General features: G+C 66.3%; 98 protein-coding genes and 1 pseudogene (2 of these 99 only partly in view). 47 read left to right on the top strand and 52 right to left on the bottom strand.

Annotated features, from left to right (window positions below):
• From LGN17_RS20685 to LGN17_RS20650, 8 genes are all read right to left on the bottom strand, one after another.
• Positions 1-3,338, bottom strand: partial view of a non-ribosomal peptide synthetase/type I polyketide synthase gene (locus tag LGN17_RS20685; RefSeq protein WP_226198422.1) — the 5' portion only. 10,102 nt of this gene lie to the left of the window's left edge; the window shows 3,338 of its 13,440 coding nt (coding positions 1-3,338); it begins with the start codon at positions 3,336-3,338; the stop codon falls past the left edge of the window.
• Positions 3,335-6,658 carry a type I polyketide synthase gene (locus LGN17_RS20680; protein WP_226198421.1) on the bottom strand — a complete coding sequence of 1,108 codons (3,324 nt, stop codon included), beginning with the start codon at positions 6,656-6,658 and terminating at the stop codon, positions 3,335-3,337. The genes LGN17_RS20685 and LGN17_RS20680 overlap by 4 nt, the downstream gene beginning before the upstream one ends.
• Positions 6,655-11,070 (bottom strand): beta-ketoacyl synthase N-terminal-like domain-containing protein, encoded by a 4,416-nt coding sequence (locus LGN17_RS20675; protein ID WP_226198420.1) that lies wholly within the window; start codon positions 11,068-11,070, stop codon positions 6,655-6,657. Before LGN17_RS20675 ends, LGN17_RS20680 begins: the two co-directional genes overlap by 4 nt.
• A 200-nt stretch (positions 11,071-11,270) precedes the next feature.
• Entirely contained in the window at positions 11,271-12,257 is a 987-nt protein-coding gene (locus LGN17_RS20670) for a TauD/TfdA family dioxygenase (protein WP_226198419.1), read from the bottom strand.
• Positions 12,258-12,333: 76 nt separating this feature from the next.
• Positions 12,334-13,644 carry a diaminobutyrate--2-oxoglutarate transaminase family protein gene (locus tag LGN17_RS20665; protein WP_226198418.1) on the bottom strand — a complete coding sequence of 437 codons (1,311 nt, stop codon included), beginning with the start codon at positions 13,642-13,644 and terminating at the stop codon, positions 12,334-12,336.
• Between the two features lie 206 nt (positions 13,645-13,850).
• Positions 13,851-14,801 (bottom strand): UDP-glucuronic acid decarboxylase family protein, encoded by a 951-nt coding sequence (locus LGN17_RS20660; protein WP_226198417.1) that lies wholly within the window; start codon positions 14,799-14,801, stop codon positions 13,851-13,853.
• 153 nt (positions 14,802-14,954) lie between these two features.
• Positions 14,955-15,674, bottom strand: coding sequence for a thioesterase II family protein (locus tag LGN17_RS20655; RefSeq protein WP_226198416.1), 720 nt, complete (start codon positions 15,672-15,674; stop codon positions 14,955-14,957).
• 1,250 nt (positions 15,675-16,924) lie between these two features.
• Positions 16,925-17,554 (bottom strand): TetR/AcrR family transcriptional regulator, encoded by a 630-nt coding sequence (locus tag LGN17_RS20650; protein ID WP_226198415.1) that lies wholly within the window; start codon positions 17,552-17,554, stop codon positions 16,925-16,927.
• A gap of 131 nt (positions 17,555-17,685) precedes the next feature.
• Here LGN17_RS20650 and LGN17_RS20645 point away from each other — a divergent pair, with 131 nt between their 5' ends.
• The 8 genes and pseudogenes from LGN17_RS20645 (at position 17,686) to LGN17_RS20610 (ending at position 25,787) form a co-directional block, all read left to right on the top strand.
• Entirely contained in the window at positions 17,686-18,768 is a 1,083-nt protein-coding gene (locus LGN17_RS20645; protein WP_226198414.1) for an alkene reductase, read from the top strand.
• 56 nt (positions 18,769-18,824) lie between these two features.
• Positions 18,825-19,613 carry an SDR family NAD(P)-dependent oxidoreductase gene (locus LGN17_RS20640; RefSeq protein ID WP_226198413.1) on the top strand — a complete coding sequence of 263 codons (789 nt, stop codon included), beginning with the start codon at positions 18,825-18,827 and terminating at the stop codon, positions 19,611-19,613.
• A gap of 457 nt (positions 19,614-20,070) precedes the next feature.
• Entirely contained in the window at positions 20,071-20,934 is an 864-nt protein-coding gene (locus LGN17_RS20635) for an alpha/beta fold hydrolase (protein ID WP_226198412.1), read from the top strand.
• A 66-nt stretch (positions 20,935-21,000) separates the two neighbouring features.
• Complete coding sequence (locus LGN17_RS20630) at positions 21,001-22,002, top strand: NADP-dependent oxidoreductase (RefSeq protein ID WP_226198411.1); 1,002 nt, start codon at positions 21,001-21,003, stop codon at positions 22,000-22,002.
• A gap of 514 nt (positions 22,003-22,516) precedes the next feature.
• Positions 22,517-22,762, top strand: a complete 246-nt coding sequence (locus LGN17_RS20625) for an AbrB/MazE/SpoVT family DNA-binding domain-containing protein (RefSeq protein ID WP_226198410.1) — start codon at positions 22,517-22,519, stop codon at positions 22,760-22,762.
• Positions 22,759-22,869: pseudogene (locus LGN17_RS20620) on the top strand (VapC toxin family PIN domain ribonuclease); the annotation flags it as partial. The gene LGN17_RS20625 and the pseudogene LGN17_RS20620, both read left to right, overlap by 4 nt.
• A gap of 341 nt (positions 22,870-23,210) precedes the next feature.
• Entirely contained in the window at positions 23,211-24,776 is a 1,566-nt protein-coding gene (locus tag LGN17_RS20615) for a methyl-accepting chemotaxis protein (protein ID WP_226198409.1), read from the top strand.
• Positions 24,777-25,256: 480 nt separating this feature from the next.
• Positions 25,257-25,787, top strand: a complete 531-nt coding sequence (locus tag LGN17_RS20610) for an OsmC family protein (protein ID WP_226198408.1) — start codon at positions 25,257-25,259, stop codon at positions 25,785-25,787.
• Positions 25,788-25,953: 166 nt separating this feature from the next.
• Here the strand turns inward: LGN17_RS20610 and LGN17_RS20605 are convergent, their stop codons facing one another.
• From LGN17_RS20605 to LGN17_RS20595, 3 genes are read right to left on the bottom strand one after another with little or no spacing between them, the layout of a single operon-like run.
• Positions 25,954-26,775 carry an ABC transporter ATP-binding protein gene (locus LGN17_RS20605; RefSeq protein ID WP_226198407.1) on the bottom strand — a complete coding sequence of 274 codons (822 nt, stop codon included), beginning with the start codon at positions 26,773-26,775 and terminating at the stop codon, positions 25,954-25,956.
• On the bottom strand, positions 26,772-27,626 hold the full coding sequence (locus LGN17_RS20600; RefSeq protein WP_226198406.1) for an ABC transporter permease: 855 nt from the start codon (positions 27,624-27,626) through the stop codon (positions 26,772-26,774). Before LGN17_RS20600 ends, LGN17_RS20605 begins: the two co-directional genes overlap by 4 nt.
• A gap of 11 nt (positions 27,627-27,637) precedes the next feature.
• Positions 27,638-28,630 (bottom strand): aliphatic sulfonate ABC transporter substrate-binding protein, encoded by a 993-nt coding sequence (locus LGN17_RS20595; protein ID WP_226198405.1) that lies wholly within the window; start codon positions 28,628-28,630, stop codon positions 27,638-27,640.
• A gap of 348 nt (positions 28,631-28,978) precedes the next feature.
• Here LGN17_RS20595 and LGN17_RS20590 point away from each other — a divergent pair, with 348 nt between their 5' ends.
• Positions 28,979-30,406: an MFS transporter gene (locus LGN17_RS20590; protein ID WP_226198404.1), complete on the top strand. Its 1,428-nt coding sequence runs from the start codon at positions 28,979-28,981 to the stop codon at positions 30,404-30,406.
• 261 nt (positions 30,407-30,667) lie between these two features.
• Here the strand turns inward: LGN17_RS20590 and LGN17_RS20585 are convergent, their stop codons facing one another.
• Both LGN17_RS20585 and LGN17_RS20580 read right to left on the bottom strand, forming a co-directional pair.
• Positions 30,668-32,062: an LLM class flavin-dependent oxidoreductase gene (locus LGN17_RS20585; protein WP_226198403.1), complete on the bottom strand. Its 1,395-nt coding sequence runs from the start codon at positions 32,060-32,062 to the stop codon at positions 30,668-30,670.
• Entirely contained in the window at positions 32,059-33,336 is a 1,278-nt protein-coding gene (locus LGN17_RS20580) for an acyl-CoA dehydrogenase family protein (protein WP_226198402.1), read from the bottom strand. Before LGN17_RS20580 ends, LGN17_RS20585 begins: the two co-directional genes overlap by 4 nt.
• A 292-nt stretch (positions 33,337-33,628) precedes the next feature.
• Between LGN17_RS20580 and LGN17_RS20575 the strand changes: the two genes are divergently transcribed.
• Positions 33,629-34,867 carry an SfnB family sulfur acquisition oxidoreductase gene (locus LGN17_RS20575; protein ID WP_226198401.1) on the top strand — a complete coding sequence of 413 codons (1,239 nt, stop codon included), beginning with the start codon at positions 33,629-33,631 and terminating at the stop codon, positions 34,865-34,867.
• Complete coding sequence (locus LGN17_RS20570) at positions 34,858-35,019, top strand: hypothetical protein (RefSeq protein ID WP_226198400.1); 162 nt, start codon at positions 34,858-34,860, stop codon at positions 35,017-35,019. The genes LGN17_RS20575 and LGN17_RS20570 overlap by 10 nt, the downstream gene beginning before the upstream one ends.
• Positions 35,020-35,068: 49 nt before the next feature.
• On the opposite strand, the gene LGN17_RS20565 is transcribed toward LGN17_RS20570, so the two are convergent.
• Together LGN17_RS20565 and LGN17_RS20560 are read right to left on the bottom strand one after the other, a co-directional pair.
• Positions 35,069-35,476, bottom strand: a complete 408-nt coding sequence (locus LGN17_RS20565; RefSeq protein WP_226198399.1) for a DUF3224 domain-containing protein — start codon at positions 35,474-35,476, stop codon at positions 35,069-35,071.
• 151 nt (positions 35,477-35,627) lie between these two features.
• Positions 35,628-36,458, bottom strand: coding sequence for an alpha/beta fold hydrolase (locus LGN17_RS20560; RefSeq protein WP_226198398.1), 831 nt, complete (start codon positions 36,456-36,458; stop codon positions 35,628-35,630).
• 168 nt (positions 36,459-36,626) lie between these two features.
• On the opposite strand from LGN17_RS20560, the gene LGN17_RS20555 reads away from it, so the two are divergent.
• From LGN17_RS20555 to LGN17_RS20540, 4 genes are all read left to right on the top strand, one after another.
• Positions 36,627-37,076 carry a MerR family transcriptional regulator gene (locus tag LGN17_RS20555; protein ID WP_226198397.1) on the top strand — a complete coding sequence of 150 codons (450 nt, stop codon included), beginning with the start codon at positions 36,627-36,629 and terminating at the stop codon, positions 37,074-37,076.
• 176 nt (positions 37,077-37,252) lie between these two features.
• Positions 37,253-38,170: an acetoacetate decarboxylase gene (locus LGN17_RS20550; RefSeq protein ID WP_226198396.1), complete on the top strand. Its 918-nt coding sequence runs from the start codon at positions 37,253-37,255 to the stop codon at positions 38,168-38,170.
• On the top strand, positions 38,148-39,458 hold the full coding sequence (locus LGN17_RS20545) for a saccharopine dehydrogenase family protein (protein WP_226198395.1): 1,311 nt from the start codon (positions 38,148-38,150) through the stop codon (positions 39,456-39,458). The genes LGN17_RS20550 and LGN17_RS20545 overlap by 23 nt, the downstream gene beginning before the upstream one ends.
• On the top strand, positions 39,455-39,964 hold the full coding sequence (locus tag LGN17_RS20540; protein ID WP_226198394.1) for a MerR family transcriptional regulator: 510 nt from the start codon (positions 39,455-39,457) through the stop codon (positions 39,962-39,964). The genes LGN17_RS20545 and LGN17_RS20540 overlap by 4 nt, the downstream gene beginning before the upstream one ends.
• A gap of 136 nt (positions 39,965-40,100) precedes the next feature.
• Here the strand turns inward: LGN17_RS20540 and LGN17_RS20535 are convergent, their stop codons facing one another.
• Positions 40,101-40,784, bottom strand: a complete 684-nt coding sequence (locus tag LGN17_RS20535) for a type 1 glutamine amidotransferase domain-containing protein (RefSeq protein ID WP_226198393.1) — start codon at positions 40,782-40,784, stop codon at positions 40,101-40,103.
• A gap of 136 nt (positions 40,785-40,920) precedes the next feature.
• Positions 40,921-41,574 carry a TetR/AcrR family transcriptional regulator gene (locus tag LGN17_RS20530; RefSeq protein ID WP_226198392.1) on the bottom strand — a complete coding sequence of 218 codons (654 nt, stop codon included), beginning with the start codon at positions 41,572-41,574 and terminating at the stop codon, positions 40,921-40,923.
• A gap of 99 nt (positions 41,575-41,673) precedes the next feature.
• Between LGN17_RS20530 and LGN17_RS20525 the strand changes: the two genes are divergently transcribed.
• Both LGN17_RS20525 and LGN17_RS20520 read left to right on the top strand, forming a co-directional pair.
• The gene (locus tag LGN17_RS20525; protein ID WP_226198489.1) at positions 41,674-42,033 is read left to right on the top strand and encodes a hypothetical protein; all 360 of its coding nucleotides are present in this window, start codon (positions 41,674-41,676) and stop codon (positions 42,031-42,033) included.
• Complete coding sequence (locus LGN17_RS20520) at positions 42,033-43,148, top strand: aldehyde dehydrogenase family protein (RefSeq protein WP_264166004.1); 1,116 nt, start codon at positions 42,033-42,035, stop codon at positions 43,146-43,148. The genes LGN17_RS20525 and LGN17_RS20520 overlap by 1 nt, the downstream gene beginning before the upstream one ends.
• A 116-nt stretch (positions 43,149-43,264) precedes the next feature.
• Here LGN17_RS20520 and LGN17_RS20515 read toward each other — a convergent pair whose 3' ends face one another.
• Together LGN17_RS20515 and LGN17_RS20510 are read right to left on the bottom strand one after the other, a co-directional pair.
• Positions 43,265-43,396 carry a hypothetical protein gene (locus LGN17_RS20515; RefSeq protein WP_413227038.1) on the bottom strand — a complete coding sequence of 44 codons (132 nt, stop codon included), beginning with the start codon at positions 43,394-43,396 and terminating at the stop codon, positions 43,265-43,267.
• Between the two features lie 88 nt (positions 43,397-43,484).
• Positions 43,485-44,102 (bottom strand): LysE family translocator, encoded by a 618-nt coding sequence (locus LGN17_RS20510; protein WP_226198391.1) that lies wholly within the window; start codon positions 44,100-44,102, stop codon positions 43,485-43,487.
• 67 nt (positions 44,103-44,169) lie between these two features.
• Here LGN17_RS20510 and LGN17_RS20505 point away from each other — a divergent pair, with 67 nt between their 5' ends.
• A complete protein-coding gene (locus tag LGN17_RS20505; RefSeq protein WP_226198390.1) occupies positions 44,170-45,096 on the top strand; it encodes a LysR family transcriptional regulator in 927 nt (308 codons plus the stop codon).
• Between the two features lie 104 nt (positions 45,097-45,200).
• Here the strand turns inward: LGN17_RS20505 and LGN17_RS20500 are convergent, their stop codons facing one another.
• Both LGN17_RS20500 and LGN17_RS20495 read right to left on the bottom strand, forming a co-directional pair.
• Complete coding sequence (locus LGN17_RS20500) at positions 45,201-46,220, bottom strand: AraC family transcriptional regulator (protein WP_226198389.1); 1,020 nt, start codon at positions 46,218-46,220, stop codon at positions 45,201-45,203.
• A 13-nt stretch (positions 46,221-46,233) separates the two neighbouring features.
• On the bottom strand, positions 46,234-46,689 hold the full coding sequence (locus LGN17_RS20495; RefSeq protein WP_226198388.1) for a GNAT family N-acetyltransferase: 456 nt from the start codon (positions 46,687-46,689) through the stop codon (positions 46,234-46,236).
• A gap of 527 nt (positions 46,690-47,216) precedes the next feature.
• Here LGN17_RS20495 and LGN17_RS20490 point away from each other — a divergent pair.
• The 4 genes from LGN17_RS20490 (at position 47,217) to LGN17_RS20475 (ending at position 50,711) form a co-directional block, all read left to right on the top strand.
• Positions 47,217-48,062 carry an ABC transporter permease gene (locus LGN17_RS20490; protein WP_413227039.1) on the top strand — a complete coding sequence of 282 codons (846 nt, stop codon included), beginning with the start codon at positions 47,217-47,219 and terminating at the stop codon, positions 48,060-48,062.
• Positions 48,049-48,900 carry an ABC transporter permease gene (locus tag LGN17_RS20485; RefSeq protein ID WP_226198386.1) on the top strand — a complete coding sequence of 284 codons (852 nt, stop codon included), beginning with the start codon at positions 48,049-48,051 and terminating at the stop codon, positions 48,898-48,900. The genes LGN17_RS20490 and LGN17_RS20485 overlap by 14 nt, the downstream gene beginning before the upstream one ends.
• Positions 48,897-49,928, top strand: coding sequence for an extracellular solute-binding protein (locus tag LGN17_RS20480; protein WP_226198385.1), 1,032 nt, complete (start codon positions 48,897-48,899; stop codon positions 49,926-49,928). Before LGN17_RS20485 ends, LGN17_RS20480 begins: the two co-directional genes overlap by 4 nt.
• A 477-nt stretch (positions 49,929-50,405) precedes the next feature.
• Complete coding sequence (locus LGN17_RS20475) at positions 50,406-50,711, top strand: H-NS family nucleoid-associated regulatory protein (RefSeq protein ID WP_226198384.1); 306 nt, start codon at positions 50,406-50,408, stop codon at positions 50,709-50,711.
• A 219-nt stretch (positions 50,712-50,930) separates the two neighbouring features.
• Here the strand turns inward: LGN17_RS20475 and LGN17_RS20470 are convergent, their stop codons facing one another.
• Entirely contained in the window at positions 50,931-51,332 is a 402-nt protein-coding gene (locus LGN17_RS20470; RefSeq protein ID WP_226198383.1) for a hypothetical protein, read from the bottom strand.
• A gap of 421 nt (positions 51,333-51,753) precedes the next feature.
• Between LGN17_RS20470 and LGN17_RS20465 the strand changes: the two genes are divergently transcribed.
• Positions 51,754-52,920, top strand: coding sequence for a porin (locus LGN17_RS20465; protein WP_319000845.1), 1,167 nt, complete (start codon positions 51,754-51,756; stop codon positions 52,918-52,920).
• 312 nt (positions 52,921-53,232) lie between these two features.
• Entirely contained in the window at positions 53,233-53,964 is a 732-nt protein-coding gene (locus LGN17_RS20460; RefSeq protein WP_226198381.1) for a transporter substrate-binding domain-containing protein, read from the top strand.
• Between the two features lie 545 nt (positions 53,965-54,509).
• On the opposite strand, the gene LGN17_RS20455 is transcribed toward LGN17_RS20460, so the two are convergent.
• Positions 54,510-55,049, bottom strand: coding sequence for a cytochrome b (locus LGN17_RS20455; RefSeq protein ID WP_175969175.1), 540 nt, complete (start codon positions 55,047-55,049; stop codon positions 54,510-54,512).
• Between the two features lie 171 nt (positions 55,050-55,220).
• Between LGN17_RS20455 and LGN17_RS20450 the strand changes: the two genes are divergently transcribed.
• On the top strand, positions 55,221-55,574 hold the full coding sequence (locus LGN17_RS20450) for an EAL domain-containing protein (protein ID WP_264166003.1): 354 nt from the start codon (positions 55,221-55,223) through the stop codon (positions 55,572-55,574).
• Between the two features lie 209 nt (positions 55,575-55,783).
• Here the strand turns inward: LGN17_RS20450 and LGN17_RS20445 are convergent, their stop codons facing one another.
• Positions 55,784-57,013, bottom strand: coding sequence for a peptidoglycan DD-metalloendopeptidase family protein (locus LGN17_RS20445; RefSeq protein ID WP_226198485.1), 1,230 nt, complete (start codon positions 57,011-57,013; stop codon positions 55,784-55,786).
• Between the two features lie 153 nt (positions 57,014-57,166).
• Here LGN17_RS20445 and LGN17_RS20440 point away from each other — a divergent pair, with 153 nt between their 5' ends.
• Positions 57,167-57,790: a hypothetical protein gene (locus LGN17_RS20440; protein WP_226198380.1), complete on the top strand. Its 624-nt coding sequence runs from the start codon at positions 57,167-57,169 to the stop codon at positions 57,788-57,790.
• Between the two features lie 286 nt (positions 57,791-58,076).
• Positions 58,077-58,409, top strand: a complete 333-nt coding sequence (locus LGN17_RS20435) for a cupin domain-containing protein (RefSeq protein ID WP_226198379.1) — start codon at positions 58,077-58,079, stop codon at positions 58,407-58,409.
• Positions 58,410-58,571: 162 nt separating this feature from the next.
• Here LGN17_RS20435 and LGN17_RS20430 read toward each other — a convergent pair whose 3' ends face one another.
• Positions 58,572-58,871, bottom strand: coding sequence for an H-NS family nucleoid-associated regulatory protein (locus LGN17_RS20430; RefSeq protein WP_011350136.1), 300 nt, complete (start codon positions 58,869-58,871; stop codon positions 58,572-58,574).
• A gap of 282 nt (positions 58,872-59,153) precedes the next feature.
• On the opposite strand from LGN17_RS20430, the gene LGN17_RS20425 reads away from it, so the two are divergent.
• Together LGN17_RS20425 and LGN17_RS20420 are read left to right on the top strand one after the other, a co-directional pair.
• Positions 59,154-59,642 (top strand): RidA family protein, encoded by a 489-nt coding sequence (locus LGN17_RS20425; RefSeq protein ID WP_226198484.1) that lies wholly within the window; start codon positions 59,154-59,156, stop codon positions 59,640-59,642.
• A gap of 789 nt (positions 59,643-60,431) precedes the next feature.
• On the top strand, positions 60,432-60,683 hold the full coding sequence (locus LGN17_RS20420) for a cytochrome P450 (RefSeq protein WP_226198378.1): 252 nt from the start codon (positions 60,432-60,434) through the stop codon (positions 60,681-60,683).
• A 21-nt stretch (positions 60,684-60,704) separates the two neighbouring features.
• Here the strand turns inward: LGN17_RS20420 and LGN17_RS20415 are convergent, their stop codons facing one another.
• Positions 60,705-61,859, bottom strand: coding sequence for a histidinol-phosphate transaminase (locus tag LGN17_RS20415; RefSeq protein ID WP_226198377.1), 1,155 nt, complete (start codon positions 61,857-61,859; stop codon positions 60,705-60,707).
• A gap of 410 nt (positions 61,860-62,269) precedes the next feature.
• Here LGN17_RS20415 and LGN17_RS20410 point away from each other — a divergent pair, with 410 nt between their 5' ends.
• From LGN17_RS20410 to LGN17_RS20395, 4 genes are all read left to right on the top strand, one after another.
• The gene (locus LGN17_RS20410) at positions 62,270-63,355 is read left to right on the top strand and encodes a helix-turn-helix transcriptional regulator (RefSeq protein WP_226198376.1); all 1,086 of its coding nucleotides are present in this window, start codon (positions 62,270-62,272) and stop codon (positions 63,353-63,355) included.
• Positions 63,356-63,938: 583 nt separating this feature from the next.
• Positions 63,939-64,925: a TRAP transporter substrate-binding protein gene (locus tag LGN17_RS20405; RefSeq protein WP_226198375.1), complete on the top strand. Its 987-nt coding sequence runs from the start codon at positions 63,939-63,941 to the stop codon at positions 64,923-64,925.
• Positions 64,922-65,494 carry a TRAP transporter small permease gene (locus tag LGN17_RS20400; protein ID WP_226198374.1) on the top strand — a complete coding sequence of 191 codons (573 nt, stop codon included), beginning with the start codon at positions 64,922-64,924 and terminating at the stop codon, positions 65,492-65,494. The genes LGN17_RS20405 and LGN17_RS20400 overlap by 4 nt, the downstream gene beginning before the upstream one ends.
• Before the next feature lie 4 nt (positions 65,495-65,498).
• Positions 65,499-66,851, top strand: a complete 1,353-nt coding sequence (locus tag LGN17_RS20395) for a TRAP transporter large permease (protein WP_039347791.1) — start codon at positions 65,499-65,501, stop codon at positions 66,849-66,851.
• A 146-nt stretch (positions 66,852-66,997) separates the two neighbouring features.
• On the opposite strand, the gene LGN17_RS20390 is transcribed toward LGN17_RS20395, so the two are convergent.
• Genes LGN17_RS20390 through LGN17_RS20280 form a run of 23 tightly spaced genes read right to left on the bottom strand, consistent with a single transcriptional unit; the run spans position 66,998 to position 90,774 of the window.
• The gene (locus tag LGN17_RS20390; protein WP_226198373.1) at positions 66,998-67,255 is read right to left on the bottom strand and encodes a hypothetical protein; all 258 of its coding nucleotides are present in this window, start codon (positions 67,253-67,255) and stop codon (positions 66,998-67,000) included.
• A gap of 32 nt (positions 67,256-67,287) precedes the next feature.
• Positions 67,288-68,706 (bottom strand): FAD-binding oxidoreductase, encoded by a 1,419-nt coding sequence (locus LGN17_RS20385; RefSeq protein ID WP_226198372.1) that lies wholly within the window; start codon positions 68,704-68,706, stop codon positions 67,288-67,290.
• Between the two features lie 2 nt (positions 68,707-68,708).
• Positions 68,709-69,251, bottom strand: coding sequence for a permease (locus tag LGN17_RS20380; protein WP_226198371.1), 543 nt, complete (start codon positions 69,249-69,251; stop codon positions 68,709-68,711).
• A 53-nt stretch (positions 69,252-69,304) separates the two neighbouring features.
• Complete coding sequence (locus tag LGN17_RS20375) at positions 69,305-70,384, bottom strand: ABC transporter permease (protein WP_226198370.1); 1,080 nt, start codon at positions 70,382-70,384, stop codon at positions 69,305-69,307.
• Positions 70,377-71,390 carry an ATP-binding cassette domain-containing protein gene (locus tag LGN17_RS20370; protein ID WP_226198369.1) on the bottom strand — a complete coding sequence of 338 codons (1,014 nt, stop codon included), beginning with the start codon at positions 71,388-71,390 and terminating at the stop codon, positions 70,377-70,379. The genes LGN17_RS20375 and LGN17_RS20370 overlap by 8 nt, the downstream gene beginning before the upstream one ends.
• Positions 71,391-71,403: 13 nt before the next feature.
• Positions 71,404-72,477 carry a TauD/TfdA family dioxygenase gene (locus tag LGN17_RS20365; RefSeq protein ID WP_226198368.1) on the bottom strand — a complete coding sequence of 358 codons (1,074 nt, stop codon included), beginning with the start codon at positions 72,475-72,477 and terminating at the stop codon, positions 71,404-71,406.
• Positions 72,478-72,480: 3 nt separating this feature from the next.
• Positions 72,481-73,143, bottom strand: coding sequence for a class I SAM-dependent methyltransferase (locus LGN17_RS20360; protein ID WP_226198367.1), 663 nt, complete (start codon positions 73,141-73,143; stop codon positions 72,481-72,483).
• A 35-nt stretch (positions 73,144-73,178) separates the two neighbouring features.
• Positions 73,179-74,435 carry a citrate/2-methylcitrate synthase gene (locus LGN17_RS20355; RefSeq protein WP_226198366.1) on the bottom strand — a complete coding sequence of 419 codons (1,257 nt, stop codon included), beginning with the start codon at positions 74,433-74,435 and terminating at the stop codon, positions 73,179-73,181.
• Position 74,436: 1 nt separating this feature from the next.
• Positions 74,437-76,287: an acyl-CoA dehydrogenase gene (locus LGN17_RS20350; RefSeq protein WP_226198365.1), complete on the bottom strand. Its 1,851-nt coding sequence runs from the start codon at positions 76,285-76,287 to the stop codon at positions 74,437-74,439.
• Positions 76,287-77,378: a hypothetical protein gene (locus LGN17_RS20345; protein WP_226198364.1), complete on the bottom strand. Its 1,092-nt coding sequence runs from the start codon at positions 77,376-77,378 to the stop codon at positions 76,287-76,289. The genes LGN17_RS20350 and LGN17_RS20345 overlap by 1 nt, the downstream gene beginning before the upstream one ends.
• Complete coding sequence (locus LGN17_RS20340; RefSeq protein ID WP_226198363.1) at positions 77,375-78,949, bottom strand: acyl-CoA ligase (AMP-forming), exosortase A system-associated; 1,575 nt, start codon at positions 78,947-78,949, stop codon at positions 77,375-77,377. The genes LGN17_RS20345 and LGN17_RS20340 overlap by 4 nt, the downstream gene beginning before the upstream one ends.
• 24 nt (positions 78,950-78,973) lie before the next feature.
• Positions 78,974-80,149, bottom strand: a complete 1,176-nt coding sequence (locus LGN17_RS20335; protein WP_226198362.1) for a PLP-dependent decarboxylase — start codon at positions 80,147-80,149, stop codon at positions 78,974-78,976.
• Positions 80,139-81,128 (bottom strand): 3-oxoacyl-ACP synthase, encoded by a 990-nt coding sequence (locus tag LGN17_RS20330; RefSeq protein WP_226198361.1) that lies wholly within the window; start codon positions 81,126-81,128, stop codon positions 80,139-80,141. Before LGN17_RS20330 ends, LGN17_RS20335 begins: the two co-directional genes overlap by 11 nt.
• Positions 81,129-81,131: 3 nt before the next feature.
• Positions 81,132-82,115 carry a ferritin-like domain-containing protein gene (locus LGN17_RS20325; RefSeq protein ID WP_069249716.1) on the bottom strand — a complete coding sequence of 328 codons (984 nt, stop codon included), beginning with the start codon at positions 82,113-82,115 and terminating at the stop codon, positions 81,132-81,134.
• 1 nt (position 82,116) lies between these two features.
• A complete protein-coding gene (locus LGN17_RS20320) occupies positions 82,117-82,740 on the bottom strand; it encodes a hypothetical protein (protein ID WP_226198360.1) in 624 nt (207 codons plus the stop codon).
• Between the two features lies 1 nt (position 82,741).
• The gene (locus LGN17_RS20315) at positions 82,742-83,626 is read right to left on the bottom strand and encodes a hypothetical protein (RefSeq protein WP_226198359.1); all 885 of its coding nucleotides are present in this window, start codon (positions 83,624-83,626) and stop codon (positions 82,742-82,744) included.
• Positions 83,627-83,633: 7 nt separating this feature from the next.
• Positions 83,634-83,888, bottom strand: coding sequence for an acyl carrier protein (locus LGN17_RS20310; protein ID WP_011350104.1), 255 nt, complete (start codon positions 83,886-83,888; stop codon positions 83,634-83,636).
• Between the two features lie 58 nt (positions 83,889-83,946).
• Complete coding sequence (locus LGN17_RS20305; protein ID WP_226198358.1) at positions 83,947-85,053, bottom strand: hypothetical protein; 1,107 nt, start codon at positions 85,051-85,053, stop codon at positions 83,947-83,949.
• A 15-nt stretch (positions 85,054-85,068) separates the two neighbouring features.
• Entirely contained in the window at positions 85,069-86,388 is a 1,320-nt protein-coding gene (locus LGN17_RS20300) for a hypothetical protein (protein WP_226198357.1), read from the bottom strand.
• Entirely contained in the window at positions 86,378-87,118 is a 741-nt protein-coding gene (locus LGN17_RS20295) for an outer membrane lipoprotein-sorting protein (RefSeq protein ID WP_226198356.1), read from the bottom strand. Before LGN17_RS20295 ends, LGN17_RS20300 begins: the two co-directional genes overlap by 11 nt.
• Positions 87,115-88,332, bottom strand: a complete 1,218-nt coding sequence (locus LGN17_RS20290; protein WP_226198355.1) for an ABC transporter permease — start codon at positions 88,330-88,332, stop codon at positions 87,115-87,117. Before LGN17_RS20290 ends, LGN17_RS20295 begins: the two co-directional genes overlap by 4 nt.
• Positions 88,304-89,014 (bottom strand): ABC transporter ATP-binding protein, encoded by a 711-nt coding sequence (locus LGN17_RS20285; RefSeq protein WP_226198354.1) that lies wholly within the window; start codon positions 89,012-89,014, stop codon positions 88,304-88,306. Before LGN17_RS20285 ends, LGN17_RS20290 begins: the two co-directional genes overlap by 29 nt.
• Positions 89,011-90,774, bottom strand: a complete 1,764-nt coding sequence (locus LGN17_RS20280) for a fatty acyl-AMP ligase (RefSeq protein ID WP_226198353.1) — start codon at positions 90,772-90,774, stop codon at positions 89,011-89,013. The genes LGN17_RS20285 and LGN17_RS20280 overlap by 4 nt, the downstream gene beginning before the upstream one ends.
• Positions 90,775-91,185: 411 nt before the next feature.
• Here LGN17_RS20280 and LGN17_RS20275 point away from each other — a divergent pair, with 411 nt between their 5' ends.
• The 3 genes from LGN17_RS20275 to LGN17_RS20265 all read left to right on the top strand — a co-directional run bounded on the left by LGN17_RS20275 (position 91,186) and on the right by LGN17_RS20265 (position 94,660).
• Complete coding sequence (locus tag LGN17_RS20275) at positions 91,186-92,133, top strand: fatty acid desaturase (protein WP_319000844.1); 948 nt, start codon at positions 91,186-91,188, stop codon at positions 92,131-92,133.
• Between the two features lie 56 nt (positions 92,134-92,189).
• Positions 92,190-93,053 (top strand): ferritin-like domain-containing protein, encoded by an 864-nt coding sequence (locus tag LGN17_RS20270; protein WP_226198483.1) that lies wholly within the window; start codon positions 92,190-92,192, stop codon positions 93,051-93,053.
• Between the two features lie 614 nt (positions 93,054-93,667).
• Entirely contained in the window at positions 93,668-94,660 is a 993-nt protein-coding gene (locus tag LGN17_RS20265) for a LysR substrate-binding domain-containing protein (protein ID WP_319000842.1), read from the top strand.
• A gap of 243 nt (positions 94,661-94,903) precedes the next feature.
• Here LGN17_RS20265 and LGN17_RS20260 read toward each other — a convergent pair whose 3' ends face one another.
• Complete coding sequence (locus LGN17_RS20260; protein ID WP_226198350.1) at positions 94,904-95,827, bottom strand: LysR family transcriptional regulator; 924 nt, start codon at positions 95,825-95,827, stop codon at positions 94,904-94,906.
• A gap of 118 nt (positions 95,828-95,945) precedes the next feature.
• On the opposite strand from LGN17_RS20260, the gene LGN17_RS20255 reads away from it, so the two are divergent.
• The 7 genes from LGN17_RS20255 to yjfF all read left to right on the top strand — a co-directional run bounded on the left by LGN17_RS20255 (position 95,946) and on the right by yjfF (position 103,121).
• On the top strand, positions 95,946-96,524 hold the full coding sequence (locus LGN17_RS20255) for a YceI family protein (RefSeq protein ID WP_226198349.1): 579 nt from the start codon (positions 95,946-95,948) through the stop codon (positions 96,522-96,524).
• Between the two features lie 21 nt (positions 96,525-96,545).
• A complete protein-coding gene (locus tag LGN17_RS20250; protein WP_226198348.1) occupies positions 96,546-97,151 on the top strand; it encodes an FMN-dependent NADH-azoreductase in 606 nt (201 codons plus the stop codon).
• 36 nt (positions 97,152-97,187) lie between these two features.
• Entirely contained in the window at positions 97,188-98,033 is an 846-nt protein-coding gene (locus tag LGN17_RS20245; RefSeq protein ID WP_226198347.1) for a pirin family protein, read from the top strand.
• A gap of 414 nt (positions 98,034-98,447) precedes the next feature.
• A complete protein-coding gene (locus LGN17_RS20240) occupies positions 98,448-99,410 on the top strand; it encodes an ABC transporter substrate-binding protein (RefSeq protein ID WP_226198346.1) in 963 nt (320 codons plus the stop codon).
• Between the two features lie 74 nt (positions 99,411-99,484).
• Positions 99,485-100,999 carry a sugar ABC transporter ATP-binding protein gene (locus LGN17_RS20235; protein WP_226198345.1) on the top strand — a complete coding sequence of 505 codons (1,515 nt, stop codon included), beginning with the start codon at positions 99,485-99,487 and terminating at the stop codon, positions 100,997-100,999.
• Positions 100,996-102,036: an ABC transporter permease gene (locus LGN17_RS20230; RefSeq protein ID WP_226198344.1), complete on the top strand. Its 1,041-nt coding sequence runs from the start codon at positions 100,996-100,998 to the stop codon at positions 102,034-102,036. Before LGN17_RS20235 ends, LGN17_RS20230 begins: the two co-directional genes overlap by 4 nt.
• Entirely contained in the window at positions 102,033-103,121 is a 1,089-nt protein-coding gene (yjfF, locus tag LGN17_RS20225; RefSeq protein WP_226198343.1) for a galactofuranose ABC transporter, permease protein YjfF, read from the top strand. The genes LGN17_RS20230 and yjfF overlap by 4 nt, the downstream gene beginning before the upstream one ends.
• Before the next feature lie 120 nt (positions 103,122-103,241).
• Here yjfF and LGN17_RS20220 read toward each other — a convergent pair whose 3' ends face one another.
• Positions 103,242-105,590, bottom strand: a complete 2,349-nt coding sequence (locus LGN17_RS20220) for a sensor histidine kinase (protein WP_226198342.1) — start codon at positions 105,588-105,590, stop codon at positions 103,242-103,244.
• Positions 105,583-106,419: a response regulator gene (locus LGN17_RS20215; protein ID WP_226198341.1), complete on the bottom strand. Its 837-nt coding sequence runs from the start codon at positions 106,417-106,419 to the stop codon at positions 105,583-105,585. The genes LGN17_RS20220 and LGN17_RS20215 overlap by 8 nt, the downstream gene beginning before the upstream one ends.
• A gap of 1,437 nt (positions 106,420-107,856) precedes the next feature.
• Between LGN17_RS20215 and LGN17_RS20210 the strand changes: the two genes are divergently transcribed.
• The 4 genes from LGN17_RS20210 to LGN17_RS20190 form a co-directional block, all read left to right on the top strand.
• Positions 107,857-112,578: a YadA-like family protein gene (locus LGN17_RS20210; protein ID WP_226198340.1), complete on the top strand. Its 4,722-nt coding sequence runs from the start codon at positions 107,857-107,859 to the stop codon at positions 112,576-112,578.
• A gap of 44 nt (positions 112,579-112,622) precedes the next feature.
• Positions 112,623-113,018 (top strand): outer membrane protein assembly factor BamE, encoded by a 396-nt coding sequence (locus tag LGN17_RS20205; protein ID WP_226198339.1) that lies wholly within the window; start codon positions 112,623-112,625, stop codon positions 113,016-113,018.
• A 366-nt stretch (positions 113,019-113,384) separates the two neighbouring features.
• The gene (locus LGN17_RS20195) at positions 113,385-114,056 is read left to right on the top strand and encodes an epoxyqueuosine reductase QueH (RefSeq protein ID WP_226198338.1); all 672 of its coding nucleotides are present in this window, start codon (positions 113,385-113,387) and stop codon (positions 114,054-114,056) included.
• A 618-nt stretch (positions 114,057-114,674) separates the two neighbouring features.
• Positions 114,675-115,031, top strand: partial view of a DUF1852 domain-containing protein gene (locus LGN17_RS20190; protein WP_226198337.1) — the beginning only. It continues 627 nt past the right edge of the window; 357 of the gene's 984 nt are visible here — the first part of the coding sequence; the start codon lies at positions 114,675-114,677; its stop codon lies beyond the right edge, outside the window.

The following is a 115,031-nucleotide window of genomic DNA, read 5'->3' as shown; positions in this document are numbered from 1 at the left end:
AGCGGCACGCCGTCGCGCCGGAGCGCGGCGAAGAAATCGGCGACCGCCGCGGGGTCGGCGATATCGAGGCGCTCGCAGCGCAGCGCGACGTTCCGCTCGCGCAGCTCGGCGATCGCCTGCCGGCTTGCGTCGCTCGCGGCCCCTTGACGGCCGACCAGGATCAGCGTGCGCGCACCGCGCGCCGCCAGCCACCGGGCGGTGTGCAGCCCGAGCGCGCCGAACCCGCCGGTGATCAGGTAGGCCGCGTCCGGGTCGACCGGCAACGCGGCGGTGTCGGCTTGCGCGAGCGGGCTCAGGCGCGCGACGTGGCGCGCGCCGTGCCGCAACGCCACCTGTTCTTCGCGGCTCTCGCCGAGCATCTCCTGAAGCAGCGCCTGCGTCTCGTCCGCCGGCGCGGCCGGGTCGAGATCGATCGCGGTGCCGAACCATTCCGGATGCTCGATCATCGCCCCGCGTGCCAGGCCCGACAGCGCAGCCTGTGCGAGCCCCGTGACGCGGGGCGCTTCGCCGGCTTCCACCGCGTCGCGCGTGACCACCGAGATCCTGGGGCGGGTCGAAGGCGTCCACTCGCGCGCGCTGCCGACCAGCGCCTGCACCAGATGCAGCAGCGCCGTGGACATGCGCGTCGCGCCGACGGCTTCGTCCAGCGCCCATAGAAACACGATGCGCAGGCCGGGGGCGGCGGTCTCGTCCAGCAGGCGGACGAAATCGTCCGGCCGCTCGGGCGCGACCTGCCGGCCCGCTTCCCCGTCGGCGACGGCGTCGGGGCCGGGGCGCACCAGCGAGCAGGAGGCGCCGCGCGCCCGCAGCATCGCCGCGAGCCGCTCGCCGACACCGCTCGCATCCGCGAAGATCAGCCACGCAGACGCGTCGGCGGCGACCGGCGCCGCCGGCAACGCGGCTTGCTGCTCCCACACCACGTGATAGAGCGGGCTTGGGTTCGACGCGGCGGTGTCGGCGGGGGCGAATGCCGTCCTGAGCAGGTCCGGAAACGCGTTCAGCATGTCCTCCGGGTACTTGCCGGACGACTTGAGGTGCCGCACCGCCGCGTCGATGCTGCCGGCATCCAGGCCGACGCCGGGCGACCGGATCTTCTCCAGGCTGAAGCGCTGCCGCTCGAACGGGTAGTTCGGCAGGGTCGTGGCGGGCTGGGCGGGCCCCGGAAACAGCGCGCGCCAGTCGAACTGCGCGCCCTGCACGTACAGCGCCGCGAGCGCGCGCTCCAGTGCATCGCCGGCGCAGGGCGGCGGCAGCCAGCCGTCGGCGAGCCCTTCCGGCGGGTGCGGCGCGTCGGCTTGATCCGACGCCCCGGCAAGCTGCAACCAGTACTGCGGGTGTGTCACCTCGTCGGTCACTTCGGCGCCGAGACAGCCGGAAATCAGGCGGATCGACGGCTGTGCGAACGGCATGTCCTGAAGCACGGCGCGCAAGGCTTCGGCATTCGGGCGGGCGGCCACGAGGCGCAGCGCGTCGGCAACGCTCACGACGCCTGCCACGCAGGCCGCGACATATTCGCCGATGCCATGGCCCGACACGACGGCCGGCCGGATGCCCCATCCCTTCCACAGTTCCGCCCACGCGAACTGCATCGCGAAACGGCCCGCGTCGGTGTCGAGTGCCGCCAGCGGCACCGCGCAACGCGCGAACGCGTCGCGGAACAGCGGTTCCGACGCGTGGAGCGCGTGCGCGACGCCGGTGTCCGGCGCGCCGAACATCAAGCCCAGGCGCAACGCCTTGCCCGTGCGCGCGGCTGCCGCCGACGCTGCCCTCACGCCCGATACATAGGCCGCGCGAAACGGATAGTGACTGCGTCCGATGGCCGCGGCGCGGCAGATGGCGGCCAGCTCCCGCGGCGTCGCGCCGGCGATCGCGCGCTCGTAGCGTTGCGCGAGCGCCGCCAGCGCCGCTTCGGATCGGGCCGACAGCAGCAGCAGCGTGCGCTGCGCGGCGTGCGCCGGCGCGACGGGCGGTTCCTCGACGATCGCGTGGGCGTTGGTGCCGCTGAATCCGAACGCGCTCACCCCGGCGATGCGCCTGCGTTCCCCGCGCCGCCACGCGACCGGATCGGCCGCGACGCGGATCGGGATGTCCTGCCACGGCGTATGCGGATTGGGTTGCGTGAAATGCAGGTGCGCCGGAATCCGGTCGTGCTCGAACGACAGCAGGACCTTGATCAGGCCGGCGATGCCGGAGGCCGACTCCAGATGCCCGATATTGGTCTTGACCGAACCGATCACGAGCGGCTCGTTCGCCGCGCGCCCGGCGCCGTAGACGCCGGCCAGCGCTTCGACCTCGATCGGGTCGCCGAGGGACGTCCCGGTGCCGTGGGCCTCGACATAGGAGACGTCGCCGGGCGCGACGCCGGCCTGGTTCAGTGCGCGGCGGATCACGCGTTCCTGCGAATCGCGGCTCGGCACGGTCAGCCCGCCGCCCGCGCCGCCCTGGTCGACCGCCGTGCCGCGTACGATGCCGAGCACCCGGTCACCGTCGGCGAGCGCGTCGGCGAGGCGCTTGAGCACCACCATGCCGCACCCTTCGCCGCGCACATAGCCGTCCGCCGCCGCGTCGAAGGTCTTGCAGCGTCCGTCCGGCGACAGCATGCGCGCCTGCGAGAAACTGACCATGACCTCGGGCGACAGCATCAGGTTGACGCCGCCGGCGAGCGCCATGCCGGTTTCGCGCGAGCGCAGGCTTTCGCAGGCCAGGTGCAGGCACACCAGCGACGACGAGCAGGCGGTATCGATCGCCATGCTCGGGCCGGTGAGGCCCAGCACGAACGATAGCCGGCCCGCGGCCATGTTCAGCGCGCTGCCGGTGCCGGCGTAGCTGCTCGACGGCATCGACGCATTGGACACCTGGATCGCATGGTCGAAGCAGGTGATGCCGACGTACACGCCCGTGGCGGACTGCCGGAAGCGCTCGGGCGCGAGATGGGCGTTCTCGAGCGCCTCCCACGCCACTTCGAGCAGGAGCCGTTGCTGCGGATCCAGGTAGGTGGCTTCGCGCGGCGCGATCCCGAAGAACGCCGCGTCGAACTGATCCACGCGTTCGAGAAAGGCGCCGTGGCGGGTCGCCATCTTGCCGGGCGCGGCCGGATCGGGGTCGTAATAGCGATCGATGTCCCAGCGTTCGCCCGGCACTTCGGTGACGGCATCGCGCGCGCCATCGAGCAATTGCCAGAACGCGTCCGGCGTATCGCTGCGGCCGGGGAAGCGGCAAGCCATGCCGATGACGGCGATCGGCTCGTTGCGGTCCGAACGCAGCGCCGCGATTTCCGCGCGCCGCAGGCGCAGTTCGTCGAGCGCGGTTTTCAGTGCATGCGTGGCCTTGGCGTTCATTGGGCGCCGATCTCCTGGGCGATCAGTTCGGAAAGGTCGTCCTCGTCGAGGTCGTCGGATGCTTCGTCGACGACCGGCGCGGGGAGCGACGGCGACAGTTCGTTGAGCACGTACTGGGCGAGCGTCTGCAGGTTCGGATAGGAAAAGAACAACGTCGCGCGAAACGGCCTGCCGAACACCTTGGTGAGGCGATCGGTCAGCTCGAGCGCTACCAGCGAATCCAGGCCGAGATCGAGCAGCGATTGCTCGGGCGCGATGGCGTCGGGGCCGGCAAGACGCAAGGTCTCGGCCAGCATCGTCGCGAGCGTGTCGGTGATGAGCCCGACCCGCTCGCCCGGCGCGCACGCGTGCAGCTGTCGCAGCAATGCCGTCTCTTGCTGCGCAGGCTGCGCGGCCGGTTGCGCCAGCTCGGAAAACAGCGCGGACCCGGCGGCCGGCGCATCGACCCGGAACAGGGTCGGCCAGTCGATCCGCGCGACCCCGGACTGGGCGACGCCGGCCGCCATCAGCCGTTCCAGCGTCGCGATGGCCAGTTCGGGCGACAGCGTGCCGACGCCGAGCGCGCCCAGTTGTTCGTGCGCGCGCCGCCCGTAGTCGGTGGCGGCGTGGCCGATTTCCGCCCACGGCCCCCAATTGACGCTGAGCCCCGGCTTGCCCTGCGCGCGCCGATGCTGCGCGAGGGCGTCGAGGAAGCTGTTCGCCGCCGCGTAGTTGCCCTGGCCCGGCATGGTGATCAGCGCGGCCATCGACGAGAACAGGACGAAATGGTCGAGCGGCAAGTCGGCCGTCAGCTCGTGCAGGTACCAGGCGCCGTCGGCCTTGCCGCTGCCGGCGCGATGGAAGCAGTCGACGTCCTGGCGCGTCAGCAGCGCATCGTCGAGCGCGCCGGCGAGGTGAAAGACTCCTTTGAGCGGCGGCATCGAATGCGCGATTTCAACGAGCGCCTGCTCGACGTCCTCGCGGCGCGACAGGTCGGCGCGAATGAACCGCGCGCCGAGCGTGCGCAGGATGGTCTCGGCCGCGGCGGAAGGCGCGCCGCGCCCCAGCAGCACGATGTTCCCGGCGCCGTGGTCGGCGAGCCAGGACGCGAGCCGCAGGCCGAGCCCGCCGAGCCCGCCGGTCACCAGGTAGGTCGCGTCAGGCTGGAACCGGATCGGCCGGTGGCTGACGTATTCGCGATTGTCGCGGGCGATGCGCGCGACGTAGCGCTGTTCGCGGCGAAACGCGATCATGTCTTCACGGCCGCCGGCCTGTACGGCTTGCACGATGTGCGCCGCCGACGGCTGCGCGGGATCGAGGTCGACGAGCCCGCCCCACAGCGCCGCATGCTCGACCGCGATCGCCCGGCCCAATCCCCACAGCGGGGCCTGCGCCACCGCGATCGATTCGCCATCCAGAACATTCATCGCGCCCGACGTCACCAGCCACAGACGCGCCTGCCGGGCCGACGGCGCGCGTGCCGCAAGCGCGCCGACCAGGTGCAGCACGCTCGCGCTGGCACGCCGTCTCGCCGCGATGTCGGCGGGCGCGAGATCGAGACTCCACAGGTGGATGACGCCCTTCAGCGGGCGCTCGGGCGCGGGCAGGTCCGGCGTCGCGTCGGCGAAGCGCAGCGTGCATGTATCGCCCGCGCTTTCCAGCAGGGCGGACAGCTGCGCGCCCACGCCGCCACGGTCCGCGAGAATCAGCCACTCGCCCGGCGCCGCACCGCCGGTTGCCGCGTCGACGTTCGACGGTCTCCAGACGCGTTGATAAAGCAGCGCGGCGAAGTCGTGCCGCTCGACGGCGCGCCCCGTGCGCACCTGCTGCAACCGCAGCGCATCGATCTCGATCAGCAGTCGCCCCGCCAGGTCATGGACGCGGATATCGCCCTCCAACGCGCCCTGTCCGCTCGGCTGGCGCAGCGTGGCGTGACTCCATGCATCGGTCGACGACGGCGGCTGATGAACCCGTACCGCGCCGATCGAACTGGGCAGGTACAGGTCGCCCGACGCCAGCGCGTCCGGATCGATGGCGGCGGCGAGCACGCGGCTGCACGCGTCGAGAAAGGCGGGGTGTACCTGGTAGGGCGACTGCGCCAGCGCGTCGGCCGGCAGGCTGATTTTCCCCAGCGCCTCGCCGGTCGTGCGCCAGATCTGCTGGATCGCGTTGAACACGCCGTCGATCTGCACGCCGTGCTGCCGGATTTCGCCGTTGAAATCCGCGCCCGACGTCGTTTCGATACAGCGGGCCTGCACCTCGGCGGCATCGAATTTCGTCGGCGCGGCGACTCGCCTGGGCGCGCACATCTCGCGTAGTCGACGCAACTGCGGAAGATTGCCGAGGATCAGTTCGACCGGCGGACCGAAATCGAGCAGGCAGGCCACTTCATCCACGCCGATCGACGCGAGATCCCGCACCAGTTCGACGCAGGTGTCCGGCGTGCCGATGAGGCCGCGCGATTGCGCGAAGCGCTCATAGAGAAACTCGACGAACTCGTCCAGTTCGCGCGCGCCCATCGCGCGCACGTCGACCGACTGGCCGCGACTCTGCGCCAGCCCGTTCAACAGGCCGATATTGCTGCGGATGTAGTTGCAGAACGGCACACGCGCCTGTTCGCGCGCCTGCGCCGCGTCGTCGCCGACGAACGTATGCAGCATCACGGACACGGTGCCGGCCGCCGGATCGAAGCCATGCCGTGCGCGCGCCTCGCGGTAGAGGGCGATCTTGTGCGCGAGCTGGTCCCGATCCTGGTCGAGCACGTGGGTCAGCAGGTTGGCGCCCACTTCGCCGGCGCGCACGAACGTCTGCGGATTGCTCGCGGCCGTCACCCAGACGGGCAGTTCCGGCTGCACCGGCGTCGGATAGATGCGCAGCCGCACCGGCTTGCCGACGCCGTTCGTCGCATCCAGCGTGCCGCCGCGCCACAGATGCTGGACGGCGCGCATCGAGGTCAGCATGTCATCCTGCCGGCTCGCATATTTGTCCGGGGCGAACACGAAGTCGTCCGGATTCCAGCCGGACGCGAACGACACGCCCACGCGGCCGTTCGACAGGTTGTCCACCATCGACCATTCTTCCGCGATCCGGATCGGGTTGTGCAGCGCGGCGACCACGCTGCCCGCGACCAGCTTCACGTGTTGGGTGGCGGCGGCGAGCGCGGCGTGCAGGACGGCGGGATTCGGGTACAGCGAGCCGAATTCGGTGAAATGGCGCTCCGGCACCCAGACGCTGGAGAACCCGTTCGCATCGGCGAAACGCGCGCTTTCCATCACGAGCTGGTACTTGTTGCCGGACAGCGCTTCTTCACTGCTGGCGAAGAACATCAGGCCGAATTTCATGCTTGGCTCCGATCCGATTCGTGAATTTCGGCACTCGCGCACATCTGCCACGTCGCGGCGGCGCGGGTGTCCTCGATCCGGTGATAGACGGCAAACGAAAACGGCCCCCACGACCGGCGGCTCAGCACGGTCTGCACGGTGCGCGATGCATGCGGATGCAGCGGCAACGGCGCATGCAGTGCGAGGTCCTTCAACGTCGTATGGCCGGCGGCGCCGATTTCCGACGTGGCCGCCAGCGCCATTTCCACATAGGCGGAATAGGGCAGGACGGGCGCTCCCTTGACGCGATGACCGTCGAGAAAGGTGGTGGCCGGCGCATCGAGACGCGATTGCCAGATCCACGTGGCCGGCGCATGCGCGTGCTGCTCCATGAGGTGCCCGAGCAACGGATGCCGAGGCGCACGCGGGCTGATCCAGAAGGCGCGACGCTCGAACGGGTAGGTCGGCAGGGCGAGCCGGCGGCGCGGTGCGTCCTGTTCCACGGCATCCCAGTCGATGGACGCGCCGCGCACGTAGAGCGCGGCGAGCGTGTGCAGGATCGTGTCCCACGCGGCTGCGTGCGCGCCGATCTCGATCACGATGCCGTCGTGTCCCGCCGCACCAGCGTCCGGCGCCTGCGGCACGTCCGCCCACGAGGCGGCGGCGCGATGCCCGTCGCCGGTGCTGCTGACGGCGCCTGGCATGATGCCGAAGGAGATCCACAGTTGCGCAAGCGCGCGCTGGAATGCCGTGAACCCGGCTTCGGCGGGCGCGAGCCCGGGCGCCTCGGATTGCCGCTGCATCAGCGCGTCGAAAGCGGGGCAGGCGGCGCGCAATTGCCGCGCCGCCTCGGCGCTGCCGCCGTCGTCGGCGCAAAAGTGGAAGGTCGGCGCAGGCGGTGTTTCCGCCGGCTCGCCGGACGAAACGGCGTCCAGTTGCGAACGCAACGAATCGAGACTCGATGCGACGATGGCCGCGCGCCGCGCGAAGTGAGTGCGCCCGGTATTGGCCGTGAACGCGACATCCCGCAGGCGGACCTCGGGATGAGCGTCGAGATAGGCTGCATGGGAAGCCGCCAGCGCCTGCAACGCTTCGGGCGTGCGCGCGGAGAGCGTCACGACGCGCGCCGCGGGTGCTGCCGGGGCGGCTTCGATCTCTGCGGGCTGCGGCGCTTCGGACAGGATCATGTGTGCGTTGGTGCCGCCGAAGCCGAACGAACTCACGCCGGCCATGCGCGGCCCATGTTCCGAATGCCAGGGCGTGACCTGCTGCGGAATGCGGAAGGGCGTGCCGTCGAGCGCGATTTGCGGATTGATCGACCGGAAATGGAGGTTCGGCGGAATGACGCGATGGTGTAGCGCCAGGGCGGTCTTGATCAGGCTGGCGATGCCCGCCGCCGATTCCAGATGGCCGATGTTGGTCTTGACCGACCCGATCCAGCAGGGATCGTCCGGCCGACGAGCGTCGCTCAGGACGGCCGCCAGCGAGTTCAACTCGATCGGGTCGCCGAGCGGCGTTCCCGTACCGTGCGCCTCGACGAAGCCGATGTCGTGCGCGCGTACGCCGGCATCGCGCAGCGCACCGTGAATCGCGGCCTGCTGGGCCGGGCCGTTGGGCGCGGTCAGGCCATTGCTGCGTCCATCCTGGTTCACCGCCGAGCCGCGGATCACGGCGTACACGGTGTCGCCGTTCTCGAGCGCATCGTCGAGGCGCTTGAGCAGCACCATGCCCACGCCTTCGCCGCGCACGTAACCGTTCGCTGCCGCATCGAACGCCTTGCATCGGCCATCCGGCGAAAGCATGCCCGCTTGCGTGAAGGAGGCGCTCAATTGCGGCGCCAGGATCAGGTTGACCCCGCCGGCCAGCGCCGCATCGGACTCGCCGCGCTGCAGCGCGCGGCACGCCTGATGAACCGCGACGAGCGACGACGAACACGCGGTGTCGACCGCCCAGCTCGGGCCGCGCAAATCGAGCGTGTAGGAAATGCGGTTGGCGGCGACGCTGAGCGCATTGCCCGTCGCGACATAAGGGCCGACGTCCGCGACTGCTTCCTGCGCCAGACGGATGTAGTCCGAATTGCTGATGCCCACGATGACCGCGGTGCGTCCGCCGGCGAGACGCCGGGGCGCGATCCCCGCATGCTCGAGCGTCTCCCAGGCAACCTCCAGCAGCAGGCGCTGTTGCGGATCCATCGATTCGGCTTCGCGGGCGCTGATGCCGAAGAATGCCGCATCGAACTGATCGACCTGGTCCAGCAGCCCGGCGGGCGGAAGGCCGGCGGCGCGCTTGGTCGACGCGCCGACCGCGTCCCGGCCCTCCACGAGAAGCTGCCAGAATGCGTCGGGATTGGCGGCGCCGGGGAAGCGGCATCCGATGCCGACGATCGCGATATCCGCGCGTGCCGCGGCTGCGCCGGGCGCGGAGTCCGGCATCGCATTCCCGGTGCCGCTCAAATGGCGCGCCAGCAGGGCAATACTCGGAAAATCGTAGACGACGGTCGGGGAAACCGGCCGCCCGAGCCAGTCCTGCAACTCGCCCGAGAGCATGATGGCGTCCTTCGAATCGAGCCCATGGACGCTGAACGGCGCGTCGGGGTCGATCTTGCCGGAATCGATTCCCGACAGACGCGAGACACGCTCGATGCACCATTGCACCAGCGCTTGCGTGTCGCGCGCCGCGGCCGTGGCGGGCGCGTCCTCCGCGGAGAACGAACGCCGCCACTCGCCCGCGATCGCGAGCCCCTGTCCATCGAGGAATGCCTGCCTGATCCGGCTGCGCTGGATTTTTCCGCTGGACGTGCGCAGGATCGTAGCGGGCTTCAACAGGATCGCCGCATACAGATCGACGTCATGCGCTTCGGCGAGCGTGCGCCGGATCTCCGAGGCGACGGCTTCCGCGTCCAGGGTGTGGAGCGCTTCCCGCCGTACTTCACAGGCGATGACGACCCGCTCCACGTTGTCGACGTTGATCGAGAACGCCGCCGATGCGGCGGGCGCCAGCGCGGCGTGGCTTCCCTCCGCGGTTTGTTCGAGATCCTGCGGGTAGTGATTGCGGCCGGCGATGATGATGAGGTCTTTCAACCGGCCGGTGACGAAGAGGTCCTCGCCATCGACGAAGCCGAGATCGCCCGTGCGCAGGTAATGCGCGTCGTCGCCATCCAGCGTCGCGCGAAAGGTGTGCTCCGTTTCCTCGACGCGGTTCCAGTAACCGACGCCGACGCTCGGGCCGGTCAGCCAGATTTCGCCGATCCGGCCGGGCGCGCAGCGCTCGCCGGTATCCGGATTCACGATCCGCAGGCGGTGCTCCGCCCAGGTCCGGCCGCATGAGACCAGCGCGTGGCGCTTGCCGTGGCCGCTTCTTGTCGCCACGCGTTGCGCCAGGCCGTCGGCGTCGTAGTCCGCCACGCGCGGCAGCGCGCGCGCCGGCTGACCGGAGATGAACAAGGTCGCCTCGGCCATGCCGTAGACCGGACGCATGGTGTGCGCGTGGAAGCCGCATGCGGCGAATGCGTGCGAAAAACGCGCCACCGACTCCGCGCGCACCGGTTCCGCGCCGTTGAATGCCACCCGCCAGCTGCTCAGGTCCAGCTGCGCGCGAGACGCGTCGGAGATTTTGCGCGCGCACAGGTCGTACGCGAAATCCGGCGCGGCGCAATGCGTGCCGCGATACTTCGTGATGGCCTGCAGCCAGCGGATGGGCTTCTGCACGAACGCCGCGGGCGCCATCAGCACCGACAGCACACCGAGGTAGATCGGCAGCAGCACCTTCCCGAAAAAGCCCATGTCGTGAAACACCGGGAGCCAGCTGACGAACACCGCCGACGCATCGGCATCGCTCGCCTCGGCGATGACCGCCATATTGCTCAGGATGTTCGCGTGGCTGATCATCACGCCTTTCGGCGTACCGGTGGAGCCTGACGTGTATTGCAGAAGCGCCAGCGTCTGCGGCGTGATTGCCGGTGCGCGCCATTGTTCGGCCGGTGCGTCGAAGCGCTGGTCCGTCGCCAGGATCTTCAGTTCCAGCGTGTCGGAATAGCCGTCCGCGTGATGCGCGATGCCGTCGAGCGTGGCGGCGTCGGTCAGCGCGACGACCGGCCTGGCGTCGGCGACGATGGCCTTGAGACGATCGGCGGGACGATGCCTGCGCGGGGGATAGGCCGGTACGCCGATCAGGCCGGCGTACAGGCAACCCACCCATGCGCAGATGAATTCCAGCCCGGGCGGATAGACCAGCAGCACGCGATCGCCTGGTTGCGCGATGTCCTGCAGCCGGGCGGCGATGCCGCGAGCCCGCTGGTCCAGATCGCCGTACGTGAGTCGAGTCAGTTCCGCTTCGCCGTTCTCGAGAAAAACGAATGCCGTCTTTTCCGCTTCGACTTTGCCGCGAAACAACAAAATTTCTGTAACAGTCCTGAATTTTGTATCGGGAAGCATGCTCAACCTTCGTGGTCTTCTAAACGTTGAATGTCTCAGGGCCGGTTGTGGCGATCCTGCCAAGCTTGCTTCTTGAACTGGATGGTCTTGAAATTAGAGCATTGCTCTAATCCGGCGTCTGCCCCGTAATCCAAGGACACGGCGTTTCGCGCACTGGATCAATACGGCTGTTCATTGAATTGCCCGCCCGCCCGCGCTCGCTAACGATCGGCGATTCCGTCGATGTCGGGCGCGTACGGGTCGAGCAGCGACACGACGACCTTGCGCTCGCCTTCGAACGGGTTGCGGCCATGCGCGAAGCGCATGTTGTCGACCAGCAGGACGTCGCCTCGTTGCCAGGCAAACGTGATCGCGCATTCGCGGAACGCGTTGCGGATCTGCTCGATGTCGGCGAGATCGAATGGGCTCCCGTCGCCATGGCACGCATTGCGCGGAATTCGATCCTCGCCGAACAGGCTGACGATCGAGCTCGCGAGCGATGCTTCCAGGTTCGAGATATGGAATAGATGGGCCTGGTTGAAGAATATCCGGTCGCGGGTGACCGGATGGTAGGCCACGCCCTGGTTGATCTGCGCGGTGCGCAACGTGTCGTCGTCGAGCCATTCGTGCTCGATGCCGTTGTCTGCGCAGAAGGCTGCCACCTGGTTGCGGTCGCCGGTCTGGAAGACGGTTTCCCATGGAATGTCGACGTGCCGCCGGTAGTGCCGGACATAGCGGACCTGTTTCGCCTCGAACTGATCCATGATGCGCGGTCCGATCCTGCGGCTCACCTCCCGCATGTCGGCAAGCGGCGTTTCGCCGCCGGTCGTGGCCGGCGTCAGGCAACAGAACGCCACTCTCAGCGGCCAGCTGCGTTGATACGCGTTTTCGCAATGAAGTGCGATTGTCTCGCTCGGCGGATACTCGGTTGCGGTGAAGATGCCGTTGCCGATCGCGGTGCGCGGAGTGGAGCGGTAGACGTAGTCGGACCGATGGGCCGAAATCGCGTGAGCAAACGCTTCGAAGCCGCTCACGGACGAAACGTCGAAGCCGCGAAACAGGAGTGCGCCATGTTCCAGCAGTCGGGATTCGAGCGCCTCCCGGTTGTCGTTCACCGCCTGCGCGATATCGCGCCGGTTCGACACGGGCTCCAGCAGCCACGGAGAGCTTCCGTCGGCAAGCAGCTTGCGTTCCGTCATGCCCAGCATCTTCAGTCATCCTTTCCTGAACGGGGATCGCGGCGAAACCGGACGGGTGGGTCTGCGTGGTCGTGCCGCGGTATGGCTATGCCCGGCAGGCCGTTTCCACGGCATGCTCGAAGCGATTGAGAATCTCGTGGATATCCGCTTCCGACACGATCAGCGGCGGCAGGAACCTAAGTACCGCGCCGTTGCGGCCGCCGGTTTCGATGATGAGCCCGTTTCGCAGGCAGTTCCGCTTGATGGCCTTTGCCCGTTCCGGATCGGTCGGGCCGGTTCGGCCATGTGTGCCGGGCATGACGACTTCGGCGCCGATCATCAGGCCGCGGCCGCGTATCTGGCCCAGACAGGGAAAACGTTCGGCCAGCGCCTCGAGGCCGGCAACCAGGCGTTTGCCGACTCTGTCCGCGTGCGCCGACAGATCCTCTCGTTCGACGATGCGCATGGTCGACAAGCCGGCCACCATCGCAATCTGGTTGCCTCGAAAGGTGCCGGCATGCGCGCCGGGCGGCCAGGTGTCCAGGCGCTCGTCATAGACCACCACCGATAACGGGTAGCCGCCGCCGAATGCCTTCGACAGCACCAGTACGTCCGGCCGGATGCCGGAATGTTCGATGGCGAACCGGGCGCCGGTTCGGCCGAGCCCGGTCTGCACTTCATCGACGATCAACGGGATTTCATGCCGTAGCGTCAGCTCGCGCAACTCGACCAGCCAGGTGTCGGGAGCGGGGATGCAGCCGCCTTCGCCTTGCACGACTTCGACGATGATTGCCGCCGGTTTCGTGATCCCGCTCTCGGGATCGGACAGGACGGTCCGAATATAGTTGATGCTGAGTTGATCGGTCGCCGAGCCATCGGTGCCGAACGGGCAGCGAAAAGCATAGGGATAAGGCAGGAAATGCACGTCGCGTCCGTGGCCGCCGGCCGATTTGGGCGTGAGATTTCCCGACGCGGCGAGTGCGCCGGCCGTCATGCCGTGGTAGGCGCCGTGGAACGCCATGATCGTCGAGCGGCCCGTATGGTGCCGGGTCAGCTTGATCGCCGCTTCGACGCCATCCGCTCCGCTGGGGCTGCAAAACTGGATCTTGCCGGATTCGGCGATTTTCCCGGGCAGGAGCGAGAACAGCTGCTCGACGAACGCGTGCTTTGCCGGCGTCGCCAGGTCGAGCGCCTGTTGCATTTGATCGGACGACAGAAACCGCATGACGGCTTCATTGACTTCCGGGTGATTATGTCCGAGCGCGAGCGTACCCGCATTTGACAGGCAGTCGATGTATTCCTGCCCCTCGGAGTCGCGTATGCGTACGCCTTTGGCATGGGTAAACAACCGCGGGAAAGAGGCAGCGTAGGTTCGCGCCTTCGATTCGACCTGCTTCAGATACTCGAGTTTTTCCATGCGCGCAGATCCGGCTTGCGAGGCGGATTGATGGACACTGGCACACGAGAATCGCTTCATCCTGGCCAATGGTGTAACGGTACGACCCGATTGGAGCATGGTCTCCCCGCCACGTCTGTCACGTAAAGAAGGGACAGTGGCAACGCGACGTCACCCCGTCATGCCACTGCCTTCCGATCAGCGAAGCGTGGTTTCCGTGCGCGGCGTCAAGCAGCGAGGGTCGCGCGGAAATAATCGATGGTGCGCTGGAGCCCGGCTTCGAGCCCGATCGTCGGCTCCCAGTCGAGGTGGGTGCGTGCGAGGCTGATATCGGGGCAACGCTGTGTCGGATCATCCTTCGGCAGCGGACGGAATACGAGCCGCGACTTCGAGCCGGTCAGGCGCAAGATGATCTGCGCGAGTTCGCTGACCGCGATCTCGTACGGATTGCCGAGATTGATCGGGCCGGTGAGGTCCGCGGGCGTGGCCATCATCCGGATCAAGCCGTCGACCATGTCGTCGACATAGCAGAATGCCCGGGTCTGGCTGCCGTCGCCGTACAGCGTGATGTCCTCGCCGCGCAGCGCCTGCACGATGAAGTTGGACACCACGCGGCCGTCGTTGGGATGCATGCGCGGCCCGTACGTGTTGAAGATGCGTACCACCTTGATGCGCACGTTCTGCTGGCGGTGATAGTCGAAGAACAGCGTCTCCGCGCAACGTTTGCCTTCGTCGTAGCAGGCGCGCGGCCCGAGCGGGTTGACGTTGCCCCGGTAACTTTCCGGTTGCGGATGCACGTCGGGGTCGCCGTACACCTCGCTCGTCGAGGTTTGCAGAACGCGTGCATGCGTGCGTTTGGCGAGCCCCAGCATGTTGATCGCGCCCATCACACTGGTCTTGGTGGTCTGCACGGGATCGAATTGATAGTGGATGGGCGAAGCCGGGCAGGCGAGGTTGTAGATCTCGTCCACCTCCACGTGCAACGGAAAGGTGACGTCGTGGCGCAGCGCCTCGAAGCTCGGGTTGCCGAGCAGCGCCGCCACGTTCTGCTTCGTGCCGGTGAAATAGTTGTCGACGCACAATACGTCGTGACCGAGTTCGACCAGGCGCTCGCAAAGATGCGAACCGAGGAAACCCGCGCCACCTGTTACGAGGATTCGCTTTCGATTACGTTGCACAATGGCACTCCAAGTATCGCGCGCAGGGAAGCGACGCGGCCTCCCGGCGTGCTTGACCGGCCCGCGACGCCGGCATGGAAGCGGATAGGGCGCGGGCCTCTTCGTTCGACGATCACGGCACCGGCCGGCACGCCGATTGCACGGATCGGCCCCTCATGCTTGCAGGGCGCTCAACGCGACGTGTTCCGTGCGCCGCAGGCGGGCCGCGATGATGCCGGCCATCGTCCGCATCTGGTGCCTCAAAAAGAAATGATCGCCCTCGATGACGTGAAAATCGAAGCGCCCGGTGGTCGCGGCGCCCCAGCCTGCTACGGCATCGACGGGAACCTGTTCGTCCGCGCGGCCCGCGAACGCGGTGATGTCCACCGCCAGCCTGCGCCCCGGCACGGGCCGGTGGTTTTCGATCATCGTGAAATCCGCACGCAGCGCCGGCATCAGCAGCGCCATCAGTTCGCTGTTGTCCAGCACCGCCTTCGGTGTGCCGCCCATGTCGCGCAGTGCATCGACGAAGGCGCGGTCGTCCAGCGCCTGCATGCGTCGATCGGGGCGCTCTTTGCCCGGTGCGGGGCGCGCGCTCAGGAACAGATGCCGCAGATTCGGTTGCGCGTGGGCGGGCAGCCGCAGCGCCAGTTCGACGGCAATCGCCGCGCCCATGCTGTGTCCGAGCAGCGCGAAGGGACGATCGAAGCAGTCGGCCAGGTCGCGCAGCAACGTGTCGACCAGCGTCGACATGTCTTGTACGGCCGGCTCGGACAGGCGGCTGCCCCGGCCTGCCAGTTCATGACGGCGCACTTCGATGCCGGGCAACAACGCTTGCAGCGCACGATAGACGGCGGCCGAGCCGCCCGCGTAGGGAAAGCAGATCAGGCGCATGCGAGCGGCTCACTTGCGCCTGGCGCACAGGCGATCGCGCTGTGGAAATTCACGTGTTCGGCGTTTTTCACCATTCAAGTTCCAGTCATTGTTGCCATGGCGACGCATCGGCAATCTTCGCTTGGAGAGCAACGGGGCGGCGGCAACGCGCGCGTTGGTTCACACGCCGATAGCCGGTTCGTCATCGCTGTGCACAGGCAGTGCGTCAGGCACATCGGACGTCATGAAGGCATGGATTGGCCTCATGAAGACTCAGGATGCGTGCCGCTCGGAATCGGAATACGCCCGATCCGGTTGCGCATGAGTTAAACATGAGGCTGCGTGGATGTATGTCGTAGGAAGACGGGACGCGCGTAGTCGACCCTGTCGAACCCGCCCGTATCGGAGCGTGAACGGGGCGGCGCGCAGACGCCACGGAACGCCATGTTCATTTCCGGCGGGGGTACCGGTTTCAATCGCACGGGTTGACGTGCGCCGCTTCCAATTCGCTCACTCGCGATCGGGCCGTTCATCATTCTGATGCGCACGATCCATTCGCCAACCCGTTCGATTGTTTGCGCCGTCATGTTGCCGGCGGGATAGCGATCGACTGGATGGATATCGTTACAACCCGCCCGGAACGCGGGTTCTTGTTTTCCGGGCAATCGCCCGTGAGCGAACCTTTGAGTGTTTGGATGAGGCTGAGTCGTAGCGACTCGCGACATGGCCGGGTGCGCAGGCCCGGTTCGATCCCGGTCCCTTGAGGGCTGCGTCGCCGCACGCCCCGCGCCCGATCAGGCAGGGGTGTACGACCCATCAATGTGCGGAGGTGGCTCGCAGGCCATCATCGACCAAGGGCAAGCATCTGCGTGGCAGATGATCCACCTGGACAACCTGCGGCTAGCGGCGATCACCGATTGCGGCCCCGCGGTGGAGGACAAGGCGCGGCGGGCGGTCGAGCGCTCGACGCAGGTGCTGCGGGATCGCGGCTGCGCGCTGCCGACCGTTGGCCAGACCCAGGCTTGCAGGGCCGCGCAGGAGGGTGCATGCGCACCCGCGCAGGCAGCGCGCCCGACGAGGTTCAGACCGGGGCCGCGCCCCGTCGCCGGAGCAGAGCAGAGGCGCGCGAGGCACTGCAACTGGCCATTCCGAGGGTCAAGAGCAAGGGGCTGAAGCGCAGCATCTCGGCAGTCGCCACCGAGGCCGTGGATGAGTCTATTCCTTGCGTCCAGGTGTGGTTCGTGACACGGGCCTCGAGTCGGCAAATCGTGTCACTTTGACTTGGCGGCGATGTCGATACCATGATTGCGACCCGATTCGCGCGCTGTCGCCGATGTGTCCAGTGTCGCGAGTATCTTGTCGCGACATACCGTCAGGATTTCGTCTGCGAGTGGAGAATCATCCGGGCAAGCGCGCGACAACACAATCGCGCCAACCACATGCGCCATGATGTCGAGGCAGTTGGCTCGGACCTCCGCCGAGTCCGCACCGTCTGACGGATCTCGTTCTTGAATTAACGCCGCCAGCAGTCTTTCTATGCCGTCCGCGAATGTGGCCCGGACCGCTTCGGGTTGGCGCGCGGCATCCCCGCCCAGTGCAGCCATCGTGCAGCCGGTTGCGCGCGAGTCGCGGTGCTCGCGCGCGAGATACTGCCGCACGAATTCCGATGCATCGACCCCGGCCGACAGCGCAACGGTCTGCGCCATGCCGCAGGCCGCCGATTCCGCCATCAGGTCGGCCTTTGAGCGGAAGTGCTTGTAGAAGCCGCCGTGGGTGAACCCGGCTGCGCCCATCAGATCCGCTACTCCGACCCCATCAAAACCGCGTTCCCTGAACAGCGTCGACGCTGTTTCAACAACGTGGGCCCGATTGGCCTCGGCCTGTGCCTTGGTGACTTTCACTTTCCTCTCCGTGGGCGCGTTCCTGTCTGATGGCCTGACTATACATTGATGTTGGTCATCATCAAAATGTTGACACGTTAGATTATGATCGTCATCATTAAGCCATTCCCACCATCCGACGCTGGAACGACATGTCAGAGAAAACGCTTTTCGAGCCGTACGCGCTCGGTGGCCTGACGCTCGCCAATCGCATCGTCATGGCACCGCTGACTCGCAACCGTGCAGGCGCCGGGCTGGTGCCCGGCGAGCACGCCGCGACCTACTACGCCCAGCGCGCCTCGGCCGGCCTGATCATCACCGAGGCCACCCAGGTTTCGGCCCAGGCCCAGGGCTATCAGGACACTCCCGGCCTGTATACGCCCGAGCAGATTGCTGGCTGGCGCAAGGTCACGGACGCCGTCCATGCCAAGGGTGGACGCATCTTCGTGCAGCTCTGGCATGTGGGCCGCGTCTCGCACACGGACTTGCAACCTCACGGTACGGCGCCGGTCGCACCTTCCGCTATCCGCGCCGAGACGAAGACTTTCGTCAACAACGGATTTGCCGACGTGTCCGAGCCGCGCGCGCTGGAACTCGCCGAGCTGCCGGGCATCGTGAACGACTTTCGACAGACCGCGGCCAACGCGATTGCCGCCGGTTTCGACGGCGTGGAAATTCACGGCGCCAACGGATACCTGCTGGAGCAGTTCATGAAGGACGGGGCCAACCAGCGCACCGACGACTACGGCGGCTCGATCGAAAACCGTGCGCGCCTGTTGCTGGAAGTCGTCGCCGCCGTGGTCGAGGAAATCGGCGCAGATCGCACCGGCGTGCGCATCTCGCCGGTTTCGCCGGCCAACGGCATTTCCTGCAGCGATCCGCAAGCGCAGTACGACTACATCGCCGAACGGCTCAGCGCCCAGGGCGTCGTCTACCTGCACGTCGTCGAAGGTGCGACTGGCGGCCCACGCGATGTCGCCGCGTTTGACTATGACGCGCTGCGCCGCCGTTTCAAGCAGACCTATCTGGCCAACAACGGTTACGACCTGGAATTCGCCACCACGCAACTCCAGGAGGGCAGAGCCGACCTGTTCGCGTTCGGCCGTCCGTTTATCAGCAACCCGGACCTGGTCGAACGCCTGAAGCACGGCGCACCGCTGACACAACTCAACCCGGCGACGCTCTATGGCGGTGGCGCGGCGGGCTACATCGATTACCCGACGATTTCCGGCTAAGGCTCGTGCCCTTGACTGAGTCTCCACCAGCAGAACCCTTGCAAAGGAAAGTACCCATGACCACGCTTCCGACAGTCCTCATCACCGGCGCCTCCAGCGGCATCGGTGCCACCTACGCCGAGCGCTTCGCTCGGCGTGGCCATGACCTCGTCCTCGTCGCTCGCGACAAGGCGCGACTCGATGCGTTGGCAGCGCGCCTGCGGGAGGAAACCGGTGTGGCGGTAGACGTGCTGCAGGCCGACCTGACCCAGTCCACCGATCTGTCCGCGCTCGAGGCTCGTCTGCGCGACGACGATCGAATAGGAATTCTGATCAACAATGCCGGCATGGCTCAGTCGGGCGGCTTCCTTCAGCAAACCCCTGAAAGCATCGAACGCCTGATCACGCTCAACACGACGACGCTGACGAGGCTGGCAGCCGCGGTCGCGCCACGCTTCGTGCAGTCCGGTAACGGCGCGATCGTCAACATTCGCTCGGTGGTAGGTTTCGCGCCCGAGTTCGGCATGTCGATCTACGGCGCGACCAAGGCATTCGTGCTGTTCCTGTCGCAGGGCCTGCATCTCGAGTTGTCGCCCAAAGGTGTTTACGTGCAAGCCGTCCTGCCGGCGGCGACGCGCACGGAGATCTGGGAGCGCGCCGGGATCGACGTGAACACGCTGCCCGAGGTGATGGAAGTGGGCGAGTTGGTCGATGCGGCACTGGTCGGGTTCGACCGTCGCGAACGGGTCACGATCCCGCCGCTGCACGTAGCCGGGCGGTGGGACGCGCTGGACGGCGCTCGCCAGGGACTGCTGTCGGACATTCGACAGGCACACGCGGCCGAGCGTTATCAGCTCCGTGCCTGACCATTCAATTGCGGCAAGCGGCGGACAATGGATACCACGATGACCGACAACCCTATCACCACGCCCACGCGCTTCGTGGATGTCAACGGTACTCGATTCGCCTAGAGAACCGCGCCCCGACGAGGGCGGGCTTGCCGCGTTCTTGAAGTCTGCGTTCAGCAGCGGCTGGGGAACGTTTCGCACGCGGCGTCTACGGGCACGCATTTGAGCGCCGAACGCTTGCGATCAGAAACTCATCGCTGGTGAACGTCAGATGCAACGATCCACCACCCGATCGACGCAAGCCCCGCACGAGCGCATCGTCGATGCTGGCGTGCGCAGTCGAAGAAGCGCCGTTGTCCGAATCGATGCTTGAGGCCACGCTTGAGCATCGGTTCGCGGCGCGGATTGAAGTCCCACCTTTTTTTCCCGTCAGCATGATGCTTGACCTATGAAAGCAGCGCCCAGGGAGTGAATGATGAAGAGCGTCAACCCGGACACCCAATCGACAACGTCGTATGCGCGGGCACCGAACAAGTTCGTCAACGCGGCTGGAACCCGCTTCGCCTACCGTGAACTGGGGCCGCACGGCGGCATTCCTTTAGTTTTGCTGAACCACTGGGGCGCCGTGCTGGATAACATCGACCCGCGCATCGTCGATGGCCTGGCTCAGGAACATCGCGTCATCGCGATCGACTATCGAGGCATTGGCTTATCCGGTGGCATCGCACCCGTGACCGTGGACGAGATGGCGCGCGACACCATCGCGCTGATTCGCGCAATGGGTTTCGATCAAGTCGATCTGCTCGGCTTCTCGCTTGGCGGCTTCGTGGCGCAGGACGTAGCGTTCAAGGCGCCAAGCCTGGTGCGCAAGCTTATCCTCACTGGCACGGGCCCTGCCGGCGGTCACGGTATCGATCGTGTGGGTGCCGTATCCTGGCCGCTCATGCTCAAAGGCCTGCTGACGCTGCGCGATCCGAAGGCGTATTTGTTCTTCACGTCCACACCCAACGGCCAGCAGGCGGCAAGCGCCTTCTTGAAACGGTTGAAGGAACGTAAGGCCGGCCGCGACCAGGGGCCGACACCTCGCGCCTTCCTTCATCAACTCAAGGCGATCAACGCGTGGGGCCGGCAAGCGCCGCAGGACCTCGCGAGTCTGCCCATGCCCGTCCTGATCGCCAATGGGGATAACGACATCATGGTGCCCACCGCACTCAGCCACGATATGGCCCGCCGCATCCCCCGGGCGCAGCTCGTCATTTATCAGGACGCTGGCCACGGTGGAATTTTCCAGCATCACACCCACTTCGTACCCACGGCACTGGAATTTCTATCGCAATGAATACGTTGCGGACCAGAGGGTATGAAGTTTTTCGCGAATACGACGCAGCATCGGAGCAAGCGCAACATGAAAGCACTCACATTCAGACGCTATGGCAAATCACCCGAGATCGGGTTCGCCGAAGTGCCGCGTCCCACGCTCAAGCCCGACGAACTGCTGGTTGAGGTTCACGCCGCGGGGGTGAATCCGATCGACAACATGATTCCAACGGGAATGTTCAAACCCGTGTTGAAGTTCCAGTTGCCCGCGACCATGGGTAGCGATCTGGCCGGCATCGTGATCGACGTCGGCAGCCGCGTCACTCGCTTCAGGAAAGGCGACGCCATCTTTGCAAGTCTGTTCGACCTTGGAAGAGGATCTATCGCCGAATTTGCCGTGGTACCGGAAAGCGCAGCAGCCCGGAAACCGGTCAATCTGGACTTCGTGCAGGCCGCCTCGGTTCCAATGGTCGGGCTCACTTCATGGCAAGCACTGAAGGAGCGGGCCAATCTTCAGCCGGGTCAGAAGGTGTTCATTCCCGCGGGGTCCGGCGGTATTGGAACATTGGCGATCCAACTGGCCAAATATTTCGGCGCCAAGGTGGGAACCAATACCAGTACGGGTAACCTCCCGTTGGTGAAAAGCCTGGGCGCGGACGAAGCAATCGACTACAAGAAGCAAGCGTTCGAGAACGTGCTGCGCGACTACGATGTGGTGCTTGGCACGATCAGGGGTGACGCGGTTGAAAAATCGGTAGGAATCTTGAAGCCAGGAGGGAAGATCGTCTCTCTTGTCGGGCCGCTGGACGCAGCGTTCGCCCGTGCCCGGGGGCTGAACTTTGTCCTGAAGTGTGTATTCGGCCTGATGAGCCGCAAGATCATGCGTCTTGCGAGGAAGCGGGATGTTACCTACTCATTTCTCTTCGTACGCCCCGACGGCGCTCAACTTGCCGAGATCGGCAAACTGCTCGAATCCGAACGTATCCATCCTGTGATTGACAAGGTATTTCCGTTTGAACAAGCAAAGGATGCACTTGAATACCTGGCCCAAGGACGTGCGAAGGGTAAAGTCGTGGTCAAGATCAAGTAGCGTACCTAAGGGTTGATTGCTGAGGGATGCTAAGCTAGTGAACGGTGAGTGACTCTCAATGCGCCTGCCCCTGGGCGAGATTGCGTCAGTCTTCGCAACGCCGAGCGCCGGACGACTTCATTTCGCGGCACGCATGACGATATTTTCCCCTTCGGCATTGGTGTCCGCCGGCGAAGTGATCTGCTTCTTTTGCAAACGGTGACGATTTTGCGTTGGTCGACGCTCTCGGAGGCGGGCTAACGCTGACACCGGGGAGCCGAGCTACAACCTGTTCGTTGTGGAAGTGCCGACCAGATCAACGACTTACGACGATCCAACAGTGAGTAGTATTCAGACGCAGCGGTCGTGTCCGGCCGCCGCCACTTCCGGCGGTGGTTCGTCGGTGATCGCCGCGATTGATCTCGGCGGGTGACGTGCGCCACGTTAGGGGTGTCGTTGGCGATTGGACGCCTGCGGCTGGCCCTTGCCCTTCCATTCGCCTTATCTCAAAGTAAGGAATATTGGAGGTATCGCAATGACGGCAGCAACTATCACTTCAAAGGGGCGGGTCACCATTCCGGTGAACATCCGCAATCAGCTTGGCCTGGAGTCCGGAGACCGGATCGAATTCAGCTTCAACGAGGCAACGGGCCGGTACGAAATCTACTCGGCCACGCGCGCGCTCGCATCGCTCAAGGGCATCGTGAAGAGGCCCGAGAAACCGGTATCAATCGAGGACATGAATCGGGCCATCGCCGAACAGGGAGCGTCCGCGCGATGATCGGACTGGATACGAACGTGTTGGTCCGCTATTTCGCTCAAGACGATGCCGTGCAATCGAAGAAGGCGACCGTGCTGATGGAGTCGTTATCGGCGGAGCGTCCGGGGTGTGCGTTCTGTTGCTGCGAAGTCACGGATTTCGAAGCGTTCGGTGTCCCGGTATCTGTCGCTGTTCGGTGTGCAGCCCCATCGTTCCAAGCGCTTTCGCCGATTCCATTCTCCGGAAAGCGGCTCGGCTATGTAAAGTTATTTCCGGGACAGGGCACCAGGCAACCGACACCTGTCGCAATCGTCAAGATTCACGTCGCGTGCAGATAAAACCTCCCCGTTCCCCCCGCCGTTAACCCGTTCGCAGCCCCTGCGCCCCGTGTTGCGACGCGGCGCGCGCCTTTCGTGATCCGGAATCCACATCCGCCGCTGGCCGCGCCCGGCCGGCGCAAGGGAACGTCATGCGAAAACAACTCACTATCCGTGGTGGTCTCGTCGCGACCGTCATCGGCTACACCGTGCTGCTCGTACTGGTGGTCGGCGCGTGCATCGCGGCCCTCTATATGGGCAACGGTTCGCTCGAGGCGATGTACCGCGACGACACCGCGTCGCTGCTGCACCTGAAGACCAGCTCCGAGCGGATGCTCGTGCTGCGCGAACGCATGAGCGACGTTGCGCAGATCATCAGCGCCGGCCGCTCGGGCAAGGAAGAGATCGCGAAACTCCGCACGCTCCTCAAGCAGAGCAACGACGAACTGGATGCCTATGCGGGCCTGCACGCACGCAACGCCGACGAGCAGGCGCTGTTCGACACGCTGCAGAATCGCCGTCAGGCGTTGCTCGACCGCGTGTTCCTGAAGGCGCTGTCGCAACTCGACGGCGACGACGGTTTCGGCTTTCTCGACACGCAACATACCGCGCCGCCCGAGCTGTTCGCCGCCTACCAGGAGGCGATCGATGCGCTCGAGTCGTTCCAGGTTGCGCGCGAAAAGGCGCGCTATGAGGCGGCCGGGGTGCATTTCCACCGGATCGTGTGGGGGATGGCGGCCGTTGCGGCCTTCGCACTCGTCGTCGGCTTTTTTGCACAGCGCGTGCTCGCCAAGGCGATCATCGAGCCGATCAATCTCGCGGTCGACCAGTTCGAGAAGATCTCGAAGGGCGACCTGACCGGAACGGTGGTCGTGCCCGGCGAGAACGAGATGGCCTATCTGCTGCATGCGCTGAAGCGGATGCAGGATGGCCTCGTCGACACCGTGAACCAGGTGCGCGCGAGCACGGAGACGATCGTCGGCGACGTCCGCACGATCGCGAGCGGCAACGTCGACCTGTCGGCGCGCACCGAGCAGCAGGCCGTATCGCTGCAACAGGCGGCGGCGAGCGTCGAGCAGCTGACGGCGGCCGTGCGGCAGAACGCGGACAACGCGCGCGATGCCCGCACCTATGTCGAAGGCGCGGCCGGCATCGCGTCGCGCGGCGGCGAGGCGATGCAGCGCGTCGTCGAGACGATGTCGGCGATTTCGCACGGTTCCACGCGGATCTCCGGAATCGTCGGCGTGATCGAGAGCATCGCGTTCCAGACCAACATCCTGGCGTTGAATGCCGCCGTCGAAGCCGCGCGCGCTGGCGAGCAGGGGCGCGGCTTCGCGGTCGTCGCGACCGAGGTGCGCGGGCTCGCGCAACGCTGCGCGTCGGCGGCGAAGGAGATCCGCGAACTGATCGGCCATTCCGCGCAGCGTGTCGAAGACGGCAGCGGCCTCGTCGCACAGGCCGGCTCGGCGATGGCCGAGCTCGTCGCGGCGGTCGAGCGGGTCAATACGATCATGAGCGAAACCAGCAACGCGTTCGAGGAGCAATCGTCGGGCATCGAGCAGGTGAACGCCGCCGTCATCCAGATGGAGCAGACGATGCAGCGCAATGCCGCGCTGGTCGAGGAGGCCGCGGCTGCGGCGCTGTCGCTCGACGAACAAGGCTCGCGGCTGAGTGCGGCGGTTGCGCAGTTCCGTGTGCGTGACGCAGCGCTCGCCTGACGCATCGATGCGCGCGACCGGAGCGCGATCGTCGGGCCGCGCGTGTGGCCGACGCGGTGCGCCGGCGTCGAAGCGGCACGGTTCTGGTGCGGACATGCTGACTGCCGACGTCGACGCGCGCTTCATGCACCGGCGTGGTGAAGCACGACAATCGGACGAGCGCCGAACCCGATGTGAAGCGGTCTGCGTTCACGGCCCGCGAGGCGATGTCGTCGCCGCCGCGATCCTTGTCGGCCAAGGCGGCCGCGTAATTTCTCGAACGTTCTCCACAGGGTTATGCACGGAAAATGTGGATAACTCGACGGTGACGAAGGACCGCCGACGGTTCGCGTGCGCGCGTGTCGCCATGCGACATCACGTACCGTGAATTGCTTTGCCGGAATGATCGTTTCGTGGCTGTTGCGAAAGGGCATAGCATGAAACCCCCTCTTGATTGGCCGCCGCATGCGTGGCCAGTCATTGCGACCGTACCGGCCCGACATGACGACACTGAACGACTATCTCCAGCAAAAGCGCGACGCGTGGCTCGCGAAAAAGGAAGCCGCCCGCAGCCATCCGGATCTCAAGGCGACCCCGCTGAAAGCGACCGTACGCGCGCTGGGCCGCAGCGGCGTGCGGGAAATCCGCATTCGCGATTTCCAGGTGATCAGCGACAGCCCGTCCGATTTCGCGGGCTACAACCTCGGGCCGGCGTCGCCGGAGCTGCAACTCGGCGTGCTGGGCAGTTGCCTGACGCACATCACGCTGATTCAGGCCGCGGAGCGCGGCCTGAAAATCGACTCGATCGAGGTCGAAGTGACCGGCGACCAGCATCCGCTCGCGCAGCAACCGGGTTTCGAGCATGTGCCGGTGTTCCCGCACAACCTCCGCTATACGCTCGATATCGTGTCGCCCGAACCGCCGGAGACGATTCGCGCACTGCATCAAGCAGTCGAGGCCCTGTGCCCGATCTTCAACCTGCTGCGACTGCCGCAGACGATCGACGGCGAGTTGCGGCATACGCACGGTTGAGGTGCGGCGGTGCACCGGCGCGTTGCAGCCTGTCGCGCCGCTGCGGGGCGAGTAGGCCACCCTATCGGCGCGCGGATATGACTGCGATTCCTGTCGCACCGGTATTCCATGACGGATGCGTCGTCCCGGTGCCTTACGCATGCCGAGTGAGCCAGCCGGCGTGAAGTCAGGCTTCAGAGGGTTGAAGGTCACGCGTTCGGTGCCTCGTCTCGTCGGCACGATCCTGAAGCTGCTGGAATGTGTCCAGCAGCCGCGCGCGCAGCCCGGCCAGCGTCGGGTCGCGGCGATCGCGCGGCCGGGCGACCTCGACGTGGATCTCGTCATCGATGCGGCCCGGGTTGGGCGCGAGCATCAGCACGCGATCGCCGAGATACAGCGCTTCGTCCAGATCGTGCGTGACGACGATCGCAGCCATCCGGTGCCGCTCGACGACATCGAGCAGCAGCGTCTGCAACCGCATCCGGGTGATGGCGTCGACCGCGCTGAACGGTTCGTCGAGTAGCAGCAGGTCCGGTTCGCCGAACAGCCCGCGCGCGATTGCCGCGCGCTGGGCCATCCCGCCCGACAACGTGGCCGGCAGTTGCCGGGCGACCGCGGCCAGGCCGACTTCGTCGAGCAGCCGTGCGACGGACGGCTCGCGCCCGCCTTGCGGGCCGGCCGCAAAGCCGACGTTGTCCGCGATCGATAGCCACGGCAGCAGCCGCGGCTCCTGGAAGATCACGCCAACGCGCGGGGAGGGGCCGTCGAGCGCGATGCCGCCCAGCGTCACGTTGCCGCGGAAATCGGTGTCGAGGCCCGCAACGATCCGCAGCAGCGTGCTCTTCCCGCAACCGCTTGGGCCGACCACACAGACGATCTCGCCGCGCGCGACCTGCAGCGCGACATCGGCGAGGATCGTGCGATCGCCATGGCGCTTGCGGGCGATTCGCAGGTCGAGCAGCGGTGTCGTGGTACCCGCCGCCGTGTGCGCGGAAGGACGCGTGCTCATGTCGACACCTTGCGTGGCGTGTGGTCGAACGCGTCGCGCCAGCCGAGCCAGTGCGCTTCGATGCGCGCCATCGCGCCGTCGGTCAGCTTGCCGAGCAACGCCAGCAGCAGGATCGCACCGAACACGAGATCGGGGCGCCCGGTTTCCCGGCCGTCGCTCAACAGGAAGCCGAGGCCACGCGTGGCCGCGATCAGCTCCGCCGCGACCATGAACATCCACGCGAGGCTGAGGCCGGTGCGCAAGCCGGTGACGATCTGCGGCAGCGCGGCCGGCAGCAGGATGCGACGGAACAGCGCGAGCGGGCCGAGCCGGTACACCGCACCGAGCTCGACGAGCTTGCGATCGACGTCGCGAATGCCGGCGACCACCGCGAGGTGGACCGGGAAGAAGGCGCCGATGGCGATCAGCGTGATCTTCGGTGCTTCATCGATGCCGAGCCACAGCAGCAACACCGGCACCCACGCGAGCGACGGAATCGCGCGCAGCGCCTGGAACGTCGGTTCGAACAGCGCGTCGATCCGGCGGCTCAGGCCCATCGCCGCGCCGACGACGAGCGCGAGCCCGGCGCCCGCGGCAAATCCCGCCGCAACCCGCAGCGTACTCGCGCCGACATGGCGCGCCACGCGCGTGACGCCCATGCGCGCGAGCGTGGCGAGAATCTCGCTCGGCGCCGGGACGAGATGATTCGGCAGCCAGCCCTGCCGCACGACGACCTCCAGCAATGCGAGCGCCGCGAACGGCAGCGCGAGGCCCGCGATTCGCCATCCGCGCAGCGGATCGCGCCGGACGGCGCGTGCCGAAGCGGTGTGACGGGGGGCGAGCGCGTCGTCGCGGGCGGCGGTGTCGGTCATGGGCGGCAGGCTCAGCGCGACGCGCCGACGAGCGGGCGCGCGAACGCCGGATCGATCAGCGTATCGACGATCTTCGCGGGGTCGACGCCGGGCCTGGTCAGCTGTTCGGCTGTCAGCACGGGCGCCGCCGCCTTCAGCGCCGCGCGCTGCGTGTCGCCGGGAACGGGATCGCTGAAGTCGTTGCGCTGCAGCTGCAGTGTCGCCACCGGCAGCGATACCTTCGATGCGTCGGCGACGATCTGCGCGGTATCGGCCGGATGCGCGACGATCCACTGACGCGCGCGATCGTAGACCTTCAGTACACGCGTGACGGCCTGCGGGTACTGGCTGGCGAACGCGTCGCGGACGTTCAGGAAACCATAGGTGTTGAATGCAACGTTGCGATAAAGCAGGCGCGCACCGTCATCGAGCTGCGCCGCGGCCATGTGCGGATCGAGGCCGGCCCAGGCATCGACCTGGCCGTTCGCGAGTGCGGTGCGCCCGTCGGGATGCTGCAGGTTGACGATCTCGACGTCGTCGCGGGTCAGGCCGACCGTGTGCAGCGCGCGAAGCGTGAACAGGAACGGATCGGTGCCGCGTGTCGCGGCGATTTTCTTGCCCTTCAGGTCCGCGAGCGAGCGGATCGGCGAATCCTTGCGGACCACGAGTGCGGTCCATTCAGGGCGGGAGAACACGTAGACCGTATGAATCGGGTTGCCGTTCGCGCGGGCGAGCACCGACGCGAGACCCGCGGCGGAACCGAAATCGACCGCGCCGCTGTTCAGGTATTCGAGGGCACGATTGCTGCCCAGGCTCAGCACCCAGCGAATCGACGTGCGGTCGGCCTTGAATTCGTCTTCGAGCCAGCCGAAGTGACGGATCACCAGGCTCTCCGGTGAGTAGTACGCGTAGTCGACGCGGATCTCCGCGGGTGTCGCGGCGCGTGCGTGCGCCGAGACGAGGCCGGCGAACGCGGCAACGAGGAGGGCCGCGGAGCGCCACGCGCGGGGCCAGGACAGCTTCATCGGGGATGCTCCGGAAGAGCGGCAAGGTGCCGCGAACAGTCAGGGTGACCGGCTAATGTAACGAAGCGTCGGCGATCCGCGAACGAAGAAATCCGCGATTGAACATGTACGCTGCTGCTAAGCGCGGACGGCGAGCAACTTAATGACGCGGGCCGAATAATTTATCGCTTTATATCGCTTGGGATAACCGGATCGGAAGAACAGAATGCATGCGGCCGGAACGTGATGGCGGCGCGTATCGAAAGGATCGCGGTAGCACCGGGTCTCTGTCGGTCGCGCATGTTGAACGCCCGAGTTCCGGCTCCATGCGGACCTCGCCGATCATTCGGCGAAAAACTAAGGAATGCGATGAGTTCGATTGATCTGAACGCCGTCACGCCGGTATCGTCACCCATTCGCTCGGCAAGCGACGTCGCGCGCCTGATCAACACGGTGGGCAGCCCGGTCAGCCATGCCCGGATGATCGTGTTGCTGGCGCTCGGCGGCGTCTTTCTCGATGCGTACGACCTGACGACGCTGTCCTATGGGATCGATGACGTGGCGCGCGAGTTCGGCCTGACACCTGCGCTGACCGGGCTGGTCGGGTCGGCGATCATGATCGGCACGATCTTCGGCAGCCTGATCGGCGGATGGCTGACCGACAAGATCGGCCGCTATCAGGTTTTCATGGCCGACATGCTGTTTTTCGTGGTCGCGGCGATCGCGGCCGGGCTGGCGCCGAACGTCTGGGTGCTGATCGGCGCGCGCTTCGTGATGGGGCTTGGTGTCGGCATCGATCTGCCGGTCGCGATGGCGTTTCTCGCGGAGTTCTCGAAGTTCAACGGTCACGGCAACAAGGCGTCGCGGCTCGCGGCGTGGTGCCCGATGTGGTACGTGGCCTCCTCGGTCTGCTTCCTGCTGATCTTCGGACTGTATTTCCTGCTGCCTGCCGAGCACGCCGGATGGCTCTGGCGCGCGTCGCTGATCTTTGGCGCGGTGCCCGCGCTCGTCATCATTCTGTTCAGGAACCGCTTCATGAACGAATCGCCGCTGTGGGCCGCGAACCAGGGCGATCTGGCCAATGCCGCGCGGATTCTGCGCGAGTCGTACGGGATTCATGCGCACGAAGCGGAGGACGCCCGACGCGCGCCGAGCCCGCCGCCCGTGCGAATTCGCGTGCTGTTCCAGCGCCCGTACCTGGGGCGCACGATCGTCGCCAGCGTGATGAATCTGTGCATCCCGTTCGAATATACGGCGATTGCCTTCTTCCTGCCGTCGATCCTGTCGCAGTTTCTCGGTGCGGGTGTGTTCGAAACGATCGCGGCGTCGCTGGCGCTGAACGTCCTGTTTGCGTTCACCGGCGGCTTGCTGGGCATGCGCCTTGCCCATCGCCATGCGTCGCGTCATGTCGCAATCGCGGGATTCGCGCTCCAGTGCGTCGCGCTCGTGGCGCTCGCGCTGGCGGGGCATCCGCATGGCGCGGTCGCGATCGGCTTCGTGCTGTTGATGCTCGGGACCTGGCTGTTCGCCGAAGGGTTCGGGCCCGGCGCTCAGATGATGATCTACCCGACGCTGTCGTATCCGGCGGCGATCCGCGGCACCGGCGTCGGCTTCGGGCGTTCGCTGTGCGGCATCGGTCAGGCGCTCGCGCTGTTCGTGCTGCCGATCCTGCAGGCCCGGCTCGGTACGGACATGTTCTGGGTCGTCGCGATCAGCGCCGCTACGCCGATCGTGTTCCTGCTGATCGTGCGTTACGAGCCGACGGCGCGTGATATCGACGACGAGGGCGTTGTTTGAGCAAGGTCACGGTCGCTCGTCATTGGGAAAGCGGGCGCGCTTGGTGCGCGCGTCGTCGTTGCCACGACCGCAATGCTCGCCCGCTCGATGCGCGAGCGCGGAAGCAGAGTGCACGTAGGGGCCGCACCGGGTGGCGAGTGACGGGAGAGGGGCGATCGGGCGGCGTGTCGGGCGAGTGGTGGCCCGACACACCGGTTTCTGCTCATCGTGAGGCCAGCCGGCCCGCACGCGGGCCAGCCAGCCGACGCGTTGCCGTTACGCTCAGGCCGCTACCCGCTCGGCATCGCGCTTGACCTGCTCGATGTCGCGGAACTGCGCGGCCGGATGTTCGTCAGGCAGCCGCGCCGATCCGCCGAACAGTTTCTCGCGTAGCGTGCCGGGCGCATAGCCGGTCGGATACACGCCGCGCCGCTGCAGCTCGGGGACGAGATGACGCACGACATCCTCGAAGGTTTCGTGCGCCACCGCATACGCGAGATTGAAGCCGTCCACGTCGGTAGCGGCGACCCATTCCTGCAGGATGTCCGCGACGGTCGCGGCCGAGCCGACGAACACCGGGCCCAGGCCGCCGATGCCGCCCCAGGCCGCCAGTTCCTCGATCGTCCATGCGGTGTCGCCGCCTGCCAGGTGTTCGACCGCCGACACGATCGCATTCGTTTCGACGCGCCGGACGGGATCGTGCGGGGCGTACTGGCCGAAGTCGATGCCGGTCCAGCCGGACATGAACACCAGCGAACCGTCGTACGACACATACTGGCGATATTCGTCGAACTTCGCCTGCGCTTTCTCGTCGGTTTCGTCGACGATCACGGTGACGAGGTTGTAGATCAGGACCTTGCTCGCGTCGCGCCCGGCAGCCGTGGCCTGCGCGCGCACGTCGGCCACGTAGCGCGCGAGTTGCGGGCGGGTCGGTGCGGCAACGAACACGCATTCCGCGTGCTGCGCGGCGAACGCCTTGCCGGGGCCGGACGCGCCGGCCTGGAACAGCACCGGCGTGCGCTGCGGCGACGGTTCGCACAGGTGATAGCCGGGCACGTCGAAGAAACGGCCCTTGTGACCGATCTCGTGCACTTTCTCCGGATGCGTGAACACGCGGCCGTCGCGATCGCGGACGACCGCACCGTCTTCCCAGCTCCCCTCGAACAGCTTGTACAGCACCTCGACGTATTCGGCCGCGACCGCATAGCGGTCGTCGTGCGTGCGCAAGCCGTGATCGCCGACGTTCTTCGCGCCGCTTTCGAGGTAGGACGTCACGATGTTCCACGCGAGCCGGCCCTTCGTGTGATGGTCGGCGGTCGACAGCCGGCGCGCGAACGTGTACGGGTGTTCGAACGTCGTCGATGCGGTGATGCCGATGCCGAGATGCTCGGTCGCCATCGCGATCGGCGCGGCGAGCTGCAGCGGATCGTTGACCGGGATCTGCGCGGCCTGCTGCAGCGCGTGGTAATTGCTGCCCTGGTAGACGTCGTAATAGCCGATCACGTCCGCGATGAAGATCGCGTCGAAGATCCCGCGTTCGAGCACGCGCGCGAGATCGGTCCAGTAGTCGAGATCCTTGTACTGCCACGACCGGTCGCGCGGGTGCGCCCACAGCCCGGGCGACTGGTGGCCGACGCAGTTCATCTCGAACGCGTTGAAGCGGATGGTCTTGCTCATCGGGCGGCTCCTGTCGCTGCCTGCGTGCTCGCGCCCCCATCAGCACCTGCGCCGTTGCCGATCTGCCAGACGAACGGCGGCGTGCGCCCGTTGATGACCCAGTCGCCGACGATTCGCGCCTTGTAGACGAGCGGATTGTGCGACGACACGGTGCGCGCGTTGCGCCAGTGACGATCGAGCGCCGTCGTGCTGCGGGTCGCGGAAGCGCCGAGCGCGTCGAACAGGCGCGTCGCCGCGCGCAATACGAGTTCCGACACGACGAGCTGGCTTTGCGCGGATTCGATCTCGGCCGCGACGTTCGCATCGTGCTCGGCCGTTGCGTCGTCGCCGAAGTGCGCCTCGTAGGCCTGTTGCAGCGGCTGCGCGGCGCGCAGCGCGAGCGCGTCGGCCGCATAGGCCCACGACGCGATCTCGCCGATGACCTGTTGAAGCTGCGCGTCGTCGGCCGCGCGCGGGGCGTTGCCGTGGCTGTAGACGCGGGTGCGGCGGCGTACCAGGTCGCCCGCGTCGCGCACGATCGCGTGGCCGATGCCGGCCAGCGTCGCGACGTGGAAGAGCTGGTAGAACGCCGTCTGGTACTTGAAGCGTCGCGCGAAGTCGATGATGTCCCGTGCGTCGACCGCCGCGTCTTCGAAGCGCGTGGTGCCGCTGCCGGTCGTCGTCTGGCCGAAGCCGTCCCAGTCGTCTTCGCGGATCACGCCGGGCTGTGCGGTTGCCACGGCGACGATCACGTCACGGCCGTCGTCCGCGCGTTGCGCGAACACGTCGATCCAGTCGGCGAACAGGCTGCCGGTGCTGTAGAACTTCCGGCCGTTCAGCACGAACCGGCCATTCCGTTCCGAAACCTTCGTGATGGTCTGGCCAAGCGCCACGTCGCCGGTTTCCGTCCACGCATTGCCGACGAGCTGGCCGCTCGCGAAGCGGTCGAACCACGTCTGGCGATCGGCGCCGGGCGGCGCGTTCAGCCAGTCCTCGACGAACGCGAAGTGCCCGCGCAATGCCTGCGGCAGATTGGAATCGGCTGCGGCGAGTTCGATCAGCAGCCGGAACAGCTGCGGCAGCGACGCGCCGGCGCCGCCATCGTGCACCGGCAGCCGCACGGCGCCGAAGCCGGCGGCCTTCAGCCAGCCCATCGCCTCGTGCGGGAGTTCGCGGCGGCGCTCGCGTTCCGCGGTGCCGGCCGCGATGCGTTCGAAGATCGGCCTGAAGCGGCCGGCAAGCGCGTCATAGTCGGCGCCGGTGGAAAGGCGGGTTGCTGCGGGAGACGAAGTCATGCGGGAGTCCTTGAAAGGCGGGGCCGTCGATGCCGGCAGGCCAGTATAGGAAGCGTGCTGAGGACGATCCAATAACGGATTCGCACATCGTTATCGCCATCGGGCATTACGCGGGCGGGGCGGCGTGGTGTCGATGTTGAAGCGTCGATCTCACCGCTGACGCGCGGTTGCCTGCATGCGGCGTGCCGGATCGTTTGTCATCCGAAGGAATATCGTTGTGCGAATCGATCGGTTTGCCGGCATGCGGGGCGCTGCTAGATTGAATCTTTCCGTCAACCAGCAGGAGAGCCCGATGTCAGAGACGAGCGCCACGATCCAGGAACGGCCGGCCGATACGCAACCGCAGGCGGCCCGCGTGATCGCCGACGACGCGCAGGCCATCGCGGCCGCGCATGCGCTTGCGCAGCGGCTCGCGGAAGGGGCGGCCGAGCGCGACCGGGCGCGCCGGCTGCCGCACGACGAGATCGAATGGTTCTCGCAATCGGGGCTGTGGGCCATCACGGTGCCGAAGGCCTATGGCGGCGCGGGCGTGTCGCATGTGACGCTGACGGAGGTCGTGAAGATCGTCGCGGCGGCCGATCCGTCGCTCGGGCAGTTGCCGCAAAATCATTTCGGGCTGGTCGACGTGATCGCGCTGACCGGCACCGACGCGCAGAAGCGTCACTTCTTCTCGGAAGTGCTGAGCGGCAAGCGGTTCGGCAACGGTTTTTCGGAGAAGGGCACGAAGCACGTGCTCGACCTGAAGACGCGCGTGCGGCGGGACGGCGACGATTACGTCGTCGACGGTACCAAGTTCTATTCGACCGGGGCGCTGTTCGCGCATTACGTGCCGGTGCTCGGCCTCGACGACGAGCGCCACGCGTGGCTCGCGTACATTCGCCAGCCGACGCCCGGGCTGACCGTGATCGACGACTGGTCGGGGTTCGGGCAGCGGACCACCGCGAGCGGCACCGTCGTGCTCGACCACGTGCGCGTGCCTGCGTCGCACGTGCTGCCGGCCCAGCGCGTGTCGGATCTGCCGACGTTGAACGGCCCGCTGTCGCAGATCATCCAGGCCGCGATCGACGCGGGCATCGCGAAGGCCGCGCTCGACGATACGCTGGCGTTCGTGCGCACGCGCACGCGTCCGTGGGTCGACAGCGGCGTCGAGCGGGCGGCCGACGATCCGCTGACGATTCGCGAGATCGGCCACTTGCACATCCAGCTGCATGCGGCGGAGGCGCTGCTGGAGCGCGCGGCGCGGACGCTCGACGAGATCGCGGCGCGCGGCGGCGTGACCGACGGCGATGTGGCGCGCGCGTCGGTGGCGGTGGGCGAGGCGAAGGTGTTGACGACGGAGATCGCGCTGCTCGCGGGCGAGAAGCTGTTCGAGCTGGCCGGCACGCAGTCGACGCTGGCCGAGCACAACCTCGACCGGCATTGGCGCAATGCACGCACGCACACGCTGCACGATCCGGTGCGCTGGAAATACCACCTCGTCGGCAACTACTACCTGAACGGCGTGCGGCCGGCGCGCCATGCGTGGAATTGAACGCGTGGCGACCGTGGTGTGATGGCGCGGCGACGGTTGAGCGCATCGCCGTGGTCGAACGCCTTCACGCGATCATGAGCGAACCCGGCAATGCCTTCGTCGAAGCGCAAGCGCCGGGTATCGGGCGGATGAATGCTGCCAGGCGGATGTGACTGTCACGTCGCGGCGACGCGATGAAGTCGCCGCATCCCGATGCGTCGGCTAGCGGGGCGAGTCAGGCAGCGTGTAGTCGAAGCGGTACGAATGTTGGCCGTTGTCGATGGCAATGATCATCGAGCCCGAGAGCCCCAGCAATTCTCCGGTTCCGGAATCGGGCACGACGGTGATCGATTGCTGCGGCTGCCCGCGGGTCATCGTGGAGCTATGCTGCAGGACAAAACTGCCGTGGCGGCCGCCCAGCGCACCTTGCACGGTTTCCATCGCCACATAGCCGGCGGAACCCTGGACGCTGCTTCGAAACGCGAGCATCTCGCCCTGACTGACGGCTTCCAGGTCGCCGTGATATTGCTTGTCCAGCGACATGCGGCCGAGCCCGGACCGTTCCGCGACGGTACTCAGGGATTCCGGATTCAGCTTCACTTCAAACGGACCATTAGCTAGCGATGTCATCGCAGCGCTCCTTGTCGAATTGGCAACCGGCACTATAAACCAGCCGGGTTCCGCCGGAGGCAACGGTTTGCTCGATATGGCGGAATCGAATACGAATCGGGTGGCCTTCAGCCGCCGTGGCAACTGAAGGTCGCGCTGGCGTTGTCGGCGTTCAGCTGCGGATGAACGCGAGCAGATCGGCGTTGATCGTCTCGGCGTTCGACGTAGGCATGCCATGCGGGAAGCCGGCATACGTCTTCAACGTGCTGTTCCTGGCCAGCTTCGCCGACAGGAGACCGGAGTCGGCATACGGGACGATCTGGTCGTCGTCGCCATGCATCACGAGAACGGGAATCGTGGTGCTTTTCAGGTCTTCGGTGAAGTCGGTCTGCGAAAACGCGACGATGCCGTCGTAGTGCGCCTTCGCGCTGCCCATCATGCCCTGCCGCCACCAGTTCCAGATGACGCCTTGCGACGGTTTTGCGCCGTCGCGGTTGTAGCCGTAGAACGGGCCGGCCGGGACGTCGTAGTAGAACTGAGCGCGGTTTGCCGCGAGTTGCGCCTGGAGGTTGTCGAACACCGCTTTCGGCAGGCCGCCCGGATTGCTGTCCGTCTGGACCATCAGCGGCGGAACGGCGCTGATCAGCACGGCCTTGGCGACGGGGTCTTCGCCGTGACGGGCGACATAGTGGATGACCTCGCCGCCGCCGGTCGAATGGCCGACGTGCACGGCGCCTTGCACGCCGAGGTGTTTCACGACCGCGGCGACGTCGTCCGCGTAGTGATCCATGTCATGACCGTCCCAGACCTGGCTGGAGCGCCCGTGGCCGCGACGGTCGTGCGCGATCACGCGGTAGCCCTGTGCGAGGAAGTAGAGCATCTGCGCATCCCAGTCGTCGGCGCTAAGCGGCCAGCCATGATGAAAGAAGATCACCTGGGCGTCGCGCGGCCCCCAGTCCTTGTAGAAGATGTCGACGCCATCCTTCGTTGTGACGTATCCCATGTCTGCTCCTGTTCGGTGGGCGATATCGATCCGTGACGGTCCTGCCGTTCGCGAGGGTCGCCAGGCGGGCGCTGCGTACGTGGCGGCATCGGCCGTCCGCCTGCCTTGGCGATGTACTCACTCTAGGTTTAAAGTTAGGTTTAATGTCAATACGCTGGCGAGGCAGGTATGAGAATTGGGGAGCTCGCGAAGTTCAGTGGCCTGACGGCATCGCGGATCCGTTTCTACGAGGCTGAAGGGCTGCTTACGGCCGTGGAGCGCGGCACGAATGGTTATCGCGACTACGGCGACGATGCGGTGTGGATGCTCGAGATCATCGCCAGCGCACAGAGCGCCGGGTTCTCGCTGGAGCAGATTCGCCATCTGCTGCCGGTGAAAGCCGGCAACTGGCAGCATGACGGGCTGGTGGAGGCACTCGAACGGAAAGTCGCCGAGATCGAGGCGATGCAGAGGCGCCTCAAGGAGAACAAGGCGCAACTGCTGGTTGCGATCGACAGCATCAAGAACCGGCCGACCGAGCTGAACTGCTCGGAGCGTACGCGATGGGTGATGGACCGGTTGCGCAATTCGGGCGAGGTATCGACACCCGTCAAGGGGCGTCGCACGGCCGCCAAATGATCCGACGCCGGCGCGGCGAGCGCCTGCCGGTTGCCCGGACGCAATCCGACGTGCCCCTCTACTCGGGCCCTTGACCTTAAAGTTGACTTCAATCCTAGAGTGCTTGCTGACGGCAGTGAGTCAGCGGGCATCGGGTGTTGCCTGCCACGGTCGATCATCGAAGAGAGGCGACGAACATGGACAGGCGGTTGACACAGGTCGAATTCGGACCACACAAGGTCGACGTGCCCGAAGGCGGGTACTACGACCGGTTCCGGATGAACCCTGACCTCGACGAGGTGGCGCGCGATCCCGCGGCGGGGAACATCGATTTTTTCCGTCGGATTCCGAAGCGTCAGGTGGAGTCGAGGGTCGGCCCGACCTGGGCGCCGAATTTCTACTATCGTTCCAGCAGCATTCAGCTGCTGTTCCTCGCGCCGCTCGAACGCCTGCGGACCACCCTGCCGGTGCCGCTCGAGCCGCTGCGCGCGCTTCCCGGGTACGGGCTCGTCGCGCTGACCTTCTTCTCGTATTCGGTGTGCGACAACGATCCGTATGACGAAGTGTCGGTCGCGGTGGTGATCCGGCGGCCCGGCGCGACCGGGTCGCACGCGCTCGAGCTGATCGACTCGATGCGGCGCCGGAGCTTCTTTGCGCACGTCCTGGCGCTGCCGGTCACCACCGAAATCGCGCGGGTGCGCGGCGTGCACGGCTATCAACTGCCCAAGTGGCTCGCCGATATCGACGTGAACCTCGGCGCCGCCGCCAGCGCCCGCATTGCCGGCCCGGGCGGCCGGCCGGACCTGAGCCTGAGCGTACCGATGCCCGAGCTGACCCGCGTCGCGTCGCAGTCGCACATGGGCACGTCGACGATGATCAACCGCATCGACGGCGAATGGCACCAGACATGGGTGCAGACGAATGCGCTATCGTTCGCCCAGCGCCTGCTGCCGCGCAACGTCGAGCTCGTGCGGCACGGCGGTCCGTTGAGCCAGCTGCTCGACGGGCTGGGCGCGTCCACCATCCTGCGTCTCGACGTGGTGAAGGACGCGCAACTGGTGCTGAACCTGCCGACTCCCTTGAAGGCCTTCGATGAACCCGGAAAGCAACGCTGACACCACGCAACACCGCGGCACGCCGGCGCCGAAGGCGTCGCCCACGACCCGTCCGATCCACGATCTCGTCGTGTTTGGCGCCACCAGTTTCGTCGGGCAGATCCTGGCCCGCTATCTGTCGGAATACCTGTCGGGCGCTGGCGAGACGCTGCGCTGGGCCATTGCCGGCCGCTCCGAGGCAAAGCTCAGGCAGGTCAGGGACACGCTGGGCGCGGCCGGGCAGTCGGTGCCGATCATCGTCGCCGACGCGGCCGACGAAGCGCAGCTTCGAGCGCTCTGCGCGCAGACGCGGGTGGTCGTGTCCACCGTCGGCCCCTACGCGCTTTACGGGGAGCCGCTGGTCAGGACCTGCGCGGAAACCGGCACCGACTACTGCGACCTTACCGGCGAGACGCAGTGCATCAAGCGGATGATCGACAAGTACGAGCCGGCGGCCCGGCAATCGGGCGCACGCATCGTCCATTGCTGCGGCTTCGATTCGGTGCCGTCGGACATGGGGGTGTTCTTCCTGCAGCAACAGGCGCGGCAGCAGTGGGGCGCGCCGGCCACACAGGTGAAGATGCGTGTCAGGACGCTGAAGGGCGGCGCGTCGGGCGGCACGGTGGCGAGCGTGATCAACGTCGTCCGGGAGGCCGTGGCCGATCCCGCATTGCGCAGGGAACTGCTCGATCCTTATTCGCTGTGCCCGAAGGGGCATGGCTTCACGATGCGCCAGCATGCGGTGCGGTCCGCCGCATTCGATCGCGACTTCGATGCGTGGATCGCGCCATTCGTGATGGCGGCGATCAACGAGCGTATCGTGCATCGCTCCAATGCGCTTGCCGGCAACGCGTACGGCAGCCGCTTCACGTATGACGAAGCGGTGATGACGGGCACGGGCCTCAAGGGCCGGCTGACCGCGGTGACGATGGTGGCCGGCCTTGGCGCGTTCATGGTGGGTGTCGTCATCAAGCCCGTGCGCAGCCTGATGGAGCGCTTCCTGCTGCCGAAACCCGGCGAGGGGCCGAGCGCGGCGGCGCAACTGGCCGGCCGCTACGATCTGCGATTCTTCGGCCGGGCCGACGACGGGAAGACCTTGCGGGTGAAAGTCACCGGCGACCGCGATCCCGGCTACGGCTCCACCGGCAAGATGCTCGGCCAGGCCGCGATCAGTCTCGCACTGGATTGCGCCGGCGACGGCATCAAGACCGGTCGCGGCGGCGGCTTCTGGACGCCCGCGACGATGTTCGACGCGCGCTACATCGAGCGCCTGGTTCGTCATGCGGGGTTGCGTTTCGAAGTGATTTGAGCGCGTGCCGTTCGCCATTCGACAGGAAGCCGATAAAGATCGGATTGCGAATCAATATCAGGAGACAGCCGACAGTCACGACGGGGCAGAGGGCCGGACGCGATCCGGCCGGGGAGTATCGGAACATGAAGATCGGGGAACTGGCGCAACGCACCGGCGTGACCCCTTCGCGCATCCGCTTTTACGAACGCATCGGTCTGTTGACGGTCGTCGAGCGCGAAGCGAACGGCTATCGCACTTATCCGCAGGAAGCGGTGACGGTGCTCGATCTGATCACGGCCGCGCAGCAGGCGGATTTCAGTCTCGACGAGATTCGCACCTTGATCCCGGCCGATCTCGCGCAGTGGCCATGCGATTCGTTGCTGGCTGCGCTGGGCCGCAAGGTGCAGGGCATCGAGGCGCTCGAGGCGCAGCTCGCGCAGCGCAAGGCACGGATCCTGTCGAGGATCGCCGAAATCGCCGCGAAGTTGGAGTCGGTCGATTGTGCAGCCCGTGCGCAACGATGACTGTCGCGGATCCCACCCGGGCATGCGGCGGATCGCGGAAGCGGTGACGCTGCAACGGTCACCGTCGATCGTGGCGAAGCAGTTGTTGCGCGCCGGTCGACCGGCGCTCGAGCCGTCGCCGGCGCATCACATCACATCACAGCAACGCGACGACCTGTTCCGCGGTCGCTTTCGCCGACTGCGGATTCTGGCCGGTCACCAGGCGGCCGTCGACGACGACGTTCGACGTGAACGGCAGCAGCGCCTTCTCGTAGTGCGCGCCACGCTGCTGCATCTGCTGCTCGACGTTGTAGGGCACCTTCTTCGCGACGCCGGCCAGGATTTCCTCCAACCACGAATAGCCGGTGATCCGGCGTCCGGCAACCAGCAGCGAGCCGTCCGACAGCCTCGTGTTCAGCAGCCCGCAGTAGCCGTGACAGACCGACGACACGATGCCGCCGCGCTCGTAGATCTCGCGCGTGAGCCGCTGCAGCCCCGCATCGTCCGGGTAGTCCCACATCACCGCATGGCCGCCGGTGAAGTAGATCGCATCGAAATCGGCCGGATCGATCTCGTCAGGGCGCGCGGTGCTGGCCAGCAGCGCCGCGTTGGCCGGGTCGGCGCGCCACGCCTTCGCGGCGGCGTCCACATGCGGCCATTTGAGCGAGCGCGGCTCCAGCGGCGACACGCCGCCCTTGGGGCTCACGAGCTGCTGCTCATAGCCTTTCGCCGCGAAGATGTGATGGGCATGCGTCAGCTCGGACAGCCACAGGCCGGTCGGTTGCGACGGATCGGCATAGTGCGCGACGTTGCTGACGACGTGGAGGATGCGCTTGCTCATGATGCGGTTTCCCTTTCATCGGCCACGGGCGGGCGGGCGTCGTCGACGCACCGCCGGATTGTCGGATGGCAGTACCCATACCCATGACCTCGATAGGCTGCCGAGGTAAACCATAACCTTGAAGTAAAGTTGAAGGTCAAGGCCTTTTCGTTTTCGCCGCCTTCGCGGGATTCGCGGGCAGCACGAGTCCGTCCAGCAAGGTGGTCAGCGCATCCTCGATCGCGTGATCGCCGACCTTCTCGCGCACCAGCCGCCCGTCGATCGCCAGCATCGTCAGGCCATGCAGGTGCGCCCAGCAGGCGGTCGCCTGGCCGAGCGCCGGGCGCGGGCGGATCGTGCCGGCGCGCTGGCCGCGCTCCAGGATGTCGACGACCAGCAGGAACGGCGCCTGCACGCGCGGATCGAGATGGATGTCCGTGGGCTCCCCGGCATCCGCGGCAAACATCAGTCGATAGAGATCCGGGTTGCGCTGCCCGAACGCGAGATGGGCGTAGGCCAGAGTGAGCAGCACGTCCGGTGCGTGCGCTGCGGGATCGACGGACGCGACGAGGTCGTCGTGCAGCCGATCGAAGCCGATCAGCGCGAGTTCGTGCAGCAACGCGGCCTTGTCCGGGAAATGCCGGTATGGCGCCGAGTGGCTGACGTTCGCGCGCCGCGCGATTTCGCGCAGCGTGAACTGCCAGCCCTGTTGCTCGTGCAGCGTGTCGAGCGCCGTTTCGATGATCGCGCGACGCAGATCCCCGTGGTGATAAGCCTTTTGCCCGGCGTCCGCATCCCCATCCGACGACATCGTGTTGCTCCTATGTTGACAGGGAACACATTGTGGTCCTATGATCCGCCGCATGCAAGTTGACAGTGTCTACATTGACGCGACCTCATGAGGTGCACCATGGACGTTTCCGCGGAATCCAGCTCGAGCTTCGACCCGGCGGTGTTGCTGGCCCGCCAGCGCAACGCGTTTGTCAGCGAGGGGCCGCCGAGCGTGCAGCAGCGCAAGGCCCGGCTCGCGCGGCTGCGCGCCGTGGTGCTCGCGTATCGCCGCGAACTGGAGGAGGCGGTCAGCGCCGATTTCGGGCACCGCTCGCGACACGAGACCGCGATCATGGAACTGGTCGGCGTGATCCAGGCGATCGACTACCTGACGCGCAACCTGCGCCGCTTCATGAAGCCGCAGCGCCGGCACGTCGGGATTTTTTATCGGGCCGGGCAGGCGCGCGTCGAATACCAGCCGTTGGGTGCGTCGGCGTGATGGCGCCGTGGAATTACCCGTTCGCGCTCACGTTCATTCCGCTGGCCACCGCGCTGGCCGCGGGCAACCGCGCGATGCTCAAGCCGTCCGAACTGACGCCGCGCACCAGCGAGGTGATGCGCCGGATGCTCGCGGAGACTTTCCCGAGCGAAGAAGTCGCGGTCGTGCTCGGCGGCCCGGAAGTCGGCGCCGCCTTCAGCGGCTTGCCGTTCGACCATCTGCTGTTCACCGGCAGCACGCAGGTGGGCCGCAAGGTCATGAAGGCGGCCAGCGACAATCTGGTGCCGGTGACGCTCGAACTCGGCGGCAAGAGCCCGGCGATCGTCGCGAGAGGGCACGTCGATGGCCGGACGATGTCCAGCATCGTGTTCGGCAAGCTGTCGAACGGCGGGCAGACCTGCGTCGCGCCGGATTACGCCCTTGTGCATGAAGAAGACCTCGACGCGTTCGTCGCGCAATACGACGCGGCCGTCGCGCGCTTCTACCCGGACGGGCCGACCAGCCCCGATTACACGTCGATCGTCAGCGACCGGCATTACGATCGCCTGAAACGTCTCGTCGACGAAGCACGCAGCCAAGGCGCACGCGTGATCGAGGCGGGCGTGAACCCGCAGCAGGCGGCCACCCGCAAGCGGACGCTCGCGCCCACGCTGATCGTCGGGGCCGGCGACGATACGGCCGTCATGCAGGAAGAGATCTTCGGGCCGATCCTGCCGGTGCGCACCTATCGCACGCTCGACGAAGTTGTCGACTACGTGAATGCGCGTCCGCGGCCGCTTGCGCTGTATTACTTCGGTGCGCAGGACAGCGACTGCGCGTCGTTGCTGACGCGCACCACGTCGGGCAATGTCGGCATCAACAACACGCTCCTGCATGTCGCGCAGGAGGACTTGCCGTTCGGCGGCGTCGGTCCGAGCGGGATGGGGGCGTATCACGGCATCGAGGGATTCCGCGCGATGAGCCATGCCAAGGGCGTGTTCGTGCTGGGGCGCTGGAACCTGCCGAGCCTGCTGCGCGCGCCGTTCGGCAAGCTCGCGGACCTGTCGCTGGCGGCGCTGCTCGGGCGGCGCCGGGAACCGGAGGGCGTGCGGGCGGGATTGACCGCGAAGCGCTGAGACCGGCGACGCACCGCGACCGGTGCACGGCTGTTTCGCAAGCAGCGCGCCGTGGCGGTCGAAGGCGAATGCGTCGGCGAGTGCGTGGTTCGGACCTCAACCGTGAACGATGCCCGCTAGCGCTGGTTGCGTGCGCCTGCTCCGTTGCGCATGGCGGTTTCATCGAAAATCGTCGCGGCGAATTCGATGGCGGCCGGCATCGCCGCGTCATGCATCATCACGAATTTCATTTCCGGCAGCGCCGGCAAGCTGGCCGGAAAAAGCGGCGGTGATCCATGCGCGCGGGCTCGGTTATCAGTCGCCGGGCTCGTTCATGCCGGTGGCCGAATTCGGTCTTCAGCGCCCGCCGCGCGCGATGGCGAGCGCGACGCCGAAGCCGACGAGCAGACAGCCGAAGGTGCGGTCGATCCAGTGGCGCAGCGCCAGCAGCCGATCGCGGACGGCCGTTGCGGAGAAGCACAGGGCCACCAGGCTGAACCAGCCGGCATGCGCGACGGCGATGAACGCGCCGTAGCCGATCTGCACGATCAACGGCGTGTCCGGCCGCACGGCCTGCATGAACAGGCTGACGATGAACACCGTGGTCTTGGGGTTCAGCGCATTGGTCAGGAAGCCGGTGCGCAGCGCGGCCAGATCGGATAGCGGTGCGGCCGGTGCATCCGGCTGCCCGTTGCCGGCCTTCGTCATGAGCATCTTCACGCCGAGGTAGATCAGGTAGATTGCGCCGACCAGCTTGACGGCATTGAAGAGCCACAGCGACTGGCGGATCAGCAGGCCGACGCCCAGCAGCGTGTAACTCACGTGAATCGTCACGCCGAGCCCGATACCCAGCGCGGTGAGCACGCCCGAACGGCGCGACAGCATCAGGCTGTTGCGCGTGACCATCGCGAAATCCGGCCCCGGGCTGATCACGGCAAGCAGTGTGATGGTGGCTACAACTATCAACTCGGTCATCGTCTTGTCCTTGCGATTGATGGCTTGATGGCCCAATCTTATGGATCATGTTCCATCGGGAAAAGCGATGATTTCTGACCAGAATGGTGAGATTGACTCACAATCGGTTCGCGGGAGCCTGCCTTCGCTGATGGCGCTGCGCTGCTTCGAGGCGGCGGCGCGTCACGAGAATTTCAGCCGCGCTGCCGACGAACTGTGCTTGACCCATGGCGCGGTCAGCCGCGCGGTGCGATTGCTCGAGGGCGACCTGGGCGTGGCGCTGTTTCAGCGGCGCAGCCGTCGCGTGTTTCTGACCGATGCGGGCCGCAAGCTGGCGCAGGCCGTCCATGACGGGCTCGGGCTGATGCGTCACGCCGCGCAGGAATTGCGTACCGAGGCCGCCCGGGCGCGGCGCTGGGTTCTGTCGTGCGAGCCGACGCTTCTGATGCGCTGGCTGATTCCGCGCTGGCCGGATTTTCAGGAGCGGCATGCAGGCGTCGACATTCACCTGGCTGCCGCGGGTGGTCCGTTTTCATTCGACAGCGGCATCGACATGGCGATTCGACGCAATGACTTTGCATGGCCAGCGGGTTATCACGCGGAGCGTCTGTTCGCAGAGAAGGTCGGGCCGGTTTGCCGGCCGGACAAGGTCGATGCGTGGTTTTCTGCGCGTCGCGGCGATCGTTCATTGAAGGCGGACGTGCCGCGGTTGCATACGCGGACTCGGCCGGACGCGTGGAAGGAATGGGCGGTGGCGGCGAATCAGCCGGTGGCCCGCGGGCGCGGGCAGGTGTTCGACCATTTCTACTTCAGCCTGCAGGCGGCGGTCGCGGGGCTCGGTGTCGCCGTGGGTCCGTGGCATCTCGTTCGCGATGATATCGAAAGCGGTGTGCTGGTCGCGCCGATGGGGTTCGTCGAGGATGGCTCGCATTACTGCTTGTTGACGCCGGAACCGGTGGCGGCGGGGAGTGCGCAGGCGGAGTTGCTGGGGTGGTTGAGGGCGGTGGTGGGATGAAGGGCGGCTGGCGACGTGAACGATCGGCTGCCGCCTTGATGATCTTGCGAAGCCGCATCTACCGCGACTCGATCGCGTGGGTCACATAGACAATCTTCCGGGTGTCATCCAGTCGCTTCTTTCGACCAACGCTTCATCGCCCGGCTGAATGCGGATGTGTTTTTGTACCCCAATCGCGCAGCAATCTCCTTGATCGAATATTCCTTTTTGGACAGATATTGCGACGTCAGGTCTTGACGTACAAGGTTGTGCATGGCGCTGAACGACGTGCCCATTTCCTGGAGTTTCCGCTGCAAGCTGCGCAGTGAAAGCCCGAGCGCGCTGGAAAAATCGGCGATGTCTTGACACGCGGGGTTGTCATACATCAGGCCGAGCAGTCGTCCGATGAGGTCCGACGGAACCCAGTGCGCCAGTTCGAATTCGCGCTTTGCGCACGCCTTTTTTGCCAATTCGAATTCTATCGGGTGTGCGAGCGGAAGCGCGGTCTCGAGCGTTGATCGATCGAACTCAATAAAATTTTCACTGGAATTGAATTCAATCGGGCAGTTGAAATAGGCGCGGTAAGATTCCGCGTGCGGGGGTTCCGGATAAGAAAATCCTATCCTCAGAAACGCCGGATATTTGCCGATCAAATCATGCATCTCCCGGCGAATGGCGGTGAAAACCATGTCGGTGTTCAAGACAAGGAGATCCGAGCGATAGGTATAGCCGCCAACCGCAATCCTGGCCACATCGCCCCTCGTCGTCATCCTCATTCTGAAATAGCTGATCCCCAGCAATGGATGATCGAAGCCCAGGCGCAGCGCGTCACCCAGCGTCGGGCTCACCAGCATCGCGTGGGCTCGCAGGCCGTACGATGTCACCGGGATCGCGTTTCCGATATGAAGCCCGATCGCGGTGTCGCCGGTTGCCTCGAGTGCATTCGCAAACAGCACCATTTCCTGTGCATGCGTGACCATTGCGTTGGGTCGCTCGACGTCCGACGGAGAAATGCCCGTGCCTCTCAGCAGGACGTCGACGGGAACCCCCATACGCTTCATGAAGTCGAGCGTGATGAAGATGGTGTGAAGCGGCGCGGGACGTTGCGCTGCAGTGCGGTGACTGACGTCGGCTACCGGCTTCATTTGACGCCTTGGATCACGCATTTCCGAGCGACTTCGTAAACACGACCTGGCATCCATACTCGTCCAGTTCGCCGCGCTTCCACCCGAGACGCTGGTAGAAGCCATCGGCTCGCGAGCCCGGATCGGTCACGAGCGTGACTTGGGCCACGCCCTCTTCCTTCAACCACGTCAACGCACGGTCGAGCAACGCGCGGCCGATGCCGGCGCCATGGAATGACGGCCTCACAAACAACGCGGTGATGAATGGCCTTTCGGTGATGACCGGCAGGCAGATCCCGACCACCTCATCGCGAGATTCACAAATCCAGCCGCCACCCTGCCTGATTTTCTCGATCAAGAGATTGCGGTTGAGCAGGTGAACTTGGTGCGGATGGATTCTATTCTCGCTCACGGAGAATCGCACGTCATAAAAAGCGCCGATGTCGCGCTCGGTCATTCGGCGGTATTCCAGTTTCTCAGCAATGGCCATATTCGATATCGTCTCTCATCTCGTTATATGAAATATACGCGGTACGACTTGGGCAACTATCTCACGATTTTTGCAATTCCACCAACGATCATGACGCGGGAGCCGCATAGCATGTCCACATGCGTCGCCGCGGACTGAGGGGCACGCGGCCATCGGCGAAGCCGCAAAGCGCCGCACGGGCCGCCACTCGGCCATCGGCGTGGGACAGCACGCGGCGACCGTTCATGGCGGCCTGGCGATTTGCCAATAATTTAATATCCCTGCGACGATCCCAATTACACTAATTAGTGAATTTCAATATTCGAAATAATTTACCTAAAAATACCGAACGCCAAATTTATAATTTCATTGGCGCTTACGGGTAACACTTTGGCGCGAACGGCACGGGCAACCCCTGTAAATAAAGCAGCCAATTTGATACGCTTCCTGCCAATCGAACCGATTTGAGGTTATGGGTAGTGCGCCAAGTCCCTATAGTCAACCTGTTGAAATCATGGCGGAAGATGAATAACCCGGCGGTGCCCGTCATGGTCGCGGGTGTTGTGCTTCCGATGATCGTCCTGGCAGTGGTTTCGCTCAGCGTGCCGCTCGACTTCGGCGGTGTTGCGTGGGGCAACTTCACTGCTCGGGCGTACGAGCGGGTTGTCTTCGATCGGGACTTTGATGGTTCGCTTGTCGTTCAGCGGGGTTATCTCGCCATTTTCTCCCGGTCGATGGTCATGGCCCTGCTGACCACCGCGGGATGTCTGTTGATCGGATTCCCGACGGCGCTTTTCATGGCGACGCGCCCGCGGAAGTGGAAAGCCGCGTTGCTGATCTTGATCACGATCCCGTTCTGGACCTGCGTCGTCGTCCAGATGTACGGATGGATCATCATCATCGCGGACAATGGCCTGGTGAATCAGATATTGACCAGGGCCGGCCTCATGCAAGGCCCGCTCGGCTTGCTCTATACCGATCTCGCGACGGTGATCGGCCTCGTCTATGCGTTCACGCCATTCATGATCCTGCCGATCTTCGCGGCGCTCGATGATCTCGACTGGCGGTTGGTCGAAGCGGCCTACGATCTGGGCGCACACAAGCCGGCCGCGCTTGCCCATGTCGTCGTGCCGTGCTGTCGTCCGGGCATCATGGCGGGCGTCGGCCTTGTCTTCGTTCCGGCACTGGGCTCCTATACGATCCCGGGTTTGCTCGGGGGCAACCATGCCTTCATGATCGGCAACTTGATCGATTTCCAGTTCGCCGGTGGACGGGATTGGCCTTTGGGCGCTGCCATGTCGTTTGCATTGCTCGCCGTCGTGCTTCTGGCGATGCTCGTGTCTCGACTGGGCGTGCTCTTTCAACGACAGGAGCGCGTTCATGAGTTCGCGTGACCTGCGCCGGTTTCCGTTGACCCGTCCAATCGCATTTGCGGCACTGTTGTTCCTTTATCTGCCGATGCTGATCGTGATAGGGATGAGCTTCAACGTCGGTCAGTCGGCCCTCATATGGGACGGGTTCGGTATCCGTGGTTACGTGGAAGCCTGGTCTGATCCGACCTTGGTCCGCGCCGCGAAGAACTCGCTGCTGCTGGCGTTGGCGTCGATGGTGCTTTCCACCATGCTTGCGACGAGTGCAGCGGTCGCCTGGTGGTCGCGAAGCGATCGGCGCGGTTTCGACCCGGCGGGACTTCTCATCGCGCTTCCTCTGGCAATACCCGAAATCGTGCTGGCGATCGCCACCATGATGCTGTTCTCGATGTTCGGGACCGAGCCCGCATTTGGCGTCGTCCTGTTCGCGCATGTGGTCTTTAGCGTGCCGCTTGCTTACCTGCCGATCAAAGCCCGGCTCAAACGGATCGATCGCACCTTGCTCGAGGCCGCCGCGGACCTGTCGGCCACGCCCTGGGCGGCGTTTCGGCACATCACCTTGCCTTTGGCGCTACCCGGCATCGTCGCAGGGGCGCTGCTGTCGTTCGTCGCGTCGATGAATGACTACGTCACCAGTTACTTTCTCGCCGGGGCCGGCATGACCACACTGCCAATGTACATCTTCAGTGCGATGAAGATCGGGATCACGCCCAAGGTCAGTGCGGTATCGACCGTCGTCATCGGCCTTTCGTCGGTGCAGCTGATCGCGGTCTGGCTCATCGGTGCTCGAGGTAAAAGAAGATCCACGCCCAGGCAATCCGAGATACATCACGCAAATCTCCAAGCAATAGGAACAGTATGAAAAAAACAATCGGGGCGATGTTGCTCCTTGCCGCTGTGACGACGCAGGCTGCCGAGCTTCATATCGGAAGCTGGCCCGGCATCCTGCCTGCGAACCTGATCAAGAAGTTCGAGACGGATACCGGTATCGAGACGACGCTGGACACCTATGCAAGCGATGCCGCACTGACCCAGAAACTGCAGGCGGGAGGCGGCGGCTACGACGTCGTGGTGGCCGGCGACTATTACGTCCCGGTGCTCGTGAAATCCGGCCTGTTGCTCAAGCTCGACAAGAGCAAGTTGCCGAATATCGCAAACATCAAGCCGGAATACCGTCATCCGGCATTCGATTCTCAGCGGGACTACGCGATGCCCTTTACGATCGTCCTGACCGGGTTTGCGTATGACAGCGCGCGCGTGCCGGGCGGCAGGCTCGACGATAGCTGGAAATCCTTTTTCGAGCCCCCCGCGGCACTGCGCGGCCAGGTCGGCGACCTGGACGTCGAGGAGGAGTTGTACATGGCCGCGAGCTGGTATCTGGGGCAAGACGAATGCACCGAGCGCCCCGAGGATGCGAAGCGCGTGCTTGACGTCCTGCAGAAGCAGAAGCCTTTCGTGAAGACATACAGCAACGACGGAACGATCGACCGTCTCGCGTCCAGGCAAATCACCGTTCAGCACATCTGGAATGGTGCCGCTGCGCGCGCGCAGGATCGTCTGGCGAGCATCCGATTCGTGTATCCGAAAGAGGGCGTCCGGTTGTTCATGGATAGTCTGCTTATCCCAGCGAAAGCGCGGAACGTCGAATCGGCCTACAAGTTCGTCGACTGGATGATGCGGCCTGAAAACATCGCGCTGGTGACGAACGCGATTCGATACAACAACGAGATCATCGGGTCGGAGCGCTACGTTGATCCTGCGCTGCTGAACAACCCCGCGACCAAGATGCCCGAGCAATACAAGGACAGGCTCAAGCCGTACAAGATGTGCTCGCCTGCGGCGATTCAGCTACGCAACAAGGTCTGGTTGAAGTTGAAGGGAAATCAATGAGACGCGCTGGAGCTCGTTGACTTCCTGAACGAATCCTCGCTGCATTTTGCCGAAAGCGGGCAGTGAGGCGTCGGAAGCGGCCGTAGACGATGCTGCGAGCATTGTCTGCGGCCTGACGTTGGCGTACACATCGAGAGACCACCATGGCTGACCGCATGCCACGACGATATCGACCTGCCGAAACGCGTTGCGTAGGCACCCCCGTGCGTCCCTCGGCACGCAGCCAGGTCATCATGCAGTGAACAGATCGGCAAATTCTTGTAAGAACCATTAGCCTCGGTCGACTGCCCCGCCTGTCTTCTGCGACGCGTTAGCGCTCGGCGCAGGCGGTTCGCGGTCTCCCTCTCGATCGCACCTTTTGTTCCGAGCGACCATTTCGTTCGTTCAGTCAAATATAGTAAGTATTGCGAAAAATATAGAACGGTGACGGTTTCAAATCAACCAGTTCAAAACATTGCCCCAACCAAAGGAACCGAGATGTCTACCTACCTGGAGCTGAAAGCCAAGATGCGTACACTTCAAGCTCAGGTGGAACTTGCGCGCAAGAATGAAATGGAGAACGCCGTAAAGGATGTTCAGAGAATCATCGCCGAGTTCGATCTGAGGCCCGAGGATTTGTTTGCCGGGATCCAATGTGTGCCCTGTCGGGTCAGGCGTCGCGCACCGGCGATCCCGAAATATCGGGACCCGGTGTCGGGCGCTGTCTGGAGTGGACGTGGACGGACGCCGCGTTGGATGGCCGGACAAGATCGGGAGAAGTTTTTGATCCGTACGCCGACATAGCGGCATACAGGTTTCGGTGCACCCAAACCGTTTGACCGCCAGATGCCTGGCCCGCCTCGCTGCTCGGGAACTCCCGGCGCCAGCGCGCTACATGGCTCGATGCCATGCGAGCCGTGCATCGGAGTGACGGCACGGATCTCCCTGAAGCTTTGTCTTGGTGCCAGTTCCTATTAGGGAAATCCCGGTAAAGCTAGGGTTATCAGACGCGATTAACTTATATCAAACAAATTTTGACGACGATTTATGTTCCTGATATGGTTTTTCGCACCTGCAAAGCGCGACCCGGTTGCGTTGGCGCTCGGTAAACAGGTCGGCGTACTTCGCCGGCGGCTGAACCGGACGCGCAACCGGCTTGCCGTGGCGGCCGGTATTTCCAGGCCGTGTTGTAGCGCGGGTCGAGCGTGGTCCGGCTTCGTCATCGCCGATCTCGCTCGTGGGAATGGCGCGCGCGTGGAACGTGACGATGCCGTGCTTCTTCGAAACGACATCGAAGAAACGTTCGGTTTCGCGCGGTGATTCGCTTGGGTTCTTCGGCTGCGTGGATTTGGCAAATCTGCTCGTCCGGATCACGAATGCGGTGGCAGGACGTCGGTTCGAGTGAATTCTCGGGCGCTGGCCCATGGGCAAGACGCGCTCGGAAGTCGCCACTCAGGGGCGAGTCCCTTTGCGTGATCGACGAGGCAGTGTTGCCGGTGCTGGAAGGCAACGTGTTTGTGCTGCTTCAAGGCGGCTCGGCATGTTATCGACCCGCGGCGCCGTGGAGCTGGAACGGCATCGGAAGCAAGAAAGCGGCTTTCGTCCAGGTAGGGACGCCGCGATGGTTCTAATCGAGAGAATGCCGGACAGGTCGAGGTGCGAGACGCCTTCCTGCATGAAATTTTGAGGATGACGAAATGATTGAGTCAGATATGCCGATCTGGAGAACATGACGCCGGCCGTTGCGGCTCGAGACGACGCGCAGGCCGTGCGCCGTCATCTGCATTCGAATACAAAAAAAACCGTTTCAAACAATCCCGAAACCACTCCTGACAGCGAAATACCGATGAAAAACAAGGAAATCAAGGTCAGCGTTATCGCTGTTGCCGCCTTCGCAGCATCGTCGGCAGCAATGGCACAGTCGTCGATCACCCTGTACGGCATGCTCGATGCGGGTATCGGCTACACGTCGAACATCAATGGCCACAAGCGGTTCGGCCTCGACGGCGGTGCCGCAGGTTCGAACAAGTGGGGCCTCAGGGGGACGGAAGATCTCGGTGGCGGCCTCAAGGCGATCTTCAAGATCGAAAACGGCTTCAACATCGGTACAGGCGGGATAGGCGGCCAGGGGCCCATCGGTTCCACGCGTTCGTTGTTCAACCGCCAGGCTTACGTATCCCTCGCTTCCGATCAGTACGGTACCGTGCGTCTGGGGCGCCAGCTCGACGCCGTGACGGAAATGGTTCAGGTCCTGACGGGCGACGCCATTTCGGCGTCGACATTCTCGACCCCGGGCGACGTGGACAACAACGACAACACGACGAACCAGAACAGCGCCGTGAAGTACATTTCGCCGCTCATCCATGGCTTCCAGGCTGAAGGCGCGTACTCGTTTGGCGGCGTTGCCGGTTCGATGGGTTCGGGGCAATCGTGGTCGGTGGCTGCGAACTACGCTCAGGGTGGTCTGACGGTCGCCGGCGGCTACTTCCATGCCGCAAACCAGGGTGAGAACGGGTGGACGAACGCAACAGCGCAACCGAGTTTCGGTGGTGCGCTGGGCTATCCGAGTTCGGGTTACAACGGCGGCAATGCGTTCAAGAGCGCGGGCATCGCGCAAGTCGCGACTCAATACCAGATTGGTCCGTACACGGCCGGCTTACGCTACTCGAATGCTCAGTACCAGGGCAACGCCGGCCAGCCGTCGATCCACTTCAACGTGTTGGGCGCCCTCCTGCAGTACCAGGTCACCCCGGCGCTGTCGCTGGCGACCGGGTACACGTACGTCTACGGTTCCGCAGCCACGCCCACGCTGGCTGCCCAGGGCCGCACGATGGCGTCGATCAACCAGGTGTCGCTGGGGGCGACGTACTCGCTGTCGAAGAGCACCGCGTTGTATGCGATGGGCGGGTACGTTCATGCTCAGGGCGCTCAGGCTTCGGTTGCCGACTTTGGCAACACCGCATCGGGCGGCAACCAGGTTCAAGTCAACATCGGCATGTACCACGGCTTCTGATCGCCGGCGCGGAGGTCCGGAGTAGTGGCTGCGCTACTCCGGCAAAGCGGCACTCTGCTGGCCGCGCTTCACCTCAAGCGGGTGTCGTGAGCTGAAAATTCCTCTCGTTGATCGTTCGTTCTGCGGGCAGTGACGAAGTGGTTGCTTGACGAGACGGTCATTCCGCATCGGCACTGCGACCAGCGGCGAATGGCGGCGCCTGGGCGACGCGCACGGCTCCGGACGACCCCGACGAGTCATCTGCACCACCAGGTAGAATGATCAGCACTCCGCTCTGATGCGGCCGCCGTTCCCACTTCTCGAGACGTGGCGATGAAGGTGACGATTGCGTACATCGACGAACCCCCTTTTGGATGGACGAAACCCGAAGGTGCCGCCACCGGCGCCGACATTGAATTGGCCGATGCCATTCTTCGGGCGATCGGCGTCACGCAGATCGAGCATCGACTGACGACGTTCAGTGAATTGCTGCCCGGCGTTGCGACCGGACGCTGGGACATGAACGTTCCGCTCTTCGTCACGCCTGAACGTGCCGAAACGGTGGCGTTCAGCGTGCCCGTATGGGGGATCGGAGACGGCTTTCTGGTTCGGGCCGGAAATCCGAAAGGTCTCGACAGCTATGCGTCGCTGGCCAAACGCGCCGATGCCCGCCTTGGCATCATTGCCGGACAGGTTCAGCACGACTCGGCGAAAGCGGCGGGCGTAAGCGGGGACCAGATAGTCATGTTCTCGCAACAAGCCGACGCGATCGATGCTGTCCTCTCCGGAAAAATCGACGCATATGCGAGTACCGCCGTCGGAAATCGCATCGTGGCGAATCGGATCGGCGGTTCCGCGCTCGAGGCCGTGCCGCACGTGCGGGGAACGGCGGATCAGCAACAGGGGCTCCCGCTCGGCGCGTTCTCGTTCAACCCGCGAGACAGCGATCTGCTCGATGCGGTCAACAGGCAACTCCGTGCATACCTGGGTTCGCCGGACCATCGTGCCAGGATGGCGGCATTCGGCCTGACGCAGGGCGAGATCGATCCCGCACTCGCGCAGTGAGCATGACGCTGGCGTCGACCGACGGCGGCCGATCGGCAACGCCAGATCGATGGCTGACGTGTCAGTGCCGCTCTGCCGATGATCGATTTCAGGCCAGTCCTTTTCAGGCAAGCGAGCCGCGAGCGTGGCGTGCGGCGCAGGAAGCACGCGTTGCCCGACAGCCTCCGTTGATCTGTCGCACCGTCGCCCGTTTGCGCGTTTGCGCGTCATTCAAACTGATGCCGTATCGGTCGTCGGGTGGCGTTTCTTCGCCGTATTTCATGGAGCGATCGGCGATATCGGGCAGACGGAAGATCCGTATCCGCTAAAGGTAACGACGATCCCTGGCGGACCGCATGGAAAATGGATCTCCAGGGCATCGTGGCGTGCTGAGCAGACTGGGTCAACGTGCCTTGTTCACCAACGGCGCGGACGGGCAACCTGCAAAGTATGCGGCCCCCGGAAAAGCACCAGGCAAACCCGTAGAGGATGAAGAGGGCGTACCCAGCCAGCGTGACCGATGTTCAAGGTGCCGCATTGGGCGAACGTCAACCGCCGCGTCGCGCTTAGATCCCCATCCGCTCCGCGACACCGTCCCGATCGACGAACTTGTGCTTCAGCCCGGCTGCGACGTGCATGACCAGCAGCAAGCCAAGCGTCAGCACCAGCGCGCGATGCAGTGCATCGGTCAGGAGCCGCAACGGTTCGTCGCGGCCGACCAGCACCGGCAATTCCGCGATTCCGAAGAAACTGACCGGATGGGCGCCAGCGAGGCGGTGCACGTAGCCGGTCAGCGGCACGAGAAACAGCAGCAGGTACAGCACGCCGTGCAGTGCACCGGCGATCCGCGCCTGCCACGCCGGCACGCTGGCCGGCAGCGGCGGCGGTGTATGCGTCGCACGCCATGCGAGGCGTGGCACGGTCAGCATGAAGATGAGGCTGCCGATCGACGCGTGATAGAACAGGATGCTGTTGAACCGAGACGAGTTGTGCGGAAATGTATCCATGTAGATCCCGATCAGCAGGTTCGACAGGATCAAGATTGCGATCGACCAGTGCATGGCGATCGCGAAGCGTGTGTAGGCGACGTGGTCAGGGCGTGACATTGCGGTCTCTCCGTTGCGGTGGGGCGTAGTGCACCGGCTCGTTCGACGTGATGAGCGGCGCGATGCCCCGATATACCGGAGCCGGCTGGGTTTTATTCCCGCGGGACGAATCGGTCGCCGTTCTGATCGTGTGGAAGGCAATCGAAATGGCTTGAAAGGTATGGGGCGTCCTTGGCGGCGTTGCGCCGGCCGCAATATCCGAAACGCATGAAGTACGGTTTGTTTCGGCACGGCGATCACCGTTGTTCGACGGACATGCCAACGGCCGCTTGCCGTCACGGCGCCCGTTTCACGGACTGCGGTTCGGGCAGCACGGACGACGCGATCGTGCGCGCGATCGTTGCGATCGTGCGCGCGCTGGGGCTCGATGTCGTGATGAAGGGCGTTGAGACGGAACAGCAGCTGGCTTTCCTGCGGGAGATCGGTTGCCACCAGGTGCAGGGCTTCCTGGTCGCGCGGCCGCAGCCCGCCGAACAGCGGGTCGGAATCTCGTCGCGCGTCGGCACCGAATTGCTGACCGAGTGAGTCGGTTGCCGACGCGAGCGTTGACTGACGCACGCGGCGCGCACGGGCTGCCGCGCGGTACGTCGACCGGTGTGTCGTGGACGCAGCTGCCGGTTCGCGGCAGGGGGCCGTGCGTCCTGGTAGCGGTCAGGCGCGCACGATGACTCGAACCGGGCCCGGGGCCGCGCGCGGCGCACTGCGGCAGCCCGGCGTGCGCCGCCGCGCCCGCGCTAATTCACGCATTCCGGCACCACCGGGTCATTGCTGTTCGTGTAGACGAATCCGTCGGAGATCCACTGATTCGAGTCGAGCCGATACCAAAGCCGTGTGGCGCCCCAGTTGCCATTCACGGAGTCGCCGTACCGGTGGCAAGCGAGCTGCACGGTGCGCCCGTTCTCGAGCGTACCGACAATTGGCGCCGACAGCGAAGGCGCGCTGCGCAGGTTCGCCTGCCCCGGCGCCTGTACGCGCGCACTGACGGGCGTGGACGGATCGCCGGAATCCGCGCTCCCGTAGTTGACCAGCCAGGCCTGCGGGGAGACGCGCCGTTGATTGCGAACCGCGTATCCGGAATACGGTGAAGTGCCTTCGAAGAATTGCCAGCCGCCGATCGTCATGCCATTGACGGACACGTCATTGCCGTCCTTGCTCAATGAAAAGTGAACGTGCGGCCCCGTCGTTTGTCCGCCGCACGGCAGGCCGTTTCCGACGGTGCCGAGATATTCCCCCTGACGGACACGCGTACCGCTGTTCAGCGACGTCAGCTGGACCATGTGGTAATAAGTCGTCGCATAGCCATTGTCGTGAACCACCTTCACGATCGCGCTGCCGTTGCGCTCGCAGCTCTTGTAAAGATAGCCGTCTCGCGCCGCCAGCACGCGGCCGTTGCCACCCGAGAAATCGAGCGAGTTATACGGCCTGCTTTGTCCGGACCAGCCGTGTGCGCCGCCCGTCCAGTACCACCCGGCATTCGGCTCCCACGGCAACGCAAGGCCCGGTTGCGGCAATGCCGCCGCCCGTGGCGCGAGCGAGGCGCGTCGTGACGCGAGATTTTTTCGTTCGTCGGCCGCGAGCAGCGTGGGGGGCGCCGCATCGAGCAGTTCTCCGAACGTGCTGCTGCCCTCCACACCCGTGATCCATCGGCCATTCACGTTGCGCGCGATGAACAGCTTCGTGACGGGATCGGCGGATTCGTCATCACGCAGGATTTGCGTCGCAGTACCGAATATCCATCCGGAAACGTCATCGGTCTTGATTGCCTCGACCAGGTTGCTGTCCGACTGGGCCGGCAGTGCCAACGTCCTGCCCGATCGGGATTCAAGCGCCTGCTCGATCGAGCGTTGCAACGACGTCTCGATCGGCGCTGCATGGGCGATTTCGGCCAGGCTGGCTGCAATCAGCAGCATTCCAGCGATGGCTTTAATCGAATTCGATGCAGAACGGCCTGATATATTGCGCATAGTTAAATGCACCATGAATAGGGTTTGCAAGAAGTTCACGACAGCGGCGTCAAGCCTACATCATTCGTCATTCATTGCAAGCAAAATGCAATGTATATTTGTCTTATTTTAAATGGCTGATAAAGTTGAAATTATTGATGCGATAATTTCAACGTGATTTTTTCGATCCTGAAGCCGGAGTCGGTCGATCTGGAGTCGTCTTTCTGGTTTCGATGGTTTTTCGATGAATCAAAGTGGTTTGATCGAGCAGATATCTGTCTCCATTCCGGCGCCACACTCGAAACAATCGATGCAGGCGGGAACATGGGGTCACTGTCGCGCGATGCGAAGAACGCCGGTCAACCCGACAAGACTGCCGATTCACCGGTTGCTGCAGTGCCGGAACCGCGGCAAGTGGAGCAAGGCCGCCGCCTCGACGGCATCGCTCAATGGCTGCTGGCGCTTGCCGGACACGATGGCATCCTGCTCTTCGCGCAGGTCGTGCCTCTGCCGGCAAGCCAGGTTGATAAAAGCACTCTCTACGCAATGAAGTCCGTCGAATGCCGATTCAGTTGTTTTCGTCCATCCCGGCCTGCCGGTGAATCTGCAAACCGGTTCAGGATGTCGACATGTTCGAGTTGCAATGTGCAGATTAGGCAGTCTCGACTCGCGCCGCCATATATCGAGGCGAGAATGGGCCCGGATTTTTCCCGACATGTGGGGTGTCGGTTTGCGGTCGCGGAATATTTCTTGAAAAACTGGCGCGCATTATTCAGTTCAGGTCACGCCAATACGTGAGTGCTCAAAAGACATTCCCGACACATGGCAACCGGACGCGCAAAGATGGCGATCTGGCTATCTGCGCGGCGTAGGTTGCCGTCGTCGGCAAATGCGAACGCGAACGCAACCCGGCCGAGGTCATGCAATCAATTCGCCGCGATCGATTCATTGGCGTGTTCATGGATGTGCTTGAACCGGTCTTGCCCGAGCAATGGTGTTCGTCAGGTCATTGGGCTAGAGTGAGCGCTTCCCCGGCGCCTTCGAACCGGCTTCCCCCTACGCGGATCATCGACGAGGCCAATCCATGCAACTTCAAACCGGTAACCTGTTCGCCACCGAAGGCCGGCGCGGCGACGATGAGCAAATCGATCTCCTCGTCACGGGCCAGCGTCTGAACGTCGAGCGAATCGTATCGATGGGGCACAAGAGCCCCGACGGCTTTTGGTATGACGACTCACGCGCCGAATGGGTCGTGTTGTTGTCGGGCGCAGCCGTACTCGAATTCGAAGAAGGCCCGACGCGCCATGAAATGCACCCTGGCGACTACGTGCTGATCGAGCCGCATTGTCGCCATCGCGTCGCGTGGACGCACGAAGAAACGCAATCCGTCTGGCTTGCGATTTATTACGAACGTTGAATCAGGAAAAATTGGGCGGAATGCGATCGGGCGCGTAGCATGCCGCCACGCGCCGAATGAGACAAAGCTTCATCAACCGGAACGGTCTTTGAATACCGCCGGTATCGATGCCCAAATAACAGGACGGCGTGCTGAACCGCACGCCGTTGCACGTCTGGAATCTTATTCCTGGATCAGGAATCGATTGCGATTCTTCGCGTCCTTGATCCATGCAGGCGCGCGACCACGGCCCGACCAGGTTGCCCCGGTCTTCGGGTCGCGATACTTTGCCTGCACGGGGGCGGCCGCTTGCTTGGCCGGTCGACCACGGCGCGTACCGAAAATATCCTTCTCGGTAATGCCGAATTCCGCCACCTTGGTGCGGATGTCGTCGACGATCGCCTGGAATTCCGCGGCACGTGCAGCTTCGGCTTTCTCGGCCAAAGCTTCCATTTGGGCTTTCAGTTCCTTGTACGTTGCCATGTATCACTCTTCAGGTTGAGTACACACATGATAGCGGTTTCAGCGGAAAATTTTGAGGAAATTCTCTTCTACGACGCGTTTTGTTGTCGATAAGACGACACAGGACTGCTTCGAACACCTGAAAAGTGTGTCATGTTTGAGAAATCGTAGAGGGTTACCCGGACACTTTTAACGGCAGCGGCACGTCGCTTTGACCGTTCCCGGCGGGTTTTCTTCTTGAAGACAAGCGGCATAAACTTAACTCCGCTTTACATTTTTTATGAAGTATCGGGGAATTCACCCATGAACAGAGACGATAAGCTGAGCCGGATCTCGGCCGAATTCGGCTTCAATCCGGACGAGGAAATCAGGATTGGTGGAAAGTACCGGCCCGTCCTGGTCGACGGGAACACGGCCTACATTGCCGGTCAGATTCCGCGGATCGGCGATGTGGTGCATTTCGTTGGCGTCGTGGGGGAATCCGTTTCGCTCGACGAAGCTCGCCGGGCCGCCGGCGTATCGGCGCTGCGTGCGCTCTCGCTGATCAGAAAGCACTGCGGCACGCTCGACGCGATCGCGACGGTGCCACGCATCACCGTCTATGTGCGAAGCACGGCTGACTTCACGATGCAAAGCGAAGTGGCTGACGGCGCATCCGATGTCCTGTACGCGGTGCTTGGCGACGCAGGCGTCCACGCGCGTTCGTCGGTCGGCGTGCTGCAATTACCCAAAGGCGCGTCGGTGGAAGCGGATTTCATTTTCGGGTTGAAGCAGGGCGATGCCGATGGCTGACTGAAACGGGTCGTCTCTCGCGGGTGCGTAGTTCCGCGAAACATTCGGATATCCGGCGCACGACGCGCCTGCGAGTGACAACAGGCCCTGCAATGCCGAAAGAACAAGAAACGGCTGCCGAACGAATTCGAAACGTCGCTCGACGAAGAGGATCTCGCGAAGGTTCAGGCGGCATTCGATACCTGTGATGCGAACCTGCGCGGCGGGCGCGGAAGGTGGGCTGCGCTGTCGTGCGACCTGCATCCAGACGATCTCGCTCGTCGAGCAGGGGGCGGACGTTGCCGTGGCCGACGCATACGGCGCACGGCGCTCCACGTTCGCGCTCGCAGTCGTCGCGCATGGGGGGCGTGCACTACGCCCGTGCATGCCACGCATCCGTGCCTCCTGCCTGCCCGGCGGCAGTGTGCTGACAGCGCGCCGTTCAAGTGGCCGGTGCGATGGCGCCCCGTCGCCGGCCGGCAACCGCCTACCTGCCGCGCGACTCCGGGCTTCCCGTCACCACCGGAAATCACCGTCCCGCCAATCTCGCCCCGCATCCCCACTTTGGGAGATGCCAATCACCCGACAGCAAGCCTACGATTGACCGCAGGGCATCGGGCCGGATGTCATCAGAACAAACGGACAGGCCCACCGTTCCGTATCGAAATCAGCACATGCCTACGAGGTTGACTGACACAGCTTCTGCGTACGATGGCGACACGACGTGTGCGGTGAGTCGTTTGCATCGCAACACGATGGCGCGTTGATGACGGAAGGCCTGTTGTCGTATTTCGGGGAATTTCAATCCATATGCTGGCACGAGACTATGCAGAACGAGAGCTCTCTCACATTCAGAGAATGGTCGCTCTCCTGGACAGCGAGACGAACGCTGACGACGTGTCGATGTCGGGCGCGGGGCGTGTGCGACATCCGAGCTACTGGCGCGGGCGCATCGAGGAGCTGCTGTCGGCGCCCGATGTGCCGCGCAACGTCAGGACGCTCAGCGAAGCGGTGCTCGCGAAGCTCGACGCGATGGAAATGCGGTTCACGACGATGAAGTAAATACATCGTCGAATGCGGCGCTTACATGCGCTCCCTCGCGTCGCCGACCGGATGGCCGGTCGCTTGCCTGGGCGCCATCACGTCAAGCAGGGCCGCGCGAAACGCGGCCATCTCCGCAGCGGTGCCGATGGACACGCGAAGATACGCCGGCGGGCCGGACTCGCGAATCAGGACGCCGTGGCGCAGGAGTCCGCTCCAGATCCGGTACCGATCCGCAAACTCGCCGAACATCACGAAGTTGGCATCGGAATCGGCTACCGTGAGGCCCAGGCCACGCAGCCAGCGGACGGTCGAATCGCGCTCGGCCTTGATGGCCTCAACTTGCGACAGCATCTCGTCGCGCGCGGCCAGCGCCGCGCAGGCCGCCGCCTGGGTAAACGCGGACAGGTGGTAGGGCAATCGAACCAGCTTCAGCGCTTCGACGATCGCCGGTGCGCACGCGCAATACCCGACGCGGCCGCCCGCGAACTTGAACGCCTTGCTCAACGTGCGGGTGACGACGAGCCGCGGATGCTCGGGCAGCAGCGTCACCGCGCTGGGGACGCCGCGACGCCGGAACTCCGCATAAGCTTCGTCGACGACGACCACGCCCGGCGCGACGTCGAGTATCGCGCGGATATCGTCGATCGGCAGCGCGGTGCCGGTCGGGTTGTTCGGCGACGTCAGCAGCACCACGCTCGGCTGGTGCTCGCGAATGCTGTCGAGCGCCTGATCCCGATCCAGCGCGAAATCCCTGGTGCGCGGCAACGTATGCAGGCGCGTGAAAGTCGTGCGGCAGTATTCGTCATACATGGGATACGCGGGTGTGAAGGCCAGCGCCGAACGCCCCGGGCCGCCGAATGCCTGCAGGATCTGCTGGATCACTTCATTCGAGCCGTTGGCCGCCCAGACGCGCGAGGCGTCGACCGTCACCCCGGTGTCGTGCGTCAGATACGCAGCCAGATGCGCTCGCCGCGCGGCAAAGTCGCGATCGGGATAGCGGTTCGCCGCGCGCGCCGCGTCGGCCACCGCGGTCGCGATGCGCTCGACGAGCGCGGGCGACGGCGGATACGGATTCTCGTTGACGTTCAGGCAGACCGGCACATCGAGCTGCGGCGCCCCGTACGCGTGCTGCAAGTCGAGATCCTCGCGGAGCGGTAAATCCGGCAACGCGATTGCTTTCCAGGGCTGTTGCATTGAAGACACTCCATAACGGGTTCGATTGATCGGCGCGGCAGGTTTTCAAGGCGGTAAAAAACAAAAAAGGCGCCGGAGGCGCCTTGGTTGTCGTCTTGATCGGGTATTGACCCGATGCAATTGCTAGATGCGAAACGAACCACGGCGCAACCGGGGGCGGCCGTGGTGATGGTGCAGCGAGAGCGTGGTGTTTCGAATCGTCATGCGCCGCATCATGGCATACCGTGATCCGGATGAAAAGCGATCGGCATCGCGTGTGCCGGAAAAACGGCCATTACGTCAGACGATAACGGTAACAAACGTGGTATTTCGATCAAGCGCGAACGAGTGATTCAAACGTGGGCGCCGATTGACTAAGATGCGCAGAAGACGTTCGACAAAAACGCACGGCGCGGGGTGGCCAGATGCAAATGAACGGATTGATTCCATCGGCATGGGTCGATGACGTCTATGCTGCGGCACTCGGCGATCAGCGATGGGAAACGGTGCTGGACGGGCTGCGATCGTGGGTCGGCGTGCGCATGGTCACGCTGCTGTCGTTCGACGACGAGGCGCGGGTGCCGGCGATCGAGCAGGCGGCGGGTGACGACGCGTCGTGGGTCGCCGCGTGTTACGACGCCTACAACACCGAGTTCTATCTGTACGACCCGGTCGTGCCGGTCGCCGCCAACTGGCCGGCGGGCCGCTGGTTCGAGGACGTCAAGCACCTGTCCGCCCACCAGCGCGCGCATGGCGCGTTCTACCAGGAATTCCTTCACCCTTATGGGCTCGGCAGCATCTCGGGCCTGTACATCCGTCGCAGCGAGGGTTCCGGCGCATTCCTCAGCGTCCAGAACGGCCCCGAATCGCAAGGCCTTTCCGACGATCAGCGCCACGCGATCGAAACCATGGGGATGCACATCGGCCGCGCGCTGCAGATCCAGGCACGGATCGGCGCGCTCGAGGCGCGCGTGGCCGCCGCCGAATCGGCGCTCGATGCGCTTCCGGTGCCGGTCTTCCTGCTCGGCGAGCAGCGTGAGCTGCGCTATACGAATCGCGCTGCCGATCAACTGCTCGCGGCCGAACCGGCGCTGCGGGTGGTGAACGGGCGATTCGCGCCGGAAGGCTGTGTCGACGATGCGCAATGGCGGCGCGCGTACGCGCGCGGCGGGCTGCTGTTGCGGCGCTCGAAGGGCGAACCGCTGCCGCTGGCGCTGATGCCGGTGCCCGAGCAGTCCCGCCTGATGCGCGAGCGGCCGGGCGTCGCGACGCTGATGACGGCCGCCGACCTGCGCTCGCCGTCGGCCCGCGCGCAGCGGCTGCGCGTGTTCTACGGGCTGTCGTCGGCCGAAGCCGAACTCGCCGTGCTGCTGTGCTGCGACGGGCTGTCGCCGCAGGAATGCGCCGGGTTGCGCGGCGTGTCGATCGGCACGATCCGCTCGCAGATCAAATCGATCTACGCGAAGACGGCAGTGGCGCGCGCGGCGCAACTGACATCGCTGGTCATGCAGACGTGATGGGGCGCGGGGCAGGCCTGGGCGCCTGCCGCTGCCCGGATTCCCTGTCGTTCCTTCCCGGTCGTGCCGCACGCGGCGGTGCGTGGCCGGCGCGCGTGCATGGCATCGCGCCAACGGACTAGCGCCAACGGACTAGCGCCAACGGACTAGCGCCAACGGACTAGCGCCAACGGACTAGCGCCAACGGACTAGCGCCAACGGACTAGCGCCAACGGACTAGCGCCAACGGACTAGCGGTGTGATCAGTCATCCTACGACAAATGTAAGTGACGCGAAAGATTACTTCCCGATGCCAGCGGGAGCAACGGGCCGTCTCTCCTGCTCGAATGCAGCTCCCGTTTCAGAAAACGTTTCGCGCAAATTCGCCTAAACAGAGAAAGCGATTCCCTGAAACTTCCCCAAAACCCGTCATGGCAATGGTTCTACGGGTATGCACCAAGTGAGTTAAACGATTAACCGACGTACATTCGCGTCAACACGTCATACGACATATGACTCAGCGGTCAGCGCGCACGGCGCCGAAGCATGCGCATGCCGTCGGACCGCCGCGCAACAACAAGCACAACCATCAAGGAGACTGACGATGAAGCACCGATTCAACCGCTCCCGAGTCGCCCTGGCCGTCGCGCTGATGGCCGGCTTCGCGATGTCCGCCCAGGCGCGCGTGTTCCGCTCGGCGGACGTGCATGGCGACAACTTCCCGACCAACATGGCCGTGAAGTTCATGGGCGACGAGCTGTCGAAGCAGACGGGCGGCAAGGATTCGATCAAGGTGTTCGGCAACAGCGCGCTCGGTTCGGAGAAGGACACGGTCGACCAGGTGCGGATCGGCGCGATCGACATGGCGCGCGTGAACGGCGCGTCGTTCAACGAGATCGTGCCGGAATCGCTGATCCCGTCGTTCCCGTTCCTGTTCCGCGACATCGATCATTTCCGCAAGGCGATGTACGGCCCGGCCGGCCAGAAGATCCTCGACGCGTTCACCGCGAAGGGGATGATCGCGCTGACGTTCTACGAGAGCGGCGCGCGCTCGATCTACGCGAAGCGCCCGGTGCGCTCGCCGGCCGACATGAAGGGGCTGAAGGTGCGCGTGCAACCGTCCGACCTGATGGTCGACGAGATCAGGGCGATGGGCGGCACGCCGACGCCGATGCCGTTCGCAGAGGTGTATACGGGCCTGAAGACGGGGCTCGTCGACGCAGCCGAAAACAACATGCCGTCGTACGAGGAAACCAAGCACTACGAAGTGGCGCCCGACTACTCGGAGACGCAGCACGCGATGACGCCGGAAGTGCTGGTGTTCTCGAAGAAGGTCTGGGACACGCTGTCGCCGCAGGAGCAGGCGGCCATCAGGAAGGCGGCGGCCGATTCCGTGCCGTACTACCAGAAGCTGTGGACCGCGCGCGAAGCGTCCGCGCAGCAGGCCGTGACGAAGGGCGGCGCGAAGATCCTGCCGGCCGCGCAGATCGATCGCGCGGCGTTCGTGAAGGCGATGCAGCCGCTGTGGACGAAGTACGAGAAGACGCCGCAGATGAAGCAGATCGTCGACGAGATCGAGGCCACCAAGTGACGCGTCGCACTTCCCTGAACAGCGCGGCGGCCACGGGTGGGGCGGCCGTCGCCCCGGACGGCGCGGCGCCGGCGCGGCCGCATGCCGCGCCGCTCTTGCGCTGCGTGAACGACGTGCTGTTCCGCGTGCTGGCCGTGATCGCGTCGGCGTGCCTCGCGGTGCTGACGGTGCTGGTGTTCTACGCGGTCGTGATGCGCTACGTGTTCGAGAACGCACCGGATTTCGTCGAGCCGATCGCGCTGCTGCTCGTGATCGTGATCGCGATGTTCGGTGCGGCGATGAAGGTGCGCGACGGCGGCCATATCGGCCTCGATTCGCTCGTGCGCCGGCTGCCGCCGACATCGCGCACGGTGGTGATCGCGATCCAGCACCTGAGCCTGATCGCGTTCGCGATCATGATCATGGTCGGCTGCGGCAGCATGGCCGCCGAGACGATGGGCGATCGCATCCCGATCATCGGGATTCCGGAAGGTGTGCGCTACCTGATCGCGATGCCCGCGGCGATCGCCATCATCCTCTTCTCGCTCGAGCACCTGCTCGCGCTTCGTCGTTCTACGCCGGGACAATAACGCCATGGAACTCGCGATCCTGTCCGTCAGTTTTCTGATTTTCCTCGTGCTGGGCGTGCCCGTGTCGTTCGCGCTCGGGATCGCCTGCGTGCTGACCTATATGGTCGAAGGCTTGCCGATCGCGACCGCGATGCAGGCCATGATTTCGGGGATGAATGCGTTCTCGTTCCTCGCGGTGCCGTTCTTCATCTTCTCCGGCGAACTGATGCTGCACGGCGGCATCGCGGACCGGATCCTGCGCTTCGCGCAGGCGACCGTCGGCCACTTCCGCGGCGGCCTCGGGATGGCGAACGTCGTCGCCTGTACGCTGTTCGGCGGCGTGTCGGGCTCGCCGACCGCCGATACGTCGGCGATGGGCGGCGTGGTGATTCCGCTGATGAAGCGCGAAGGCTACAGCGCTGCGTACGCGGTCAACGTGACGACGCATGCGTCGCTCGCCGGCGCGCTGATGCCGACGTCGACCAACATGATCATCTACGCGTTCGCCGCGCAGGGCATCACCGGCATGCTGCACGGCCAGCCGGTGAGCGGCGTGTCGATCGGCGACCTGCTGTTCTCGGGGCTGCTGCCGGTGTTGTGGGTGATGGGCTTCGTGCTCGCCGCCGCATACTGGCAGGCCGTGCGTCACGGCTATCCGCGCCGTGAAGACGGCTCGTCCGCGCTGCCCGCGTTTCCCGGCTGGTATGCGGTGCTGCGCAGCTTCGTCGGCGCGGTGCCCGGCCTGATGGTGATCGCGATCATCCTCGTGTGCGTCGCGAAGGGGATTGCCACCGCGACCGAAGCGGCCGCGATCGCCGTCGTGTACTCGCTGGTGCTGACCGCGGTGGTCTACCGGACGCTGACGGCCGAGAAGCTGCGCCGCGCGCTGTCGCATGCGGCGCGCACGACGGGTGTCGTGCTGCTGCTGATCGCGGTGTCCAACATGCTGCGCTTCCAGATGTCGTACCTCGAGATTCCGGATGCGATCGAAGGGCTGCTGAAGCAGTCGACCGCGGCGCCCTGGCTGATGCTGCTGTACATCAACATCATCCAGGTGTTCCTCGGCACGTTCGTCGACATGGCCGCGCACATCCTGATCACGACGCCGCTGTTCCTGCCGATCGCGATGGCGTGCGGCGTCGGGCCGGTGCAGTTCGGGATCATGCTGCTGCTGAACTGCTCGCTCGGCCTCGTGCACCCGCCGATCGGCTCGGTGCAGTTCGTCGGCTGCGCGATCGGCAACGTGTCGATCGGCGAGACCACGAAGATGGCGTGGCCGTATTACCTCGCGATCTTCAGTGCGATCAACATCGTCACGTACCTGCCGTTCTTCTCGACATGGCTGCCGAGCGTCATCAGCGGGCACGCGGTGTTCTGATCGCGCGCTTCGCTTGTCTTCGCCCGTCGCGGCGCCGGACGACCGAGGTGGTCCGGCGCCGCCTTTGCATGCGTCGCTCCATTCATATCACCGGAAGACGCGTGAGCACGAAGACACGCAGCAGTGCCGCTCGCGGCGAGCAGAGCCTATCTGTCGACCGACGCATCCGGGGCACCCCCATTGCATGGCGGTCCATCGGCCTGCCGATCATCACGCCAATCCGCCAGCTCGCGCCACAGCGCCGGGCGCGCGTGATCGCGGGGCGACAGTGCGATCACGTAGACGGCGCCGCGCACGTTGACCACGACACCCGAGTCGGGCAGCGTGGCCGGGATGCCGGAGAACGGCGGCTCGGCATCCGGTTCGGAAGTGGTGCCCGGGCCGGGCGGGTGTCGAAGGGTCATGCGAATTCTCCGTGGCGCCGTGCAACGGCGCATCAATAGCGGACACGCCCGATCAGACCCAGCGGGTCGATCGCGTGCTGGACGGCGGCGGCGACCTGCCGTTGTGATGCCGGCACATGCTTGCGGTAGTACGCGACGTTCACCGGCCCGACGCCATGCTCGGCGCTGAAGCAGCCACCGGCCCGCACCACGCGGTCGTACAGCGCGCCGCGCAGCGCCACCTGCTGCAGCGGCCCGTAGCGTTCCGCACTCGCGTGCGGGATCGACACGACGAGATGACAGCCACCGTCGCCGAAATGCCCGAACGCATGACAGCGCAGCGACGGATGCGCGGCCGCGATCCATTGCTCGGCATCGGCGACGAACGCGGCCAGTGCGCTGCGCGGAAACGACACGTCGAACGACAGCGGCAGGCCATCCTGCGCGACCGCGGCGGGCAGCGCGTCGCGGATTCGCCAGAACCGTTCGGCCGGCGCGCAGGCCGCGTCGAGCACCACGCGTTCGCCCGCCAGCGCGTCGAGCGTCGCGATCGTGCGTTCCTCGAGCAGCGCATCGAGCCCCGCCATGCCGGTCGCGATCTCGACCAGCGCATAGCATGCCGCTGCGTCGGCGTCGAACGGAATGCGCAACGCCGGAAACGCGGCCGCGACGCAGCCGACGGCCGCCGCCGACATGAATTCGAATGCCGACAGCATCTCGCCGAATACGCGCTCGAACGCGAGCAGGCCGGCGAGCGCTGCGTCGTAAGACGCAAACGCGACGAACGCGGCGCACGACGACCGTTCGAGCGGCGCGAGGGCGAACGACACGGCCGTCACGAGCCCGTTGGCGCCGTTCGCGCCGATGAAGCATTGCGCGACGTCGAAGCCCGCGTTGCGTTTGCGCAGCGGCGCGAGCGCGTCGATCACGGTGCCCGCCGCATCGGCGAGCACGACTTCGACGCCGAGCACGTTGCGGCGCACGTTGCCGTACTTGATCAGGCGGCTGCCGCCCGCATTGGCGCCGACGAGGCCGCCGGCCGTCGGATCGCTGCCGAGGTCGATCGGCAGGCAGAGGCCGGCTTCGGCCGCCACGCGGTTGATGTCGGACAGCCGCACGCCGGCCTCGACCGTGATGCTGCGATTCGCCGCGTCGAACGCGCGAACGGCACGCATCCGGTCGAACGACACCACGCATTGCGTGCCGCTGCGATCGGGCACGGCGGCGCCGACGAGCCCGGTGCGCGCGCCCTGCGCGACGAGCGCGATGCGGTGCGCGACGGCGATCCGCGCGAGCGCGCTCGTGTCGGCGGTCGAGGCCGGCCGCGCGACGCCGAGCGCGATGCCGCCGTGGAGCGTCACGTCCGTCGTGTAGGGCTCGCATGCGTCGTCCGACGCACCGTCGAGCCAGCCGTCGCCGAGCGTCGCGGCGAGCGCGTGCCGCTGCGCGGTGCGGTCGGGCAGCGCGCTCATCGTCAGCCGGCCCGCACGAGCTGCTTGCGCAGGCGGCCGCGCACGACGACCAGCGCGATCAGCGGCACGACGCCGCCCCACAGCGGACTGTGGCGCATCGTGATCGACACGGCGAGCGCGACGACGGTGACGGCGAGCAGCACGATCGACAGCGAGCGCGCCCGGGCGTGGTCGACGAACGTGCCGTCGACGAAGCCGCCGTCCGACCACGCGGTATGCACGATGCCGACGACCAGCACGCAGACGAGCATCGCGGCCGGCCCGAGTTCCTCGCCCCACAAACGGCTACCTGTCGGCGACACGAGCGCCAGCACCGCGCCGATCACGAGGAACAGGTCGACGCCGAGCGCGATGCTGTTGCGGTCCGCGCGGCGGATCAGCCACGCGCCGTGCACGAGCGCCAGCACGCCGCCGATCAGGAACGCGTGCGTCCAGCGCACGTCCGGCTGCTCGGGGCCGAGCCGGCCATAGAACAGGAACACGATCGCCGGCAGGAAGTTGCTCGCGTGCAGCAGGTAGTCGGTCATGGGATTGCTCGATTTCATCGGGGGATTCTCCTTCGTCGAAACGTCGAAACAGCGAAACAGCGGGCGACGCGTCAAGCGTCGTGCCAGCGGAACAGCCGCACGGCGGCGAACAGGAACAGCGCGGTGCTCGCGGTCATGCCGAGCAGTTGCGGCGCGAGCTGCGCGTACGAGGCGCCGTCGACCAGCGCGCCGCGCAGCGCGACCGCGAACTGGTTGGTCGGCAGGAACGCGAGCACCGCCTTCAGCCAGGCCGGCGCGTCGTGCATCGGGATCGTCAGGTCGCTGAAGAACAGCAGCGGGTAGTAGGTGACGTTGCAGGCGAGTTCGGCGGCGGCCAGCGACTGGGTGCGGCTCGCGAGCAGCACGCCGATGCTGAGCACCATCGCCGCGCCGAGCAGGACGATCGGCAACGCGCGCAGCCCGTCCGGCGTCGCGATCGGCAGCGCGATGCCGAACGCGACGCGTGCGACCGTCAGCAGCACGAGCGCCGACAGCGCCATCATCACCATCCGCGCGACGATCAGCGCGGCGAGGAACACGCCGCGCGAGACCGGGAAGCACACGTACAGCTTGAACGTATTGCGTTCGCGCAGCGAGGCGATCGCGGTCGTCGTCGAATTGAGGCCGATCGCCATGAACGCCATCACGAGAATGCCGGTCGCGAAGAACGCGCCATAGTCGAACGGGCGGCGCGCCGGCGCCGCGTTCTCGAAGCGCGCCTGCGCGGCGGGCACCCCGAGCCGCTGCGCGGCGCAGCGCGCGAGCGCGATCTCGACGACGCGCGACGCGGCCTTGACCGCGAGCGAGCCGTTGAAGTCGTAGCGGATCGTCGCGGGCGTGCGCACGTCGTTGCCGAGCACGACGGTCACGCGATCGGCCGCCGCGCCGCGGCCGTCGAAGGTCGCCTTCACCGTGTCGCTGTGCGAGAAGCTGGCGACGATCTGCGCTTCGCAGGCGCGGCTGTACGGCGTTGCGCCGCCGGGCACGTCGAACGCGATGTCCGCGGTGCCGAGCGAACCCGAGCCGCCGAACGCGAACAGCATCACGCTCAGCAGGAACAGCGGGAACACGAGCGTCCAGAACAGCGACGAGCGGCTGCGCAGATAGCCGAGCAGCTCGTTGCGCACCAGGATCAGGAACACCTTAGTCATGGGAAGGGCCCTCGGTACAGAGGCGCAGCAGGTCGCCCGGCGTGCTCGGCGCGAGCGCGAGATGCTGGATGCCCTGTTCGCCGACGATCCGGTGCACGTTCGGATGCAGCGTCGCATCGCCGAACACCTCGACGACATGCGCGGCCGATACGCGCACGCCGGTCACGCCCGGCAGCGCCGCGAGGCGCTTGCGCAGCGCGCGGGCATCGGCTTCATCGCGGCAATGCAGGACCGCGCGCGCCTCGCCGACGAGCTCGGCGCGCAGCGCGTCCTTGTCGCCCTGGTAGCGCACGCCGCCGTCGCGCACCCACACGAGATCGTCGACGACGGCCAGTTCCTCCTCCGCGTGGCAGATCATCGCCACGCTCGTGCCGCGCGCGCGCTGGCGCAGCAGGTCGATCACGACGCCCGCATAGCGGCGGTCGAGGCCGGTGAACGGTTCGTCGAGCACGGCGAGTTCGGGCCGGTGCGCGAGCGCGACGTAGAGATCGACGCGCTGGCGCTGCCCCTTCGACAGCGCGCGGCACGGCTTGTCGAGCAGTTCGGCGATGCCGAGCGCATCCGTGACCGCCGCATCCGCGCGCACGTACATCGCACGGTGCAGCGCGACGATCTCCGACACGCGCAGATGGTCGGGATACTCGACCTTCTGCAATTGCGCGCCGATGCGCCGCAGCGACGGCGTATCGCGCATGAAGCGCGTGGCCGGCACGTCGAGCACGCGCACGTCGGTGCCGCCGCGCCGGAAGCCGAGCAGCGTCTCGAGCAGCGTGGTCTTGCCGGAGCCGTTCGGCCCGACGATCGCGGTGACGGCGCCGAGCCGGAACCGCACATGCCGCGCGGAAAAACGGAAATCGCCGGCCGCGACGTCGATCGCGCGCGCGCCGAGCGCCGCGCCCGGCGCGTGCGCATCGGGCAGCGGCGGCGTGGCCGTGCGCAGCGGCCGGTCGAACGCGGTGTGCGGGCCGAACAGCGCGCGCACGGAGGCGAGGAACGAATCGCTCATCGTCGGCTTCCTGTCAGTCGAACAGCATGACCTGCGTGTCGCGCGCGCCCCGATACGGGTTGCGGCCGTGCGCGACCAGCATGTTGTCGACGACGAGCACGTCGCCGGCCTGCCACGGGAACGCAAGCTCCTCGTTGTCGAACGCGTCGTAGATCGGGGCGAGATCGTCGAACGGCATCGGCGACCCGTCGCCGTAGCGGATCTCGTACGGGAACGCGGCGCGCCCGGCGTACATGCGTTGCAGGTAGCGGAAGCTCAGCTCGCCCATCGAACGCGGGTTCGGGTGTTGCGCGCTCGCCTGGTTGAACCACACCGTCTCGCCGGTGCGAGGATGCGTGCGCAGCGCGCTGCCGACGTGCGACACGGTCACACTGCCGTCGTCGAGCCAGCGGCAGCCGACGCCGCGCTCCGCGCACAGTCGCTCGACCTCGTCGCGCTCGCGCGTGCCGAACGCGTCATGCCACGGCCGGTGGTATTCGGCGAACGGCAGGTTCGGGTTGGCGGCGAGGCCGTCCGCGCGATCGCCGGGCGCCGCGAAATTGCGCAGGTACATCACGCCGCGTTCGGCGAACCGTTCGCGCAGCGCGGCCGGCACGCGCGCGGTTACGCGCCGCATGTCGCAGATCGGCGTCTCGCCGCCCGCGTCGGCCGGCTGCCGGCAATAGAACGCGACGAGGCGCGGGAACGCGGGCATGTAGGCCATCTCCTGGTGCAGCCCGATCTTGAACGGCGGCGGCATGCGGGTCGACTCGTACACCTGGCCGTCGATCTGCCGGCGGGGCGCCGCGCCCGCCGTGTAGCCGTGCGCGTGTGCCGGATACAGCGCGCCGAGGCGGCCGAACGCGGCGGTGTCGGGTACCGCGAAGCCGCGCCACAGCAGCGCACCGCACGCGTCGAGCAGCGTGTCGATCGTGTCGAGCCGCGAGCGGTACCATGCGACGAACATCTCCGGCGAGGTCGCGAGTTCGGCGCTGCGCGGCGTCACGCACAGCGGCAGCGTCGCGCCGGGCGCGACCGCCGAGCAGTGCACGTCGTCGGCGCCGAGCCGCGCGGCGGCGTGTGCGGCGAGGAAGGCGAGGTCGGTCATCGCTCAGGCCAGCGCCGGTTTCTTCAGCAGGATCTCGAAGCCGAGCGCGCCGAGCCCGGCGCTCGGGCTGTAGATCGACGCGACTGCCGCGAGACCGGCTTCGGCGACGAGCGCATGGGCTTCGTCGAGCGTGATCTTTTCCTCGACGTGGGTCGGCGGATAGTCGGCGGCGGCGCGCATCTCGGTGAAGCGGTCGAGCAGGTGCTGCGGCGCGTCGCGGCGCATGTCATGGACGAGCGCGATGCCGCCCGGCTCCAGCACGCGATACATCTCGGTGAGGCTCAACGCCTTGTCGGGCAGGTGGTGCAGCGTCGCGCGGCCGACGGCCATCGTCAGCGCGCCGTCGTCGAACGGCAGCGCGAGCGCGTCGCCCACGCGCATCTCGATCGTGTCGTCGAGATCGAGTTCGTGGATGCGCGGGCGGCCTTCGTCGAGCATCGCCGGATCGAGGTCGATGCCGACGTAGCGCCAGCCGCGCATCGCCGGGTCGGTCGCGAGCCGCACCGGCACGACGCCGGTGGCCGTGCCGATGTCGGCGATCACGCCGGGCGTCATCCCGCGCGCGAGCTGGCGGATGCGGCTGATGAACAGCAGGTCCCACGGTTCGAGCGTTTCGGTGGCGAAGCGATCGTAGTCGTTCGCCGGGCGCAGGTTCTTGAGCAGCATGACGTTCCTTTTGCTGAGTGCGGAGGGAGGAAGGTTCACAGCCAGCCGACCGGCACGGCGGCCAGCAGCCGTCGCGCGGTCGCGCTGTTGACGCCGAAAGCGGGGCGGCGCCGGCGTTCGACCGCATGCGCGGCCATCGCCGCGATGCGCGCGCCGAGCCCGACGCCGACGCCCCACGACGGCGCGGCGACCCCGAGTTCGAGCAGCGTCGCGGCCGTCAGGAAATCGATGTTCGGCCGCAAGGCGCGGCGGGCGTCGGCTTGCGCGCAGCACGCGTCGAACAGCGTCACGTACGCGCCGTCGAAGCCGTGCGCCGCGAACCGCGCGCGCATGTGCGGCGGACGCGGGTCCGCGACGAACAGCGGATGGCCGAAGCCGTACAGCGTGTGCTTCGCGTCGAGCGTTGCATCGACCGCCGCGCGCCCGGCCGCGTCGAGCGCGGCGGGTGGTGCGTCGGCGCCGCCCGGGACCGATTGCGCGAGCGCGGCGAGCCAGTGCATCGCTTCGAGCGCGGCGCCGACGTGGGACGGTCCGCTCGCGAGGAAACCGGATGCGATCGCCTGCGTGAGCGTGACGCCGGTGCCGATCGCGACACGCGGCGCGAGCACCGTCGGCGTGATGTAGCCGAAGCCGGCGTGCCACGCGACGAGCAGCATGTCCATCGCGGCTTGCGCCGGGGCATCGGTGCGCGTCGCGCCGGTCAGCACGAGCATGCGTTGTGCGTGGTTCGACGTGGCGGCGAGCGCTGCGCCGGCTGCGTCGTCGCGCACGGCGAACGGGCGGCCTTCGATCGCCGCGTGCAGCAGGAACGGCGCGGCGGCCGCGCACAGCAGCATCGTGTCGAGATCGGCGTCGCCCGGCGCTTCGCCGCGCAGGCGGGCCGTCACGTCGTCGAAGCCGCGCAGCAGGCCGGATGCCGCCGCGAACACCGGCGCGACACCTGCCGCGCCGAGATCCGCTGCGACGGATTGCGCGGCCGAGCCGGGCGCCAGTGCCTCGGCGAACGCCGCGAGCCGCGTGCCGATTGCCGCCTCGTGCGCGCGATGTGCGGCGCTGCCGGGCGCGACGTCGAACCACAGGTGTGCGAGCGCGCCTTCGAACGTCGTCGCGCCGATCAGCGCGTTCAGGTCGAGATCGCGCACGCGCAGCGCTTCGGGTTCGAGCGTCGCGCCGTCGAGGTCGGTGCCGCGATGGCGAGTCGCCGGGCGGCCGAGCAGGTTGCGCGGCGCGTCGCCTGCCGGGGGGCGCGTGGCGGCCGAAGCTGTCGCGCCGGAGTCGAGGGTCGTATCCATGTCATTCCACCTGCGCGAGTTCGTCGCTGCTGACGCTGATCGCCGCCTGTGCCATCGCGGCGATCACGGCCGCGTGCTGGTCGACGACGGGCAGCACGTTCGCGAAGTAGTAGCGCGCGCTCTTCAGCTTGCCGCGATAGAACGCGAGTTCGGCGGGCGTGTCGGCCGTTTCCGGTGCGTCGAGCCGCCGCGCGGCGATCGTCGCCGATTCGAGCAGCACCCACGCCGACGTGACGATGCCGAACATCTCGAGAAAGCGCGTGTAGAACTGGCTGCTGCGATGCGTGTGGCCGTCCTGCACGTCGCGCGCGATGTCGTCGAGCGCGGCGGCGATGCGGTCGGCGCCCGCGCGCAGCGCGTCGAACAGCGGGCGCAGCTCCGCATGCGTGCCCGCGTGATGCTGGCGTGCAAGGAACACGTCGAGCTCGTCGCGGTAGTACTGGATCAGCCGCGAATGACGGCCGAAGCCGAGCTTGTCGCGCACGAGGTCCTGCGCCTGGATGTAGTTCGTGCCTTCCCAGATCGACAGGATCTTCACATCGCGCGCGTTCTGCTCGACGGGGCTCGCATCGGTATAGCCGAGCCCGCCGTGCACCTGGATCGCGGTTTCGCAGATCCGCCATGCCTGGTCGGAGATGAATGCCTTGCAGATCGGCGTCAGCAGCAGCTGGAGCTTGCGATGGCGCTCGATCTCGGCCGGGTCGGCGTCGGGCGTGGCTTCGAGCATCGCCGCGCGCGTCGCGGTCGCGGCGAGCTTGCCGAGCAGGCCGCGGCAGCCGTCGACGCGGCTCTTCATGTCGACGAGCATGCGCTGCACGTCCGCGTGCTCGACGATCGCGACGCGTGCGGCGTGGGTGTTCGATGCGCGCTCGATCGGCCGGCCCTGCAGCCGGCGCCCCGCATACTCGACCGCATGCAGGTACGCGCTCGACGCGACGCCGACGCCGAACATCCCGGTGCTCATCCGTGCCTGGTTCATCAGCGGCATCAGTTGCAGCAGGCCGACGTTGCGGCGGCCGCCGAGCAGCCAGCCTTTGGTCGTGCCGTTCGCGCCGAACACGAGATGCGTGTTCGCGCAGCCCTTGAGCCCCATCTTGCGCGGCAGGCCGATGCAGTCGACATGGTTCGGCTGCAGTTCGCCGGTTTCCTCGTCAGGCCAGAAGCGCGGCACGACGAGGCACGACAGCGAGAACGAGTCGGGCGACGCGGTGTCGATGCGGCCGAGCACGAAGTACAGCGTGTTCTCGGTCAGCTCGTGCATGCCGGCCGAGATGTAGACCTTCTCGCCGTCGATCGCATAAATGTCGCGTTCGAGCGGCGTCGCGCGCAACGCGACCGCGGTGAGGTCGGTGCCGGCCTGCGGTTCGGTCGCACAGAAGCAGGCGTCCCAGCGGTACGCCTCGAGCGGTGTGATCAGCGCCTTCTGGTGCGGCGTGCCGTGCATCTGCAGCAGCTTGATCGCGGGGCGCGTGAAGCCGCCATACGTCATGAACGACGGGTTCGCGCCCATGAACATCTCGTAGATCATCTGCGTGACGATCGGCGGCAGCCCGTGCGCGGTGCCGAACAGCGTGTTCGACCATTCGTCGCGAAACCGCGCCCACAGCGCGTGGAAATGCGACGGAATGCGCACCTGGCCGTCGTCGAGCAGCGTGCAGCCTTCGACGTCCGCCTGCTGGTAGCTGCGGCCGAGATCGAGCGCGAAGTCGCGCGCACGTTCGAGCAGCGCGTCGATCGACGCGCGGTCGTGCGTGCCGTACAGGCCGTGTTCCGCCAGGAACCGCTTGTCGGCCTCGAACAGTTCCCACAGAAAGAAGCGCAACTCGCGCAGGCTCACCTTGTAGGCGCTCATCACGCGTCTCCTTCGATATCGAGTGCGGCATCGAGGCCGCCGGCGAGGTCGACGACGGCCGCCGCCGCCGCGCCATGCAGGGCCGCATCCCACACGAGCACCGTGCGGCGTTCGCCTTCGTCGAGCGCGCCCGCGAGCCGGATCAGCGCGGCGGCCGATTCGGCCGACGACAGGTGGCCGGCGGCTTCATGCTGGATGCGGGCGGCGACCGGGATCGACGCGGCATCGGCCACGCGCGCCGCGAAGCCGGGATCGAAGCCGGGCGGCACGCACCAGTCGATCTGGCCGGCGCGCAGCCCGGCCATGTCGAGCGCGCGGCGGATCGCGCGGGCGGCGACCGGTGCGAGCGCGTCGCGCAGCGCGCCCGGCGCGTCGGCCCACGGATCGGCGATCGACGGCCCGAATTCGACCGCGACGGACCGCACGCCGCCCCAGTCGGCCGGCTCCGGTGCCGGGCCCGCGCGCGACACGAGCAGCGCGGCCGCCGCGTCGCCGTAGCCGACCAGGTCGCCGAACTGGCGGAAGAACGGATAGAGCCACTTGTCGCTGAGGATCACGAGCGCCTGGTCGCCTTCGTCGAGCAGCCCGTCGAGCAGCATCAGCGCCGAATACCAGCCGAGCGTGCCGTTCTGGCCGAGCGCGAACGGCGTCACGCGCTGCAGGCCGAGTTCGTACTGCATGCGGCCGACGACCGAGTCGCCGATGCCTTCGTTGAGCGCGCAGCTCGCGACGATCACGTGGGTCGTGCGGGCCAGCTGCCCGGAGCCGAGCTGGTCGCGCAGGTCGAGGGCCGCGTCGGCGGCCAGGTCGGCGAGACTGCGCCCGGGCGGCGCGACCCGCAGCGTGGGCCGGCCGCCCGGCGCGAGGCGCGTGCTTTCGTCGGGCGTCAGCGCCCCCATGCCGCGCGGCCGCGCGAAGCGTGCCTGCGGCAACAGCAGGTGCCGGTAGCCGGGATGGCGTTCCTGGGCCTGGATCGCGCTGAACACCACGGCAGGCGGCAGCACCACGACGCCGCCGGACAGGGCCAGCGTGCCGGGCTCAGCGACGCGGCGCGCGCCGAGGCAGGTTTCATCGAGCGTCGACAGGGTCATGCGGCGGTCTCCTCGTTCGTGCGCGCGAACGCGTCGCGATACTGGTTTTTCAGCGCGGGGCGGTCGATCTTGCCGTTCGGGTTGCGCGGCAACGCCGGCAGCGGCTCGACGACGAGCGGGCTCATGTAGGTCGGCAGCGCGTCGCGGCAGGCGCGCGCGATGTCGGCGCGGCATGCGTCGGCGTCGAGCGTCGAGACGACGCATGCGGCGATCGCTTCGCCGAGCGACGCGTGCGGGACGCCGAACACCGCCGCTTCGCGGATGTGGGGCAGCGCGAACAGCACGTCCTCGACTTCGGTCGGGCTGACGCGATAGCCGGACGTCTTGATCATGTCGTCGCCGCGCGCGACGAAATACAGGTAGCCGTCCGCGTCGCGCCGCACGATGTCGCCGGACCACACGGCGACGTCGGGGCGCGGGATCTCGCCGTGCCGGCGCGGCAGCGGGCGAAAGCGCTGCGCGGTCAGCTCGGGCCGGTTCCAGTAGCCGAGCGTGACGAACGCACCGCGATGCACGAGTTCGCCGGGTTCGTCGGCCGCGCATTCGCTGCCGTCCGCGCGCAGCACGAGGATCTCGGCGTTCGGCACGGCCTTGCCGATCGACGTCGGGCGCAGCGCCGCGTCGGCCGGCGGCAGGTAGGTCGAGCGGAACGCTTCGGTCAATCCGTACATCAGGTAGGGCGCGGCGTGCGTGAACAGCGCCTGCAGGCGATGTAGCAGCGGCGTCGCGAGATGGCCGCCGGTGTTCGCGAAGCGGCGGATCCGCGTGCGCGCCGTGTCGCTCCAGCCCGCGGACGCGAGCTGCATCCACAACGGCGGCACGCCGGTGATCGACGTCACGCCGAACGCGTCGCAATGGCGCGGCACTTCCGCCGGCTGCAGGAAGTCGAGCGGTGCGTAACACGCGCCGGACGCCAGCGCGGTCGTGAGCTGGCTCAGGCCCGCGTCGAAGCTGAGCGGCAGCACGCCGAGCACGACGTCGTCGTCGGCCAGCCCCTGGTACGCGGCAACGCTGTACGCGCCGGACACCAGATTGCGGTGCGACACGACCACGCCTTTCGGCTTGCCGGTCGAGCCGGACGTGTAGAGCAGCGCGGCGGGATCGTCGTCCACCGGCCGGCCGGCGAGCGCCTGCGCCGGCGTGTCGGCGCCGGGCGCATCGATCGCATCGGCCAGTTCCTCGATCAGCATCGCGCGCTCGCCGACGAGCGCGGCGAGCGCCGGCAGGCGCTTCAAGCGCTGCGCGCCGGTGATGAACAGCGCCGCGCCGCTGTCGGCGACGATGTGTTCGATCTGCGCTTCCTTCAACTGCGGATTGACCGGCACGAAGATCGCGCCGAGCGTGTTGGCCGCAAGCATCGCAACCACGGTTTCGATGCGTTTCGGCGCGTAGATGGCGACGCGCTCGCCTGGCTGGACGCCGCGCGATGCGAGCGCGGCTGCCGCGCGCCGAACCGCGCGCGCAAGCTGTTCGTAGGTCATCGTGCCGCCGCCGTCGGCATACGCGGGATGCCGCGGCCAGCGCGCGGCGCCGTGTTCGAGCAGGTCGGCGACGCTGATCAGGGCGTTCATGATCGGTTCCTCGGTCGGGTTGGTCTAGGCGGGCCGCACGTACACGTGCGCGGCGTCGTGGGACAGGAAATGCGCCATCGAGTACGTGCGGTGATACGCGCCGCAGCGCGCGAACACGGCGATGTCGCCGGCCTGCGGCGGTGCGCCCGTGTCGTCGCGGCCGATCACGTCCGCGCGGCTGCAGGTGCTGCCGACATAGATCGTCGGCACGCCGCGCACCGGCGGCGCTGCCGTGCGGCGCACGAGCGACGGCGCGGCCAGCCGGCGCATCACCGATTCGGTCTGCGCAAGCAGGAACGCATGCGACAGCCCGCCGTCGCAGACCGCGATCGTGCGGTCCTGCCACGTCTTGACCGCGACGACGCGCGTCGCGAACACACCCGCATCCGCGAAGATCGCGCGGCCGGATTCGTGCGCGAGCGAGTACTGGCCGGCCAGCGGGGCGAGCGCGGCGGCATAGCGTTCGAACGCGGCGTCGCCCGGGTGGTCGTCGGCAAAGCCGCCGCCGAGGCTCAGCGACGCAAGCGGGGCGCCGTTGGCGGGCGCGAGGTCGCGGGCCAGCGCCGCGAGCCGTTCGGGCAGCACGAGCGTGTCGGGCTGCGTCGCGTCCTGGCGGATGAACGAATGCGGGCCGGAGAACACGTGCAGCCCGGCCACGGCCAGGCCGGCGGCGGCGAGCGTGCGCACCGCGCCGTGCGCCTCGTTCGGCGTCATCCCGAAGTGGTCGTGCCACAGCGGGCGCGCATCGTCGCCGGCCAGCGCGCCGGCGTTCACGCGCAGCAGGACCGGGCCCGGCGCGCTGCCGCCGGCCGCCGCCTCGCGCGCGAGCGGCACGAAGCGGGCGACCGCGTCCGGGTTGTCGAGCACGAAATGACAGCGCGACGCGAGCCCGGCGCGCATGAACATCTCGTCCATCGACGGGTTGTTCAGGTAGCGCGGCGTCTTGATCCGGCCGATCACCGCGTCGAGTTCGCCACGGCTCGCGAGTTCGACGCCGTCCTCGTACGCATGCGCGCAGCGGGCGAGCATGTCCTGGTTCGGGTTCGCCTTCAGCGACACGATCAGCCGCGTGCCGAGCCGCGCCTTCAGCGACCGGTAGCGCGCGATCGCGACTTCCGGCTCGTACACGTAGCACGGCGTGCGCAGGTCGGCGATCCACGCGTGGTCGCCGGCGGGCGGAAGCGGGCGCTCAGGCGTCATGGCGGCCCACCGGATGGAGCGTCGCGGCCGCGTACGCGCCGCAGTTGGACTGCATCACGCCGAGCACGCGCTGCCCGCGCGCGACCGCGTCGAGGCCGACGTCGGCCAGGTTGATCGGGAAATCCGAACAGCACGCATGGCCGCGCGCATGGATGTTTTCCGCATAGAGCCGCTCGGCCGGCACGCGCATCGCGCGGCACAGCGCATTCCAGCCGGGCAGGTCGGCGTTGTGCGGCAGCACGAGTTCGTACGCGTCGAGCGCGTGCGGCTCGAGCGCGACCGCCGCGTCGATCGCCTTGCGCGTGTACGGCCACTCCATCATGATCAGGTCGGCCTCGTTCGCGGCGACGGTATCCGAGCCGCGATGCCATTTCGCATGCGTCTCGATCGCGATGCCGCCGAGCCGGTTCTTCGTGCTGTTGCGCGCGATCAGCATCGCGGCCGCGCCGTCGCACTGCACGCCGGTCATCTGCCGCATCCGGTAGTCCTCGCCGTACACGCGGTCGGACGACACGACGAGCGCCGCGTCGAGCTGCGGATGGCGGCGCATCAGCGCGCGCACCGTCTCGATGCCGGCCGCGACCGACACGCAGTTCAGCTGCGCGACCGAGCCGAGCCACAGCGGCTCGATGCCGAGCTCGGCGGCCAGCTCGTGCGGCAGGCTGCGCGGCGCGGGCGGCACGCTGAACTGCTGCGTGTGCACGTGCACGATCGCGCCGATGTCGGACGGATGCACGCGCGCGGTGTCGAGCAGGCGGCCGGACGCCGCGATCGCGAGATCGGTCTCGCTCGTGTCGAGCGCCATGTGGAAATAGCGGCTGCCCGAGTGTGCGATCGCCGCGGCCCGCTGCGCCGGGTAGTCGCGCTCGGCGGCCCAGGCCTCGATATCGACGGGCAGGCCCGGCAGCTCGTAGGCCGCCGCGTCGATGCCGATCCAGAAGCCGGCGTCGCGGGATGCTTGGGAGGCGTTCGTCGTCATGGTTCAGTTGAGCGGCATCGCCGCGTAGTCGAGGACATCGAGTTTTTCGAAGGTCGCCTGCACGGTCGGCGTGAGCAGGCCCATCTCGCGGATCGTCGGCACCAGGCGCCGGAAGATCGAGCGGCGGATCGAGCTGGACACCGGCGACTCGCGCACCATCGCGCTGCATTCGCGTTTCGACAGCCCCATCGGTTCCCAGATGTCGTCCGCGCACAGATGCTCGTACAGCACGGCCGCGCCTTCGCAGACGAACTCCTCGCGTTCGCGCAGCTCGACCGCGCTCATCTCCGCATACACGCGGCACAGCGTGATCCGGCCGACCGCGAAGTGGCGCGATTCGTCGCGCTGGATCCGCACGAACAGGTCCTTGATGAACGGATCGGTGCTGTACGCGACCACGCTCTGGAAGATCGACAGCGCGATCCCCTCGACGAGCACCTGCATCCCGAGGTTCGTCATGTCGAGCGCGCTGCTCGTGATCGTGTCGTGCAGCAGCCCCTTCAGCGAGCGGCTCATCGGATAGCTGACGTCGAGCTTCTCGTTGACGAGCTTCGCGTACGCCTCGACGTGGCGCGCTTCGTCCATCATCTGCGCGGCAGCGCACAGCCGCGCGCTCAGGCCGTTCTCGGCCGACGCGAGCTTCGACGCGCAGATCAGCGCGGCCTGCTCGCCATGCAGGATCTGCGACAGCAGCCAGCCCTGCGCGTGATGGCGCACCTCGCGCTTGTCGGCGTCGGACAGCTTGCCCCACAGCTCCGTGCCGTAGATCAGCAGCGTCGGGTCGGGCATGCCCAGCGGATTCGCCGGATCGAGGTCGTGACTCCAGTCGACGTCGGTCGCGACGTCCCACTGCGCGGCCTTCGCCTTTTCGTACAGCCGGTTCAGCGCCTCTTCGCGCAGCGCGTAATCGTTCGACATCAGTGCGTCGACGGGCATCGACCAGCGGATGTCGGCCGTGTCCTGCATAACGGTGAGCGTGTCAGTCATTTCAAGGTCTCCCCGGCCGCGCGGCGGCGCCGGAATCATGGGCGGAATCGGTAAGCGTCGTGACGGCGCCGCGCGGCATGGCAGGGTGCGGGTCGAGGCGGATCGCATACGACGGCCACGGGCCGCGCAACTGCGCGTCGAAGACGTCGGCGAGCCGCGCGGGCCAGATCGCGCAGCACACGCGGTTGTCGCCGGCGAACTCCGCATCGCGCAGGATCCGGTCGCCGATCCACACGACCGGTGCGCCGCGCGCGGCATCGCGTAATGCTTCGTCGTACAGGTGCACGCCGAGCAGCACGTGCGGCGCGAGCAGTTCGGCGGGTAGCGCACCGAAGTACGGTGCGCAGACTTCGATGAACACGCGTGCGTCCGGATGCACGGCATCGCGGATGCGCGCGGTGACTTCCGCGAGGAACGCGAAGTACTGGACGTGGTCGAGGAGCACGCGGCGCTCGCCACCGGGCGCATCGCCCGCGTCGTAGAGGTCGCCGGCGCATTCCGCGAGCGCGGCGCGCGCATAGTCGGCCGGCGTCTCGAGCGGCATCCGGTACGCGCTCGCGGCGACCGCAACCGGCTGCCGCGCATCGCGCTCGATCCGGTAGGTGAAGTGAACGGGTCGCACCATGTCACGCCTCGTCGTCGAGAGAGAACGTCGCGTCCGGCGCGAACGCGACGTCGGCGACCGCGTAATAGCCGTTCAGCGCGAGCGAGCAGACGGCCGCGCGGCGCGGCGTGTCGCCGTCGCGATGCGCGAGCAGCACCGACAGCCACGGATCGCTGCCGAACGCATGACCGAACAGCCCGTGGCCGTCCGGCAGCAACGGCGTCTTGCCGACGGACGCGAGCAGCGCGCGGCGCGACGTCGCCGGAAAGAACGGCAGCGCCGCCTGCAAGCCGGGGCGGGCCGCGCAGAAGGTGCGGATGTCGCGGCCCAGCCGCACGACCGCGTTGGCCGGCGGTGCGGCATCGGCCAGCACCGACGGCGCCGACGGCGACGCTTCGCGGCCGATGTCGACGAGCAGCGTGCACACGCCGAAGCCCGAGCGTCCCCATGCGGGGTTGCCGTGCCAGTACGTAAAACCGTGCACGTCGATGTCGACGATCTGCAGCAGCAGCGTGCGCGGCCCGGTCTCGGCTGCGGTCGCGAGCGTGCGGCGCAGCACGTAGCCCCAGCCCGCGCATTCGTACGAGCAGGTCATCCAGTCGGGCGTGTAGTCGTTCGCGCCGGCGAGTGCCTGGGCGAACACGCGATGCGGCGGCGAATCGTTCATCAGCAGCATCGACAGGATCGTCGAGCTGACCACGTAGTCGTCCGCGCCGACCGCGCCGCACAGCCGCTCGCGTTCGGCGCACGCGAGCAGGCCGATCGCGCGGGCCGTGTCGTCGAGCGGCACGGCCGCGCCGTCGCGCGACGGCGCGACGCGCCGGTACGCGAGTGCCTGCACGGTCAGCGCGGTCGCCGGGGCCGGCTGGGCGGCGGGTGCCGCCACGGTCGCAAGGGGCGCCAGCATCGTCGGATCAGGCGGCGTGCTGCTGGCGGCGCAGTTGCGCGTCGAGCTGCTGCAGCGTCGTGTACTGCGTGATGTTCAGTGCTTCCGGGTCGATCGAACCGTAGAGCTGTTCGCAGAACACGATCAGCTCGACGATGTTCAGCGAATCGATGCCGAGCTCGCCGATGCCGGCGTCGGTATCGACGGTTTCGACGTTGAGGATCTTCGCGACTTCGCGGGACAGGATGTCGAGCGCGTCGGCCGGAACGTTCTGGGTCGTCATGAGAGGAGCTCCTGATAATGAAGTGGGTTGATCGGGATCGATCGGCCTGTCGCGTGGGTCAACTGCCGGCTTCGCAGCGCAGGCTCTTGCGAAGCTCGTGATAACAACGGTACGAACTGCCTTCCATCTTCGAAAACGCCAGCAGGTCGCGCTGGTCATCGAAAGCGGCGACCCTGCCGTCGCGCACGAGCGCCGTCAGGAACTCGTTCGACAGCAGCTTGATCGCGAGCACGCGCTGTACCTTGCCGAAGCTGTAGTGCGCGTCGTCGGTCTGGCTGCGTGCGGCGTCCGCGATGAACCGGTGCACGGCGCGCGCGTCGGCGTCGAGTTCGACGCGGCCGGTGCGTTCGAGCCAGCCGACATGCGCCATCAACGCGCGGACGAAGTAGGGGCGCACGACGGTCAGGTACTTGTTGAACACGGTCGGGCCGCCGATCCGCAGGCGATCTTCGGCACTCACGCGCACCTGGCCGCCGACGTTCGCGAGCTGCAGGTTGCCCGCGAGGAACGGTGCGCCGCAGGTCGTGCGCGTGAGCTTCCGGTATTCGTCGGGCCACACGAGGTAGGCGGCCGGGAACATCACGCCCGGCAACCGCGCGGCGACGACCGCCATGCAGTCGCGATGCGCCTCGATGCCCCATACCTTGTCGACGGTGAGCGCGAGGCCGTTGTCGTCGCTGCGCACGACCGTGCGCCATGCGGCGAGCGTCGGACCGCCGCCGTCGCTCATCAGGAACGCGAAGTTATGGCCGCTGTCGATGCAGTCGCACGCGCGACGGTTCTGGTCGTCGGAGAAGAACAGCCCGAACATGATGCGGATGAAGGCGCGCATGAACGGCTTGAACAGGTGATGGAAGCCTTCGCGGCCGATCTGGTCGAGCAGCGCTTCGGTGAGCGGCGCCTCGTCGTGCCGCAGCGGCGTCGACGCGGACGAATCGGGCAGCACGTCTGGCGTGGCGGCGTGCAGCGCGATCACCATTTCGCTGTCGAGCAGCCGCACGGCGGCCGCCTCGACGAGCCGGGCCGCCGCGCGCGGCGGCGTGCCGAGCGACGCGATCATGTCGAAGTGGCGCAGCACCGGATAGGCGGCCTGGTCGGCCACGCGCGGCAGCGGCGGGGTCGCGAGCGGGCCGGCGGACGAAGCGGGGATGGAAAGCGTGGACATGGGGCAGGGTTCCTGTCAGAAGCGCACGCGCACGGCGGCGTCGATACGGGTGCCGAGACCGACCATCCGGTACTCGGAGTGGCTGTCGGAAAACGCACGGGTGACCGCGACATCGACGCTCACGCGCCGGTTCACGTCGGCGACGACTTGCGCGATGGCGAGCAGGCCCTTGTCCTGCGGCGAATAGACCCCGCGCAGCGAGTACTCGACGCGGCCGATCTTCTTGCCGAGCCGCGCGAACAGGTAGTCGCGCAGGTTGCCGTCGACGCTCACGAAATCGGCCGTGCCGCCGAGCCCGGACAGCGCCGCGCCGGGCGCGACGGGCAGCAGCGCGTTGTTCGCGCGCACCGCGCCGACCATCTGGCGCCACTGGCTCGCGTCGTAACGCGCCTCGTCGTGCGACCACTCGACGATCAGCGACAGGTTGCCGGGCAGCGCGCTCTGCATGCCGACCGCGCTGCGCCACATGACCTGGCGGTCATTGCGGCGATCGACCGCGTCGTAGGCGGCCGGCGAATCGAGCGGCGTGCCGTTCGCGATGAAGGCCGGCAGCGGCCGTGTCGTCCCGCGTTCAAGCCACGCGCTCGCATAGACGGTGTTCGAGCGCGCGACGTCGAACGACAGCGTCGCGCCCGTGCCGCCGCGGCCCGCGTGACGGCCGGCGAGCAACGCCGCGGAGCCGCCGGCCCAGTTGTATGCACCGCGCACGAGCTGCGTCGCGCCCTGCACGTCGCGGTTGTCGACGTCGTTGCGCAGCGTGCGGTTTTCGCCGGCGATGAACTGCAGCGTGGTCTGCTCGCCGGCCCATTTCGCCTCGACGAGCGGCGTGCCTTCGACATCGCCGTAGCGGTCGTAGATGTCGGCCGTCGCGGCGCGCTTCTGGAAGAAGCCGAGCGGAAAGAACGCCTGCGACGTGTCGAGCGGATCGATCCGCTTGCCGGCGGTGAGCGTGATGCCGTTGTCGAACGCGTAGCGCACGCCGGCCTCGTTGAAGCGGGTGGCCTGCGCGCCGAGCGAATGGGTGCTGGCGACGGCGCGCGCGTTCATGAACAGGTTCTCGCCGTCGATGCGCGCGAGCAGCCCGGCTTCCTGCTGGTTGCGCGGTTCGTCGCCGATCAGGCTGCCGAGCAGCGCGTGGCCGTCCATGCTGTCGACCGAGCGTGCGTACGCGATGCCGTTCAGCGTGCTCAACTGTTCCATCAGCGATGCTCCGTGCGCGGGCGGGCAGCCGAGCGCAAGCGGGACGGCGAGCGCGACGGCGGGCCAGAGTCGGCCGGGCGATGGGCGGAGGCGGTCACGATGGGCGTCGACATGGGCGTCGTGGTCACTGGCCATCGGCAAGCGTGTCGGGATTGAACCAGCCCGACGGAATCTTGCGCGGCTGGCCGTCGAGGATGTCGACGACGCTTGCGCGCTGCTTTTCGATCTCGTTGCGATACGTGATCTTGCGGATCACCTTGCGCCCGTTCGCGTCGACCGGCGCGGAGAAGTCGGCGCTGCGGAACAGCAGGCCGCTGGCGAGGAAGAACTGCGCGCGCACCGGCACGTCGGTGTCGGGCGTGACCCACAGCTTGATCGTCGGGTAGACGTTGTCGGGATCGGTCGCGGTCAGGTCGAGCTCGGTGGCCGGCTTGCCGGCGATCGTCGTCGCGCCGGCCGCGGCCGATGCGCGATAGCTGTCCGCCCAGTGCGTGCGCGTGATGTCGCTGATCACGACCTCGCCCTGCAGCCGTTGCATCCCGTTGATGCGGACCGCGCTGCGTGTGTTCGGCACGTAGAACCAGTGGCCGCGCGTGGTCGCGAGGTATTTCTGGCCGTCGTTCTCGCCGCTGCGCGTCAGCGCGAGCGTGTCGCCGTTGCCGCGCGTATAGACGAGATAGCGCGTCGCGTCGCCGGACTGTCCGCCGACTTCGTTCGTGATCTGGATGTTCGTCTGCGTATCGGCGGCCGTGCTGCGGTACGCGTCCGCGCGGGCGAGCATGGCCTGGGCCGTCGGCGTGTCGGCGGCATGAACGAGCGGCGCGCACGCGACGAGCGCGGCGGCCAGGTGGCGAATGCGAATCATGGGGCGAGTCCTTCGAGGATGTTGCGTTTGGCGAGCCCGAGCGTCGCGAGCAGCGCGGCGGCCACCCCGAGCGCGACGAACGCGCCTTCGACGGCGGCCACGGCGGCCGGCGAGACCGTGAATTCGAGCAGGATCGGCTTCACGCGGCCCGGCGGCGGCGGCAGGTGGATCTGCGCGTGATTGAGCGCGACCATCGTCAGCAGCGCCACCGCGATGCCGGCGGCCGCGCCGAGCAGGCCGAGGAAGGCGGTCTCCTGGATCAGCACGCCGCGCACCGTTGCAGCCGGCACGCCGAGCGCACGCAGGGTCGAGATCTCGCGACGGCGCTCGACGATGCTCATCAGGATCCAGTTGCTCATCGACAGCAGGATGGTCAGGCAGAGAATCGCGCCGAACACCGAGAACTGGTTCTTGTACAGCGCGACGACCTGGTGATAGAGCGACACGAGCTGGTCCCAGGTCTTCACGTCGAGCGTCGGCAGCGCGGCGCGCAGCGTCGCGGCGGCGGCCGGCGTGTGCGCCGTGTCCGACAGGAACACCGCGATACGCGACGCGCGGTCGGTGCGCAGCAGCGCCTGCGCGGCCGTGAACGTCACGTTGACGATCCGCTCGTCGACGTCCTTGTTGCCCGTGCTCATCACGCCGACGATCTGCGCGTCGGTCGCGTTGATGCCGCCGTGCGCGGTCGACGCCATCAGCTGCACGACCGAGCCGACGTGCACGCCGAGCTTGTGCGCGAGTTCGGCGCCGACGACGACTTCGGTGCCGGCATTCGTCGGCGACAGGTAACGGCCCGACAGCACCGTGTGATAGTCGAAGAAGCCGGGCGGCTCGCGGTTCGGCTCGATGCCTTCGCCGACGAAGCCGTCGCTCAGGTCGCCGTTCGAGATCAGCCCGTCGAAGTCGATGCCGCGCGCGGTGGTCGCGACGCCGGGCAGCGCCGCGATCGCGTGCGCTGCGGCGGCCTGCTCGTCGGCGCTCAGCCCGTACTGCAGCGGCCGCTCGCCGATCAGGTCGAGATAGCCGTGGTGCAGCACCTGCACATGGCCGACGCCGCTGTCGATCGACCCTTCGCGCACCGCGTCGAAGGTCGCGATCACGTAGCCGAGCGCGAGGCTCGACGCGAATGCGGCAACGCCGATCATCGCCATCGTGAGCACGGTGCGGCGCTTGTTGCGCCAGAGGTTACGCCACGCAAACGTCGACCAGTTCACGATTCACTCCCGGTACGCCGTCGCGCATCTCGATGCGGCGCGGCAGGTGCGCGCACAGACGATCGTCGTGCGACGCAATCAGAAAGGCGGTGCCCAGCGTGCGGTTGGTGTCGAGGATCAGCTCGGCCACCGCCCGCGCGTTGGTGCTGTCGAGGCTGGCGGTCGGCTCGTCCGCGATCACGATCGCCGGCTCCTTGGCGAGCGCGCGGGCCAGCGCGACCCGCTGCTGCTCGCCGCCGGACAGCTCGCCGGGGCGGTGGCGTTCGCGCGCGGCGAGCCCCACCGCGTCGAGCATCGCGCGGGCGCGTTCGCGGCGCGTGCGCGGCGTGCCCCACGCGAAGCAGCCGAGTTCGACGTTCTCGAGCGCGGACATCACCGGTATCAGGTTGAACTGCTGGAACACGAAGCCGATGCGCTCGCGGCGGATCCGTTCGAGCGTGTCCGGCGCGTCGTCGATCCGGTGGCCTTCGAGCCAGCGTTCGCCGCTGCTCGGCACGTCGAGAAAACCGGCCAGGTTGAGCAGCGTGCTCTTGCCGCTGCCCGACGGGCCGACGAGCGCGACGACGTCGTGCTGGCCGATCGAGATCGTCGCGCCGCGCACCGCGACGACGCGGCCCGCGCCCTCGTACATGCGGGTGACGTCGCGCAATTCGAGCACCGGGGTGAGCGTGGCGGTCGTCATGCGTACGCTCCCTGGCCGGCTTCGGCGGCGGCCGCCGCGTGGATGACGGACAGCGCGCCGTTCGCATAGAGGTCGCGGCACTTCAGTCGCTGCAGCTTGCCGCTCGTCGTGCGCGGCAGCGAGCCGGGTTCGACGAAGCACAGGTCCTGCGCGGCGAAGCCGATCCGGGATGCGAGCAGTTGCTGGCACTCGGCGCGCGTCTGCGGCGTCGCATCGACGGGCCGCGCCTCGATCGCGACGACCAGCCGTTCGGTGCCGGTCTCCGGGTCGGGCAGGCCGAACGCGATGCAGGTGCTCTTGCGCAGCGTGCGATGCGACGCAAGCGCTTCCTCGATTTCGTGCGGAAAGTAGTTGCTGCCGCGAATGATGATGACTTCCTTCTTGCGCCCGAGGATATGCAGCTGGCCGTCGGCGACGTAGCCGATGTCGCCGGTGCGGAACCAGCCGTCGGCCGTCAGCGGCGCGGCGATCGAACCGTCTTCGGGATTCAGGTAGCCGAGCATCACCGACGTGCCGCGGATCGCGACTTCACCGACGGCGCGGTTCGGCAGCGCATGGTCGCCGTCGTCGAGGATCCGGAACGCCATGCCGTCGATCGGCGTGCCCATCGCCAGCACGGTTTCGGTGTCGGTGTCGGCGCCGTCGTTCGCGGCGGCCGGTTGCGCGTCGCGGCGCTCGATCAGCGCGCGCCGGTCGAGCGTGTCGGCGATCACGTACGGCGCGCCATCGACCGTGCCTTCGTGCCACGCGCGATGCATCGACACCGCGAGCGTCGATTCGGCCATCCCGTAGCACGGCTGCAGCGCCGAGGCCGCGAGACCGTACGGTGCGAACGTCGCGGCGAAGTCGCGCAGCGTCGCGTCGTCCACGCGTTCGCCGCCGATGAAGATGTTGCGGCACGCGGAAAGGTCGACGCCCTCCATCGCGGCGGCGTTGAAACGGCGCACGCAGTAGCGCAGCGCGAAGGTCGGCACCGACGTCGTCGTCGCGCGCGCCGACGCGATGCGCTTCAACCAGCCGAGCGGATTCCGGATGAAGCTGTTCGGCTGCATCATCAGCAGCGGCGCGCGGTAATGCATGTTCGACAGCAGCGTGAGCAGCCCCATGTCGTGATAGAGCGGCAGCCATGACGCGGTACCGTCGCCGGCCGCGAGGTCGAAACGCACCGACCCGCCGATGCCGAGCACGTTCGAGATCACGTTCTCGTGGCTGAGCACCGCCGCCTTCGGGTGCGACGTCGAGCCCGACGTGAGCTGGACATGATGCGGATCGCTGCCGTGCTTCGCACTGATCAGCGCGCGTGCGCCGGCGTCCGCAGCCATCGACAGCGTCTCGAGATCGACGACGCGCGTGGACGAGGCGGGAAACGCGTCGTCGCGCCATGCGGCGGACCGGGCATCCGCGGCGATGACGAGGCGCGGCCGGTACAGCTCGCATGCGACGTCGATCACCTGCCGCCCGGCAGTGGCGCGGCGCGCGGGAACCGGCACGGTGCAGGGCAGTGCGCCCGTCATCACGCAGGCCATCATCGCGGCCGCGTGCTCGATCGACGCGGGCAATGCCAGCATCACCATGTCGTTCTCGCGCACATCGAGTTCGCGCAGCGCGCCGGACTGGCGAAACACTTCTTCCGCGAAGCGCCGGTACGTGATGCTCGCCTCGTTGCCGGCGTCGTCGACGAACGTCATGCGATGCATGGCGCCGGCGACGTCCTCGAGCGATTCGATCAGGCGATGAATGGTGGATGCGTACTTCGTCACGAGGATTCTCCCCTTGAGGAACACGGCCGCTCGGGCCACGGTGCCGGCGGCGCCGTTCGTCGAGTGAGGGGGATTCTTGCCGGATCGTCATGGCGCGACAAACGGAATATTTGCAGGCTATGCATGAGCAGCACGCATCCACTCGGCGTGGCGATACGCGTGAGCACGTGCGAGGTGAATGGTCGGTACGTATTCGACCGGTCGTCTTGTTCACTATGTGGGGCGCTCATGCGCGGGCGTCATGCAATGCGTTCGGAAAATTCGTTTGTCCGAAGCATCGACTCACAGAAGAATTGCAACCCGGCAGCGCGCCAGCGTCGCCGCGTCATCGTGCCGGGCAAGGTCCGGCTCAAGGAGAGCGTCTTGTCCGTCACCTCATCGCTTGTCGCCCGCCCGAAGCCGGTTGCAGACCTGAAGAGCCGCCCGAGCGGCGTCGTCTTCTCGCTGAAGCTGGCGGTCTACGTCGCACTCATCGCGCACGGCATGCTGTTCGCGCTGTCGACGTATGTGGTCCTGAAGATTGTCGGCATCCTGCTGATCGGCGCGATGTACGCGCACGGTGTCGAACTGCAGCACCAGGCGCTGCATTACCAGGGATTCAGGAGCAAGCGGCTCAACATGGTGTTCGGCGTGCTGCTCGGCATGCCGATGCTCGTGTCGTTCCATGCGTACCAGGACAGCCACCTGCGCCATCACCGGCTGCTCGGCACGCCCGGGAACAAGGAGTTCTTCGACTACGGGGACCAGTACGGCGCGAGCCCCGTCGTCAGTCTCGGCCTGTGGGCGTGGCGGCTGTCGATGGCCGCGCACTATATCCAGTTCGCGAAGAACGTCGCGAAACTCGTCGTGCCGGGCGCACGCTTCGGCGACAATCCGCTCGTGTCGCGCGCGATCCGCCGCGATCACCTGCTGATGGTCGCGGCGATTGCGCTGCTGGCCGGCGTGTCGTTCGCGCTGCACACGTGGTTCGTCGTGTGGGTGTGGGTCGTGCCGCTCGTGTTCGTGGCCGCGCCCGTGCATGCGCTGGTCGAGATGCCCGAGCACTACCGCTGCGACCTGACGAGCACCGATCCGTTCCGCAACACGCGGACGATCGAGAGCAATGCGTTCATGACGTGGTTCACGAACGGCAACAACTATCACGTCGAGCACCACATGATGCCGAACCTGCCGATCGAGCGGCTGCACGATCTGCATGGCGCGATCGGGCCGCGCATCCGCTACTACCACCGCACGTACCGGCAGTTCTATTACGCGCTGCTGCGCGGCAGGCTGTCGCCGCGCACGGTGGAAGACGACGCAGACGACCGCGTGCCCGACGCCGACGCGGCGGCGCCGGCATCCACGCAATCGGCATGAGCGCGACGGTGCTGGCCGGTGCGGCGCCCGAACGCTTTTCGACGACGGTGACGACGATGCTCTATCCGGAACTTTTCAGGTCGCTGGAAGCGGTGCGCTGGGACATGGAGAAGGACATTCCGTGGGACACGTTCGACGCTTCGCTGCTCACCGACGAGCAGGCCGAGACGATCAGGATGAACGCGATCACCGAATGGTCGGCGCTGCCCGCGACGGAAATGTTCCTGCGCGACAACCGGCACGACAGCGACTTTTCCGCGTTCATGAGCGTGTGGTTCTTCGAGGAGCAGAAGCATTCGCTCGTGCTGATGGAATACCTGCGCCGCTTCCGGCCGGAGAGGGTGCCGACCGAAGAGGAACTACACGCGGTGCGCTTCGAATTCGATCCGGCGCCGCCGCTCGAGACGCTGATGCTGCACTTCTGCGGCGAGATCCGCCTGAACCACTGGTACCGCTGCGCGGCGGACTGGCATACCGAGCCGGTCATCAAGCACATCTACGAAACGATCTCGCGCGATGAAGCACGCCACGGCGGCGCGTACCTGCGCTACATGAAGAAGGCGCTGAACAACTGCGGCGACGTTGCGCGTGCCGCGTTCGCGAAGATCGGCGTGCTGATGGCGTCGGCGCGCCGCACCGAGAAGCCGCTGCACCCGACCAACCTGCACGTGAACCAGGCGCTGTTCCCGCGCGACACGGTGCAGTCGCGCCTGCCCGATCCGGAATGGCTCGAGCGCTGGCTCGACGAGCAGATCCGGTTCGACGGCGAGTGGGAAAAGAAGGTTGTCGAGCGGATCCTGCACAACCTGTCGATCCTGTTCGAGCGCACGTTCGCGACCGCGCAGGAGTTGAACCGCTATCGCCGCGAAGTGACCGCGCGGACGAATCGGATGGCTGACAGCGGGGTGGACGGCGTATAGCGACACGCGTTCCGTCCGGTAAAGGGAGGAACCGATTCCGTACGGTGTGGTGGCGCGACGTATGCGGGTTGCCGTGTCCGGTCGGCGCAATATGCATTTCCGGACATAATTGGTTCATCAATTTCCGGGAATTGCATGGTGCAATTCAATTTCATGCGTTTAGTATATTTTAATAAACATGAAATTGAATATTTAAATAGTATTCCGCATGTATGTTGAGATGCGTATTCTTTTCGTAATCCGGGAAGATAATAAAAATGTTTGGTGAATGAAATTGTATTGTAGGAATCGGGGTGCGGCTCTGCTCTGGCATCAAGGTGGCTGGTGGAGCGCGGGTTTGTGCCTGAAATGTCCTGTTCTTGCATGCCGTTGTCGATCGTTCTTCGCGTCGTTCCGGGTGTGCGCTTATTTACAAAATCACTACTTCATAATGCTGATGTAATAATATCGGGTCGATGAAAAAAGATAGATAAATACGAATGTCACGATTGAAAATAAGAATGATCCGCATCCAAGCTTCAATATAAAATCGTTCCCGAATCCAAATAGGAGAAACGATTCAGGGAGACGAGCGGCGATTTGCCTGTCGGTGGGTGCAACTTTGAGGCGGCGGTATGGCTAATGTGAGATTGGCAAAGCGATTGAGAAGTATGCCTTCGCTGGATTTCCTGAGAGGCTTCGAATGCGCGGCGCGTCATTTGAGCTTTACGCGTGCCGGGCAGGAACTGAACGTCACGCAATCCGCCGTGAGTCGGCAGGTCAAGGCGCTCGAGGAGCAGCTCCGGATCGAGCTCTTTCATCGGCACATTCGTTCGCTGACGCTGACCGACAAGGGGCGGGAGCTATACGACGCGATCTCGTTCGCGTTGTCCGACCTGGAATCGGTGATCGGCAAGCTGTCGTCGAGTGTCGGCCAGCGTTCGATCTCGTTGTCGACCACCGTTTCGTTCGCGGCGCTGTGGCTGATTCCGCGCCTCGGTTCGTTCCGCGCAAGCTATCCCGACATCGACGTACGCGTGTCGGCAACGAGCGAAATTGAAGATCTTAAACGCAAACGTTTGCACCTGGCTGTGCGATATGCAGGGCCGTATACGTCGACGGACGAGACGGACGTGCTGTTTCGCGAGCGTGTCGTGGCGGTCTGCAGCCCGAGCCTGATGCCGGCGGCGGGCGACGCGGCGGCGATGAAGCCGGCCGACCTCGACAAGCACGTGCTGCTGCATCTCGACGATCCGCGCGGCGAGTGGCCGTGGCACGGATGGAGCCATCTGCTGAAGGAACTGGGCGTGCCGCGCCTGCGGCCCGCCGGGGCGCTGCATTTCAGCCAGTACGACCAGCTGGTGCAGGCCGCGGTCGACGGGCACGGCATCGCGATCGGGCGGCGGCCGCTGGTCGACGGGCTGCTGAAGCAAGGCAGGCTCGTCGAGCTGTTTCCGCACTGTACGGTCGCATCGGGCAGCTACGTGCTGGTGCAGAACCCGGATGCATGCAACGAGTTCGATATCGCGGTGCTGACCAACTGGCTGCTCGAACAGGCGCGCGATCCGCTCGCGTCGGACCAGGAAACGGGCGGCAGCAACGTGGTGCCGATGTATCGCGTCGGATAGTTCGGCCGTATCGCGCCGTCGCGGCTCGATGCGAGCGTGCCGCTGTGCGTCCGGCCGGACGTCAATCCGGCGGGGCCCCGTGCCATCCGCGTTTCACGACGCGCTGGCGAACCCGCCGGCCGACCGGCTGCGGCAATCGATCGTCCCGCACGGCCAGCCGATCCCCGACGCGACGCCCCGCGGTGTTCGATCGCCGAAATTCGGCGTTCAACGAGAAATGCCGTTTGCCGCAACAACGAAACGTTATCGGTCGGCAGGGTGCTTCGACTGCCCGGGCAACGCTTCGCCGAGCTTTTCCAGCAGGAAATCGGCAAACACCGTGACTGCGGGCGCCAATGGCGGCCGGCTCGTATAGACGAGCTGCAGCCCGAGGTCGCTGCTCGAACGTCGGTAGGAAGGCAGCACGCGCACCAGCTTTCCCTGCTCGATGCCCGGTTCCGCGAGCAACTGCGGCAGCAGCGCGACCCCGAGCCCGGCGATGCAGGCCTGTACCACCACGCGCATGTCGTTGACCGAGAAGCGGCTGTCGATCGAGATTTCCTGGGTGCCGCGCGGCCCTTGCAGGCGCCACATGCTGCGGCCCTGGCGGCCGGAAACCGTCAGGCAGTCGTGGTCGGCCAGTTCGCGCGGCGTGCGCGGCGCACCGCGCCGTTCCAGATACGCGGGGCTGGCGGCGAGGATCATCGTGCCCGGCGCAATCCGGCGCACACGGAAGCTGCCGCCGGTCTCGATCCCCATGCGCAAGGCCAGGTCGATGCGCTCGCCGATCAGGTCCGACGGCGTGTCGTCGAGCAGGAAGTCGATGCTGATCTGCGGGTAGCGCGCATAGAACTCCGCCAGCCATTCCAGCCGGAAAATTTCGAACAGGCCGGCCATTGCCGTCATGCGCACGGTGCCGGACGGTTCCTGCCCGTCCGCATGCAGCCGCTCGATCTCGAAGATCCGGTCGAGCGCCGGCGCATAGCGCTCGAACAGCGCCTGCCCCTCGGTGCTCGGCGCGAGCTTGCGGGTCGAGCGATGCAGCAGGCGCGTGCCGAGCTGCCCCTCGAGCTGGTCGATGCGCCGGCTCAGCGTATTGGCAGGCATGCGCAGGCGGCGCCCGGCCTCCGAGAAGCTGCCGGCGCGGACGACCTGGACGAACAGCGCAAGGTCATTCAGATCGAGCATCGGATTCCTCCAAAAATGGATTAATCAAATCCTGTTTATCCATCTAGTGTAAAGCGGCTTCACTCTCCATACTGCTCTCACGCTACAGATGAACCTTTACGTTCCAGGGAGAAAGAGTTTGAAAAAGCAACTGATCATCGCCGCAGGCGCGCTGGCAGCGTCGCTGTCGTTCCCGGCCTTCGCCGAAAGCGTGACGTACCAGTTCGACCCGAGCCACACGTACCCGAGCTTCGAGGCTGACCACATGGGTGGCCTGTCGGTCTGGCGCGGCAAGTTCGACAAGTCGAGCGGCACCGTGACGCTCGACCGCGCGGCGAAGACGGGCACGGTCGACGTGACGACCGACATCGCATCGATCCACACCGGCAGCACGAAGCTCGACGAGCATCTGCAGACGGCCGAGTTCTTCGACGCGGCCAAGTTCCCGCAGGCGAACTACAAGGGCGCGATCAAGTTCGACGGCGACAAGCCGGTGTCGGTGGTCGGCAACCTGACGCTGCATGGCGTCACGAAGCCGGTGACGCTGAAGATCGACTCATTCAAGTGCATGCCGCACCCGATGCTCAAGCGCGAAGTGTGCGGTGTCGACGCCGTCGGCCAATTCGACCGCGGCGATTTCGGCCTCGACTACGGCAAGCAGTACGGCTTCAGGATGAAGACGAAGCTGCTGATCACGGCCGAAGCGCTCAAGCAGTAATCCCGTTCGGAGAACATACGCATGAAACTGCTCCATATCGATTCCAGCATCCTCGGCCAGGGCTCCGTCAGCCGCGAATTGTCGGCGGAAGCCGTCGCGACGTTCCGTGCCCGCGATCCGGGCCTCACCGTCACGCGCCTCGATCTCGCCGCCACGCCGATCGGCCATCTGACGGCGGACCATCTGGCCGCCGCGCAAGGCGCCCCGATTTCTGACGCACTGAAGGCGGACGTCGAGATCGGCCGGCGCGCGCTCGACGAATTTCTCGCCGCGGATATCGTGGTGATCGGCGCACCGATGTACAACTTCGGCATCGCCTCGCAACTGAAGGCGTGGATCGATCGCATCTCGGTGGCCGGCACGACGTTCCGTTACGGCGAGAACGGGCCGGTCGGGTTGTGCGGCGGCAAGAAGGTGGTGGTCGCGTCGTCGCGCGGCGGCGTGTACAGCGAAGGTTCGCCTGCTGCGGGGTTCGATCATCAGGAAACCTATCTGAAAGCGGCGTTTGGTTTCCTGGGCATCACGGACATCACGTTCGTCCGCGCGGAAGGCGTGGCGATGGGGCAGGACACGCGCAACGGCGCCATCGCATCGGCGAAGGAAGCGGCGGCTGCGCTCGCGGCCTGACGCCGCACGACCGAGACCGACCACAGGAGCGCCACCATGTCACATGCCACGCTGCCCGCCGACGTCGCCGTTGCCGGCCGTCGCGTCATCTTGCGCACGCGCGGCCGGGCGCACGGGCCGATCGTCCGGATGGTGAGCCCGTCCGACGTCGGCGAGATGATCAAGCCGTTCGTCTTTCTCGACCGGGTCGATACGCAAGCGTCGATCGGGTCGGGCTTCGGCTGGCATCCGCATTCCGGGATCGCCACGCTCACGCTCGTGATCGACGGTCGCGGCAGCTACGCCGAATCCACCGGCCACGCAGGCACGATCGTGGCGGGCGACATCGAATGGATGCACGCCGGGCGCGGGGTCTGGCATGCCGGTACCGTCGTGCCGCCGGTCAAGGTGTTCCAGCTGTGGGTTGCGCTGCCGCCGGAGCGTGAGCTGGCGCCGGCCTTCAGCCAGCATCTGTCGATCGCCGACATCCCGTCGGACGGCCCGGCCCGCGTGCTGCTCGGCCGCAGCGGCGACGCGGTCAGCCCGATCGATGCGCCGCCGGGCCTCCACTACGTCGTCGTGCAGCTCAAGGCCGGCGAGCGCTGGACCTGCCGGCCGCAACCGGGCTGCAGCGTCGGCTGGACCGCAGTGATGGACGGCAGCCTGCGCGTACCGGATCCGGTCGGGCAGGGCGAACTGGTGGTGTTCGACCCGTCCGACGCCGCGATCGAATTCGAGGCGGTGACCGATGTGCGCTTCGTGGTCGGCACGGCCGTCCCGCATCCGCACGATCTGCACCTGGGCAGCTACTCGGTGCACACGAGTGCCGCCGCGCTGGCGGAAGGCGAGCGCGAGATCGTGCGCATCGGCCGCGAACTGCACGCGAAGGGCGCGTTGCGCTGATCCGGCAGGCGCCGTTGCCTGACGGCGCAGCGGGCGACGCCAGGGCGTGCCGGCAGGCGTGCATCGCACGCTGCCCGACGGATGGTTAGCCTCTGCGGCGCGACGCAGCACGATTCTCTTGATGAAGTGGCCGGCGCATTCCCCGAATGCGCCGGCCTTTTCGCGTTCAAAACGACTCGACAGGCGCGCCGAAGCCATCTTCTCCTTGCGCTTAGGTGTTTATACGTATGCCGATTCCGATATCGCCTCAATCCAATATTTCATTGGAAGGTTATCGGGCTTGTTCCTAGACTGATGCGGGGCGTGCGGACCGGGCCGAGGGGATGCCCCGGCCGTCGCAGCCCCGACCCGCGCCTGCGCCACGAAGAAGCAGAACAGCGCAGCGGCAGAGAACGACATCATCGGAGACGAACCATGACATTCATCAGGAAGCTGGCGGCCGGCGCGATCGTTGCCGCGGCGGCGGCGCTGGCTGGCGGCGCGCACGCGCAGCAGAAACCGATCACGCTCGGGTTTTCGCAGGTCGGCGCGGAAAGCGCGTGGCGTACCGCGAACACCGTGTCGGTGAAGAGCGCGGCGAAGGAGGCCGGCATCAACCTGAAATTCTCCGACGCCCAGCAGAAGCAGGAGAACCAGATTCGTGCGATCCGCTCGTTCATCGCGCAGAAGGTCGACGTGATCGCGTTCTCGCCGGTCGTCGAATCGGGCTGGGAGCCCGTGCTGACCGAAGCGAAGGCCGCGCATATCCCGGTGATCCTGACCGATCGCGCGGTCGACGTGAAGGATCCGTCGCTGTACGTGACGATGATCGGCTCGGACTTCCTCGAGGAAGGGCGGCGCGCCGGCCACTGGATGGAAGAGCATTACAAGAACGACCCGGGTCCGATCAATATCGTCGAGCTGCAGGGCACGGTCGGCTCGGCGCCGGCCAACGACCGGCGGGCCGGCCTGCTCGAAGTGATCAAGAGCAATCCGAAATTCAAGGTGATCGCGTCGCAGAGCGGCGACTTCACGCTGGCGGGCGGCAAGCAGGTGATGGAAGCGTTCGCGAAAACCTACGGCAAGCAGATCAACGTCGTCTACGCGCACAACGACGACATGGCGCTCGGCGCGATCCAGGCGATGGAAGAAGCGGGGATCAAGCCGGGCAAGGATGTGAGCGTCGTGTCGTTCGACGCGACGAAGGGCGGCTTCCAGGCGATGGTCGCCGGCAAGATCAACGTCGACGTCGAATGCAGCCCGCTGCTCGGCCCGCAACTGATGAGCGCGGTGAAGGACGTCGTCGCCGGCAAGCCGCTGCCCAAGCGCATCGTGACGAACGAGACGGTGTTCCCGATGAACGTCGCAGCCCAGGTGCTGCCGACCCGCAAGTACTGAGCAACGTACCGACAATCCGGCACGGGCGGTGGCGTGGCGGCCGCCCGGACGGCAACCGTTCCGAGGGAGGGTTCATGACGCATCCGCCGGTGGTCGAGATGATCGGCATCGACAAGTCGTTTCCGGGCGTCAGCGCGCTGCAGCGCGTGAGTTTCCGGCTGTTTCCGGGCGAGATCCACGCGTTGATGGGCCAGAACGGCGCGGGCAAGTCGACGCTGATCAACGTGCTCACCGGCGTGCATGCGCACGACGCGGGCGAGATTCGCGTCGGCGGCCAACCCGTGCGCTTTGCCGCGCCGCGCGAAGCCGAGGCGGCCGGCATCCAGACGCTCTACCAGGAAGTGAACCTCTGCGCGAACCTGTCGGTCGCGGAGAACATCTTCGCGGGCCGGCAGCCGATGCGGCGCGGCGCGATCGACTGGAACGCGATTCATGCGCGCTCGCGTGCGGCGCTGGCCGAACTCGACCTGTCGCTCGATGTCACGCGCTCGCTCGACGCGTATCCGATCGCCGTGCAGCAGATGGTCGCGATCGCACGGGCCGTGTCGGTCGATGCGCGCGTGCTGATTCTCGACGAGCCGACGTCGAGCCTCGACGACGGCGAGGTCGCGCGGCTGTTCGACGTATTGCGCCGGCTGAAGGCATCGGGCATCGCGATCCTGTTCGTCACGCACTTTCTCGAGCAGACCTATGCGGTGTCCGACCGGATCACCGTGATGCGCAACGGCGAGCGCGAAGGCGAGTACCTGGCGCGCGACCTGCCGGTCGATGCGCTCGTCGCGAAAATGACCGGCCGCGAGCGGATGCCCGACACGCTGCAGGCGGGCGCCGCGGCTGTCGAGCGCACCGCCGGCGACGCCGAACCGTTCCTGTCGATGCAGCAGGTCGGCCGGCGGGGGATGATGAACCCGCTCGACCTCGACGTGCGGCCCGGCGAGATCGTCGGGCTGGCCGGGCTGCTCGGCTCGGGGCGCACCGAAGCCGCGCAGCTGGCATTCGCCGCGGAACGCGCCGACACCGGCGCGATCGAGATCGACGGGGCGCGCACGCGGCTCGCGTCGCCGCACGACGCGGTCCGGCACGGCATCGCGTACTGTCCGGAGGACCGCAAGAAGGAGGGCATCGTCGCCGCGCTGTCGATCCGCGAGAACATCGTCCTCGCGCTGCAGGCGCGGCGCGGCTGGTGGCGGTTGATCGGGCGGGCGCGCCAGCGCGAGCTCGCCGAGACGTACATCGCGCGGCTCGGCATCAAGGCGCGCGACGCGGAGCAGCCGATCGGCCTGCTGTCGGGCGGCAACCAGCAGAAGGTGCTGCTCGCGCGCTGGCTCGCGACGGAACCGAAGCTGCTGATCCTCGACGAGCCGACGCGCGGCATCGACGTCGCCGCCAAATTCGACATCATGGAGCGCGTGCTCGCGCTGTGCGCGCAGGGGCTCGCGATCCTGTTCATCTCGTCGGAAATCAGCGAAGTCGTGCGCGTGAGCCACCGGATCGCGGTGTTGCGCGATCGCCGCAAGGTCGCCGAACTCACCGGCGCGGATGCGTCCGAGGAGCAGGTGTACCGGCTGATCGCGGGAGGTCAGTCATGACGCTGCTGCGCACGCTGTTTCGACATCCGCTCGCGTGGCCGGCGTTGACGCTCGTGCTGCTGTTCGCGCTCGACGTCGCGCATCGCCCGGGCTTCCTGTCGATCACGCTGCTCGACGGCCACCTGTTCGGTGCGCCGGTCGACATCCTGAACCGCGCGGCGCCGCTCGTGATCGTGTCGCTCGGGATGACGCTCGTGATCGCGACCCGCGGGATCGACATCTCGGTCGGCGCGATCGTCGCGATCGCGGGGGCGGCCGCGGCGATCGTGCTCGACGCGGATCCGTCGCGGGTCGGCCTGGCGCTGGCCGCGGCGCTCGGCGTCGGGCTGCTGGCCGGTGCATGGAACGGGCTGCTGGTGGCGTTCGTGGGGATGCAGCCGATCATCGCGACGCTGATTCTGATGGTGGCCGGCCGCGGCGTCGCGCAACTGCTGACGGGCGGCCAGATCATCCCGATCGGCGCGCCCGGCTACCTCGCGCTCGGCGGCGGCTATCTCGCGGCCGCGCCGTGCGCGGTGTGGATCGCGGTCGCGACGATCGCCGCGACCGCGCTGCTGGTGAACCGCACGGCGCTCGGGCTGTTCATCCGTGCGATCGGCGTGAACCCGGTCGCGACACGGCTCGTCGGGCTGCGCTCGGGCGCGGTCGTGTTCGGCGTGTATCTGTGCTGCGGCGTGATGTCGGCGCTCGCGGGCATCCTGGCAAGCTCGAACGTGCGCAGCGCCGACGGCAACAACGCGGGGCTGCTGCTCGAGCTCGATGCGATCCTCGCGGTGACGCTCGGCGGCACGTCGCTGCTCGGCGGCCGTTTCAGCCTCGCCGGCTCGGTGCTCGGCGCGTTGATCATCCAGACGCTGACCTACACGACCTATTCGATCGGCGTGCCGCCGGAGGCGACGCTCGTCGTCAAGGCAGTCGTCGTGATCGTCGTGACGCTGATCCAGTCGGACGCGGCGCGCGCGCTGGTCGTCCGGCATGCGTCGCGATTGCTGTCTTCCGCGCGTTCGCGCGCCACTTCCGGAGCGACGCCGCGATGAACCGATTCCTTGGCCGGCTCACCGACCCGCGCACGCTGCCGATCGTCGTGACGATCGTGCTGTTCGCCGCGCTGTTCGGCTTCGGGTCCGTGACCTACACGGGCTTTTTCTCGATGCAGGTGCTGACCGGGCTGCTGGTCGACAACGCATTCCTGTTGATCGTCGCGATCGGGATGACATTCGTGATCGTGTCGGGCGGGATCGACCTGTCGGTCGGTTCGGTCGTCGCGCTGACGACGATCTTCTGCGCGGTCGGCGCCGAGCGGCTGCACTGGCCCGTGTGGGCGATCGTGCCGCTGGTGCTCGCGTTCGGCGCGCTGTATGGCGCGGCGATGGGCGCATTGATCCATTGTTTCCGGCTGCAACCGTTCATCGTCACGCTGGCCGGGATGTTTCTCGCGCGCGGCGCGTGCTTCCTGATCACGACGCAGTCGATCACGATCAACGAGCCGGTGTTTCATGCGATCGCGGGCTTCAGCGTGCCGGTCGGCGGCGGGATGCTGAGCGCCGGCGCGCTGATCGCCCTTGCGACGCTGGCCGGCGCGATCTACGTCGCGCATTTCACGCGCTTCGGCCGCAACGTCTACGCGATCGGCGGCAACGAGCGTTCGGCGCTGCTGATGGGGTTGCCGGTCGCGCGCACGAAGATCGGCGTCTATGCGCTGAGCGGCTTCTGTTCGGCGCTCGGCGGCGTGGTGTTCACGCTGTACGTGCTGTCGGGTTACGGGTTGCAGGCGCAGGGGATGGAGCTCGACGCGATCGCCGCGACCGTGATCGGCGGCACGCTGCTCACGGGCGGCGTGGGATACGTGGTCGGCTCGGTGTTCGGCGTCGGCATCCTCGGCACGATCCAGGTGCTGATCACGTTCGACGGCACGTTGAGTTCGTGGTGGACGCGGATCGTGATCGGCGCGCTGCTGTGCGTGTTCTGCGTGCTGCAACGGGTGATCGAACGGCACGCAACGCGGCGGCGCACGGGCGGCACGGGGCTCGGCGCGCCGAGACCGAAACGCGACCCGGTGCGGGCGCGGCCGGCATCGCCCGATGAGGGCGCCGAACTGGTTTCGACGATGCGGCGGCTGTAGCGCGCGCATCGTCCGGCGGGGGGGCGCGGCACAACGCGTCCCGACGTGACGGCGGGCGGTCGCGTCCGGCGGCCGGCCGGTGCCCGATCGGCGCGTGAGCGACACCGCCGGGCCGCGCTGTCAGGCCGGCCCGGCGGTGTCGGCTTCGGCGTCGAACGCCGCGGCGGCGCCGCGCGCATGTTTCAGCGAGCCGGCCAGTTTCCCGATCGCGTCCAGGTCCAGTGCATCGAGGTGTTCGTGTACGTCTCGCACGAAGCGCGCGTAATCCGGCTCGTCCGCGTACTGGCCGAGCCATGCCTCGATATCGGTCAGCTGCCCGTTGTCGGCCAGCAGGATCAGTTGGTCGAGCGCATCGTCGGGCGGGCACGGCATCGCGGGCGCGGGGAGGTCCGGTTCGGCATCGCCGTCCGGATGAAACCGCCGGACGAGTTCCGGCACCGGCACGAGCGCGTGCCCGACGGCCGGCGCGACGATCGCGAACGAGAATGCCGTGCCGACGCCCGGCTGGCTGGCCACGGCCAGCTCGCCGCCCATCGCGCCGACGATGCGCTGCGCGATGAACAGGCCGAGCCCGGTGCCGCCGTTCACGGCCTGCACCTGCTGGTACGCGCGGAAGATGTCGCGGTTTCCGCTGATGTCGATCCCGATGCCCGTATCGGCCACCTCGAACAGCAGGCGCCAGGTGTCGCCTTCGCGCGCGGCATGAATCGACAGCGTGACCGTGCCGTCGCGCGTGAACTTCGATGCGTTGGACAGCAGGTTGAGCAACACCTGCTGCAGCCGCATGCCGTCGATCGACACCGTGCGCGGCAGCGGCGTGGCCGGCCGGTAGACGAACCGGTTGTCCTGTTGCGCGCACAGCGCGACCGCGTAGTGGCCGATATCGTCGAGCAGGCCGGGCAGGTCGGTCGTGTCCGGCGACACGCCGAGCGGCTGCAGTTCGGCTTTCGTGAACGCGAGCAGTTCGTCGATCAGCGTGAGCTGGTAGCGGATGCTGCGGTCGATCGACCGGATCAGCCGCGCCTGGCCGGGTGTCGCGCCTTGCAGCAGCAGCTTCGCGTAGCCGTTGATCGTGGACAGCGGCGCGCGCAGGTCGTGGCTGACGTAGCCGAGCGTCTCGATCTTCTGCTGCATGTGGGTCGTCACCTGTTGCAGCGCGTCGTTGAGCGCGAGCGTGCGGCGTGCGACTTCGTCGCGCAGGCGATCCTGTTCGGTGAGCTGCCAGTGCTCGAGCCGCTTCCTCGCCTCGGTGCGCTGGCGGCCGACGTGGTGGATCCATGCGGCCAGCACCAGCAGGTGCGTGGCGAGACCGACGATCGCGATGACGGGGTTCGGGAAGATGTCGGATTTCAGCCAGGAGAGCGCGGGCGGCAGCGTGTTCATGCCGTCGAGCACGCGGATCAGCATGTTGAAGGTGGCGAAGGCGACTGCAATCAGCATCACGCGGCCGGTCGGCGTCCGGCGGATCGCGAGCACCAGCGCGACGCTGATGTTGACGATCCCGACCAGCGCGTTCAGCCGCAGGCAGAACCACGTGAACGTCAGCAGGTCGCCGCACGCGGCGCCGACCATGCCGACGCCTTCGAGCGCAAGGAAGGCCGTGTAGATCGCGCGCATCGGCAGCTTCGCCTGCTCGCGCCGGGCGACCATCAGGATGAACACGATGAAGCAGGAGATCGCCAGGTAGGCAAAGACGATTTCGCCGCGCGCCGACCATTCACGCAGCGCAGGCGGCAACGCCGTCGCCAGATAGCCGCGGTAAGCCGCTTCGAACAGCGTCGTGCCCAGCGCCACCGCGGCCAGCACGTGGAACACGCCGCTGCGCGAAAAGAACCCGATCAGCAGCGCGCACCACACGAGCGCGAGCAGCCCGCCGAAGAAGCCGAAGTCCCACATCGTCGCGCGCCGTTCCAGCGCATCCCACGCCGCATGCGTGAACGCGGCCGGCGCGAGTCGCATTTCCTTGCGCGACGTGACGCGGATCAGGACGGGGAGGCTTTCGCCGGCGCGCAACGTGACGTCGAGCGTCGGGTAGCGCGAGGGCGGCCCGGCGGCATCACCGCCGGCGCCGGCGGCCGGGAAGCGGCTGTCGAGCGTCCACCGGCCGTTCCGGCCGATATAGAAATCCGCCCGGTCGACGCGCGCGTCGCGAATCGCGAGCACCAGCGGGCGTGCGGCGCCGTCGCGGTTGGTCAGTGTTGCGCGGATCCACCATGCCGATCGCGAGAACTCGACGTTGAACGACGCCGTGCTGGCCACCGGCGTGCCATGAACCGGATCGGCGAGCCGTGCGGCGACCTGGTCGGCGGACATCGTCGTGCTCGCGTCCTCGAACACCGATACGGCGTCCAGTTGCGCGGGGTTCGGCGTCGGCGCGGCGCGCGCCGTCGCGCAGGTGACGGCCATCGCGAGCAGAAGCAGCAGCGTCGCGCGACATCCGGCTGCCCATGCCGCGTGGCGCCTACCCATCGTGATGGTGCTCCGCGGGTGCGACGGGAGGAGCATTGACCGCATGGCGCTGGCGCCGCCAGTCGGACGGCGTGCTGCCGAAGCGTTCGCGGAACGCGGTCGCGAAGTTGCCGGGCGTGGAAAAGCCGATTTCCTCGGCGATGTCGCCGATCCCCATCGACGTCTCTGCCAGGAAGTGCATCGCGGCGCGCAGGCGCGTGTCGCGCAGATATTCGAACACGGTCTGGCCGAGATGGTCGCGGAACACGCGGGACAGGCGCTTTTCGTGCGTACCGACCTGCCTGGCGAGTTCCTCGAGCGCCGGCGGATGGCGCAGGTCGCGCAGCAGAACCTCGGACGCCGCCCGCACGAGGGCCGCATCGGGGTTGTCGGGCAGCTCGGGCAGATGGGCGAACGGCTGGCTGCGCCGCGCCCGTTTCAGGTGATTGCGGATCCGGGCCAGCACTTCGGTCGGCTCGAACGGCTTGATGATGTAGTCGATCGCGCCCGTTTCGAGCCCGGCGATGCGATCCGCGAGATCGCCCGCGGCCGTCAGGATGATGACCGGGATCGATTGCGTCGAAGGCGTCGACGCCAGCAGCCGGCACGCGGCGAAGCCGTCCATGCGCGGCATGCGGACATCCATCAGGATCAGGTCGGGCGCGATCGCCTGCGCACGGTGATAGGCCTGCAGCCCGTCGAACGCGACGCTGATCCGGCACCGTGCGGCACGCAGGATTTCGGTCAGGAGCCGCAGGTCGTTCGGGCGATCGTCGACGACAAGAATATGAGCGTCGGCGAGATCCGGCGTGGGACGAGGCGACGCCGAACTGGACAAGCGGGATGACATGGTGGCGGACGCGTTGGAAGGGTGGCCGGTCAGGGTGAGCGCATCGCTATGTGCGCGATTGTTGCGAAAAATTATATGCCGACAACAGCGCATGTTGTGAGGATTCCGCGCGACCCGTGGGGGCTTGTGCGACAAGGTGCTGCGTGTTGGCCGCCATTGCGTTCGGTCGAATGAAACGGAAGCGGAAAAACGTGCCGAATTGATTTTTAATGATCGGTCTTTATTGCCGGTTCAATTGCGAAAAATTAGCCTTTGCACGAGTGAAGAATCCGTTTGACGTGCGTCCGGATGTTGATATGTGCGATGTAAAGAAGATGAAGGGAAGGTCGTTTGAATGATTAATTTTTTTCGACTCATGGAATGGAAACATGCTAGTCGTGAAATCGCGATTTGCTCCGGAATGTATGAATGTAAATGCCGTCCGCTCGGGAAAAGTATTTTTCCGCTCGAGAAAAGGTTCGTTCGGACGGATACCCGCACACTAGCCCCGGCGCGGCTGGAATCGGTTCTTTCGAGGCGGGCGAGATCGCGCGGATCGCATGTCGAAGTCCCATTCCTGGGCATGCGATACCAATGTGACATTGCACGATGTGATTCCCATGATCTGGGAATGCGGCGGTGAACGAATAACTGGCACGAGGGTAATGAAAATTTCATAATTCGCCGAATACGTAGTCATATAAGAGCAATCGGCGAATTCTGGAATTCGGGTGGGTGTGTGATACCGGTCGAGACGAAATCGTCAAGGAAATTCGATCGATTCATTCGGTGCAGGGGTCGTCCGGCAAGTCGTCGATGCAATTCCGGAAATCCGGAAAAAGCGTTTGAATGCCGGACGGAAAGGGTGAGTGGCTGCGCGTTGGCCGTCCGAGGGTTCGATCCGTCGGGGGACGGCCGCGCGCGGTGCGCTTTCGAATCAGGCGGGCACGAAAACGATGAATACAGCAGGCATGACAGGCCAGCGCCCCGGTTCGCACGAACCGGCGGCGCATGCTTCAGTCCCGGGGATCGCATGGCGCCATCCTCCTCCTGAATGAACCAGGGCGGGCCGCCCCCGGGTGCGGGCCGGCTTCCGCCATCCGGCGTCCGAGTGACGCTTTCCCATGAGAGTCAAGATCGTCGCTGATCCGGCGCGATGGCGCACGCGTGCGCGGAAGCGCGGCGCGCATCGTGCCGCCGGGCCTGCCACGTCGGCGTCCATGATTCGATAACCGGCGATCGTCGCGTTGCATCGTGTCGACCGACACGGACGGCGTACGGTCGCGCGATCGCGAGATCCATCGCGAGTGTCGTGCAGTGTTACCCGGCTGTTTAGTTAGTGATCCAAAGTGAATAGCGACGCGTCGCGAGGCGGGCGGGAATGTGCAGAGGGCGTTCTCGCCGGCCGCCGCGTTCGACGTTGCGTCATCCAGCACATGAGAACCGAGGGAAGACAAGATGAACAAGTCGTTCAAGTCGATCTGGAACGAAGCATTGGGAGCCTGGGTTGCGGCTTCGGAGCTTGATCGCGCGCGCGGAAAGCGCGTCGCGTCGTCGCGTGGCACGCCGGCGCGTGCCATGGATGGAGGAGCCGCGGCCTGCGCGGGCACGCCTTCGGCTCCGTCGCTCAGGCGCCTCACCATGCTGATGGCGTCCGCGTATCTCGCGCTGTTCCATGCCGGCGCGCACGCGCAGTACCAGCCGGATGGCGGCTCGGCGACCGGCGGCGTCACGTCGATCGCGATCGGCGTCGGTTCGAGTGCCGCGCAGCAGAATTCCACGGCGCTGGGCAACCTGTCGACGGCGCAGGGCTTGTCGGCCACGGCGCTCGGCCCGGGTGCGCATGCGATGGCCGACGGTTCGACGGCCGTCGGCATCAACGCGCAGGCGACCGGCATCAACAGCGCATCGATGGGCGTGCAGGCGATCGGTTCGGGCAACTACTCGGTCGCGATCGGCAACCAGTCGAATGCGACGCAAAGCGGATCGGTGGCGATGGGCAGCGGGGCGTCCGCAACCGGTGTGTCGGCCGTCGGGCTCGGCAACAATGCGACGGCTTCCGGTCAATATGCCGCCGCGCTGGGCCTCGGGGCCGTCTCGTCCGGCATGGCCAGCATCGCGCTCGGCTATTCGTCGCAAGCCATCAATCAAGGCGCGATCGCGCTCGGCAATCAGTCGACGAGTTCGGGCGCGGCCGGGGTTGCCGTGGGGAGCGGTGCGCTGGCGTCCGGCAATTCCGGCGTCGCGATGGGCGTCAATGCCGGCGCGAAAGGCGCGACGTCGATCGCGATCGGCTGGGGCGGGACAGCCGGCGTACCGGGTTCGGGCACGCAGTCGCTCGGCACCAGTTCGATCGCGCTGGGCTCGAAAACGACGGCGGGCGCCGACAATGCCCAGGCGTACGGCTTGAGCGCCAATGCGTCGGGCGTCAGTTCGGTTGCGATGGGCGTTCAGTCGACGGCGACGCAGCAGTCCGCGGTTGCGCTCGGCAATCTTGCGCTCGCGACCGGCGTGTCGGCGACTGCATTGGGCTCGGGTGCAACGGCGTCCGCCACGAATGCGACGGCCATCGGCATCAACAGCGTCGCGGCGGCGGCTTCCACCGTGGCGATCGGCGACAGCAACTCGGTCGCGGCCGCGGCGGGGGCGGGCTCGATTGCCGCCGGCAACAACTCGAAGGTGCTCGGCGGTATCGGCGCCGTCGCGCTCGGCGCGGGCCAGACGGTCAGCGGCAACGGCGCGGTGGCGATCGGCGATCCCAGTACCGCGATCGGCACCGGCGCGGTCACGGCCGGTTCGAACAACACGGCGAACGGCGACGGCGCGGTGGCGATCGGCAATTCGAACAACGCGCAGGGCGCCGGCTCGCTTGCGCTCGGCAACACGTCGACGGCCGCGGCTGCCGGTGCGGTGGCGTTCGGTGCATCGGCCGTGGCGAACAATGCCGGCGATGTCGCGCTCGGCTCGGGCTCGACGACGGCCGCGCCGAACCCGACGGCAAGCGCGACGATCGGCGGCGTGACGTACACGTTCAACGGCACGACGCCGACGAGCGTCGTCAGCGTCGGCGCGGCAGGCACCGAGCGCCAGATCACCAATGTCGCGGCCGGGCGCATCAACGCCGCGAGCACGGATGCGATCAACGGGTCGCAGCTCGACGCGACGAACCAGGCGGTGAATTCGCTGTCGACGTCGACGGCGTCGAGCGTCGGTTCGTTGTCGACGGGGGTGTCGTCGTTGTCGACCGGGTTGTCGTCGGCCAACAGCTCGATCACGTCGTTGTCGACTTCGACCTCGACCGGCATCGGCTCGTTGTCGACGGGGTTGAGTTCGACCAATAGCTCGGTGACGTCATTGTCGACCTCGACGTCGACCGGATTGTCGTCGGCCAATAGCGCGATCACGTCGTTGTCGACTTCGACCTCGACCGGCATCGGCTCGTTGTCGACGGGGTTGAGTTCGACCAATAGCTCGGTGACGTCGTTGTCGACCTCCACGTCGACCGGATTGTCGTCGGCGAATAGCGCGATCACGTCGTTGTCGACTTCGACCTCGACCGGCATCAGCTCGTTGTCGACGGGGTTGAGTTCGACCAACAGTTCGGTGACGTCGCTGTCCACCTCGACGTCGACGGGTATCGGCTCGCTGTCGACCGGCCTGAGCTCGACCAACAGCGCAGTGACGTCATTGTCGACGTCCGCATCAACCGGCCTGTCGTCGGCCAACAGTTCGATCACGTCGCTGTCCACGTCGACGTCGACGGGCATCACCTCGTTGTCGACGGGGCTGAGTTCGACGAACAGCGCGGTGACGTCGCTGTCGACGTCCACATCGACGATCGTCGGTTCGCTGTCGACGGGGCTGAGTTCGACGAACAGCGCGGTGACGTCGTTGTCGACGTCCACGTCGACGATCGTCGGTTCGCTGTCCACGGGGCTGAGCTCGACGAACAGCGCGGTGACGTCGCTGTCGACGTCCACGTCGACGATCGTCGGTTCGCTGTCCACGGGCCTGAGCTCGACCAACAGCACGGTCACGTCGCTGTCCACGTCGACGTCGACCAGCATCACCTCGCTGTCCACCGGCCTGAGTTCGACGACCAGCTCGATCGCGTCGTTGTCGACCTCGACCTCGACGATCGTCGGTTCGTTGTCCACCGGCGTCGTATCGCTGTCCACCGGCCTGAGCACGACCAACAGCAACGTCACGTCGCTGTCGACCGCGACCTCGACGAGCATCGGTTCGCTGTCGACCGGGCTCAGTTCGACGACCAGCTCGATCGCGTCGCTGTCGACTTCGACCTCGACGACCGTCGGCTCGCTGTCCACCGGCCTGTCGAGCACGAACAGCAACCTGACGTCGCTGTCCACCGCGACGTCGACGGGCATCGGTTCGCTGTCGACCGGCCTCAGCTCGATCGCCAGCAACAACACCAACCTCGGCAACAGCACGGCGGGCGCGATCGGCGGCGGGGCCACCTACGATCCGACGACCGGGAAGATTTCCGCGCCGTCGTACGTGACGTACAACAGCGACGGTTCGACGACGATCAATAACAACGTCGGCTCGGCGATCGACAACATCAACGCGAATGGCATCAAGTATTTCCACGCGAACTCGACCGCACCGGACAGCCAGGCGCTCGGGCTCGACAGCGTCGCGATCGGCCCGAACGCGGTCGCGAAGGTGGACGGCAGCATCGCGCTCGGCGCCGGCTCGGTGTCCGATCGCGCGACGGTGCCGGCCTCCGGCGTGATCCGCAACGGCAGCGCGTCGATTCCGTTCAACACGACCGACCAGACGTTGCTGGGCGCGGTGTCGGTCGGCGACGCCGCCAGCAAGACGTATCGCCAGATCACCAACGTCGCGGACGGCACCGGGCAGCAGGACGCCGTGACCGTGCGGCAACTGGCCGGCGCGCTGCAGTCGTTCGCGGTCACGAGCCAGAAGTATTTCCATGCGAACTCGACGGCCGTGGATTCGCTCGCGGTGGGCGCGGATTCGGTCGCGGTCGGCCCGACGACGGTCGTCAACGGCGATAACGGCGTGGGCATCGGCAACGGCGCGATCGTCGACGCCACCGCGCCGGGCGGCGTGGCGATCGGACAGGCGGCCAGCGCCGCGCAGGCCGACGCGCTCGCGCTCGGCAGCGGCGCGACGGCAACCGGCGCGCAGTCGGTTGCGCAGGGCGCCAACGCGGTCGCGGCCAGCGTGGGCAGCGTCGCGCTCGGATCGGGCGCGCACAGCACGGCGACCGATGCGCTCGCGCTCGGCGCCGGCGCGTCGGCGACCTATGCGAACAGCGTCGCGCTCGGCGCGGGGTCGCTGACGACGGTCGGCGCGCAGACGAACTACATCGCGTACGGCCTGAGCAGCCCGCAGTCGTCGGCCGGCGAGGTCAACGTCGGCAACCGGCAGATCACCGGCCTCGCGGCCGGCAAGAACGGCACCGACGCGGTGAACGTGTCGCAGCTCGACTCGGTCGCCAACCAGTTGACGACGCTGATCACGCAGCGCACGTCCAACCTCGGCGGCTCGTACACGACGAATCCGGCCGGCACGAACCTGCCGCCGGGCTCGACGGGGGCGAACTCGTCGGCGGGCGGCTCGGGGGCGGTCGCGTCGGGCTCGAACAGCACGGCGGTCGGCAACGGGGCGCTGGCGTCGGGCAACGGGTCGACCGCGATCGGCGTCGGCTCGAGCGCGACGGGCAGCAATTCGGCCGCGATCGGCACGGGCAGCAACGACGGCGGCCGCTCCAACGTCGTGGCCGTGGGCTCGGCGGATTCGGCGCGGCAGGTCGTCAACGTCGCGGCCGGCACGCAGGGCACCGACGCGGTCAACGTGAACCAGCTGAACGCGAGCGTGGGCAACACGCTGTCGCAGGCGAACAGCTACACGGACGGCCAGGTCGCCAGCCTGCGCAACAGCCTCGACAGCTACCGCCGCGACGCGGACGGCGGCACGGCGACGGCGATGGCCGTGGCCGGCCTGCCGCAACCGTCCGGGCCCGGCAAGAGCATGGTCGCGCTGGCCGGCAGCGTGTATCGCGGCCAGTCCGGGCAGGCGCTCGGCATTTCGACGATCTCGGAGAACAACCACTGGGTCTACAAGGCGGCCGTCTCGACCAACACGCGCGGCGCGTATGGCGCGGTGGTCGGTGCCGGGTATCAGTGGTGAGCCGCGGCCCGTGCCGTTTCCCTTCCATTCAGACAATGGCAAACATGAACGCAAATCTTGCAAAGTTCGCGGCCGCGGCGCTGCTCGCCGCCGCCGGCCTGACCGGATGCGCCACGCAGCAGGGCGATCCGCCGTTCCCGTCGGCCGATACGGCCACGCTGCCCGAGGGTACGTACCCGAATCCCGCTAACCTGGCGCAGGTCCAGCCGGGCGTGACGAAGAACCAGCTCTACGAGCTGCTCGGCCCGCCGCATTTCCACGAGTGGATCTTCCACGTGCGGACGTGGAACTACCTGTTCCAGTTCCGCGACGCCGGCAAGGTCGCGACCTGCCAGTACCAGATCCAGTTCGATTCGGATAACCGCGTGGTGAAGACGCGGTGGGACAGGCCGGAGTGCGAGGCCTTCGGCGGAAAGGGGGCGGGCGGCAAGGAAGGCTGACGCTGCGTGACCGGCCCGCGGGCCGGTTGGCGGGCGCCGATGTCGCGGTTCATCGGCGCCCGCCACCGCATTGCCGCGCAGGGCGTGAGAGCCGCCCGGTGCCGGTCGACCGCCTGGATATCTACAGCATGTTCCTCACGCCGGCCGGAATCACGTCCAGGCGCCACAAGGCGATCGAGGCCACCGACATCATGCTGCAGAGGGTCGCCGGCGGCCGCGGCGTGGCTTGATGCGTTGCGGCAGCGGTTTCCATGAGCGGCCTTCATGGGAGCATGAAAATATTTCCATTTTCATTTCTCCCGGTCGAAGGCCACAATGCGCGGCTACCCCGTTCGACGGACGCGGGCGTATTTCAACGCACATCTCATGGCATCCACAATCGAACGCACGCCATTGGCGTTACCCGGCGGGCACAAGAAAGTGCTGCTGCATTCCTGCTGTGCTCCTTGCTCGGGCGAAGTGATGGAAGCCATGCAGGCGTCCGGCATCGACTTCACGATCTTCTTCTACAACCCGAATATCCATCCGCTGAAGGAATACGAACTGCGCAAGCAGGAAAACATCCGGTTTGCGGATCAATTCGGTATCCCGTTCATCGATGCCGACTACGATCGCGACAACTGGTTCGAGCGTGCCAAGGGAATGGAACACGAACCGGAGCGCGGCATCCGCTGCACCATGTGCTTCGATATGCGTTTCGAACGCACGGCGTTGTATGCGCATGAACACGGTTTCCCGGTCATCACCAGTTCGTTGGGCATCTCGCGATGGAAGAACATGCAACAGATCAACGAGTGCGGTGTGCGCGCGGCCTCGCACTATCCCGACATGCTGTATTGGGAATACAACTGGCGCAAAGGCGGCGGCTCGGCGCGCATGATCGAGATCAGCAAGCGGGAAAACTTCTACCAGCAAGAATATTGCGGCTGCGTCTACTCGCTACGCGACACCAATCGGCATCGCCTGGCAAGCGGCCGGGAACGCATTCAGCTGGGCGTGAAGTTCTACGGCGACGACGACGCCGCGATCGAGTCCTGACGTCGCCATCCATGCCCGGATCAACAAGCCGAACGGCTTGAAGGCGCCGGACTCGAGCAAACCCCCGGTCGCGCTGCGTACCGTCCGGCGTATGTCCCGGATCGCCAGGGCGCAGGCTCTTTGGCATGGCGCTGGCGCATCGGAAGCGACTCGGCATCTACCTGCTCCTTGTCTGCTGCGATTCAGCACGAGATCGAGCCGGCTATCGGCCATGCCATTCGTCATTCGTCGCCCCTTCCCTCCGCAGTGAGGGACGTCTCCTTCACGCATGCCGCATTTCACGGTTCGCCGCTCGATTCGATCCGAACCTAGCGAATCCGCTTATCGCGTGAGGCGTTCGCCACGCGCGCTCCATGACTGTGCCGTCAGGCCATGAAGGGGCGGATGGAGAGGGGCGAGTGTGCGGGCAAACCAACAGGCACGCCGTGCCATGAACGTGGCTAATGGGTCGATGAGATAAATTCACTTTTTTTCATGGATGGCCCGGCATAGAATTTCGACTTGAATGCCGATGTCAACAATATTTCTGAGAAAAAATCAGAAAATAAAATCGGAAAGCATTGAAAAGTCACGGCCTGAATTCAGGCTTTATCTCGGAAATCAGGGTGCCAGATCAAAATGAGTCAGGATTTTAAATTTGCCATCAAGCGCATTTGCTTCGATGAGGACTATCGGCCGTCAGACAGCACGCGTATCACGACCAACTTCGCCAACTTGGCTAGAGGCGCGAGTCGTCAAGAGAACTTGCGCAATACATTCAGGATGATTAACAACCGGTTCAATGCGCTGGCGCATTGGGACAATCCTGAAGGTGATCGCTATGCCGTCGAGCTTGAAATCATTTCCGTCGAAATGAGCGTTGACGGTGAAAGCCGTGGCAATCCGCTCCCTTTGATCGAGATATTGAAAACCAATATTGTCGACCGAAAGACCAATGAGCGCATCGAAGGCATCGTAGGGAATAATTTCTCGTCT

The sequence above is a fragment of the Burkholderia sp. AU30280 genome (assembly GCF_020420125.1).
Classification (GTDB): Bacteria; Pseudomonadota; Gammaproteobacteria; order Burkholderiales; family Burkholderiaceae; genus Burkholderia.
The sequence above is the reverse complement of the archived record's forward strand: the minus strand, read 5'-3'. Positions and strand labels throughout refer to the sequence as shown.

Bases quoted from the DNA above. Each gene is read 5' to 3' on its own strand.
- LGN17_RS20680 (WP_226198421.1), bottom strand. From the start codon at position 6,658: ATGAAATTCGGCCTGATGTTCTTCGCCAGCAGTGAAGAAGCGCTGTCC.
- LGN17_RS20675 (WP_226198420.1), bottom strand. From the start codon at position 11,070: ATGCTTCCCGATACAAAATTCAGGACTGTTACAGAAATTTTGTTGTTT.
- LGN17_RS20670 (WP_226198419.1), bottom strand. From the start codon at position 12,257: ATGCTGGGCATGACGGAACGCAAGCTGCTTGCCGACGGAAGCTCTCCG.
- LGN17_RS20665 (WP_226198418.1), bottom strand. From the start codon at position 13,644: ATGGAAAAACTCGAGTATCTGAAGCAGGTCGAATCGAAGGCGCGAACC.
- LGN17_RS20655 (WP_226198416.1), bottom strand. From the start codon at position 15,674: ATGCGCCTGATCTGCTTTCCCTACGCGGGCGGCTCGGCCGCCGTCTAT.
- LGN17_RS20645 (WP_226198414.1), top strand. From the start codon at position 17,686: ATGTCAGAGAAAACGCTTTTCGAGCCGTACGCGCTCGGTGGCCTGACG.
- LGN17_RS20640 (WP_226198413.1), top strand. From the start codon at position 18,825: ATGACCACGCTTCCGACAGTCCTCATCACCGGCGCCTCCAGCGGCATC.
- LGN17_RS20635 (WP_226198412.1), top strand. From the start codon at position 20,071: ATGAAGAGCGTCAACCCGGACACCCAATCGACAACGTCGTATGCGCGG.
- LGN17_RS20630 (WP_226198411.1), top strand. From the start codon at position 21,001: ATGAAAGCACTCACATTCAGACGCTATGGCAAATCACCCGAGATCGGG.
- LGN17_RS20625 (WP_226198410.1), top strand. From the start codon at position 22,517: ATGACGGCAGCAACTATCACTTCAAAGGGGCGGGTCACCATTCCGGTG.
- LGN17_RS20615 (WP_226198409.1), top strand. From the start codon at position 23,211: ATGCGAAAACAACTCACTATCCGTGGTGGTCTCGTCGCGACCGTCATC.
- LGN17_RS20610 (WP_226198408.1), top strand. From the start codon at position 25,257: ATGACGACACTGAACGACTATCTCCAGCAAAAGCGCGACGCGTGGCTC.
- LGN17_RS20605 (WP_226198407.1), bottom strand. From the start codon at position 26,775: ATGAGCACGCGTCCTTCCGCGCACACGGCGGCGGGTACCACGACACCG.
- LGN17_RS20600 (WP_226198406.1), bottom strand. From the start codon at position 27,626: ATGACCGACACCGCCGCCCGCGACGACGCGCTCGCCCCCCGTCACACC.
- LGN17_RS20595 (WP_226198405.1), bottom strand. From the start codon at position 28,630: ATGAAGCTGTCCTGGCCCCGCGCGTGGCGCTCCGCGGCCCTCCTCGTT.
- LGN17_RS20590 (WP_226198404.1), top strand. From the start codon at position 28,979: ATGAGTTCGATTGATCTGAACGCCGTCACGCCGGTATCGTCACCCATT.
- LGN17_RS20585 (WP_226198403.1), bottom strand. From the start codon at position 32,062: ATGAGCAAGACCATCCGCTTCAACGCGTTCGAGATGAACTGCGTCGGC.
- LGN17_RS20580 (WP_226198402.1), bottom strand. From the start codon at position 33,336: ATGACTTCGTCTCCCGCAGCAACCCGCCTTTCCACCGGCGCCGACTAT.
- LGN17_RS20575 (WP_226198401.1), top strand. From the start codon at position 33,629: ATGTCAGAGACGAGCGCCACGATCCAGGAACGGCCGGCCGATACGCAA.
- LGN17_RS20565 (WP_226198399.1), bottom strand. From the start codon at position 35,476: ATGACATCGCTAGCTAATGGTCCGTTTGAAGTGAAGCTGAATCCGGAA.
- LGN17_RS20560 (WP_226198398.1), bottom strand. From the start codon at position 36,458: ATGGGATACGTCACAACGAAGGATGGCGTCGACATCTTCTACAAGGAC.
- LGN17_RS20555 (WP_226198397.1), top strand. From the start codon at position 36,627: ATGAGAATTGGGGAGCTCGCGAAGTTCAGTGGCCTGACGGCATCGCGG.
- LGN17_RS20550 (WP_226198396.1), top strand. From the start codon at position 37,253: ATGGACAGGCGGTTGACACAGGTCGAATTCGGACCACACAAGGTCGAC.
- LGN17_RS20545 (WP_226198395.1), top strand. From the start codon at position 38,148: ATGAACCCGGAAAGCAACGCTGACACCACGCAACACCGCGGCACGCCG.
- LGN17_RS20535 (WP_226198393.1), bottom strand. From the start codon at position 40,784: ATGAGCAAGCGCATCCTCCACGTCGTCAGCAACGTCGCGCACTATGCC.
- LGN17_RS20530 (WP_226198392.1), bottom strand. From the start codon at position 41,574: ATGTCGTCGGATGGGGATGCGGACGCCGGGCAAAAGGCTTATCACCAC.
- LGN17_RS20525 (WP_226198489.1), top strand. From the start codon at position 41,674: ATGGACGTTTCCGCGGAATCCAGCTCGAGCTTCGACCCGGCGGTGTTG.
- LGN17_RS20520 (WP_264166004.1), top strand. From the start codon at position 42,033: ATGGCGCCGTGGAATTACCCGTTCGCGCTCACGTTCATTCCGCTGGCC.
- LGN17_RS20510 (WP_226198391.1), bottom strand. From the start codon at position 44,102: ATGACCGAGTTGATAGTTGTAGCCACCATCACACTGCTTGCCGTGATC.
- LGN17_RS20505 (WP_226198390.1), top strand. From the start codon at position 44,170: ATGATTTCTGACCAGAATGGTGAGATTGACTCACAATCGGTTCGCGGG.
- LGN17_RS20500 (WP_226198389.1), bottom strand. From the start codon at position 46,220: ATGAAGCCGGTAGCCGACGTCAGTCACCGCACTGCAGCGCAACGTCCC.
- LGN17_RS20495 (WP_226198388.1), bottom strand. From the start codon at position 46,689: ATGGCCATTGCTGAGAAACTGGAATACCGCCGAATGACCGAGCGCGAC.
- LGN17_RS20490 (WP_413227039.1), top strand. From the start codon at position 47,217: ATGGTCGCGGGTGTTGTGCTTCCGATGATCGTCCTGGCAGTGGTTTCG.
- LGN17_RS20485 (WP_226198386.1), top strand. From the start codon at position 48,049: ATGAGTTCGCGTGACCTGCGCCGGTTTCCGTTGACCCGTCCAATCGCA.
- LGN17_RS20480 (WP_226198385.1), top strand. From the start codon at position 48,897: ATGAAAAAAACAATCGGGGCGATGTTGCTCCTTGCCGCTGTGACGACG.
- LGN17_RS20475 (WP_226198384.1), top strand. From the start codon at position 50,406: ATGTCTACCTACCTGGAGCTGAAAGCCAAGATGCGTACACTTCAAGCT.
- LGN17_RS20470 (WP_226198383.1), bottom strand. From the start codon at position 51,332: ATGGGCCAGCGCCCGAGAATTCACTCGAACCGACGTCCTGCCACCGCA.
- LGN17_RS20465 (WP_319000845.1), top strand. From the start codon at position 51,754: ATGAAAAACAAGGAAATCAAGGTCAGCGTTATCGCTGTTGCCGCCTTC.
- LGN17_RS20460 (WP_226198381.1), top strand. From the start codon at position 53,233: ATGAAGGTGACGATTGCGTACATCGACGAACCCCCTTTTGGATGGACG.
- LGN17_RS20455 (WP_175969175.1), bottom strand. From the start codon at position 55,049: ATGTCACGCCCTGACCACGTCGCCTACACACGCTTCGCGATCGCCATG.
- LGN17_RS20445 (WP_226198485.1), bottom strand. From the start codon at position 57,013: ATGCGCAATATATCAGGCCGTTCTGCATCGAATTCGATTAAAGCCATC.
- LGN17_RS20435 (WP_226198379.1), top strand. From the start codon at position 58,077: ATGCAACTTCAAACCGGTAACCTGTTCGCCACCGAAGGCCGGCGCGGC.
- LGN17_RS20430 (WP_011350136.1), bottom strand. From the start codon at position 58,871: ATGGCAACGTACAAGGAACTGAAAGCCCAAATGGAAGCTTTGGCCGAG.
- LGN17_RS20425 (WP_226198484.1), top strand. From the start codon at position 59,154: ATGAACAGAGACGATAAGCTGAGCCGGATCTCGGCCGAATTCGGCTTC.
- LGN17_RS20420 (WP_226198378.1), top strand. From the start codon at position 60,432: ATGCTGGCACGAGACTATGCAGAACGAGAGCTCTCTCACATTCAGAGA.
- LGN17_RS20415 (WP_226198377.1), bottom strand. From the start codon at position 61,859: ATGCAACAGCCCTGGAAAGCAATCGCGTTGCCGGATTTACCGCTCCGC.
- LGN17_RS20410 (WP_226198376.1), top strand. From the start codon at position 62,270: ATGAACGGATTGATTCCATCGGCATGGGTCGATGACGTCTATGCTGCG.
- LGN17_RS20405 (WP_226198375.1), top strand. From the start codon at position 63,939: ATGAAGCACCGATTCAACCGCTCCCGAGTCGCCCTGGCCGTCGCGCTG.
- LGN17_RS20395 (WP_039347791.1), top strand. From the start codon at position 65,499: ATGGAACTCGCGATCCTGTCCGTCAGTTTTCTGATTTTCCTCGTGCTG.
- LGN17_RS20390 (WP_226198373.1), bottom strand. From the start codon at position 67,255: ATGACCCTTCGACACCCGCCCGGCCCGGGCACCACTTCCGAACCGGAT.
- LGN17_RS20385 (WP_226198372.1), bottom strand. From the start codon at position 68,706: ATGAGCGCGCTGCCCGACCGCACCGCGCAGCGGCACGCGCTCGCCGCG.
- LGN17_RS20380 (WP_226198371.1), bottom strand. From the start codon at position 69,251: ATGAAATCGAGCAATCCCATGACCGACTACCTGCTGCACGCGAGCAAC.
- LGN17_RS20375 (WP_226198370.1), bottom strand. From the start codon at position 70,384: ATGACTAAGGTGTTCCTGATCCTGGTGCGCAACGAGCTGCTCGGCTAT.
- LGN17_RS20370 (WP_226198369.1), bottom strand. From the start codon at position 71,390: ATGAGCGATTCGTTCCTCGCCTCCGTGCGCGCGCTGTTCGGCCCGCAC.
- LGN17_RS20365 (WP_226198368.1), bottom strand. From the start codon at position 72,477: ATGACCGACCTCGCCTTCCTCGCCGCACACGCCGCCGCGCGGCTCGGC.
- LGN17_RS20360 (WP_226198367.1), bottom strand. From the start codon at position 73,143: ATGCTGCTCAAGAACCTGCGCCCGGCGAACGACTACGATCGCTTCGCC.
- LGN17_RS20355 (WP_226198366.1), bottom strand. From the start codon at position 74,435: ATGGATACGACCCTCGACTCCGGCGCGACAGCTTCGGCCGCCACGCGC.
- LGN17_RS20350 (WP_226198365.1), bottom strand. From the start codon at position 76,287: ATGAGCGCCTACAAGGTGAGCCTGCGCGAGTTGCGCTTCTTTCTGTGG.
- LGN17_RS20345 (WP_226198364.1), bottom strand. From the start codon at position 77,378: ATGACCCTGTCGACGCTCGATGAAACCTGCCTCGGCGCGCGCCGCGTC.
- LGN17_RS20340 (WP_226198363.1), bottom strand. From the start codon at position 78,949: ATGAACGCCCTGATCAGCGTCGCCGACCTGCTCGAACACGGCGCCGCG.
- LGN17_RS20335 (WP_226198362.1), bottom strand. From the start codon at position 80,149: ATGACGCCTGAGCGCCCGCTTCCGCCCGCCGGCGACCACGCGTGGATC.
- LGN17_RS20330 (WP_226198361.1), bottom strand. From the start codon at position 81,128: ATGACGACGAACGCCTCCCAAGCATCCCGCGACGCCGGCTTCTGGATC.
- LGN17_RS20325 (WP_069249716.1), bottom strand. From the start codon at position 82,115: ATGACTGACACGCTCACCGTTATGCAGGACACGGCCGACATCCGCTGG.
- LGN17_RS20320 (WP_226198360.1), bottom strand. From the start codon at position 82,740: ATGGTGCGACCCGTTCACTTCACCTACCGGATCGAGCGCGATGCGCGG.
- LGN17_RS20315 (WP_226198359.1), bottom strand. From the start codon at position 83,626: ATGCTGGCGCCCCTTGCGACCGTGGCGGCACCCGCCGCCCAGCCGGCC.
- LGN17_RS20310 (WP_011350104.1), bottom strand. From the start codon at position 83,888: ATGACGACCCAGAACGTTCCGGCCGACGCGCTCGACATCCTGTCCCGC.
- LGN17_RS20305 (WP_226198358.1), bottom strand. From the start codon at position 85,053: ATGTCCACGCTTTCCATCCCCGCTTCGTCCGCCGGCCCGCTCGCGACC.
- LGN17_RS20300 (WP_226198357.1), bottom strand. From the start codon at position 86,388: ATGGCCAGTGACCACGACGCCCATGTCGACGCCCATCGTGACCGCCTC.
- LGN17_RS20295 (WP_226198356.1), bottom strand. From the start codon at position 87,118: ATGATTCGCATTCGCCACCTGGCCGCCGCGCTCGTCGCGTGCGCGCCG.
- LGN17_RS20285 (WP_226198354.1), bottom strand. From the start codon at position 89,014: ATGACGACCGCCACGCTCACCCCGGTGCTCGAATTGCGCGACGTCACC.
- LGN17_RS20270 (WP_226198483.1), top strand. From the start codon at position 92,190: ATGCTCTATCCGGAACTTTTCAGGTCGCTGGAAGCGGTGCGCTGGGAC.
- LGN17_RS20265 (WP_319000842.1), top strand. From the start codon at position 93,668: ATGGCTAATGTGAGATTGGCAAAGCGATTGAGAAGTATGCCTTCGCTG.
- LGN17_RS20260 (WP_226198350.1), bottom strand. From the start codon at position 95,827: ATGCTCGATCTGAATGACCTTGCGCTGTTCGTCCAGGTCGTCCGCGCC.
- LGN17_RS20250 (WP_226198348.1), top strand. From the start codon at position 96,546: ATGAAACTGCTCCATATCGATTCCAGCATCCTCGGCCAGGGCTCCGTC.
- LGN17_RS20245 (WP_226198347.1), top strand. From the start codon at position 97,188: ATGTCACATGCCACGCTGCCCGCCGACGTCGCCGTTGCCGGCCGTCGC.
- LGN17_RS20240 (WP_226198346.1), top strand. From the start codon at position 98,448: ATGACATTCATCAGGAAGCTGGCGGCCGGCGCGATCGTTGCCGCGGCG.
- LGN17_RS20235 (WP_226198345.1), top strand. From the start codon at position 99,485: ATGACGCATCCGCCGGTGGTCGAGATGATCGGCATCGACAAGTCGTTT.
- LGN17_RS20230 (WP_226198344.1), top strand. From the start codon at position 100,996: ATGACGCTGCTGCGCACGCTGTTTCGACATCCGCTCGCGTGGCCGGCG.
- yjfF (WP_226198343.1), top strand. From the start codon at position 102,033: ATGAACCGATTCCTTGGCCGGCTCACCGACCCGCGCACGCTGCCGATC.
- LGN17_RS20220 (WP_226198342.1), bottom strand. From the start codon at position 105,590: ATGGGTAGGCGCCACGCGGCATGGGCAGCCGGATGTCGCGCGACGCTG.
- LGN17_RS20215 (WP_226198341.1), bottom strand. From the start codon at position 106,419: ATGTCATCCCGCTTGTCCAGTTCGGCGTCGCCTCGTCCCACGCCGGAT.
- LGN17_RS20210 (WP_226198340.1), top strand. From the start codon at position 107,857: ATGAACAAGTCGTTCAAGTCGATCTGGAACGAAGCATTGGGAGCCTGG.
- LGN17_RS20205 (WP_226198339.1), top strand. From the start codon at position 112,623: ATGAACGCAAATCTTGCAAAGTTCGCGGCCGCGGCGCTGCTCGCCGCC.
- LGN17_RS20195 (WP_226198338.1), top strand. From the start codon at position 113,385: ATGGCATCCACAATCGAACGCACGCCATTGGCGTTACCCGGCGGGCAC.